Below are 98060 nucleotides of genomic sequence, written 5' to 3' on the forward strand. Positions count from 1 at the left end.
GAGAGGCGACTCGACGAAACGCACCATGCGCATTGCTCTCGCATCGCCTCGCATCGCCTCAAGCCTTGAAGACGGACTGGACAGGATCAAGCGGCTCCAGTCAGACGCAGCTGCCCAGGGCGCGGAGATCGTGTGCTTCCCCGAAGCCTACCTGCCTGGGTTGCGAGGTCAGGATTTTGACCCATTCCCTTATGATCACGTGCAGCAGGAGCGGGCACTGCACGCTGTGGCCCAGGCGGCGCGAGAGCTTGCGATCGCCACCATCCTCGGCATGGAAAGGCTCTCGAACGAGGGACGCCAAATCGTCGCTTACGTCATCAACGCCGACGGCGGCATTCAGGGATATCAGACCAAGAACCAGCTGGATCCGACTGAAGACCAGTTCTATGTGCCCGGGAATACGCGACGACTGTTCGCGATCAATGGAACCAAGTTTGGAATCGCCATTTGTCATGAGGGATGGCGGTACCCCGAAACGGTACGATGGGCGGCGATGCGCGGCGCAAAGATTGTCTTCCATCCTCAGCTCACGGGGACTGAGCGGGAAGGTGTTCGCCTAACGGAGTGGGGCGCAGCTGACGGGCCGTACTACGAAAAAGCGATGATGATGCGCAGCAGAGAGAACACGATCTACTTTGCCAGCGTCAATTATGCTTTGCGCTTCCAGGAATCGGCGACGAGCCTGATCGCCCCCTCGGGCGAGTGCCAGGCGTATTTGCCATATGGGCGGGAAGGCGTGCTGGTGCAGTCTATCGACGTCGGCGAAGCAACCGGGCTTCTGGCCACGCGGTACGCACCCGATCGCTACCGGTAATTGACGGACCAGGTGCCACCTCAGTTCGGAGTGTGAACATGTTCCGCGCCGCAGCTCTCCTGCTCTTCCCCGCTGTGCTGGCTACCGCGCAGACGCCGCGCGCCCGGGAGCTGGGAATCGCCGCAAGCATTGGAGGTACGCCGGGCGCTCTCGATGCGATCACCGACGTGGCCGGAGTCGAAGTCGGGCACACGACGCTCGTGTCCGGCAAGGGCAAGCTCGTTGTGGGGCGCGGCCCGGTACGCACCGGCGTTACCGTCATCCATCCTCGCGGTAAGAACAGCGCGGATCCGGTCTTCGGCGCGTGGGCCACGCTGAATGGCAATGGAGAAATGACCGGAACCACGTGGCTCCAGGAGTCCGGGATTCTCGAGGGCCCGGTGGCGATTACGAATACGCACAGCGTTGGTCTCGTGCGGGACGGAATTCTTCAGTGGCAGGTGTCCCGTCCTGGTCTGCAGCCGTGGGGGTTGCCAGTTGTAGCCGAGACGTACGACGGAGGCCTCAGCGATATCAACGGCTTTCATGTAAAGACCGAGCACGTCATCAGCGCTCTCAACTCTGCGACCCCCGGCGCGGTGCGCGAGGGCTCCGTTGGTGGCGGTACGGGAATGGTCTGCCATCAGTTCAAGGGAGGAATCGGTACGTCATCACGCCGTTTGGAATCTCGCGACGGCGGTTATACGGTCGGCGTTCTAGTCCAGTGCAATTACGGTCTGAGACAACATTTGCGCATTGCGGGAGCTCCCGTAGGTCAGGAGATAACGGATCTCATGCCGTGCGTTGCGAACGCGGACACGACACTCCGGCCGCAGGCAAGGCGATGCGACGGCATCTCGAAGACATCGAGCTCGGTACCGATAACTGCCGAGCAAGGGTCCATCATCGTCGTGGTGGCGACTGACGCTCCGCTGCTCCCTCATCAATTGAAGCGACTCGTAAACCGGGTCGCGCTGGGTATTGCGAGAACGGGCGGCTTCGGTGGGAACAGCTCCGGCGACATTTTTCTCGCCTTCTCGACAGCTAACCCGCGCACCGGCAACGATGGAAACGTGGTAAAGGTCGACATGCTTCCCAATCCGCGAATGAATGCGCTGTTTTACGCGACTGTCCAGGCTACAGAGGAAGCGATCGTGAACGCACTTCTCGCAGCCGAGACAATGACGGGAGCAGACGATTTTCGAGTTTATGCGATGCCCCGCGACCGATTGATGGCCGCACTGAAAAAGTTCGTGCGATGACTTTGTCTCGGACGATGACCTTGACCATCTTTCTCGTCAAATGACCGAACGACGTTTCAACGACGAGGAAGTCGCGGCGATCTTCGAGCGCGCAGCGGAGGCGCAGCACACGAGCCCGCACCATCTCCCCTCGGGTGAAGGGATGACGCTGACCCAGCTTCAGGAGATCGGCCGCGAAGTCGGGATCTCACGCGAGCAGCTTGCTGAGGCCGCGAAGGCCATAGAGCTGGCCGGGCGCCCGACGTCGCGCCAGTTCCTCGGCCTCCCCATCGGCGTTGGACTGACAGTCGATCTCGGTCGAAAGCTTTCAGACGACGAGTGGGAGCGAGTCGTCGTGGATCTGCGCGAGACCTTCGATGCACGCGGGACACAGAGATCAGAAGGCTCATTTCGCCAGTGGGCGAACGGCAACCTGCAGGCTCTCCTCGAGCCTACCCCGACCGGGCATCGGATTCGCCTCAAAACAATCAAGGGCGACGCGCGCGGCATGATTATCGGCGGGCTCGCAATGGTTGGCTTTGCAACTTTTACCCTGATTTCCGCCAGCCTGCGTGGAGCCTTGGGGGATGTCGGTTTCCTGTCGTCACAGGCCCTCCTGGGAAGTGCCGGCGCCGTCATGTTCGGGCTCGGCGCGTTTCGACTCCCGAGCTGGGCAAGGCTTCGCCGGCGGCAGATGCAGGAGGTCGCCGCACGGGCCGCGGTGGTCGCAAGCTCGCCCAACCCGCCACACGCGGAGTGACCGGATGTCTACACATATTCGCGCAGGTTTCATCACGCTGTTCGTCCTGGTCACGGCTTGCTCCGAGGGGGCTCGCGAGTCGCCCGGCGGCACCGACACTCGCGTTGACAGCGACGCCAACGCCGCAGCCGGCGCCGGCATCGATTCGCTGAACACCCGCCTGGTGGACGCATATCGTCGTCGAGACCCGACAGCGTACGGGGCGCTCTACACGGACAGTGCGGTTTTCGAATGGCCGGCGTTCAATACGGTCCGGGGTCCCGCGGGAATGGAAGCAATGGTGCGTACCAATTGGATCGCACTCAAAGACATGGACCTGCAGCTGAATGTCTCGTCGCGAAGGATCGCGGCGAATCACGCGACGGAGTTCGGCGCGTTCCAGCAATCCTGGAGCGACTCCAGTGGTGCACGCGTGACCGAATTTGGTCGATACGTGACCATTCTGGCCCGTGGAGCCGATGGCGGCTGGAAGATCGACCGCTTCCTCGGTTTCGCGGACTCCACCCGGTCCGTCGCTCAGGCGCGGCCGTGAGTGCTGATTCATCATGAGCATTTCTCATCGCATGTTGTTTGCGGCGGCCATGGCATTCGTGCTGGCATGCCGTGTCTCCCCCGCGCCGCCCGCGCCTCCTGCACCGCCCGCCCGGCCTGCCCCACCTGCGCCGCCTGCACCGCCCGCCCCTCCGGCGCTGCTCGCGCAGACTACCGTGCAACCGCTTGTCGCTGCAACGCAGCTCGTGGTAGTGACGACAGCAGGCTGGGACTCGACCTCGGGTGAGCTCCGCCTTTTTGTTCGCGGAAACAGGGATTCATCATGGCGCCGCAACGGAGCGGTAGTGCCGATCGTCGTTGGCCGGACTGGTCTCGCGTGGGGAGTAGGTTTCGACGAGCTCGCCGTCGCCGGCAAGCCGACTGCCGGACCACGAAAGTTCGAGGGCGACGGCCGCTCGCCGGCCGGGGTGTTCCCGCTCGACACGGCATTCGGATTTTCGCCCCGCGACTCGATGCGGTCGGTGCGCCTTCCCTACGTTCAGCTCACGCCAAGAAGTGAGTGCGTCGACGACACCGCCTCTGTGCACTACAACACCGTCGTCAATCGCAACGCCGTGCCGCGCATCGATTGGAAGAGCGCCGAGCACATGCGCCGGATCGCGCAATATCGACTGGGCGTGATTGTCGGCTACAATGCATCGCCGCCGATGAAGGCGCGCGGCTCGTGCATCTTTTTCCACATCTGGTCCGGCCCGCGCTCGACGACGGTCGGGTGCACGGCGCTCGATGCGAGGGAGCTCGAGCGGCTCATGGCGTGGCTCGATCCGCGATCACGACCCGTCGTGGTGCAGGTTCCGGCGGCTGTGTATCCGGTGGTGCGAGCCGAGTGGGGCCTGCCCGCACTCGACGGCTGAAGAATGCGAATCGCGACCCACTAAGCTTTCTCGCCCGGCGGCCGATACGTGATCGACGACGCCTTCTCCAAAGCTGCGAGGGTATCCTCGACAGTGAGGAGAACAATCGTCTGCAAAGAGCTGAGCGCTCCGCCGGCGCTGATCGCCAGCGCGGTGGCTGCCATCGAGACGTTGTCCGGAGCCTCCCACAGGGTGTACGCGTCGTGCTCGCCGAAGGCATACCAGAAGCCGTGCAGCTTTCCCCCGACCGCTTCGATGTACTGCTTCGCCGCGCCACGACGGTCTTCCGGGTTCTTGATGAGCCTCGCCCATGTCGCCGGCGTGTAGCTGAAACGGGTCAGGTAGAACGGCATCGGTCTTCCTCCTTGCTCGAGTGTCTGAATCGGCCTTCGCTCCCCTGCGACTGACTCTCGTCAGCCACCATCGTTCGGACGAGTTGCCTGAAAGTTGTCCGTCATCAACCCGAGCAGCTCGTGGCCCGCCTTCCTGATTTTCTCGAGATAAGGGATGTACTCCTCGCGCCCCGCGTCCTTCATCTGTTCTATCAGCAGCTCCGAGTAGCCAAGGATGTGACCAAGTGGCGTGCGGAGATCGTGGAGCAGATTCGGCGGCAGCATGTGCTGAACCGCCTTCTCTATCTCCGGGGGTAGCTGAACCGCCTGCTCTATCTCCGGGGGCAGATCGCTCATGAGCTCTTTCCTCCGCCCGCGGCTCTCCCCGCGTCAGAGCCGAGGAGCACCTCCATTTTTCCAAGCAGTCGCGACAGCTCGATCGGCTTCGTGTCGTAGTCGTCGCAGCCGGCTTCCAACGCCCTGTCGCGGTCCGTGGACATCGCATGGGCGGTAAGCGCGATCACAGGAATGTGCTTCGTTTCCGCCGCGCCTTTGAGAGTACGGGTTGCTTCCCAGCCGTCGATCAGGGGAAGGCTCATGTCCATCAGAATAAGGTCGGGTGATTCCGATTGGGCCATCGCAACTCCCTGCTGACCGTCCACGGCAATCATGACCTCATATCCCCTTCGCTGTAAGCGGCGCGACAGCATGTCGCGATTCATCTCGTTGTCCTCGACCAACAGGATTCTGGGCATATTCCGTCAGGCAGCGAATATGCGCGGTACGGCATTGTTGTCCAATGCCTCACGCACCTGCTGTAGCAGCTCCTCCTTCGAGTTCCCCTCTTTGTGAAGAATGGTTTCGACATACCCGTTGAGCCGGCGTCGCTCCTTTCCTGTAAGCTCCGCCGCAGTCACTACTACTATAGGAATGGTGCGCCACTCGGGATGATCGCGCACCTTCTCGACGAACTCGAAGCCATCCATTACCGGCATCAGCAGATCCAGAAAGATCAAACTGGGACGGTCGCGCTCCATCGATGCGAGGCCGACCTCACCGTTCTCGGCTTCTGTCACTCGGCAGCCTTCTTTCTGCAGCATCTTCCGCATCGAGGCGCGAGTCATGGAATCGTCCTCGACGACGAGAATCGGGCACTCTGGTGTTGAACAGGAATATCGCTTGAGAATCTTCGACAGCCGGCGCCGATTCACGGGCTTCGTGACGTAGTCCGAGGCCCCGAGTGTGTGGCCTCGCTCCGGGTCGTCCACCATCGTCAGCATGATCACCGGTACCTCGCGCAAACCCGGACTGGCTTTGATCGCCTTCAGGACAGCCCACCCATCCATGTCGGGCATCATCACGTCCAGCGTGATCGCGATGGGAAGCAGCTCGAGTGCGAGACGCAATCCTTCCTCGCCAGTGCTGGCGCAACGTACGCAATAACCCTCCTTGCTCAGAAAGCGCCGCATGAGATCGCGCTGCAACAGGTCGTCGTCGATTACGAGCACGCACGTCGATGGCTCCGGGATTGGATCCGTGCTGCGATCGATCCCGGCTACCACCCGGTCAGGATCTGGAACTTCATCGCCGAGCAGCTCGGGCCTCGCTTCGTGGACGATTGCCGGCAGCTTGATTGTAAAGATGCTGCCCTGGCCAGGAACGCTGCTCACCGTCACGTCGCCGCCCATCATCTGGCAGAATCGCCGCGTGAGCGCGAGTCCCAGTCCCGTGCCTCCGAACTTGCGGGTGGTCGACGCGTCAGCCTGCGTGAAGTCCTGGAACAGCCTGACGATCTTGTCGGGACTGAGGCCGATGCCCGTGTCGGCGACGCGAAACGAGATCCAGTCCGCGTCATCCATCGCTTCCCTCGATGCGTTGAGCGTGATGGACCCGTCGTGGGTGAACTTGGCGGCATTCGACAGAAGGTTGAAGAGCGCCTGCCGCACCTTGACCTGGTCCGCGCGCATTCCGCCGAGATTGTCGGCGCGCTCGATGTTCAGCTTGTTGGAGTTGTTCTCCACCATCGGCTTGATCGTAGCGGCGACATCGTCGATCAATGCCTTCAGATCGAAGTTTTCGAGATACAGCTCCATCTTGCCGGCTTCGATCTTGGACAGGTCCAGGATGTCATTGATGAGCGCGAGCAGATGCTTGCCTGACACGGTGATCTTCTCGAGGTCCGCGCAGAAAGAATCGAGCTCCCGATCGCTTGCCTCTTCCTGCAGCATCTCGGAGTAGCCGACGATCGCGTTGAGCGGTGTCCGGAGCTCGTGGCTCATGTTCGCGAGAAACAGGCTCTTGGTCCGGTTCGCAATCTCCGAGGCCTCTTTCGCCTTGGCTACTTCTTCTTCCGCACGCCGGCGCTCGGTGACGTCTTCCATTGCGAGGACGAGCAGCTCCCCGTGGTGCCCCGCCTGAAGCTTTCGGGCGTTAAGGAGCATCACCCTCCGACCGAGTGCCGGAAAGTCGTGCTCGAGCTCGAAGTCGTTGAACACTGAGCTCTTCGGCACGATGTCCTCGAGGAGTGTTCTGAGCGCCGGGATATCCCATTGGCCGTTGCCCAACTCGTAGATCAGGCGATTTTCCGTTTCGTCCGGTGAAACCTTGAACGTCTGGTAGAACGCCCGGTTTCCGGATTGCACGCGCAGCGTCGTGTCGAGGATGAGCAGCGGCTCCCGCACCGTGTCTACGATGTCCTGAGCGTATGTCTCGATCGCTCTCAGGTCGGCCTCTGAGCGCCGCCTTTCCGTGACGTCTTCCATCGCGAGGACGATGATTGCGGAGTGGCTTCCGGCGCGCAGCTTTCGGCCGTTCAGCAGCATCACACGACGCCCGATTATCGGGAAGGTATGCTCCAGCTCGAAGTCGTTGAACACAGAGCTCGTCGGGATGACGTCCTCGAGCAGTGTTCGCAGGTCGGGGATGTCCCACTGACCGTTGCCAAGCTGGTAGATGAGCTGGTTTTCGGTTTCTGCGGCGGAGACATGGAACGTCTCGTAGAACGCGCGATTTGCGCTCTGCACGCGGAGATTCGTGTCGAGCATCAGAAGCGGCTCGCGGACGGTGTCTACAATGTCCTGCGCGTACGTTTCGATGTCTTCGACGAACGGCACTTGAGTCATGACTACCTCTAGGTCATTTGAATCTAGCCTAATCCAAGGACGAACTGTCCTTTTCCGTACGTTTGCGCCGCCGCGGGGGCGGGAGAACGGCTTGACAAAACGGCGGGAAGATCCCTGTCCTCCCCGCCGTTTAGCTATTTCAGCTGGTGCCCGTGCTCTCCGAGGGCAACAGTGTACGTCGCACCGGGAGCGCACTTAACCGACGCGTTGGTCGATGTGAAGATTCCGCGTGGATTGCCTTTCCACAGCCACACGTGCAAGTCGTAGTGGCGAAGGCTTGCTGGCATGATCGGCTCGTGCCCATCCATTGGACCGTAAAGCGTCTGCCCGAAAATCGTCGGCGCCTTGCCACCGGCAGCTTCTACCGGCATGAACCACTCTGCCGCGGTGAGCACGAGCTTGTCGCCAACCTGCTCGTAGATGAGCACCTGCGGCTTGGCGGGATCGAGCACCGGGCCGATGTTGGCCGGGTTCAGGAAATGAACACCCATCGCGCCGGGTGGATACTCGATTGGTCCGTCCTTCGCACCTTTGGGGAAATCAATGCACGCGACGGTCGAGAAGTATCCGTCCCTCACCGCGACGAGAGGGTCGCTGTATTTCGCGAGCGCGGCTTTGGCTGCCTGAAGGTCGGGCGACAGAGCTGACACCGCGGTTGCCTGGGCATGCGTCGTCGATGGCGACACGACGACGAAAGCTGCCGAAGCGAGTAGGAGTGCGGCTGAGTACCACCTGTTGGTCGAGCTGAAATGCATAATGTCTCCGATGAATTGCGGGTTCACTTGAATGACTTGCTAGCCCTAGAATGGAGAAGTGTTCAAAGGGCGTCAACTAGGGCAGCCCGGCCTGCTCCAGGGAAGGAGCTGTCCTGAGGCTTGATCATGAAACTCAGCCCTCTTCTTCTGGCTTCTCCTGCCTGCGTAGTTCTAGGTTTGTAGCTCTCGGCATTTCCCCAAGGAGGGCGATCTGAACTTGAACTTGTCATTGGGGGCGCACAGCGGAACGCACGTCGACGCGCCGTTGCATTTCATTCGCGACGGCGCTTCCATAGAAAGGCTCGCACTCGAGGCGTTCATCGGGCCTGCTCGCGTGTTCGATATACCGGAAAGCGTGCAGTCCATCGACGCCGCGGAGCTCAACCGGCACACGTGGCGCAATGCCGAGCGAGTGATCTTCCGGACGAGGAGCTCGGTGCGAGGGTGGATGAAGGAATCGACGTTTCATCGCGACTTCGCCTTCATCACGCCCGATGCCGCTCAGGTGCTCGCCGACGCCGGTGTAAAGCTGGTTGGCATCGACTACATCTCGGCGGAGAAGTTCGGCGCGCCGGCGCCTGTCACGCATCGGATCCTGCTCGGCAAAGGCATTCCGATCGTCGAGGGACTGGCACTCGAGACGATGCAGGCCGGTGACTACGATCTGATCGTGTTACCGATGAAGCTGGCGGGAAACGAAGGCGCACCTGCCCGTGCGGTCATGCGGAAAGTCGCGCGTTAGACGGGTCGTCTCCAGGCAGGCTAAGCAGGAGAGTTGCTGCTTCGGCGTGACTTGAGGATCGCTGCCGCGGTAGTCGCGGCAACCACTGCGAGCAGAAAGACTGCGAGCAGAAAGACTCCGAGTCGAACAGCGTCAACCTCGAAGTGCGCGGTGACGATCTTCCGTGTGAAGGCAACGGTGGGAGCCGAGCCGGTGGTATCCCGAATCCACTCGGACCTTAGCTGCTCGGGCACGCTGTATCGCCGTTCAATGTCCTCGATTCTCTCCTGCCACTCCCGGGCTGTAGACGTATCACCCTTTGACACTCGTGCCTGGAAGGCAGTCTGCTGTCGAGCAGGTATGGCGAGTGAAGGACGGGCGTAAATGGCTGCGGAGGGTATGCCCCAGCTGACCGTATCCAGGACTGTGGCCGGCGGTGCACCCGGGACATCGAAGGTCATGCGCATGACAATCGCTCGAGCGGTCCACGGAGGATGAAGCGCAATCAGGGCGGCAATCGCGGCACCACTCGCGAGGATCATCCGGCGTGACATCGAGGAACGGATCATGAACTAGTCCGTGAAACATAGCGCCCGCACCGTATTGACTCGGGTGGTGCCGGGATTGGTATCACTCCAGGCTGCCGGGTGGTGCAGATCCCGAATCTGTCGTCCGCGAGGTCCACCCTTACCAGTTACCGCGCTGGGAGTCCGTTGCATCTCAGTAGCGCCGCAGCGTCACCTCGTGGCCAGCTGCTCCGCGACTTCACGATGGAAATTCACAATCACCTCCAGCCGCGTGTTTGCCGGCTTCAGCAGCACCGGAAGCTGGCCGGAGAATCCAAGCGCGGATCTCGAATGACCCCTTATAGTTGTTTGCTCGCTCGCGGTGCCATAGCCCGACTACATCGGCGCCCGCTCCGCAGCGAGTGACGCACCTGGCCTGGTCGTAAGAATTGTCTGCAAATCCTGCCCTGCCTCACCGAGGTAACTATGTCGCTGCTACAACGCTCTGGTCTACTCCTTCTCGCAACGGGCTTGCTCATCCCAGCGATTATCAGAGGACAGGAGCCGTGGACCGTGAAAGTCTACTCCACGATGAATCCGCTTCCGATCGGCACGTGCGCTGCGGTGCGCCTGGAGATCAGAGATCCCAAAACACGCGACATTCCCAGGAATCCTTCCGGCAAGTATGTCACGATCACCGATTTCGACATGTCGGTGACGGCGGACGGCGGAGCGGTTGCGGCGCAATGGCAGGATCCTTACCACCTGCTGGCGTGCGGCTGCCAGCGCGGAACGGCTGGGAGTAGCGCGGTGGTCACGGCGAAGTATCCTGCGCGTGCTCTGGCGCAAGCATCGCGTGTACCGGGCGTCTCCGTGGAAGCTGCGGGGAATTTTTCACTTGCGAGAGCGCTCAGCGCGTCCGATCCGCCAAGCTGCGCTGTGCAGAGCGCCGCCGCCGCTATCCCCGGGACAGGTGCAACGCCGATAACCGGAGTTACGCGTCCTCAGGCCGGTACGATCGCGCGGTCACCAACACCAGCACCAGCGCCCGCGTCCCCCGCGTCGGCGCCAACCGCGGTGACGGCGTCCTCGCCAGCGAGCGGCACGCCGCTCGCCCCTGTCGCCAAGCAGCCAGTCGGGGGGAAAACGCCGGTATCCACTGAAGTTGTCAGCGGCCCACTGCCCGTAGCGCCGACCGGTGGCAAGGTCCGAATGCCACCACCGGCCGCACCGCGTCCGGTGGTCCCGATCAACCCTTCGGGTTTCACCGCCCAGGAGACGAGTCAGGGCGTGGTGCGGCTTTCGTGGCAGCCCGTGAGCGGCGCGTCCTACTATGTGCTGCTGGGACCCGGGTTGCCCCTGGGCGGCGTCAAAGTCGGCCTCGGCAAATCGGGCGTCCCGCAAATAGTGCACACTGCGACTGGCGTTCGACACGGCAATCAGGAATGGGCAGTGGCCAGCTACTATGACCCCGGCCCGGTCTCTACGCCCGCAGCGGCGTTTCCAAGGGTTACGCTGAACGTTAGCCCCCCGGTGCCGGTCAATCCCTCAGGGCTCGCGGCCGTGCAGACGGCCACGGGTCAGGTCCGGCTGTCATGGCAGCCGGTCGACGATGTGTCTTACTACATGGTGACGGGACCCGGCTCGACCGACGGTGGCGTTAGAGTTGACGCCGCCACGTCTGGCTTTGGCGCCAGCGACGGGAAGACGGTGATTCAGTCTGACGTGGTACTTGCCGTGACGCAGGTTCCAGGCGGAAACCACGAGTGGTCCGTGGGGAGCTACTATGATCCCGGGCCAATATCGTCGGCGGAAACATCATTCCCGAGAGTTTCACTTAACGTCACACCGCCCATCAATCCGTCCGGGTTTGCCGCGGTGCAGGTTGCTCCGGGTCAGGTCCGGCTCTCATGGAAGCCTGTCAGTGGCGTGTCCTACTACATCGTGACGGGGAGTGGCTTGGGCCTGGATGGAACGCGCGTCAGCCCCCCCGCTTTTGGCGCCAGCGGCGCCGGTGGGACGGTGGCTGAACCCGACCTGGAATTCATCGTGAACGCGGTGGGCCTCTCAACGTGGCAGGTGGGCAGCTATTTCGATCCTGGTCCGCTCTCGACTCCCTTCAACGACTTTCCAAGAATCACGTTCTTTGTGACGGGCCCAGCGAAATGATGTTGGCGTGAGCGATCACGTAAGCACGCCTGTCGCGATCATCATTTCGGTGCTCGTGATCCGCGGTTTCCTCCTGCTCTCCATAGGGCGGTTGCGGAGAATGCACGTGGCGTAGGCACCGTCAACGCGCTGGAGCCCGATCGCATCGTCGGGCCCATTTTGAAAACGCTGGCTCGGCCTGACCACGCATTGTAGGTTAGCAGCCGCCCATGCAAACCCGCCTCGGTACCGCGCTTGAAGGCCGCTACACAATCGACCGCGAGATTGGCGTGGGCGGGATGGCTACGGTCTACCTCGCGCGCGACGTCAGGCACAACCGCAGGGTCGCGCTCAAGGTTCTGAACCCCGAGCTCGGTGCCGTGCTCGGCGCATCGAGGTTCCTCGCCGAAATCGAGGTGACGGCGAATCTGCAGCACCCGAACCTCCTGCCGCTATTCGATTCCGGCGAGGTCGACGGGCTGCTGTTCTACGTGATGCCTTACGTGGAGGGCGAGAGTCTCCGTGTGCGCCTCGACCGCGAGAAGCAGCTTCCGGTGGACGAGACCGTCAGCATTGCATCCGCAATCGCAAGCGCATTGGGCTACGCGCACCGGCACAACGTGATTCATCGCGATCTCAAGCCCGAGAACATCCTGATGCAGGAAGGGCAACCGCTTATCGCCGACTTCGGGATCGCGCTGGCGGTGAGCAATGCAGGCGGTGCGCGCATCACGCAGACGGGGCTGAGTCTGGGCACGCCGCAGTACATGAGTCCCGAGCAGGCGACGGGTGACCGGGTAGTCGACGGTCGCACGGACATCTACTCGCTCGGCGCAATTACATATGAGATGCTCGTGGGTGATCCGCCGCACGTGGCGAGCACTTCTCAGGCGATCATCGCGAAGTTGCTGACGGAGAAACCCGCGAGCGTGCGCGCGAGCCGTCCGAATGTGCCACCGCATGTGGATGCAGCCATCGGATGCGCACTGGAGAAGCTCGCAGCCGACCGGTTCACGACGGCTAAGGAGTTTGCCGACGCGCTCGAAGGCAAAGGCGCGATCGCTACATTGGCCTCGTATCAACCGTCGCCAGTCAAAGCTGCAGTTAGCCGAAACTCGCGCATTCGGGAAATCGCTGCGTGGTCGCTCGTGGGCGCACTGGCCGCCTGGCTCGGCTGGCACTACTTGAGACCGCAGGAGCGCCTCGATGCCCCGGTCATTCGCGCCAACTTCGACCTGCCGGCCGGGGCCCGCATCAACGATGCGATGACCGGCACGACGATCGCCGTGTCACCTAAGGGAGATATGATCGCTTTCACCTCGGTAACCGGGGTGAGCCGCCGGATGTACGTGCGGCGCATCAACGAGATCGCAGCGCGGCAGGTTTCGGAAGCGGCAGGACGCAACCTCACTTTCTCGCCCGACGGCCGCTGGGTTGCCTTCACCGAAGGCAACGTGCTCAGGAAGGTCTCGGTGGACGGTGGGCAGATCAGCACTGTCGGGACGACTGGCAGCGCCGTGCCCTACGGTCTGAGCTGGAGCAAGTCCGGCATGATCTACGTCGGGTCGTTCAGCGGAATGTGGGCCTTGCCGGAGACTGGCGGGGAAGCGCGGCGCGTGAACACCGATTCCAGCGCCCTGCGGAGTGGAAAACGTTGGCCGCTCGTCCTGCCCGGTGGAAAAGCAATCGCATACGTCGCTGCAAGCAGTCCCTCCCAACCACAGCGGCTCGCTGTGATGACGCTCGAGGGCGGGAAGATCGAGGAGTTCGACCTGAGTGTCGCAATGCCGCTGGGAATGCTTGGCGACCAGCTCGCTTATGTCTCACCGTCGGGCGGCCTGATGGCGGTTCGCTTTGACAATTCCGCGCGTCGGCCGATAGGTGATCCTATTCAGCTGGACGAGGGAGTGCTCCTCGATGCGACGGCCGGAGCAAAGGCATCGCTCTCTTCCTCCGGGACCCTGGCATATCTCAGCGGGCGCGCACAGTTCCAGCCGGTACTCGCCGCCTCGGGCGGTCCGGCGCCCACCGCACTGATTCGCGAGCCCGGCAACTATGGCACTCCGCGTTTTTCGCCTGATGGCGGGCGCGTCGCGATCTCGGTCGTCGGCAATAACACGACCGATATCTGGATCTACAACGTTGCCCGAAACACGTTCACACGCCTCACGAACGAGGGTGCCAACATTCGACCTGAGTGGACCCCGGATGGACGCCACGTGATCTTCATTTCGGCGCGCACGAACAAGACCGGGATCTGGCGCCAGCCGGCTGATGGAAGCGGGCCGGCAGAGCTCCTTTACCAGCCCGAGGTCGAGCCGTTCGAAGCGGTCATGTCGCCGGACATGAAATGGCTCCTCGTTCGCACGTCTCCCGGCGCGAAGTACCCGCGCGACATCCTCGCCGTGCCGCTCACTGGCGAGCGAACTGTCGTTCCGCTGGTGACCGGACCTGAGACGGAGAGCATGCCCCGTTTGTCGCCGGATGGGAAGTGGCTTGCCTACCACTCGAATGAGAGCGGTCGCTTCGAGATCTATGTGCGGCCGTTCCCGGGAAGTGGCGCGCGAATACAGGTGAGCGACGCTGGCGGCTCGGAGCCACTGTGGGGCCGCTCGGGCCGGTCACTGTACTATCGCACCCAGCTCGGTGAGGTGGTCGAGGTCGATGTGACGACGGGCGCCGAATTTTCGATCGGCGCTCGAAAGGTCGTTCTTACCGGCGACTATCTCACCGACTCTTCACACCCCAATTACGACATCGCGCCCGACGGACGCTTCCTGATGCTCAAGCGCGCAGGCGCCGAGTCGCAAACCATCGTCGTGCACAACTGGGGCGCGGAGCTGCGGGAGAAAACGGCCGCCAGGAAGTAGCGCCGCCTCCGCTCACCAGGGAATCTGAGGCGACCGATAGTAATTGACGCCGAGAAAATTCCATCTCGGCGCGTGCGTCGCGATTCGCGTTCTGAAACTCTCCCAGTTTCGCGCGCTCTGCGGCGTCCACGCGACCTCCGCGAGCGCTGGCAAACGCGGCATGGCCAGATACTGCACCGCCGTCAGGTTACGCACCGTTTCCGACCAGATCGGCGCCTCGACGCCGGCGATGTTCGCTTCCGTCACGCCCTTCATATATGTCGCGGGATCCCAGTCGTACGCATCGCGCACTTCGATGAGGGCCGCCCACGTGAGCCCGAGCTGCGTTGTGCTGTCGTACTTCATATCGAGATAAGTCCGCTTGGCAGGTGACATGAGGACTTTGGCGCCGTACTGCACCGCGGCGGCGGCAACCGTATCCGTCGCCCACGCCTGCGAAATTGTCGTCGGGTGCAGGCGCGCGTGCGAGATCTCTTCCCATCCCACCATGTGCTTGCCGTATCGCTCGACGATGTCCTGCGTCCGCTCGACAAATTTCGAGTACTCCTCCTTGGTCAGAATCGGATTCTCGTCGCCTCCCATGTGGAAATAGCGGCCGGGGGTCAGTGCGGCGATCTCACGCACCACGTCGTCCACGAACGCATACGTCTCTTCCTTGTTCGCGCAAAGCGTGCTCCAACCGACTTCCGTTCCGGTGTACACGAAGGGGCCGCGCTTGCTGCAGCTCAGCTCGGGATATCCGATGAGCGCCGCGTTGATGTGCCCCGGCAGGTCGATCTCGGGGACTACCGTGATGTACCGCTCCTGCGCGTACCGCACGATGTCCGTGTACTCCGCCTGCGTGAGATATCCGCCAGGACCTCCACCAACCTGGGTCGCGCTGCCCATGCCAACGAGCTTCGGGCGCGACTTGATCTCGATGCGCCACCCCTGGTCGTCGGCGAGGTGGAGATGGAGCACGTTCAGCTTGTACAACGCGAGCAGATCGACGTACTGCTTGATCTCGTCGACGGTGAAGAAATGGCGGGCAATGTCGAGCATCGCTCCGCGCCAGGAATAACGCGGTCGATCGGTGATCGAGACCGCGGGAACCGTCCATGCGACTTTCGAAAGCGACATGTCGGATTCGATCTGGGGCGGCAGCAGCTGTCGCAGCGTCTGCACGCCGTGAAACAATCCGGCTGCCGCGCTGGCAGTGATGCGCACTGAATCGCGCGACACCGTGAGCTGATATCCTTCGGGGCCGAGCGCGGCGTCGCTTGCCAGGCGGAGCGCGATCGCACCTGGAGCGGGCGCGCCACTGCTCGATATTGGAACCGCGAACGCTGTCGCGGGCCGTAACAGCGAAGCCAGCTGACTCGCGACGCGCAACACTTCTGCGTTACCGGCGTCGACGACAATACTCGTTGAGCTCGCGAGCGTGAACGCGTCGCCGCCGGCGAGCGTCATGGATACCGGTTGCGGTACGACGCGCGGAGCCACGGGAGCACGCACCTGCGCCGGCGCGGGCGGCGGTGCCGCGCCTTGCCTCGCAGGAGCACACGCGACAAAGGGTCCGGTGGAAAGAACGAGAATGGCAAATCGAACCGTCAATGCTCGCATGTCAGTCATCGTGTGGGTGTTGAGGGAATCGGCGCCCTAACGTAGGGTTCCTCCTGGCATGCGGTCCAGTATCCACCAGCTGCCGCCGCAGGAGAACCGCGGCTTGCGTCGGTGTCGATCGAACTGAGCAAAAGACTGAGCTTGACTCCTAATTAGTACAGGTGTAGTATTACACCTGTACGAGACACCTTGGAGCGGTATGAAGGAACTCCGGCTCACTGAGCTTCAGCTCGAGATCATGGCCGTGCTCTGGACGAAAGGCTCGGCAACCGTGGCAGACGTCCATGCAGCCGTGGGGGTCAAACGAGGCCTGGCAGCAGCCACCGTCGCGACTCTGCTCCGCCGCCTGGAGAAAAAAGGCGCCGTTGCGCACGAGACTGAGGGTCGGCAATTCGTTTACGAGGCGTTGATAACCTCTGCCGCCGCGCGTCGGTCGATGCTCAGCGAAGTCGCGGAGAGGCTGCTGCCCGCCGACGTACCCGCCCTGATCAACCAGCTACTGGCGTCGCACAAAATCGGGGCTGAAGAGCTCGCGCAGGTGAAGAAGCTGATCGAGGAGAAAGAGCGGCAGGAGCGCAAAGCACACAAAACGCTCGGCGAATGATGTCCCTCGAGTCGCTGTCGTTCTTCGTTATTTACGCATGCGCATCGGTGGCCGCCTGGCTCGCTACCTATATGACGCACAGCACGCTGATCATCGGCGGCTTGTGGCTGATTGATCGGCTGCGCACACCAGGACGCGATGTTCAGGAAGTTACGTGGAAGCTCGCGCTGATCAGCGGCGTGGTCACGGCCACGATAGCTGTAGCGACCGGTCTTCAGCCGTTGAGCGGCAAGTACGAGACTGCGTCCGTCGTCGAAGCGAGCTGGCGCGCTGCCCCGAACACTTCTCCGCTGCTGCGCCTGCTGCCGACAATCATCGTCGCGGCCTGGATTCTCTACGCGTCGTTCGTGCTGCTGAAGGTTGCGTACGTCACGACGCATGCGCGACGCTCCCTCGGCCCTCGCTCGGACGCGGACAACGCAACACGTGAGCTGGTAGCACGCGTTGCGCAGAAGATGCGCATCACCGACACCGTTCGCGTCACCGTTTCCGAGGAGCTCGCCAGTCCCGTAATTCTCGGCACGTCGGAAATCACGTTGCCCCGCAGAGTTCTCGAGGAGTTCACGCCCGAGGAGCAGCGCAGCGTGATCGGGCACGAGCTCGCGCATCTCGCGCGACGCGATCCGTGGTGGCTGATGCTGGCCGCGACCATCGAATCGCTTTTTTTCTTTCAGGTCTTGAACAGGATGGCCCGAATGAAGTGGCAGGAGCAATCTGAGTATCTGTGTGACGAGCTTGCGGTGCGCGCGGAAGGTTCGCCTCTGCCACTCGCTCGTTCACTTGCGCGAGTCGCCGAGTGGTCGCGCGGGGATATACCTCAACTTCTGGCCCCCGCGCTGGCGGAGCAGCCCTCGACGCTCCTCGGTCGCGTTCAACAGCTGATCGAAAGGGACAAAGGCGTTCGCATGACGTCGCGCACCACGTTCATCTCCCTTGCCGCCGCCCTGTTGCTCGCAGTATTAGGTGGATCGCCTGCGTTTGCGCCCGGCTCCGTGCGAGGATGGGGGAAGCCCGTGTTTCACTGGTCCGGCGTTTTGTCCGCTGGTCAGTCGATCGAGGTACAGGGCGTGATGGGAAGCATCCACGCGGTCTCGACCGAAAGCGACAGCGTCACCGTGCGAGCTACACGGCACGGTCGGTCGACTAACCCCGATATTCGCTTCGAGGTGGTCCGCACGAAAAAGGGCGCGACAGTTTGCGTTCTGTACCCGACGCCTGCTGCTCATCCCGCGAACAAATGCCAGCCTGGGGCGCGCGGTCAGTTCAACACGCGGGCGAACGACGTCGAAGTGGAATTTGCGGTCTCGGTGCCCAGGGGAGTCGGCCTCTTCGCGTCGTCAGCGACAGGCGACATCACGACAAACCTGCTGAGCGGACCGGTGTCAGCTTACTCGAGCAGTGGCAGCATCAGCGTGGCAATGGCTGCCACCGATTGGGTGGGCGTGCGTGAGCTCGAGTCGAAGAGCGGCAACGTGAAGGTCTCGCTTCCGCGGAGCGCCGATCTAAACGTTGCGGCGGAAACGCGCACGGGTACGATCAAGTCGGACTTCGCAATCGGGCAGCGTCGGGAATCTTTCCTCTCCCGGCTGAGGCTGCGCGGAAGTCTGGGCACAAGTGCACGCGGTGTGATCGGCCGCGGCGGTCGTGAGCTCGTTCTCTCGACCATCGCCGGCAACATCGCAATTACAGCCAACTAACAATCTTCAAGACGGTGTGAAATGCGCACACTCCAGCGCGAGCTGTATCTAACAACGACGTTTTTCACTCTGATTGCGGCCCCTGCCTTCGCTCAGGTGCCGTCACCCGACGCGGATTCGTTCCGGATCACGGTCCGCGAAAACCGGATGAAGAAGAACAGCCGGCCGCTTTCTCTTGCAGCTCTTCGGTTCGCGGGGACGGGTGCAGAGAAAGGCATACCTCTCATCTATGTATCGGGCGGAAGCGGCGCGGGGACATCCGCCGTTCGCGGAGCACGCCGGCCATTCTTCGAAGCTCTCCGCGAGCTCGGCGACGTTGTGGCTTTCGACATTCGCGGAACGGGACGCAGCACACCGCGGCTGTCCTGCAACGTGCAGCTCGGACTGGACATGACGGTTCCGCTCACACGTGCCGCGCTGATCACTGCGACGCGCGGCACAAACAAGCGATGCGCGGATTCGCTGCAAGCGAAGGGGTTTGACCTTTCTGGATACAATGCGCGTGAAGTCGTCGCAGATATCGACGAGCTTCGCAGGCACCTCGGCGCCGAGCGCATCCGGTTGTTCGGGACGAGCACGGGGACTCACATCGTGCTCGAGTACGTGCGCGAGCATCCGGAGCGAGTCGCGTCCGTTTTCCTCGCCGGCACCGAAGGTCCCGGGCAAACTGCTCATCTACCCGGCGGCATGGACACGGCGGTCATGACACTTGCTGCGGGCAAGCCTCAGATCGTCGAGCTGATGCGATCGGTATTCACCACGCTCGATGGCAGCCCCGTCACAGTCGACGTGAAAGGCGCGAAGGTCGGCATCGGCGGCTACGACGTTCGCGTGTTCGTTGCCTCGACGCTTGGCGATCGCAAGCAGATGGCGATGCTCGAGCCGCTGTTTGGTGCGATGAAGTCGGGAAATTACGGGAACGTGGCCGGTCTCAAGCTGCAGGCGTTGAATCAGCCCTTCCAGTCCCCGTGGGAATCACTTCACGATTGCCAGGCCGGGACGTCACGCGCGCGCCACAGCCAGGTGGAAGCCGAGGCTAAGACCGCGCTGCTCGGCTACGCGACGCTCGATTTCGAGGAAGCATGTGACGGATGGGGAGCTCGTTCGCTGCCCGAGACATATCGAAGGCCAGTCAGATCAGCCGTGCCCGCTCTGTTTATAAGCGGGACGCTGGACGGGAGGACGCCCGTTGCGAACGCCGACGAGGTGCGAAAGGGCTTTCGGAATTCGGCCCACCTGATTGTCGATGGGGCGTCTCACGGCGACGACCTGTTCATTTCAACTCCGGCTATCCTGGAGGCCGTGCTGGCCTTCGCCCGGAGGCCATACGCCTCGGTTAGGCGGGCGAGAGCGCGGTAGTCCCTTGTAGGCAGGAAACTGAAGCAAAATCAAGTCTTTACATGCGGACCGGAACAGCTCTGAAGCGGGCTTAACTCGCGGCGCCGTAAGTATTTACAACGGGGCCGGAAAGCGTTAAACTTATGGATTGGAAAACAGAACGGTCGCTTTTCAACGGAGAGCTTTTACTAGTCATCTCCGTTGAAAAACTGCGTCCGTTGACCCAACTCCCCGTCGAACGGGGTAAGGAGAGGAATGATCCAGCGAAAATACCTTCAGAACGCATTCATCGGTGGAGTTGCTGTCGCGTTTGGGAGCACCCAGGTAATTCCGGCCGCCCGCGAGCGCGGCCCGGTTGCAACCTCGGCAATCTCGATCGTGAGCGGCGGTCTTTTCGCTTCGGACACATTGAAGCCGATCGTTCCGTTCGCCCCGACGGTCAGCGTTTCGCCAGTTACGATTGCTCTCGGCGCGTTCCAGAGCGTCGTCCGTCCGTTGAGTCATTCGCGCGCGCTAGCCGATGCGTTCAAGAGCTATTTCGCTTACAAGTCCGCGCATCCTGATCAGGTCAGGAAGCCGTTCCTCTACTTCGTCGATTACGGTCTGCCGAGCACCACGCCGCGCGGCTATGTGTTCGACATGGAATCGCTCAAGATCGTAGATGGGCCGTTCATGGTCGCGCACGGTCGCGGCTCCGCTCCGAACCGCAGTGGAATTCCTACCCGCTTCTCGAACGCCTACGGGAGCTATGCGACATCGCTCGGCTTGTACTTGGCTCAGGAGACCTACGCGTTCCACGGCAAGTCCGGTGGGAGAGCGTATGGCTCGATCGGCCTCAAGCTTCAGGGAGTCTCCGAGGGTTTCAACGACAACGCGCGGGTCCGGAAAGTCGTCGCGCACGGCGCGCCGTATGTGACGCCAACGAAGGCCGGCCGGAGCGAAGGCTGCCCGGCAATGGAGCCGGCCCGTGCCCAGAGGCTTCTCCCCAAGCTCGCGAACGGAGCAATGGTTTTCCTTTTTGCGCCGAACGAACAGTGGATGGAGAGCGATCCCTGGGTGACTGCCAGCGCGGAGTAACAATAGCTCAACCCCGGAACTACACAGATCCGAGTGTAGTTCCTGGCGGTTTTTGTTTCTGCTGCGCTGCACTGGCGTTGCCCCCACGACACTGAAGCGGTAGAGTTTGGAAGTCGCCGGTTTGGCGTGGACACTACCTCGCGGAGGACGTCGTTATGCAACGGTTCCCCTCGTTTCAAATCACCGGTTTTGCCCTGTCGGCCCTCGTGCTTGCCGCATGCGCTGACAAGCAGGAGGCTGCCGACACCGACACCGCCGCTGTCGCGGCAGCGGAGACTACCGCAGTCGCCGCACGGTCGCTCTACGATCGCCTCGGTGGGAAAGAGGCAATCACCATAGTGATCGACGACTTCGTTGCCAATGTTGCGGCCGACAAGCGCATCAACGCGCGCTTCGCGAAGACTGACATTCCACATCTCAAGCAGATGCTGGTCGATCAGGTGTGTCAGGCAACCGGTGGTCCATGCACGTACACCGGAAAGAGCATGCGGGATTTACACGCCGGCATGAAGATCACCGAGGCCGAATTCAATGCGCTCGTCGAAGATCTGACGCAGAGTCTCGACAAACACAATGTGGGTCAGCAGGAGAAGACGGAGCTGCTCACGGCGCTCGGCGGGATGAAGGGAGACATCGTCGGCGTATAGCCGACGGTGTCGCCTCGCGACACGGTTGTGATGGCCATCGAGACCGCCCGTCTGCAGATGATTCCGTACACGCCGGAGCAGCTGCTCGCGTTGATCGACGACGTTCCGGAATTCGAGAGGAAGATGGGACTCACGGCCGCAAACGGGCTTCGCGATTTCATCATCTCTGATGAAGTGTCGCCTGCGTGGATCGAGAGCCTTCGCGCGTCCTCGGACCCAGACCCCTGGACGTACGGCTTCGCTGTCGTCGATCGGGAAAGTCGTTCGGTCGTCGGCAGCGCCGGATTCAAGGGTCCGCCCAACGAGGACGGCATGGTCGAGATCGCGTACGGCATCGTGCCGGATTGCGAGGGACGCGGTTACGCCACAGAGGCTGCGGCCGCACTGGTGGACTTCGCGAGCGAGGATAGTCGAGTGCGTCTGATCCGGGCACACACGCTGCCCACGGCCAACGCCTCGACGCGCGTTCTCACGAAATGCGGCTTCGAGCACACCGGCGAAGTCGTCGATCCCGACGATGGACTCGTTTGGCGGTGGGAGCGAGGGAAGGAAGGAACCTGACAGCGCCTACAGTCGAGGCCATCCGCGCAAACCGCGCCCGGCTCGGTGATTTCATAGTCACCACACCTGTCCGGCATCTGGTCGACGACGCCGTCGCGGCTGCTGTGGGCGCATCGACGCAGCTCTGGCTCAAGGAAGAGCTCTTTCAGCGCACGGGGAGCTTCAAGCCGCGCGGTGCTCTCTCGGTGATGCTCGACCTCGACGAAGCAGCGCTCGCGCGTGGAGTTACCGGCGTATCGGCCGGAAATCACGCCATTTCACTCGGCTACTGCACACGCATTCTTGGAAGCACTGCAAAAGTCGTGATGCCAAAAAGCGCCAACGTCTTTCGAGTTCAGTTGTGCAGGGAGCTCGGAGTCGAATTGGAGCTCGTGGACGATGTCACCCAGGCATACGCGCGCGTGAAAGAGATCGAGTCCGCTGAAGGGCGCACGTTCGTGCATCCATACGAGGGGCCGAAGACCGCCCTTGGCACTGCGTCAGTAGGAATGGAGTTCATCGATCAGGTGCGCGCCGCGGGAGCATCTCTCGACGCCGTGATCGTCGCGGCGGGAGGAGGAGGACTCACCGGCGGCGTCGCATGCGCCGTGAAGCAGATGAGTCCTGCTACGGCGGTCTATGTGGTCGAGCCGGAAGGTGCCGACACGATGTACCGCAGCTTCAAGGCAGGCTCGCCTCAGTCGATCGACGCGGTGCGTACGATCGCTGACTCACTCGGCGCACCCCGGTGCGAACCTTATTCCTTCGAACTCAACCGTCAGTTCGTCGACGAGGTGGTGCTGGTGAGCGACGATCAGATCCGGGACGCGATGCGACTGCTCTTTCGATCGGCGAAGCTTGCGGTCGAGCCGGCGGGAGCCGCAGCTCTTGCAGCTCTGATGTATCCGCTCCGCTCACGTCTGGAAGGCAGGAATGTCGGCATCGTGGTGTGCGGCGCGAACATCGACGCCGAATCCTTTGCGAAACATCTCCTCGCGAACTAGCTGACGATGGTGAATGTATTTCAGCGTGTGGTCGGGGCGTCAGCACGTCGAAGCCAGCTTCTCAGAATCGCCAGCAGGATGGCGTGTATGACGAGGGCAGCGGGAACGATCACGAACGATCCTCGCATTCCGTACTTCCCTCCAAGAACTCCCGCGAGATACGGTAGAAGCATTCCGCCAAGGAGTGCCATCGCAATCACCAGGCTGAAAGCCGTTCCCGACAGGTCGGCATACCGATCCCCGATGAAGCCAAGAAGAGTCGGAAACATCGCGGCAAAACCGACACCCAGCAGGAAGACCCCGACAGTGGCCATCTCAACCGAGCGCGTAGTCAACAGGAGCGCGGAACCCGCGAACGCGATCGCCAGACACACGTAGAGCACGGTGAAGGGCGACGCTCGCCGAAGAATCGATCCCAGCGCAAGACGCGCGAGCATCATTCCAAGCCAGTACAGCGAAAGAATGACGAGCGCCGGTCCTGCTGCGACCGCCAGCTCTTCGCGTACGAACGTAGACGTCCAGCCGCCAACGGTGATCTCGAGTCCGCTCTCGAGAAAAAGCATCAATCCCATCAGCAGGATCAGGCGATCCCTGAGAAGTCCGCCGGCGGCGGCGATCGGAAATCCCTGCGCCTGCTTCGGCGCAGGAAAGCCGGTTACCGCAATGACCGCCAGCGGAACGACGGCAAGCGCGCCAACGGAGGCGATCAGCGCCGATTGTGTAAATCGCCCGGTGAGTGTCGCGAGAAGGAACGGAACACCCACTGCCCCGACACCGAAGAAAACGCCCAGCAGATTGAGGCTGGCGCCGCGCTCGCCGCTGCTGATGTCGGCGACCAGCGCGTTCGTGCCGCCGTTGACGATGCCCCCCGCGAATCCGATGATCACGATGGCCAACCGGAGCAGCGCGAGCGACGGCGCGAACGCGATCCCCTCGAGACCGACGAAAGTCAACCCGATCGCCGCGAGAAGAATTCCCTTGTATCCGTAACGATCCACCAGCGGGCCGAATACGAGCGAGCCGGCAAGAATTCCCAGTGTCATGAGAACGAAAAGCCCGCCGGCCTGAGCCTTGTCGATTCCGAACCGCTCGATGATCGACGGAAGCACTGATCCCAGCGTGGTGAACACGATGCCGAACGTCAGCAAGCCGAGGCACGCGCATGCGAACAGTGCGCGGCGTGAGCTCACGCTCGAGTTGGGCAGACGACTGCTACGACTTCACGCTCACGGTCTCTGTTGTCGAGGTTCAGCACAACAATCTGCTGCCAGGTTCCGAGCGCAAGCTCTCCGTCCACGACAGGAAGACTGATGCTCGTCCTGAGCAGCGCGGAGCGAACGTGGGAGAATCCGTTTCCATCACCCCAGCGAGCGTTGTGATCGTAGTGCGCCCCGGTCGGTGCGATTCGGTCGAGCGCGTCGCGCAGATCCTTCAGCGCTCCCGGTTCAAACTCGATCGTCGTGATTGCACCTGTCGATCCGGTGATGGAGACGACGACAATCCCGTTTGCGACGCCGGACTCACCGACGAGCTCTGTGACCTCGCCGGTGACGTCGCGAACTCCGAACTCGGCCTTCAGTCGATAGCGCCATCGTGCCGTTCGCTTCAAGTTCATCCGCGGTGCACCTCCAAAAGGAGACAACATGCCTTTCGCCCGCCTCGCCCTGCTGTCGGTCGCTTTGCTAGTCCTCGGCTGTTCGCCATCGCCCTCATCTTCAGTTGATTCGTCAAAGGGTGCGACGCAAGCACCGGATCCGAGCGCCCTGGTCGGTGCGTGGCAGGGGAATGTCCAGTTCACCAGCGGCCCCTTCGCGCCAATCAAGGATCTGCGATTCCTCTACGTGTTCAATCTCGGCGGGACGATGACCGAATCATCCAACTACGACGGCGCCCCGCCCGTGCCGCCGGCGTACGGCGTCTGGAGGCAGGTAGGCCCCAACAGGTTCGAGGCGAAGTACATCTTCTATCCGACAAAGGCTCCCGCGGCGTTTCAGGACATCGCCAGCGGCGGCGGATGGATGCCGACCGGTCACGGCGTCCTCAGCGAGATCATAACGCTCGCGGCCGACGGCAACTCCTACGACTCGACGATCAAGTGGGAGAACTTCGACATGGCGGGCAAACCTGCGACAGGAGGAGGAGACGCGACGGCTCACGCGACGCGCATCACTTTCTAACTGGACGCGCTCAAGCGCTTCGTCATCAACACCATGTGCGCGTCGCGGCGCAGTTTCGCCTTGTCGGGAAACGGCGCCGTGTCGGCAGGAAGGTATCCCATCGCGTTATAGAAGGCCGGAAGCTCTTCTCTCAGATTGACCACCTCGATTTCGACTGTGTCGCATCCCTCCGCCCAGCAGTGGTCCTCGACTGCATTCATGAGAACCCGGGCGAGCCCGCGTCCCTGAAGCGGAGGATCGACTGAAAGCATGGCGAAGTGTCCTCGATCGTCGTGTACGTCCACGACGACGGCCGCCGCGAGCACGCCGGGCTCGTCCGCGCCGACGACGAGGAATCGAACACGCGGATCAGCCATCCGCGCGCCGATGTCCGCCGCGTTCGTGCGGTCACCGTCGATAAAAAAATCCTCGACCCGGAATGCGGCGTTGATGATTCGCACGATCTCCGGAATGTCTGCCTCGATCGCGTAGCGGGTCGCGCGGCCTTTACTCATGGTCATGGAATTAACTTTCATCACCATGCCGGTGTTGACCGACCGCGAGCCTCAGCCGCCGACTGCAGCCGCTCCGAACAAATCGATCTGAGGCGGACGCATCGGAAGATCGAGCGCGTGCATCACCGTCGGGATCCAACCGTCGCGATCAGCGGGATCGAGCGGCAGAGCGTCAACAGCGAACGCCGCCAGCAGCTCATCGATGATCCCGTCGATCTCCATCTGAAAACTCCGGCTCACGGCGCGCGTGCCATCGAACGACGGCGCCTCGAGCACCGGGACCTTGAATAGCGCACTGTAGGTACGGATCCAGCTGCCCACCAGCGGGTCGAGCTCGGGTCGCCGCCCAACCCGTGCTACGAGGTATGCATAGTTGTCGAGAACCGACCGGTCGCACACGACCACCTCATAAATAGTCGCAGCCGCCAGCTCCTCGGCTATCTGTGTATGAAGAATCCACGCCTGCGCATCGGGCGTCGTCTCCTCGTTGATGGGGAGCGGGCACCGCCGGGCCACCTCTTTCACGAGGTCGACTCCGAGGTCGAGCCGCTTGAGTTGCGACGCCAGGTCGAAGCACAGAGTTGTCTTTCCCACGCCGTGCGATCCGACGAACGCGACCTTCAGGCGGCGGCGAGTGGGCACATCTCTCGGGAACAGCTCGCGAACGTTCGTCGTCATTGCTCAGACGTTACGCGCTGAGAGCCGCGCGGTCAAACTAGAAAACCGGCGGCAGGTAGTTCCAGCGAAGCAGGAAGACGATTGTCAGCACCGCGCACACCGTCGTGAGCGCGTACAGCGTCCGCCGCGTCGCGTCCCACCAGCGAGCCGGCCACGCGGCGATTGCGCTCACGACCATCAAAAAAGCAAGCACGGCGAGTACCCAGGGCATGAACGCGAGCGTCCGGAACTCCTCCGGGACTCCGTACACGATCCCGTTTGCATTCTCGATCATTCTCGTGGAAGCGGCGATGAAATCGAACCCGAAGAACGCCCAGAAGATCAGGAAGAGAATCGCGACAGCGAGCGCCGCCTGCGCCCGCAGGCGCCGCTTGTGCGGCGCATCGGGCTCCGTCCGCAGCCGGCGCCGCCGGGCGAGAAGCGTCGCGATCGGCCACGCGACGAAAATCAGAATCAGCGGCACGAGCAGCAGCCATGAGACGTATTCGTTCATGAAGTGCGCTCTTTCATGCCACGCCCGGCGCTCCAGCGTTCCGGTCAGCTCGGAGCCGAACACTGGAATTGGCGCAATCAGATGCGTCACGGCGCCGCTGGAATTACGCCGGAACGCGATGAGCCGCTCCCCGCCCACTTCACGAAAATGAAGCGAATCGATCGGAGCGAACGCGAGCCGCGTATCGCCCATCGGAAGCATCAACCGGCCCTCGTCCAGCTCGAGCTCCACCGACGTCGAGAACAAGAGAGGAAATCGCTCGATTGTGCGGTGTGCATAGCGCGTGACCTGATACGGTCCGGCAAGCGTCCGAAGGTATTCGTCGCTCAACGCAGGCGTCGTCGCGGGCGCAACAGGTGCGGCCGACGTGTCTGCAGCCGTGGGGATCAGCATCGCCAGGAGTGTGTCCCGCAGCGCGGCTCCGAACGTCGAGCGCCCGCCGTTGGCGACGAAATACACGCCGAGCCTCTGGTCCGGTACGAGGAACAGGAGATTGCTCGTGCCCGGCACGGTGCCGGCGTGCGACAGCACACGGTGCCCGCGGTGCCGCTGGTTGATGAAACCGTAAGACATTCCGGGCAAGAGCGAGTCCGCGGTGAAATGCTGCTCCTGCATCAGCGTCACCGCCCCGGAATCGAGCGCCCGGCCGCTCCCGGACGCGCCTCTGTTGAGCTGCGCGACGAGGAATTGCGCCATGTCCGCCGCGGTGGAGTAGACTAGTCCAACGGCATAGGGCCGCGAGTAGACTTCCGCCACAGCGTTGCACGACGCGCCGTCGCACTCATGGCCGTCGGCGAGATTGCCGGCGAACGGGTTGGGCACCCGCACGTAGAAAGTGCGCTTCATCCCGAGCGGCACGAAAATGCGCTCCCGCGCGTAGCGGTCGAACGGCAACCCGCTCATCCGCTCCACGACATGGGCCGCCAGTGCGAATCCGTAATTCGAATAGCCGATGACTTCGCCGGGCCGCCAGCCGCGATTCGGAACGTGTGCCCGCAAATACGGGCCGAGCGCTCCTACCGAGTCCCGCGAAGGAGCGGCATAGCCGATTATCCGCTCGTCGAATCCGGCAGAGTGTGTGAGCAACCGTTCGAGGGTGACCGGCTCGGGCCACGTTTTAGGAATCCGGAACTCGAGAAAGCTGTTGACGTCTTCGTCGAGCTCGGCGTAAAAGGGAAAGAGCTGCTGCATCACCGCTGTCGCGATGAACAGCTTCCCGAGTGAGCCCAGTCGAAACAGAGTGCGCGCCGAATCGACGGCCGCTCCGTCGCTGGCGCGGGCGATCCCGAACCCTTTGAGCGCTACGACCTTGTTGCCTCTCACAATCGCGAGAGCCGCACCCGGTACGTCGTACCGCTTCATCAGCGACGGGACGATCGTGTCGAGTGATGCGGGCGCCTGCGCCTGGAGAGGCTGTGCCGAAAGAAGCACGGCGCTGAAAAAAGCCGCAGAGCGGCGAAGGAGTGAAGGCGTCAACGAGGCTCCAATTTACATGCTCGCGACCTTATGGATGGTGATAAGCCTCGGGCTTCGAGTGATCGCGAAATGCGGTTCCTCTCTGACGCACGTGGGCCAATCCATCACGGAAACGTGATTCTAATTTTCGCCGGAAACCTCTGCAACATCCATGCGTCCCTCTTGAATTCGATTAGGATGCGTCTATGTTGTCCGCGCGTTCAACCGGTTCAGCCATCGTGTCGCGCCGCAAGGCGGAGGGGTCGATGTACAGGTTTTCTGCTTGGGCCTTTCTGCTGTCTGCGGTCATCACGTGGCGTGCGCAAGCGCAGGTCGAGACCAGTCTCAGTACGCCGCAGGTCGTCATCAGCTCCCAGTTCCTGGAGCTCACGGCCGAATTCCGGAAATTTCCGAGGTGGGAAGATGTTTCCGGCGACGACCCCGCGGTTGTCGAGCACGAGGCGAAGTCGATCTCGTACGGCGGGGGATTCACGGTCGGACAACAGATCGGTGATCGCCCAATCTGGGCCACCATTGGCGGCTTTTACGGTACCGGCCTGGAGACGAACACGACGCTCGCCAGCGGAGACGAGGTCCACGGTGAGGTGGACAACGTCGGGCTTGGCGTGGGCGTGCGCATTGTCCCTTATCAGGGCTTCCACTCCGCGCTCTTCATGTGGGGGGCGGCATACCACGAATGGAACAACGGCGACTTCAACGTTATCGACGGGACAACGCTGACCGAGAGGCGCATTCACAAGACATGGACCGGCGACTACGGTGTCGGCGCAGTCTATCTCCTGGGCGAGGTAGTCGGCCTCGACTTCGGAATCGGATACAACGGACAGTTCGACAAGAAGAACGCCGCCGAAGCTTTCCGGGTCTTTCTCGGAGTCCATCTCAACGTGTCTGAACTCTTTTGACCAGAGTCAGAGTGCTTCGAGCCCGGCTGCGGCGTGCGCGCCCGCTCGTGCTCCTGACAGCCGCGCTGAGCTGTGACCCCAAGGAGACCGACTACTTCCTCACTGCCCAGAACACCCGGCCGATCGGGAATCTCACCGGCCTCCTTTCGGTCGGCGCTGCACCGATCACCGGCGCGACGATCGCCCTCACGGGCCCCGAGAATCGCTCGACCACCACGGCCAGCACGGGTGTCTACACCTTCGAGGATCTTACGCTCGGGGACTACACCGTCACACCGACGGCCATGGGGTTCAACTGCCCTGCGGCCAACGCGACGATCCTGGCGTTTCAGACGACGACGCTGAACATCGTGTGCACGCCTCAGGTCGGGAGTGTCAACGGAACGATACGCCTCGACCTTGCGCCGGTTGCAGGAGCCGCAGTCACGGCGAGGCAGGGCACGACCACGGTTGGAAGTGCGACGACAGGAAGCAACGGGACGTACACGATCCCTAATCTTTTGCCCGGCGCGTACACAATCGGCATGACGCCTCCGCCAAACGCCATCTGCCCGACGACCCAGCGCGACGTCACCGTTCAGTCCAATCTCACAACGACAGCGGACTTCGACTGCACGAGTGCACCGGGGAGCGTCACGGGAGCGGTGCGCCTCAACAATGTTGGACAGTCGGGAGTGACGGTCACGCTCACGCAGGGAGCGACCACAATTGGCACAGCGGCGACCGCCGCCGGCGGGACTTACACGATCTCGAACGTGCAGCCAGGGACCTACACAGCGACGATCACCCCGCCAGCCGGAGCGTTCTGCAGCACGAACCCGCAAACAGTGACGGTCCAGTCAAACCAGGCGGCGACGGCGAACTTCGATTGCATCAACTTCACGGTCAATCTGAGCAATCCGGCGCCGAGCTACCGGCACATCGTGCCGAATGTGTCGTCGGAAACCTGCACCGGAATAACAACAACTCCGGCGCAGCCAGGCGCGTCGTGGACCACCATGTGGACCGGCACCGGTACCGTCGGTGCAACGCAGCGAAGCGGTACCCTCAACGCGAGCGGCATGGCAGTCGATCGTCAGCCCATCAGTCAGATCGGCACATACAACGTCAACGCAACGGTGAACTCGGGCGCTGGTGCCAGATCAGGAACGGGCAGCGTAACCGTTCAGGCTGGCGCAGGAACATGTCCTGCTCCTCCTCCGTAACAGCGACCTTCGCAAACGCGGGACTGTGGGCGCTACCTGCCGATCCACCAGGTTCCCTTCACCACGAATACGTTCTGGGGCTGAACGTTCCACAGCTCGTCCAAGTCGTGCGAAAAATCGAACTCGTCCGAGGGAATGGAGCCGAACCGGCTCTGCTGCCACACGAAAAACAGCGCCGACCCCGGGCGATACTCCCAGCGCACTACCGCATTGCCGCGCAGCGAACGCCGGTTGAAATCGCGCTCGCCGAAGCTGAACAGCGGCGCCGGCCCCGCCGCATCCGGGTCGACTGAGTAGACTCCCGACTCGCTGCGGGAGATAGTGCCGACATCGCTTCCGTAAATATTGAACTCGAATTGACGCGGGCGCGCGAATTCCTTGTAGTCCCGGAAATCAGCGGCCGCGAGCAGCGGCTGCATGAAGAGCTGAAGCGACAGGGCGGGTGTGAACGTCCAGTCGACACGTGTCACCAGCGCGAGCTGCTTCTGGTTGAGCGTCGCGAATACATACCGAGCGCCGTACGTGTCGGTTGCCAGGGGATCGGCGACGCGCGTGACGAATTGAGCCATCGCGTGCGTGCGGGTGAAGTTGGGAGAGAACGACACACGCAGAGCAGTCATCGGACGCAGTGTCGTGTATGGGCTGATGGTCACTCCCCTTCCACCAGCCTTGTTCCACGAATAATTCGAATAGACGCCGTAGGTGTAGCGCTTTCGCCTGTCCGAGTTGATCTCCGTCTGCACCCCGCCGCCGGACACGACGCGTGCCACCGGCCCCCCACGCGTCAGCCCCGGGTTGAACACCGGAGGACGCCAGTCCAGCCGGAAGAAAATATTCCAGAAGTTGGGCAGCTCGGCGACGCTGATCGACCCGACGCCGTTGTATGTCATGTCGCCGTCGAAGTTCCACGTCGGATTCCAGAACAGGTACTGTGCCCAGTTACGCGCGAACTTGCCTGGCTTGCTCTCCTCGTACCCGATGAGAGGGGCGATGCCCCGCATGTCTGTCTCGCCAAGAAACCCCGACTCGTTGATCTCGAATCCCGGGTTGTATTCCTGATACGTGAGCGTTCCCTTCCAGTGCAGCCCTGCCAGCTTCGCCAGCGTCATCTCGGCGACATATCCGGTGAGCGACGTTTTTGTGGGATCGCGCCGGTAGTTCTCCTTGTCCGGACGCTGGAAGTAGCGCGCGGGCGAGAGCTGAAGCGCGTCTATCGCTTCCGCGCTTCCGACGTTGTGGCTGGCGACAAACGCCCCGTCGAATGCCCACCGGCGATTGGACCAGGCGTGGTTCCAGTCGACTCCGCCTACGTACGCCGCCTTGCGGAAGAGGGGCTCGAGCGCCGGTTCGTCGAGATTGCGGTTCACTGCCGTTGCAGCTGCTCCGATCGTCGTGTTGCCGCCTCGGAGGTCACGCTTGAGGCGCGCCATGAAATAATTCGCGAGAGGCTCGACGGTCGCGGTTTGATCGACACCCGCGGTGTTCCGGAACCGCGCCTCCTCCCGCAGCGTGACCGCGTCGAGAAGCCCGATCGACCATCCCCCCTTGGTGCGGCCGGTGAGCTTTGCGGCTCCCGCAATCGTCGTCTCGAGCGGTGCGTCGACGAACGTCACGTCGGACCCGCCGATGACTCGCTGCGGCTGGCGGCCTATGCGGCGTGAGTGCAGGAAAGTGTAGCCGCCGGATGCATTCTGCGTTCGCATGTCGCCGAAGCGGAAGATGCTCGAGCCCTCGACGAAGAACGGCCTGCGCTCGGGGAAAAATGTCTCGAACGCGGAGAGGTTCACCACCGCCGGGTCCACCTCCACCTGGCCGAAATCGGGATTGAACGTCGCGTCGAGCGTGAAGTTGCTGGTGATTCCGAGCTTCACGTCCAGCCCGGCGCCCGGTGCGATGTTGTTCTTCTCGCGGAACGGATCGTCGGGTGACACCGACGGATTCTCGTTTTTTGCGAGGACGTAGGGCACGAGCTCGATGCGCCTCGTCGAAGGAAGGTCGCCGAGGCCGGTAAGGTGTCCATACCGGTGAATTCCACCCTGCTCGGTCTTGGGAGTATACGAGAAAAAATCCAGCTCACCTTTGCGCGCGATCTTGCGCGCGAGCTGAAGGCCCCACGTCCGGGTAGCCTGATTGCGATCGTACCGCAGCTGCGACAGTGGAATCCGAAACTCGGCGGTCCAGCCGAGTGAATCGATCGTCGCGCTACCCTCCCACACAGGATCCCACGACGCGTCCTGGTTGCCCGATGGGCTGATGGTAGCGTCGCGACGCGCACCGTCCGGAGAGAGCCGGAAGATCACACCGCTCAGGTGGTCATGATAACTGTCGAGCATCAGCTCAACCAGGTCTCCCTCGATGGACTCGTCGCGGCGCACAAGCTGCGACTGAATCTTCTGCGGCTCTTTGTCGAAGAGTCGCATGCCGACGTAAAGCGCATCCCCGTCGATCAGGATGCGCGCCTCGGTTCGCTCCGATGCCGGCTGACCCTCGTTGGGGTCGCGCTGAGTGAACTCAGTGACGGGTGTCGCCGCCTGCCATGCTGCCTCGTCCAGCCGTCCGTCGATGTTCACCGTCCCGGAGCGCGTCGCAGCCGTTGCAGTGGGCGCCTGGGCGTGGGGAATCAAAACTGGTCGCCCGCCTGTTGGGGCTGCCGGTGCCGGCTGTTGCGCCCCGACGACCAGACCAAAGAAGGGCGAAAGGATCAGTACTTGAACAAGACGTCGGCGCATGTTTCCCAGAGTGAGGAGAGACAGAAGTAAGACGGACTGGCGAGCATCGGGGTTTGACAACCCATGAATTGAAAGCGTTTGTTTCACCGCATTCTTTGAATACCGACCCCTCTATTCGATACTGGAGTTCACGGCGGCCGGTTTCAGTGAGATGGACAGCTGGCGCGGTGGCCCGTCCTCCCGCTCCCTGCCGCCGCCGGCGCGGTTGCGGCGACTCTCAGGGCTCCATCGCGACGACGCGGAGCTCCCGGAACATCGTCGCCAGAACGGGGAGCTGATGGTTCGCGTTGAGCCCGCTCGGGTTAGGCAGGACCCAGAGGCCGGCAGGACCAATCCGCTCCGGCTGCTGGCCGACGATCGCACGCGGTCGACCGAACGCCGTGCGGTAGGCGCCGAGCCCGAGCACGGCAACCCATCGCGGCTTGTAGTGTCGCACTTTTCGCTCGAGCGCTCGACGTCCCGCGACGAATTCTTCATCGCTCAGCTCGGCAGCAGTGGCGGTTGCCCGTCGAACGAGTGCCGTTACGCCGTATCCTGATTCGAGCAACACGTGCTCTTCCCAGGGAGCCAGAACGCGCTCTGTGAACCCTCCGGCATGAAGCGCCGGCCAAAAGCGATTTCCGGGACGCGCGAAATGCAACCCCGTCGCACCGGAGTACAGGCCGGGGTTGATCCCGCAGAAAAGTATCGAGAGGCCTGGCGCGATAAGATCGCGGACAGTCAGCCCGGCCGCCCCGCGGACCTCTTCTGCTGTCGGCCGCCATGGCGCTGAGTCTTTGGGAGTAGTCATCGAAGATTGTTGTAGGCCTGCGCTTGTGCACAAAGGTCGTTGCAGGCAACGGCCCGCGAGCTTATTCTCTTTTCTGATATCGGCTCAGGATCCACCATCCATGACGTTTTTGCACACGGCGGAACACACTCCGCCGCACGCGATGACCCGCATGCACAGGCTGCTGGCGGTTCTCGCATCGACGCTCCCTCTAACCGGCATAGGAGCACAGGCTCACGACAACCGGCTCGTGGTAGCCGGTGTCGCCCCGTCGGCTGCCCTCTCTGCTCCTCCGGTTCTCGAGAACATTTCCTCGGTGCCGCACACCGTGGAGGTGACGATAACCGCCGCGCCGGCGCGGCTCTCGCTTGTACCCGGCAAACAGAGTGACGCGTTTGCCTACAACGGCCAGGTACCGGGCCCAACACTCGAGATACATGAGGGCGACAAGGTCATCATCCATTTCCGGAACAACCTGCCCGTTCCGACAACGATCCACTGGCACGGCCTCCATATCCCGGTTACTGCCGACGGCAGTCCCTTCTATCCTGTCGCGCCGGGTGGGACGTACGACTACGTATTTACCATTCAGCGAGGCTCCGCCGGCACCTACTGGTATCACCCCCATCCCCACCATGATACCGGCTACCAGGTCGGCAAAGGTCTCTACGGGGCGATCATCGTCCGCGCCGCCGATGATCCGTTGCCAGCTTCTCTGACGGAAAAGCTGCTGATTCTCTCAGACAACCGCTTCCTCGCGGACGGATCGATAGACTTCCCGCAGCCGCAATCGGCGCAGGGTGCCGTCGATCGCGAAAACGGGCGGGAGGGCAACGTCCTTTTCATCAACGGTCAGGTGAATCCGACTATCAGCATCCGCAGCGGGGAGGTGCAGCGATGGAGAGTGATCAACGCCTCGGCCTCCCGAGTCTACAGACTGGCGCTCCCGGGTCACACGTTCCTGCACGTCGGGAGCGACGGCGGCCTGTTCGAGCGGCCGATTGAAGTGAAGGAGATTCTCATCGTCAACAGCGAGCGGGCAGAGCTACTCGTGCGCGGCACAGGTTCCCCGGGCAGCGTGAGCTTCCTCCAGACACTGCCGTACGACCGCTACATACCGCAGACCCGGCCCCCCGACTGGAACGAACCGCTGAACCTGCTGGCCGTGCGTTACACGAAGAAATCGCCGGTGACCGCGGTCAGGATACCCAAGAGACTGCGCCCGATCCCGCCTCTCGATCCCGCCAAAGCGACTGCCACGCGCGTGATGGTGCTGACCCAGCATCTCATCAATGGCAAGTCGATGGACATGAATCGCGTTGACGTCAGTGCGCGGCTCGGGGCGACGGAAATCTGGGAGATCGAAAACCTGGTGGGGATGGACCATCCATTCCACCTGCACGGTTTTCAGTTCCAGGTGCTGGACCGCAACGGCGTGCCGGAGAAATACCGGAGCTGGAAGGACGTGGTCAATGTGCCGAAGCACGAGACGGCGCGGTTCATCGTGCGCCTTGACGGCTATCCAGGAAAGTGGATGTTTCACTGCCACATCCTGGACCATGAGGACCACGGTATGATGGGTGTGCTCGAAGTCAAATGACAACCACTGGGAGGCGAGCATGATGCGGTCGCTGGGGCGTTTCTGCGGATCGTCTATTGCCGCACTGTCACTCGCGGCATGCACAGGCCAGAGTACCGCGACGCCGGGAACGACGCCGGGCACGACGATGTCATCCGGTATGGCGCAGCGGGATCAGATCCTTCGAGGCAGGGCAGTCATTACCGCCAGCGCCTGCGGAGACTGTCACGGCGGCGGCAACAATCCCGCAGCCACCGGCTGGCTCGCCGGAATGATGACCCCGGAGCAGGAATTCCCGGTGGGACCATTCAAGACCCGTCCGCGCAATCTCACGCCCGACAGCGCGACTGGAATTGGCCGGTACAGCGAGCGGCAGATCTTCAACGCGCTTCGCTACGGTCTCCGACCGGGTGAGACTCCGGACGTGTCGATCACGTCGACGACGCCGGGTCAGGGCAATCACCCCGCCAATCCAAAGTATCTTCCTCCGTCCATGCCGTGGATAGCATGGCGACATATGCCCGATCAGGACCTCTGGGCGATAGCCGCATACCTGAAGAACGGTTTGAAGCCGGTCACCAACAAGGTGGCGGACAGCGAAGCCCCGCCAGATTTCTGGGCGAGCGAATCCACGCCCGAGAAGATCGGCGTCTATCCTGCGGCTCCGCATCCGACGGCGAGCGAGACACCCGGCCAGGAGGGCAATCAGAACGTCCTTCGCGGGCGGGTCCTCGTCATAAGAAAGGACTGCGGAGGCTGTCACGGAGGAGGCCCCAATCCGGCGGCAAAGGGATACCTTGCCGGCATGACGAAACCGGAAGACGAATTCGTGATCGGGCCGTTCAAGACCCGTCCGCGGAACATCACGCCGGACAACACCACCGGTATCGGCCGGTTCAGCGAGCGCCAGATCTTCAACTCGCTGAGATTCGGACTGCGCCCGGGCGAGACGCCCGATGTGGAGATCACGTCTGCCACCCCCGGGCAGGGCAATCACCCGGCGAATCCGAAGTATCTCGCTCCTCCCATGCCGTGGCCTTCCTGGCGCCACATGTCCGACGAGGAGCTGTGGGCAATCGCCGCCTACCTGAAGCGGGGCGTGAAGCCGGTGAGCAACAAGGTGGCGGACAGCGAAGGACCACCCGACTTCTGGGCCAGCGCGTATACGGTGCAGGCGATTGGCCCATACCCCGGGCCAGCATACCCCACGGCTAACGAGCGGTGAAAATGGATTCTTGCAGATTGGGACGGATCAGGAGCGAGACTTCACAACGCTTGTCGATTCCTTTTTTTTGCATCAATCCGTTCAGTCCGTTTCACCAAGTTTGAATCTCTCGATTGCCTGATACTGCGCGGGTCCCTTGCCGAGCTCGCTGCGCACAAGCGCTAGCTCGGTAACGGGCATCTTCACTTCCAGCGGAGCGTGCGCGTCCAGCACATCGGCTACCGACCGCGTGGGCTCGATTCGGCTCAACGTCAGATGCGGCTTGAACGGCCTCTCTTCCGCTGGGAAGCCCGCGCGGCGCACGACCCGTTCGACTGATTCAGCAACCGAGATCAGCCGCTGCGCTCCTTCATCGACACCGAGCCAGACGATGCGCGCTCGCTTTGCTCGCGGGAACGCGCCAAGGCCGCCGAAGCAAATCGAGAACGCCGACCCCAGGCGCGCCTTGCCAAGCTCGGCGACGAGCACATCCCGCATCCGCGGATCCGTGTCACCCAGGAAGCGCAGGGTGAAATGCCAGTTCTGCGGCGGCACGAGGCGGCCCGGCAGGACGGGCAGGCTGGCAATTATCTCCTGTCGTGCCTGTTCCGTAAGGGGTACGGCGACGAACAATCTTTCGGCAGCTACGGGGGCTCCACTCATGCCGGTCCTCCTTGCTCAACCGGCTATCTATCAGTACGTAGCCCACGTCCCCCGCGTTGCGAGCTCCGCTGAGTGGCCGTCAGGGTCCCGAAAATAGGGACTGACACCGCCGCCGTCCCACTCGACCCTGCTTTCGATGACGATGCCTGCGCGGGCAGCACGGCACTCACGCCGATCGCACGCATCTCGTCACGAATATCCGGTCCACCGGCCGGCTGCCGTGTCGCCTAACGACCTCCTCGAGCGTCCACGGACGCCCGGTCGGCCAGCGCGACTGAACGGAGAATCTGAAGCTCAAGCCACAATGTGTTGGAGGCAGCAGGTACAGGCCGTCTTCTCCCTCCGCGAGCTTTACCCCCTTCAAGGCTGCCACTCTGGAGAGCGGAGTTCCAATCCGCAATCCATCTCGCGTTGCGATGCGGGGCGTCCTGACCGTAACGCGCCACACGAGACCGTCCTTCACCGACGCGCGGTAAATGTCTCCACCGATTACGAGGGTCAGGACATTATCCAGCGTCCCCTCGCTGGTCAGCTCTATGACGTCCCGAATTATCCGGCAGCTGCCTTTGACCGTGTCAACGGAGCGACCGATGGCGAGGTTCCCGACTCCCGTCGTTGTCAGAACGGGATTGCCCTTGATACCGCAGCGAGTGTCCGCGGGCCCGCGGGCCTTGGTTTTCGCAGAGCCGGCGGAGTCCTGCGATGCCGAGGCGGATCGTCCGGACAGCGCAGTTTTTGTCGAGGCATCGCGAGCCTGTACGCCATTCGTGTCCTTCTTCGCCGAGGCCAGGGCAGAACCAGTCAACGCGGAATCAGCGGCGACTGGCGAATCGCTCTTTGGTGCACCCGTTTGCTCGCTCGGTTGGGCGCACGAGCAGAGCAGAAGCGCGACTGGCAAAACAACCGTGGGACGCATGTATTCCTGTGTCTGAAGTACGACAGAAGATGCGCTCAAGTGAGCGTTCACGCAAAAAAAAACGCGCATCCGGATCGTCAGGATGCGCGATTGAGGTCACAGCATGAAGGCTTGTATGGGCCGCCGTTTGTTTCGGCCGCTCAGGTAAGCTGAACCACGAGCGGCTGCGTCAATCTCAGAGTGATGCGCCCGCCACTCGGCACACATCCTTCGACCTTCGAGTTGGCCGCCCCGACTGCCGCTCCTACGGCCGCGCCACCGGCGGCACCAATCACCGTGGATTTCGTGCGACGTCCGATAATCTGGCCGAGCACGGCGCCGATCGCTGCACCCTTGATGGCATCGCTCCCCACTTTGGATTCACCACGTACCCGCTCCACCTGCGCGTAGCTCACTTCCGAGGTTACCGGGTACGTCTTTCCATTGAACGTGATCGACTCTACTCGCAGGCCGATCTCGATGTTGTCGTTGGAGCGCTCGCTCCGCTTGAGTGTCGTGATCTCAACGACCGCGCTGGAGCCTGCCGGAATCACTACTCCGTTCGACCCCATGACGGGGTCGGCAATCTGCGCGGTAAAGCGGTCGCCAACCGAGTTGGTGTTCGTGCAAACCCTCTGGCCGGAGTAAAGCGACATTTCCGAGCCTGCCGACACAGTTCCAAGCGCGCGTTCGGATCCACGTGGCTCCGTCGTAACCGTGTTGCCGCTTGACGTAACGGCAGTTTCTCCGACTTCGGGTTCTGCAGGCGCGGCCCTGGGTGCGGATGAAGGTCGCACGACGGTTCTACGCGCAGGCGGAGGAGGGGCCGGGCGAGTACGGACTCTTGGAGCGGGCTCGACCTCCGCGACTGCGGGCACCGGCTCCGCTTCGACCGGAACGTCCTGCAGCTGCGGCTGAGATGCGGTATCGCGGTTGGCCAGCGCGAGATCCCGCGTCAGCGTCGTGTCCTGAGCGAGAGCGTCTTCCTTGGTGGCGTTGTCGGAACATGCCGTCAGTGCGACAACACCTGCGAACACCAGAGAGATGCGGAAAGCGGTGTAGTTGATTCTCATTGGTTGGTTATTGGAATGCGAAAGCGCCGCGCAGAGATGGAGTCTCTGCGCGGCGCCTCGGGTTTCTCTAGAAGCGGACCCGTCCCGATCCGGGGAACGTTCCGCGAATCACTGGAATGCGGGAGTTGATCGCGATGGCGGTGCCGATGCGGCCGCGCCGACCGTCCGTGCGCGGATCGCATTCGTCACCATCGACTGCTCCTCCACGAAGGACGACGGAGATGATTCCGCCAAGCACGGCACCGGTGTTGGATCCACCGCCCTGCCCGACCTGGACCCCGGAACCCGAAGGCATCTCAATCGGATGCGGCCGCGGCGCTGCCGCCGGCGCGGACTCCGTCGGAGCCGGGGTCTCGATCACGGGCTGGGGCTCGACCTCTTCGGTGACTTCGGCCACCTGGGTCTCAACCGGAGCGGGCGGAGTTCGTGGAGCCGGCCTATGCTTCACGACCCGCTGCGACTGCGCAACGCGCCGGGGTGCCGGCGGAGTTGTCCGCTCGATCGCCGACACCACCTGGCTTGCCTTCGCCGCGTTTGTGGCGAGTGTCAGTCCGTCCGAGGTCGAGGCGAGATCGAGATCTTTCCTGAGATCGTCGCTCATCGTCTTGCTGCCGCCACTGCACGCCGTGACGATCAGTCCGGCTGCGCCTATCAATACGAGTCTTGTTTTCATATACCCAGGTCCTCTGCCACCTCGGCCGGAATGCGAGGCCGCACAGACGTGCGAGCCGGCCGGCCAAAATTGAGCGCTAGCGGTGCAACGGCCGCGCCATGTCGTTTTCCCTCTCTATTACACATCAACACGAGTTTTGTCCCCGCCGAGTGACAAGGCAGTCCAGCGAAATGGACAGCAGGTAGTGCACTGGAGACTGCGGTACTACACTATCGCGTATCGGAAATCGCAAACTGGTGTACTCGACTTCATGAACAGATCATTGAGCCGTACCGTGCTGCTTTTCGCTTCGCTTCTTTCGGCGGGCTGCAGCGATTCAGCAGGGGGTACACTGAGCACGCCTGAACGTGCCGCGATTGCCGACTCGCTGAAGCAGCTCGTCACTGCCACCTATGATCTTTCAAAGCCGAACGCAGTCGCGCGGCTGATGAGCCTCTACCCGACCGAAGGGCCCGTGATCTCGGCAAACAGCGGTCGTGCGACTACCACGCGTGCCGCACTGCAAAGTCAGGTGGAGACATTCTGGCAGTATGTCGGAAGCAACATGCGCAATCCACGGTGGGAATGGACATCGATGCACATCGACGTTCTCTCACCGAACGCCGCAGTGATGACAGCCACCTACCGGGTGCCGCACCTCAATCCGAACAACACGCCGCACGTCATCGGAGGCGCGTGGACCGCGGTTTTCGCCAACCGCGGGGGACGCTGGGTGATCGTTCAGGAGCATCTCTCCGACGTGCCGGCGGAGGTGAGCGCGCCCGCGCAGCCCGACACGGCCGCGCACCAGCACTAGGCGAGCGTTACTCGCCCGGCTCGCTCGCTGCGACGGACGCGTTGAGATCCTGGCGAAGGGACGCATCACCGCTGGCGATCGCCTGCCACGTGATCTCGTTTCCCTTTCGAAAACCCTTCTTGGTGACCTTGACGCCCTCCGGAGAGATCGTCGCGATGTGCGGCTCACCGTTGATCACGATCTCTCGCTTAAGCGTCTTCTCGAGCTTTGTAGGCACAGTCCAACCTCCGCTGAGGGTTCACTTCCTGCAACAAGATGCCATATCTTCCAGCCAAAGCCACCCCGAAACCCACGAAAGACTAGAATCCATGGAACCAAATGCAACGGATCGGGACAGGGAATCGGCCTATCTGGTCTATGAGTTCGAGCGCCGGGCGTACCCCCTTTCCGATGCGGGTTTCACGATCGGGCGCGATGCCGCGGCCAATATCGTAGTACGCGAGCCATCTGTCTCGAGGTCACACGCCGAAGTGCGGGCAGAAGGCGGTGAGTACGTTCTTCACACCTCAGGGGCGACGGGTACCCGGTTGAATGGACATACGATAAACACTCCGCATCAGCTCAGGGACGGCGACCGCATCGAAATCGGAACCGCCGAACTTACCTTCCGCAGATCGAAGCTTCCACTCGGCGTCTCAGTTGTCGACCGCGCCGAGCCCCGCCAGGACGATGTGCTCAGCAGGCGGACGACGATCACCAATCCGATTCTGGGCGTAGGGCACGATGTTGACGATCGACGCAAGCGGTGGCCGGTGGTGCTGATACTGGCAGTTCTGGCCGTGATTGCGGCGTGGCTCTACCTCACGCAGGTGCGGTAAATCGTCTGAGGACGCGCGCTTCGAGCGCTTCCTTCAGAGGTGCGAGCTCCAGCCGCTCCAGCACATCAGCGGCGAATGCGTAAGTGAGCAGCTGCCGCGCCATAGCCATTCCAATTCCCCGGCTCCGCAGATAGAACAGCGCGGTCTCGTCGAGGCGCCCAACCGTTGCACCATGGGTGCACTTTACGTCATCAGCGAATATCTCGAGCTGCGGCTTCGTGTCGACTCGCGCGTGGCTCGATAGGAGAAGGTTGTTGTTACTCTGCTTGCCGTCGGTCTTCTGCGCCTCGGGGTGCACGTACACTTTGCCGTTGAACACTCCGTGCGAACGCCCGTCGAGTATCCCCTTGTAGAGCTCGTGGCTCGGACAGTTCGGCGCGACGTGCTCGACGTAAGTCTGATGGTCCATGTGCTGCGTGCCGTCGGCCAGGTAGAGTCCGTTGAGCACGCACTCCGCGGCATCTCCATCGAGCACGGTGTACACGTTCGTGCGTGAGAGGTCGGCTCCGGTCGCGAAGGAAAACGACTCGTACCAGCTGTTGCGCGACTGGTGCGCCTGAATCGTCCCGACGTGGAATGCACGGGGACTCTCGCTCTGCAGCTTGTAGTGGCTCAGCCGGGCGCCTTCACCTAGTGTGACTTCACTGACCGCATTCGTGAACGATTCCGCGTCGCCGAGCGTGACATAGCTCTCGACGATTGTCGCCCGCGAATGATCACCCGCGATTATCAGGTTTCGCGGATGTGATACGGAGCCGTCACCACCAGCGGCGATGAACACGAGGTGAATCGGCGCGTCCGGGACGGCATTCGCCGCGATCCGCAGCAGAGCTCCGTCGCGGAAGAATGCAGAATTCAGCGCGGTGAAGGCGGAGCTTCCCGGAACAGCGATGCTCCCTAGCAGCCGGCGTAGAGATCCTTCCGAGTCCCGCGCGATCGCGTACGAGAGGCTCTCGAACGAGATGCCGGATTTGTCGCCGGCAATTTCGGTCGAGAGCTCGGCAGAATACTGACCATTGACGAAGGTGATGGTCGGTCCGCCGAGCTCGGGAAGGAGAAAATTTTCCCGATCCTGAATCGAGAGCGCCTTTGGCTCAGCCGGATGGAAGACACGGTCAGCGATCGGCGCGACGCTCGTGAAGTGCCAGTCTTCATTCTTCATCGTCGGGAAGCCGAGCGACTCGAAGCTGGCGAAGGACTCACGCCTTAGTCGCCCCAGCCACTCGGGCTCGGACTGAAGGGCGCCTGAGGCGAGACGCTCGAAATCCGACTGGTAAGCTCTTCGCGAGAGTGAATGGGGCGCCGCCTTCAGGTCGTTGGGTGGATTCTTCGTCGTCGGCTGCGCCTGCGTCACGCGGTGGCTCCCGCAGCCGCGCCGGCGCCTTCGGAAACCCAGTCGTAACCCTTCTCCTCGAGCGCGAGCGCCAGCTCTTTGCCTCCGGACTTCGCTATGCGGCCGCTTACGAGCACATGCACGTAATCGGGGATGATGTAATTGAGCAGCCGCTGATAGTGCGTGACCACGATAGTCGCATTGTCGGGCTGCCTGAGCTTGTTGACACCCGCAGCCACGATCCGCAGAGCATCGATGTCGAGACCGGAATCCGTCTCGTCGAGAATCGCGAGGCGCGGCGAGAGCACGGCCATCTGCAGGATTTCGTTGCGCTTCTTCTCTCCGCCGGAGAAGCCGGTGTTCACGGACCGATTGAGCATCGACAGGTCCACGTCGACGAGCTTCATTTTCTCTTCCATGAGATCGAGAAACTCGAGTGGGTCGAGCTCTTCGAGTCCCTTTGCCTTTCTGATCTCGTTGTAGGCTGACCGCAGGAAGTACGCGTTGGTGACGCCGGGAATTTCAACGGGATACTGGAAGGCGAGGAATATTCCCTGCTGCGCGCGGACTTCCGGGTCAATCGCGAGCAGATCCTGCCCGTCGTAGGTGACGCTGCCTTCGGTCACTTCGTATCCGGGGTGTCCCGCCAACACCTGCGCAAGTGTGCTCTTCCCCGATCCGTTGGGGCCCATCACCGCGTGCACCTCCCCCTCGTTGACGGTGAGGTCCACTCCGCGGAGTATTTCCTTTCCTGCTATCGACGCATGGAGATTCTTGATTTCTAGCACTGTTGTCCTTTTCGATTTGTAAGCCTCACCTTCCGACTTCTTGCCCTCGCCGCTGCTCACTATCTGCGAGCTGGCCACAGAATCACAGAATCAGAGAACTCTTAGGGGGAACAGCTCGTGCGGCTCGGAACTCTCGCGCCAAGGTGAGTTCCCAAATTACTCTTCTGTGATTCTGTGATTCTGTGGCCAGCGCATAGATCCTGAGCGGCAACGAGACTTTCACGCGGCGCGCGATACCTATCCGACCGATCCCTCGAGCGTGATTCCCAGCAGCTGCTGAGCTTCGACAGCGAATTCCATCGGCAGGTTCTGGAACACTTCCCGACAAAACCCGCTCACGATCATCGACACCGCGTGCTCGGCACTCAGCCCGCGCGTCTTGCAGTAGAAGATCTGATCCTCACCGATCTTCGACGTCGACGCCTCGTGCTCCAGCGTCGCCGTGTTGTTCTGCACCTCGATGTACGGGAACGTGTGCGCGCCGCACTGGTTTCCGATCAGCATCGAGTCGCACTGCGTGTAATTCCTCGCGCCCGCGGCTTTCGGCAGAACCTTCACCTGCCCGCGATAGCTGTTATTGCCGTGCCCCGCTGAAATTCCCTTGGAGACGATCGTCGACTTCGTGTTCTTCCCGATGTGAATCATCTTGGTTCCGGTGTCCGCCTGCTGATGGTTGTTCACCACCGCCACCGAATAGAACTCGCCCGTCGAGTTGTCGCCCTGAAGAATCACACTCGGATATTTCCACGTAATCGCCGAGCCCGTCTCTACCTGCGTCCAGGAGATCTTGGAATTCACGCCGACGCACTTCCCTCGCTTCGTCACGAAGTTGAAGATGCCGCCCTTGCCCTCGGCATCACCGGCATACCAGTTCTGCACGGTCGAGTACTTCACTGACGCGTTGTCCAGAGCGATGAGCTCGACTACTGCCGCGTGCAGCTGATTGGTGTCGCGTTTCGGCGCTGTGCAGCCCTCGAGATAGCTCACCGAGGCGCCTTCGTCGGCGATGATCAGCGTCCGCTCGAACTGGCCCGTGTTAGCGCTGTTGATGCGGAAATAAGTAGACAGCTCCATCGGGCATTTCACACCCTTCGGCACGTAGCAGAACGACCCGTCGCTGAAAACGGCGGCGTTCAGGGCAGCAAAGAAATTGTCGCTGTGCGGAACAACGGTGCCGAGGTACTTCTCGACGAGCTCGGGATGTGTCTGCACCGCCTCGCCGAAGGAGCAGAAAACGATTCCGTACTTGCCCAGCTCCTCCTTCATTGACGTGCCGACGGAAACGCTGTCGAAAATCGCGTCCACCGCAACGCCGGCAAGCGTCTTCTGCTCGTTGAGGGAGATTCCGAGCTTCTTGTAGGCGCTTAGCAGCTCGGGGTCGACGTCATCGAGACTCTGCAGCGGCTTGACGCTCTTCGGCGCCGAGTAGTAGCTGATATCCTGGTAGTCGATGGGCTCGTAGTGGATGTTCGCCCAGTGCGGCTCCTTCATCGTGAGCCACCGGCGGTATGCCTTCAGGCGCCACGCGAGCATGAACTCGGGCTCGTTCTTTTTCTGCGAGATCACCCGGATTACGTCCTCGTTGAGGCCGCGTCCAATCGTGTCCGTCTCGACGTCGGTAACGAAGCCGTACGGATACTCTCGATTGACCAGTGTCTCGATTGCCGATCCCATCCTAACTCCTTGGCGTTACAGCACTTCCTTGCATAGATTGAATCCTAAGTAACTTTGTCGGGATAAGCAACCTACCACTGCTGGCTGCGGGCTGCGACCTGCGGACAACGATGCTTCCAGACTGCGGAGCGGATACTTGGAAGATTCTGGGTTCGAAGCTGTTGCAAAGGTCGACGAAGTTCCCGATGAGGGGACATTCGGCGTCGTCAAGTCGACCGGTGAGCCGGTATGTCTCATCCGGCACGGGGGGCGCATCACTGCTGTATCCGACACATGCGCTCATCAGGAGTTCGCCATGTCCCTCGGCGACGTGCTTCCCGACGGCACAATCCAGTGCGCATGGCATGGCGCGAGGTTCGACACCGCAACCGGCGCCGTACGCCAGGGGCCGGCGACTGATCCGCTTCCCATATTCACAGTGAAGATCGAGGATGGAATGGTTCTCGTCGGCCCCGCCTGTCCGCGGGCGGGCGCCGGTCACCGGATGTCCGAGGCGTGGATCCCCGCTGGGGAGGTGGAGCAATGAATCGCCGCGCCGATTTCCCCCTTCTCGCCGCGAATCCCGACATCCACTACCTCGACTCGGCCGCAACCTCGCAGAAGCCGCGCGTTGTGCTCGACGCGATGCGCGAGTTCTACGAGACGAGCTACGCCAATCCGCACCGCGGTGCTTATGCGCTTTCGGTTGCGGCCACTGAATGCTACAGCGGCGCGAGAGAGACGATCGCGAAATTCCTGGGCGTCGCGGATTCGGAATGTCTCATCTTCACCCGGGGGACCACCGAATCGATCAACCTCGTCGCTTCGGCATGGGGGCGTGAAAACGTCGGGCGCGGCGACGACATAGTGGTCACCGCGCTCGAGCATCACGCGAACTTCGTCCCGTGGCAGCAGCTGGCGATCGAGAGGGGCGCGGGTTTCCGCATCTGCGAGCTGACGAGTGACGGGAGAATCGATCTCGATCGATTGCGATCGCTCTTGACCCATCGCACGCGTGTCGTCGCGTTCAGCCATGTGTCGAACGCGTTGGGCACGGTCAATCCGGTGCGTGAGATCGTTGAAATGGTGCGGCGGCAGACCGATGCGCTCATCGTCATTGACGGTGCCCAAGGCGCTCCGCACCTGAGCGTTCGATTCGACGACCTCGGCGTCGACTTCTACGCATTCAGCGGACACAAGATGTGTGGTCCAATGGGGATTGGCGGGCTCATTGGAAAGCGCGAGATCCTGGAGAGCATGCCTCCTTACCAGACGGGGGGAGACATGATCGAGTTCGTCTACGACGAGACGACCACCTGGAATGCGCTGCCCCACAAGCTGGAGGCCGGGACGCCGAATGCAGCAGACGCAGTGGGACTCGCCGCGGCGGCGGAGTATCTCGATGCGATCGGAATGGACGAAGTGCTGCGTCACGAGCGCGCGCTGCTAGCCAAGGCACAGAATCGTCTCTCGGAGATCGAAGGCATCCGCATCTATGGTCCGCCGGCGGCCGAGCGGAGCGGAGTGCTGAGCTTTACGCTCGGCGATGTGCACCCTCACGACCTCGCCACGATCCTCGACGGCGACGGAGTTTGCATCCGCGCGGGACATCACTGCGCACAGCCGCTGATGCGGCGGCTCGACCTGGCGGCGACGGCTCGCGCATCGTTTTACGTCTACAACGACGAGTCGGATATCGACGCGTTGGTGGACGGCGTTCTCAAGGCAAAAGGAGTGTTCGGCCACGCAGCCGTCTGACAGCCGCTCGATCGGGTTGCTCATCGTTTCGAGCGGTGTCTCCTACCTGATCCGGCACTTCTTCTTCCTAGGCCATTGGCGCCACTGTCCTATCAGAAGCGCCTCACTATTGTATCACTGCCCTCCGCCCCTGAACTTCTGTAAAGTATCCTTGACATTGCGACAAGGATGCTTTACACTGCCTCTCAACTTAACGGGGGTAGAAAAATGGTGGACACGACGGCAAATCGATCCAGTCGTGGGACGGAAGCGCTGGTCTGGGGAATCGTGTGGGTGATCTCGTATTTCGGTGCTCGAATGGCGCTCGAGCAGATGGGTGAGCCGCAGCCCGATCTCGGCCGCATCGTCGTCGCGCTCGTCCCTTTGCTGCCCTTCATGGCGTTCCTTTGGAAGTTCATCGCTTTCATGCGCGAAGCGGACGAGCTCGAGCGCCGCATCCAACTCGAGGCACTGGCCATCGCTTTTCCATTGGCGATGGTGCTCCTCATGGTGCTCGCGCTGGTTCAGCTCGCAACGCCGCTCAACCCGAACGATTGGAGCTACCGCCACGTGTGGTATTTCCTCCCGATCTTCTGGTTCGGGGGTCTCTCCATTGCGAAGCGCCGCTACCAATGAAAAACCAGCTTCGGATTCTTCGCGCCGAGCGGGAGTGGAGCCAGGCTGAGCTCTCGGAGCGCCTGGGCGTCTCGCGACAGACGGTGAACGCGATAGAAACCGGACGTTACGACCCCAGCCTGCCGCTGGCATTTCAAGTAGCCCGGCTCTTCGAGAAGAAGATCGAAGAAATCTTTGAACCCGACGGATCGGGTAACGGGTAACCGGCCAAGCGCACCCGCGGTTATCTTGACGATAATGACAGTTGCCGACCGTTCAGCGGAGATTGCGGCCCTCTACCAGGAGCTGATCCTCGACCATTACAGACGGCCGAGGAACAAGGGCGAGCTGGAAGGCGCGACGCGCTCGGCCATAATGAAGAACCCGCTCTGTGGAGACGAGGTCGCGCTCCACGTGAAGGTCGAAGGCGACAAGTTGAGCGACGTTCGCTTTTCCGGACGCGGCTGCTCGATTTCCCAGGCCTCGGCGTCAATGATGACGCAGCTTGTGAAGGGAAAGAGCGCATCGGAGATCGCCGAGCTCGGCGAAACGTTCCGTGATCTCGTAATGGGCGCGGCGCCGGCCGGGGATAGTGCCGCGATGGGGAAGCTCGGATCGCTCCGCGCCCTGGGTGGGGTGTCTCGCTTTCCCGCGCGGGTGAAGTGCGCACTTCTTGCCTGGAATGCGCTCGAGACTGCAATGTCAAAACCGAATGGCTGAGCGGCCGAGTCGGCCGGTGAATTCGCGCCTGTAGCGCCGGGAGCTTTCTGAGCCAGTGATCGCTTCGAAACGAAAGATCGCCATCGCAATTCTCGCCTCAGGTCTGGCGAGCCCAGCAGCAGTCGCTCAGACGCCGCTGAGTGCAACGCTCATCTCCCAGACCTCGAGCCGCGACTCTATTGACGCGAGGAAGCGCGCCCTTCGCGCTCAAAACAAGTTCGAGATGGTCCGCCGATTCAACCTTCCGGTGCAGTACACGAGCTTACGCCAGAGCTGCGACGCGCACATCGGGCGTTTCTGCCAGTGGAACGAGGGCGATCAAGAGCCGCCCAGGGAGCCGATTCCGATTCGCGATGCGCGGGAAGAGCTCATCAGGACACTGGAGGCCGAGGCCGCACGATCGCCCGGCGATGACTGGATTACCGGCCAGCTGGTCCGTTACCTCCTCGAGGCCGGACGCGATTCGGCTGCGGTGAGAGCGGCCGTTGCATGCAGCGGGACCCGTTGGTGGTGCGACGCACTCCGCGGTCTAGCCCTGCATGAGGCCCGAGCCGGCGCGGCAGCTGACAGCGCATTCAAGAGGGCCCTCGCTGCGATGCCGGAGCGTGAGCGCTGCCGATGGACCGACATGACGGTTCTACTCGATCCCGCTCAGCGAAAGCGATACGGAAAGGTCGGTTGCGGTCGCCGCGAGGAGCTGGCTGCCCGCCTCTGGTGGCTCGCAGACCCGTTTCTCGCACTTCCGGGTAACGACAGGCAGGTGGAGCATTACTCCCGGCATGTGATGAGCCGCATTCTCGACGGTACCCGCGCCGGGTACGACGTGCGATGGGGCGACGACCTGCGCGAGCTCGTCGTGCGCTACGGCTGGTCGCGGTACTGGACCGTCTCCCCTCCCTCGTCGAGTCTCGACACGCGCCAAGGCACCATATCCGGGCACGAAGCGTCGCCCAACTATCACTTCTTCCCGACGTCGCTCGTGATCGACTCCGCGACGAGCATCGGCGATTCGACATGGAGCCTCAGGCATCGATTCTCGCCCGAGCGATATTCGCCGCGGGTTGCGCCCCTGGTGGACGAGCTCGTACCGCAGATCGCTCTTTTCCGCCGCGGTGATTCGGTGCAGGTCGTCGCGGCATACGACGTCTCGCGCGATACCGCTTACGTCGGCGGGACTGTCCGGTCTGCGCTCGTGCTTGCCCGAGACGAGCGCGACCAGCCTGTCGTCTCCGAGCTGACACTTCCGCGAGGGTGGCATTCGGTCACCGTCGACGAAACGCCACGCGTGCTGAGCATCGAAACGTGGAACCCGCAGAAAAAACGCGGCGCGCGGCTTCGTCAGGGCCTCTGGCTTCCGCGCCGAGCCGCCAACTCCATCGCAGTCTCTGACATCCTGCTGTTCGATGCTTCGCCCGACGTCAGCGACCTCGCATCGATTCTCCCGCACAGTATTGGGAGCCTCACCGTCGCGCGTGACAGGAAGCTCGGTGTTTACTGGGAAGCGTACGGACTAGCTCGGCCCGACAGCGCGCTTCCCGTTTCGCTGACGCTGACCCGAATGGAGGGCGGGCTGAGAAGGCTCGCGCAGGCGATCGGGCTCGGGAAGCGGAGCTCACCGTTGAGCATCGCGTGGCGCGAGACGCCATCCATGGGTGGAATAGCAAGCCGGTCGGTTGTGCTCGACCTGTCGCTCATTCCGCGCGGTCGCTACAAGCTGAAGCTGGAGCTGAAGCCAAGCAGCTCCCCTCCCGTGACAGCCGGGCGAATAATCGAGATCAGGTAGTGGCGCGTCAGCGCTGCTCCAGTAATCCCTGCCGGCGAAAGAAGTAGTACAACGCCGTCCCCACCACGAGAGCGATCGCATAACCGTAGGGAAGCCCGACAGCGATTACGCCGACGGTGAGAACTACGAAGAATTCCCAGCGTCCCGCTGCTTCGCCGCGCACCAGCGACATCAGTACAAGTCCCTCGAACAACAGCAGCACTCCGAGCATCGGCAGAGGAAATACCTGCACCGTCTGCTGAAAGACCCCGGCGAAGAAGAGGCCGATCGCAAGATAGATCGACCCGTAGATGACGAGCGAGCCGCCGGTACGCGCGCCGAAAGTGTAGTGTCCCGCCAGTCCACCCGACCCATGACACGTAGGAACGCCGCCGAGCCATGGATTCACGAGATTCATTGCAGCGTATGTGACACCGAGCTTCCTCACCGTGATTCGCCGCTCGGGAAAGAGATCTTCAGCGATCTGTCTCGTCGCGAGCACTGAGTTGCCAAGCGACAGTGGTATCTGCGGAATGGCGAGCAGAACGAATCCCGTGACAATGTCGCTGAGCGTTATTCGCTGAACTGTCGGAAGAGAAAAGCCGGCGCCGGCCGCGATCGGTCCCGGGTCGAGATTGAACACGATCGCGTAGAGTATTCCCAGGCCGATCACGAACAGCGCCGGCGGGAACCGGCGATTCCCGAGGAGTGCAATGACGATTGCGAACGCTGCCGCCGCGAGCACATAACCCCGCGGGCCGTCGCGCTGCACGTAGTCGCGCAGTGCGAGCAGGGCGAGCTGGAGGCCGAGTCCCAGCTGAAGACCGCGCACGACCGCGCGAGGCACGACGCGCGCGAGCCAGTCGATTCCGCCGGAAACAGTGAGAAGCAGCATCGCGACTCCGATTGCGAGCCCTCCTCCATACAGAATCTCCGGCGCCACCCGCTGAGTGATGACGATGACTGCCACGGCTTTGAGCGGCTGCACCGCCATCGGAATGCCGTAAGTGGCAGCGGTGAAAACCTGCATCAGGCCGAACATGATCAGCACGCTGGCGCTGTCGAGGCCTGCGGCCAGGATCATTCCGATTATGAGCGGCAGGTCGGTGCCGATGTCTCCGAACGCACCCGCCAGCTCGTTCCTGTCGAACCGCATCCGCGGCCGGCCTTTCACCGTAGTCGGTGTGTCTGAGTGTTCGGACTTCAAGTACTGGTACGGGTTGAGTTGAGACCAGGGATTTTTTTGGGAACTCCAATGCCAAAACTGGCAATGAGATCCCAAAAAACTCCCTGGTCTCAACTCAACGCGAATCACTGCCCCCGGACTCCGCGATCATCGGCGCGAATGATGCTTCACATTTATATTGTAAGGCCCCCCCCGTGTTGACACTATATGACTGACCATACGGTCGAGATCGAGAACGTCTCGAAGCGCTACGCTACGCACGTAGCCGTCCGCGATCTCACTTTGCGCGTGCCGAAGGGATCGGTCTACGGCTTGCTCGGGCCGAACGGGGCGGGCAAGACGACCACGATCCGCATGATCCTCAACATCATCGCACCCGACGAGGGTACGATCCGGATTCTCGGCGTCCCATCCAACGACCCGAAGATCACCGACCGGGTGGGGTACCTGCCGGAAGAGCGCGGACTGTATCGCAAGATGCAGGTGAGGCGAATCCTGCGATTTCTCGCCGAGCTCAAGGGGGTGCCGCGCGCGGTTGCGGACAGCCGAATCTCGGAGTGGCTGGAGCGGCTCGACCTCAAGACCGACGAGAAGGATTGGGGCTTGTCGAAGATCGACGAGCTCTCACGCGGAATGCAGCAGAAGGTCCAGTTCATCGGCGCGCTGCTGCACGATCCCGACCTCGTCATTCTGGACGAGCCATTCAGCGGCCTCGACCCGATCAACGCCCAGGCGCTGAAGGACACCATTCTGGATCTCCGCCGCCGCGGGAAAACGGTGATCTTCAGCACACACATCATGGACAACGCGGAGCGAATCTGCGACTCGGTGTGCATTCTCGCGCGCGGTGAGAAGGTGCTGGATGGCTCCATCACGTCGATCAAGAGCTCCCACGGGACGCGTAACATCGCGCTCTCTCTCGAGGGCGGCTCCTCGAATGGTGTCGGACAGATTCTCGCCGACCGACGGCTCGTGTCGCGAGTGGACGACTCCAACCTCTATTTTGAGGTAGAGCTTGCGGAGAACGCGAACCCCCAGGAGCTTCTGCGCCGCATCGTAGACTCAGGTGCGAGCGTGCAGCGCTTCGAGCTCGTCCAGCCGTCGCTCCACCAGATATTCCTGGAGAAGGTAGGAGCTCGTCCCAGGCTGCCGGGAGAAGCGCCGTTTGCCGAAGGCGTAGAGGCAGGGATCACCGGCCATGGCTAAGCTCTGGGCAATCATCAAGCGGGAGTATCTCGAGCGCGTCAGGACAAAATGGTTCGTCATTGCCACCCTGTTCGGGCCGTTGTTCTTCGGCTCGCTGATCATCATTCCGGCTTACATGACGAAGAAGGCAAGGGCATCGAACGAGTTCACGAACACGATCATTCTCGATGCGACCAGCATCGGCATGGGCGCGAAAGTGGCCACCGCGATGAGTGTCGGGCAACCGCCGGGATCCGCTGCTCCGCTCGTAAGACAGGTCTCACCTCCTGATCTCTCGCGCGCGGAAAGCACGGCAACGCAGCAGGTGATGAGCTCCCAGGCGATCGGATACCTGGTCCTGGATGAGCAGACGCTGCGGGGGGAGGTAGTGCGCTATGCGGGCAGGAACGCGACTTCGATCGGGGACATGGAGCGCATTCGGTCAAAGGTCAGGGAGATACTTCTCACCGAGCGCCTCGAGGGGGCGGGAGTCAAGCCCGAGACGATAAAGGAGCTCTCGTTCATGCCGATCAGGCTGCGCGCCGAGCGGATCACCGACGAGGGAAGAGGCGGATCGGGCACGGCGAGCATCGTCTTCGCCGGAGTCATCGCTTTCCTGCTCTACATGTCGATCGTTCTCTATGGGCAGAACGTCCTGCGCGGTGTGCTCGAGGAAAAAACGACGCGCGTCGCGGAGGTGATTGTCTCCAGCGTTCCGTCGGAGACGCTGCTCGCGGGCAAGGTTCTCGGCGTGGGAGCGGTGGGCCTGACGCAACAGGCGATCTGGCTCGCCGCGTCGGTGTTCATGTACGAGGTGCGCACGCCGTTACTGGCTCAGTTCGGTATCAGCAGCACACCTTTCCAGATGCCGTCGATCACCGTCGGATACGGAATTCTCCTTCTCGTTTTCTTCATCCTCGGATTCACCTTCTATGCGTCTCTCTACGCGGCAGTTGGCGCATCGGTGAACACGGAGCAGGAGGCGCAGCAGGCGGTTCAGCCGCTGCTCATCATGCTCGTGGCGACAGCGATTTTCATCAATCCGATACTGCTCAACCCCACAGGAAGGCTTGCGTTCGTGATGTCGATCCTGCCGTTCTCGGCGCCGATCATCATGCCGCTCAGGCTGGCGCTGGTGAGTGTGCCCTGGTACGAGATCGCGGCTTCGATGCTCGCTCTGGCAGCCTCATGTGTGGCGGCAGTGTGGGTCGCGGCACGAATCTACCGCGTGGGGCTCCTGATGTACGGCAAGCGCCCCACTCTGAAAGAGTTGAGGCGCTGGGTCGTCTATTCGCATTAACTGCGGACCGCCGTACTACACTACGATCCGTAGTCCGCAGTGAAGTAAGGCGGTTAGGTCATCGCCTGGGCCGTAGCGGTCGTCTGACAGTATTTATCGAACGCCGCAGTCAGGTCATCGGCAATTTCGTTTGCTGTTCGCCCCTCGATATTGTGGCGCTCGAGCATGAATACAACGCGGCCGTCCTTGAGCAGCGCAATCTGCGGTGAAGACGGCGGGTAACCGGGGAAGTAGGTTCGGGCGCGCTGTACTGCCGCCGCGTCCTGCCCGGCGAAAACCGTGGTCAGCGCGGCGGGCTTCACCGGATGCCGAAGGGCTCTGGCTACCGCCGGACGCGCGTTCCGCGCGGCGCACCCGCAAACAGAATTGACGACCACGAGGGTAGACCCTTTCGCATCCTTGAGCTTTGCGTCGACCTCTTCGGCGGTTCTCATCTCTTCGATGCCGAGTTGCGTGAGCTCCTGGCGCATCGGTGTGACTATTCGTTCATCGTACATCGATTTCTTTCTCCATGTGAATTCACAGTCGTATCGAATAATAAACCCGGAAGCGGCGCCGCCGCATTGTCGGGGCCGCCTTCCTCAGGACTGGCGCCGGCGCTCTTTGGGCGGAGTGACGTATTTGTCCTGGGCCCCGGAATTTCGTCGCCGGTCGAGTATCGCTTCTCCGGGAAGGCCGGCGCGAACAGTGCCTGCGCTCCACGCAGCGTGCTCGCGCTTGAGCAGCTGATAACGGACGAGCTTGACCATGAGAGCGAGCAGCAGCGCGAATGCCGAGATGACGACCACGTGGCGCATGAAAATGGTTGCCGCGATTCCCGGCCAGTCGCCCAGTGTCGCGGCGCTGGTGCCCAGCGGCTCACGGTTCGCAACGATGAGACCCAGGCTGGCAATACTCTCGAACGCCGACTCGAGCGCGCCGAATGCGGGAGCTCGCCACGTCCACTGACGAAGCGGAAAACGGCTCAGGTGTGCCGTTGCCATGAGCAGCACGAACGCGGATCCAAGCAGAAACATCGTGCCGATGTACAATCCGTTGCCCGCATGCGTCAGGACGAGCGCGCGATAGAGCCGAACGACCACGCCGGTTACGAGAGCCATCTCGACGACGGATCTGGCGAGCTTGCTGAAAGCTGGCGGCTCACGGACCATGAGTCCGGCCGAGACGCGCTGCCTCAGTCGCTCGCTGTTCTGGCGCGCGATGAAATCTGACATTCGGGGCTCAATGTAATGCCGTAACTCCGGGCGAAGCGACGAATAGTTACGTCGCCCGGTTCAGAGCGTCGTTCCAAAGCCATGCGACAAGTGACGCGCCTAGCGCTCATACTATCGACGGCACCCGTTCTCGCTCTGGGAGTCGTTACGCCTACTTCGCCACCGAAAGCGGGGTGTATCCGCGGAGCGTATGGCAGCCGCTACAACCAGCGGCTTTTCCGCTCCGTGATGCGCCGCAGTGACAAGGTTGCGGGCAAGGTTCTCAAGGCGTACAACGTCCCGCGCGTGAAGCCGTCCGAGGTGAGGCCGGTGAATGATCCCGTAATCTGCCGACGCGCCGCTGTTGCGTACGGGAAAGTGCTGAGTGCCGAAGACCACGACCGGAAAGTCCACATCCTGCGGGTCGGCAACCGCTACATAGTAATGGATCCCGACTTTGTAGTGGACAACCAGCACCGCGCGGTGACCTTCGACTCGACTCTGACGAACGCGGTAGCACTCGTAGCACAGTAGTGCCGGGTCAATGGATCCAGTGCCCGATCCGCCCCCACCGAATATCAGTGATGAACGGCAGCGGACGGTCGCTGTCGTCGGCGTTATACGAGTAGTAAACGAACATGGGCTTGCCGCGAATGTTCTCCCGCGGAACGAAGCTCCAGTACCGGCTGTCCTTCGAGTTGTATCGACTGTCGCCCATCATGAAATACTTGTTCGGAGGGACGACGACGGGCCCCCAGTTGTCATGAGTGGGCTGCGCCGGCGCCGAGCCGAATCGTGACGACCTGAGTCCCACCGGCTTCTGCCAGTCGAACAGTGGATCGATCGAATCCATGGCTCCGTCCGGATTCGCCTGCGCGTATCCCGGCCGCTGTGCGATGCCGTTCACATAGAGGACGCCCTTTCTCATGTACAGCGTGTCTCCGGGAACGCCGATGAGTCGCTTGACGAGAGTCGGATTCGGGTCGTCGGGTTGATCGATCTGCGTCGGCGACTTGAACACCACTACGTCGTTGCGCCCGGGATCAGCCAGACCCGGAACGTTGATGCTCGTGAACGGGACATGGGGTCCGTAGACGAGCTTGTTCACGAACAGCCAGTCACCCACGAGCAGCGACGGGATCATGCTCCCCGAGGGAATCCTGTATGCCTCGAGAAAGAAAATGCGGAGAACGATGAAGAATGCGAGTGCGGTTGCGAGCGCCTTGAAGTTCTCCCAGAAGCGGCTCAAGGCGCTGCGCTGCGAAAAAGGGCGCGCCTTTTGAGCGCGCCCCCCGCCTCCTGCTTTCGTTGAGGCGACTGCCAATGCTCTACTTCAAGTGCTTGTTGACGAGTCGTGTCATCTCGAACATTGAGACCTGCCTGCTTCCGCCGAACACGGGACGGAGATTGTCATCGGCGTTGATCATGCGACGGTTCTTGGAATCCTGCAGTCCTTTACGTCGGATGTAGGCCCACAGTTTCTTCGTCACCTCTGTGCGAGGAAGTGGAGAGCTTCCCACCACCGGAGCCAGCTGCGCGCTCGGCGTCATCGGCTTCATGAACGCTGCGCTGGGTACTCGCTTGGTTCCGGATTTCTTTCTGGCGGCTTTTCTCGAAGACTTTCTGGCGGTCTTCTTCCTGGCCGCTGGCCGTTTCTTCGCCGAGCTCTTCTTCTTCGCTTTTGCCATCGCTTCTCCTGGTTGTTGATCGGGCGCAAACCGGGCGACGCCTATGCGCGTCGCGAGCAAGATAGAGCGGCAAATTGCGTGCGCAAGAGGGAAAACCGCGCTCTTTACGAGAGAAGAAGCCGCATCATCTTCACATCGTACTCGTCGGGAGAGTCGTCGCCGTCGGCAATTTCGTAGTTCTTCTGAGGAGTCTCCAGCACGAGCGGAACACCGTTTGTCCGCCTGTCGCTCATCAGCCAGTGAAACGGCTCTGCTCCGATGTATCCGTCACCGATGAGCACATGCCTGTCCCTGTTGGATCCCAGCGGCGTCGCACTGTCGTTGAGATGGAAGAACGACGGAGGCTCTCCCGTTTTCTTCTCGAACTCGTCGAGGATCGCGGACAGATCCTTCTTCGATTTCGTTATGTCGTAGCCCGAGCAGAATAGGTGACACGTGTCGAGTCCGTACCCTGTGCGCGGGCGAAGCGACTTCGGGACCTCGGAGAGCATCCACCCGATCTCCTCGGCGGTGCGGCCCATTGTGCGTCCCGCGCCGGCCGTGTTCTCGATGAGAAGCCGCGTTGGCGAATCGATTGTCTCGAGTGCCACGATGATCGCGCGGGCGATTCGTTTTGCCGATGCAGAGGGCTCGCTCGGTCCTGCTGATCCCGGGTGAAAGCACACCTGCCCGACGCCGAGCGCACTCGAGCGCTCGAGCTCTTTCGTCAGACCTCCGCTCGCCCGCGCCCATTTATCGTCGTCCGGCGTCGCGACGCTCAGGACGTACGCAGCGTGCACGATGACCGCCTGAGGCTTGATCTGCGACTCTGCCAGCGCCGCTTTGAACCGCGCAACGCGCTCCGGCTTGATGTTCGACTTGTCCCCGTAGAATTTCGGGATCGCCGTAAAGAGCTGCATCGCCGTCATGCCGGCGTTCGCCGCCCGCCTGACGGCCATGTGGATGCCGCCGTTTTCTATCGTGTGGGCCCCGAGGAGCTTTGACATACTGCGTGGCCGGAGCAGGAAGTGTGCTTGCTAAAATGCAAACGGGGACCGGCTCACCCCGAGCCGGCCCCCGCTTTTATCGGTGCGGAAGTCCTATCTGAACAGCAATCCGACCGAGATTGGAATGAACATCGTGTTCGAGTCGTCCGCGATGGTGTCGTCACTGTCGAAGATCATGTGCCACCTAGCTTCTATTATCGACGTGAAGCCGCTCAGCGGAACCTGGACCCCGGCGCCGATGTTGATACCGCCTTTGTTCTCTGACTCAAAACCGCCGCAATCGCTGCAGCCCACCCGATACAACCCGCCCCCGCCGATGATGTACGGCCGCACGGTTGCCGGCTCGGTCATCGGGAACCTGAAAACCCCGTTAACCGTTGCGGTGAGAATATTGAAATCCACATCCTCGCCGACATCCTGCTCGCTGCCGAAACTGTGGTAGACTACCTCGCCCCGAATCCCGAGAGGAAAATAGGGTCCGTTCCACTCGACCAGACCTCCCGCATGCCACCCCATTTTGACAGCGTCGCCGAAGTCTCCCAGCGGAACTGACGCACCGGCGACAACTCCGAATGCGATGGGATTCCCCTGTGCCTGCAACGGACTCAGGGCAAGCGTCGACGCGAGCGCCGCCGCCCCAACAAATGACCAACCCCTCCACTTGCTTGTACGTGTCATCTTCTGCCTCTCGTTCTTGAGGTTGCGCCACCGTGCGCGAACGCGCACGGACTTGCATCTGTCACTCTCAGGCCACCGCGGTGCGAAACTAGAACCTTCGACCCAAAGCGCAACGGTTATCTCAGGTGCAAACACAAGACGCATACCAGAGCAAGCAAATTGTGGAAAGCGAAATAAGTGATGTTGATATTTATCGCCACACGCCGTCCCGGTATGCAGGCCGTGTGGCGCTCACCCGAGGGTCAGCCGAGTGATCGCTCCACCACACCCGCACTGAATCACCCGCCACCTCGACGGTCGGCTGACGCGCTCGCTCGTTGGCACTCGACACAACCTCGCCAGCTTTGAAGATGTGTCCCATCGAACGTGACACGGCAACACCAACACTCGGTGTGAGGCTGTTTGGATCTTCATAAGCGACAGCCACCCGGTCGCCCGCACCCGAGACGCTCACCCACGCAGGATTGTCGCCGAATACTATCGGCACCGGCGCATGGAATGTCCGCCCGCTGTCCATCGAGTGCGCGAAGAACACGCCACGACCCGCCGCCGGCTCGGCGAAGTACGCGAGGTACACATAGCCGGTTGACGAGTCGGCGGCGATTGACGGAGGCGGTCGCCCGCAACCGCGGATGCTCCTGTCGGTCGAGTCGGCAACAACCGGCGCCGTCCAGCTCTTTCCGCCGTCGGGCGACTGGGACACGAGAAGCACGCCACTGCTGTCCCTTTGCGCCGACCACCAGGCAGCGAGCAATCGCGACCCTTTGCGTGTTGCACGCACCGATGCCGGACATCCGGCAGCCTGCGGCCACACGCTTTCAAATGCCACCGTTGCCGGGAGTCGCGGCCCATCGAGCCTGATCTCGTTCCAGACAATGTCGCCTTCGCTGCACGCGACGACGGACAGTCCGAGCGCCCCCAGCATCACCAGTGTCCACCGGCGCGCGTCCGTCATCGCTCTCCAATCCGTCGGAGGGTATCTTTCGAGGTCCAGACCAGAATCATCTCCAGGAATAATCGCATGGGCGCATCCACCATTCGACCTGCACCCGCCGGCACTTCCGCACCGGCTCCAGCTTCTACCCAGAAACCTTCGCCGGCTTCCACCGGCAGCCAGGCCGCCGCCGACGCTTCGGAATCCGCGGCGTTCGCGCCCGCCGGCGGCGCGCAGTCTTCTCCGGTCTCCGGGTTCAATGGCAACCGCCGCGTTCCCGCGCCCGTCAATGAGCCGGTGAAAAGCTACGCTCCGGGAAGCGCCGAGCGTGCCGCGCTCAAGCAGAGACTGAGGGAGATGGCCGGCGAGCGCGTCGACATCCCGCTGATAATCGGAGGAAAGGAAGTCCGTACGGGCGATCTCGCACAGTCGGTGATGCCGCACAACCACCAGCACGTCCTCGCCGATTACCACCTTGCAAAAGCGTCGAACATCGACGACGCCGTCGAGGCGGCGCGGGCTGCGTCGCGCGAATGGGCTAACTGGGCCTGGGAGGATCGGGCCGCTGTATTTCTGAAAGCAGCGGAGCTTCTCACGACCAGCTGGCGCGCGACGCTGAACGCCGCAACGATGCTGGGCCAGTCGAAAACCGCATTCCAGGCAGAGATCGACGCGGCGTGCGAGCTAATCGATTTCTGGCGATTCAATCCGCACTACGCTCAACAGCTGTACGACCAGCAGCCGCTGAGCGATCACTCGATGTGGAACCAGCTGGACTATCGTCCGCTGGAGGGATTCGTCTACGCCGTCACGCCGTTCAATTTCACGTCGATAGCCGGAAATCTTCCCACCGCGCCAGCGCTGATGGGAAATACCGTTATCTGGAAGCCCGCGTCGAGCGCGATGCTGAGTGGCTACTACATCATGCGTCTGCTCGAGGAGGCGGGACTTCCGCCGGGAGTGATCAACTTCGTTCCCGGCGACGCGGCAACCATCTCGGACAGGCTGCTCGGTCACCACGATCTCGCCGGCGTGCACTTCACCGGCAGCACCGGTGTCTTCAACAGCATGTGGCGGACAGTCGGCGCCAGCATGTCGAAGTACCGCTCGTATCCCCGCATCGTCGGCGAGACAGGCGGCAAGGATTTCATCGTCGCGCACGCGTCAGCCGACCCTGCGGCGCTTTCCGTCGCGATCGCGCGTGGGGGATTCGAATATCAGGGACAGAAATGCTCGGCGGCGAGTCGCATCTACGTTCCTGAATCAATCTGGCCCGAAGTGCGCGACCGTACCGTTGCAATCATGAAGGAGCTGAAGATGGGCGACCCTGCGGACTTCAGGAACTTCATGGGCGCTGTCATCGACAAGCGCGCGTTCGACAAGATCGGCGAGTATGTGGCGCACGGCCGAGACAACGCGCAGATCATCGCCGGTGGTGGAGTGCACGGGGACGAGGGATACTTCGTGGAGCCTACTCTCGTCGAGACGCACGATCCGTCGTACAAGCTTTTGTGCGAGGAGATATTCGGACCGGTCGTGACGGCTCACGTCTACGCCGACGCGAAGTGGGAGGAGACACTCGCGACAGTCGACCAGACTTCGCCCTATGCTCTCACCGGGGCGATCTTCGCGCGCGACCGCGCCGCAGTGCGGACAGCATCTGTCGCGCTGAGGAATGCGGCCGGAAACTTCTACATCAACGACAAGCCTACGGGTGCGGTGGTTGGGCAGCAGCCCTTCGGCGGTGCGCGCGGCTCGGGTACGAACGACAAGGCCGGCTCCATCCTCAACCTCGTTCGCTGGGTGAGTGCCCGAACCATCAAGGAGACATTCTCGCCGCCGCTCGACTACAGGTATCCGTTCATGGCGGAGGAATAGCCTCCGCGTGACGACGACCGCGGCCGCACGCACGCCGATCGGATCGCCCACCCGTTTCGATCCGGAAGAGCTGCGCGTCACGCGGATTCGCGCCCTTCGTGGTCCAAACTACTGGCGCCTCGCACCTGTCATCGCCGGCGATGTCGAGCAGGGTGCACTCGAGAAGGTCACGTCTGCCGACGTCCCGGGTTTTACCGAGCGACTGACGGGCGCAATCCCGTCGCTCGAATCGCACAAGTGTACCCGCGGGCATCATGGCGGATTCATCGAGCGCCTCGTCGAAGGAACGCACTTCCCGCACATCCTGGAGCACGTCGCGCTCGAGCTGCAGACGCTCATCGGGAACGATGTCTCATTCGGTCGAGTGGTTCCCTCAGGCGACGAGGGGGTGTGGTGGCTGATCGTCGCCTACGAGGAGGAACAGGTCGGGCTGCAGGCGATGCGCGACGCGGTCAAGATCGTTCGCGCGTGCATCAGCGGTGAGAAGCTCGACGTCGGGTCGATCGTCGACGATCTCGTTTCGCTTTACGAATCTTCCCGGCTCGGCCCCTCCACCGGGGCGATCGTCGAGGAGGCGCGGCGTCGCGGCATTCCCGTCCGCCGTCTCAACAATTACTCGCTGGTGCAGCTCGGGCTCGGCAGCAATCTCCACCGCATTCAGGCGACGCTCACCGATTCGACGAGCGCGATCGGCGTGGAGATCGCGCAGGACAAGGACGACACCAAGCGCGTGCTGGAGAACATCGGACTGCCGGTCCCCAAGGGTGACGTCGCACGCACGGTCGAGGCCGCGCTCGACCTTGCAGAAGAGATCGGCTACCCGGTGATACTCAAGCCGCTCGCTGCCAATCACGGTCGCGGAATCTCCGGGCGTTGCGCCGACGCAGATGCACTTCGCGCGGCGTGGGAACGCTCGTCCGCTTACGGCTCGCGCATCGTTGTGGAGCAGTTCGCCGAAGGTCGCGACCATCGTGTTCTCGTAGTCAACGGGAAAGTCGTTGCTGCCGCCGAGCGTGTTCCAGCTCATGTCGTGGGCGATGGAAGGCACACGCTGGCCGAGCTGATCGCCAAAGCGAACGAGGATCCGCGCAGGGGTGTGGGACACACGAAAATGCTGACGCGGATTCCCACCGATTCGCGGGCGCTGGAGTATCTCGCCAGAGTCGGACGTACCATGCAGACCGTGCCTGCCGCTGGAGAGATGGTGGCGCTGGCCGCGACTGCGAATCTCTCGACTGGTGGGACGTCGATCGACCGCACCGATGAGATGCATCCGGACAACGTCACCGCCTGCGAGATGGCCGCAGGCGTGATCGGACTCGACATTGCGGGCATCGACGTCCTAACGCCGGACATCTCCATTCCGTTTCGCGAGAACAAGAGCGTCATCATCGAGGTAAACGCGGGTCCGGGAATCAGAATGCACACTCATCCCGCGGAAGGACGAGCGAGGAACGTGGCGGCGCCGATCGTGGATATGCTGTATCCGCCGGGTGTCGAAGCGACGATTCCCGTTATTGCAGTCACCGGCACGAACGGGAAGACGACCGTCACCCGTCTCATTGCCCATCTTTTCCGCGTGACCGAGAACACCGTCGGATTCACTACAACCGACGGTACGTATCTGGGCAACCGCCTGGTGATCGAGGGCGACATGACCGGCCCGTTCTCGGCGAACATCATCCTGTCGAATCCGACTGTCGACATCGCCGTTCTCGAGACAGCGCGCGGTGGAATTCTCCGCGCCGGGCTTGGCTTCGACGAATGCGACGTCGGTGTCGTGCTCAACGTCTCCGCGGATCACCTCGGGCTCCGCGGCATCAACACAGTCGAGCAGCTCGCGGATGTGAAAGGTGTCGTCGCCGCCGTCGTCAAGCGCGAGGGCCACGCGGTGTTGAACGCGGACGATCCGCTGGTTTACGCCATGCGGGATCGAACTCCGGGAGATATCGTGCTCTTCTCCACGAAACCCGAGGGGGAAAGCGCCGAGTTCGAGCAGCATCTGCTGCGCAATGGCATTGGTGCGCGAATAGAGAAGGACACGTTCGTCATCAGGCGCGGGCGCCTCCGCATTCCAATCGCCTCGGTGCGAGAGGTTCCGCTCATGCTGGGAGGAGCGGCGCGCTTTCAGCGCGAGAACGTGCTGGCGGCAATCGCCACCGCTTACGTGCAGGGAATGCGGTACGACGACATCCGCGCCGGGCTTCTCTCTTTCTTCCCTTCTCCGTCGCTCACGCCAGGCCGCCTGAATCTCATGCGCGTCGGCAAGGGTCGCGTGCTCGTGGACTACGCGCACAATCCCGCGGCGATTGCCGGCCTGATGGAATTCGTCTACAACCTCGACGCAGCCCGGCGAATTGGAATAATCACCGCGCCGGGCGACCGGCGCGACGAGGATCTGCGAACCGTCGGCAGACTTTCAGCGAAGCTCGACCGCGTGATCGTCCGCGAAGACAAGTACCGCCGCGGACGTGAGCCGGGCGAGGTGTCTCGCCTCATCATCGAGGGGCTGCACGAGGCCGGAATGACCGACAGTCAGATCGAGATCATCTACAACGAGACTGAAGGTCTCGCGCACGCCGTGAGCCAGATGGAGGACAACGACCTCGTGTTCGTCCTGGCCGACGAGGTTCCTGCAGTGCTCGCGCAGCTGGATCTTCTTTCCGGCGACCGTCACACCTGACTGAATGACTCTGCCCGACGCGTCGGCCGAGCTGCGGATGACTTCGCTCCACGCAACGCGAGGAGCGAACTTCTGGTCGCGGCGCCCGGTCACGCGGCTCGACATTCTGGTCGGTGCGTATGAGGGCATTTCCTCCGCTGAAGTACCCGGGTTTACCGAGACGCTCGTTTCCGCGATGCCCGGACTCGAGGAGCACCGCTGCAGCATCGGGGAGCGGGGCGGGTTCATCACGCGGCTCCAGCGCGGCACATATGCGGCACATATCATCGAGCATGTCGCGCTCGAGCTGCAGAATACAATTGGCCACGAGGCCGGCTTCGGGCGCACCCGCGGCGGCGATGTGGATGGTGAGTACACAATCGTGGTCGAGCATCTTCACGAGGCGGTGGGCCTTCGAGCCGCGGGCCTCGCGCTCGAGATAGTTCAGCAGGCTTTCTCCGGAACGCTTGGCTCCGTCGATTACGCGACGGCAGAGCTCGCCGCGATTGCGCAGACGCCGGACGTCCCTCGTCTGACTCAGCGCGTCGCGTGCGGAATTACCGGAGGGTCCAACCGGGCTGAAGCGCGCGCCGAGCTCGTGCGGCGCGGATTCGGGAACGGAGAGCTGATTGTCGACGTGGCTCCCGCTTATCTTCTGCAGGCAGGACTTCCCTACTCACGGTCCGACATCGCAATCGTGCTCGACACGATGCTGACCGATGTGCCCGAGCGATACCGTGAGGAGGAGCGTGCACAGCGACTCGTGGCGACGGTGGCTGACGCAGTCGAGCGCGGCGGAATAGTCGTTGTGCCGGCGAAGGAATGGGAGGTTCAGGATCTCGTGCGCGACGCCGGCTGTCGCGTGGCGATCTTTGCGCCCGACGCGGACATCACGCGGCGTGACAAGAAGGTGGCGCGCGCCGCGGCATATTGTGACGGAGGGAGAATCATCATCGAGACGCGCAGTGGAGTTGCCGATGGCGGAGCACTTCATGATCATGCGCCGGCAGGCGCGCAGGCCGCGGCGGCCCTCGCGGCATTCACGCTTCACGAGTTGCATCCGCACCGCGCGGCCGCAGCCTCCGCGACGGGTTAGAGCTTGGCAGTAAGTCAGGGACAACTCAATCCCGAGCGGCCGCATGTGGATGTCGACGAACCCACGCCCGGCGCCGGACCGGATTGGCATTCCCGCGCGCACACAGGAACGCTCGTACTGATGGGCGGAGCGACAGACGCGCGGGGTGATGCGCTCGCGGCGTTCGCCGGTCTCGTGCGGGGTACGAAGGGAGGTCCGGTCGTAGGGTTTACGACTGCGTCAGCCAACGTGAGAGCGAGCGCGCGCAGGTGGCGGCGCGCACTTCATACGGCGGGCCTCGAGAGCGTCACGATCCCGGTGGTCGAGAGTCGCGAGCAGGCAAGCGACCCGAGGATCGTAAAGCTGATCGAGGAGTCGAGCGGAATTTTTCTCGGCGGCGGGAATCAGATCAAGCTGATAAGCATCCTGAGTGGCACGCCGGTCGCCGAAGCGATCTGGGCGCATTTCGCGCGCGGCGGGATAGTTGGTGGAACGAGCGCCGGCGCGGCCGCACTTACTGAGCTCACGCTAGCGGGCAACGAGGTGGACGAGGAAGGAAAGCTCGTCGAGCAGTACATCGGTCCCGGCCTCGGGCTTCTCGGATTCAAGAGTCTGATCGATACGCATTTCACGCAGCGCCGCCGGCTTTATCGACTGTTCGTCGCAATAGCAGACAATCCGGAGATCATGGGTCTGGGAATCGACGAGGACACGGCGATGATCGTGAAGGGTGAGATCGCGACCGTCGTCGGCAGGGGCGGGGTGACTTTCGTGGACGGTCGGAGTGTGCGATTCGACAACGCTGACGAAGTGACGAAGGGCCGTCAGCTTACGCTGAGCTCACTGCGCGTTGGAATAGTGGGAACCGGCTACACGTTCAACCTCAGGCACAGGGAACTCGAGGCGCTGCTGGATTAAGCCCCATTGAATGTCTTAATGAGGATAATTAGCATTACTTAATGAACAAGCGCAATCCTCTTCGGCTTAGCGAGCCGCTCCAGATCTACATCACCGCCGACGAGCGGCGAATGCTGGATAACCTCTCTGCGGAGACCGGCCTTTCGAGGGCTGAGATTTTACGGCGTGGTCTACGGACGTTTGCCACCCAGCAAGCGGGGGACAGCGGGCCGATGCATGAGCTGATTTTGTCGCTTCGAGATGCGAAGTGGCCCGTCGACATCGCGACTGACCACGACCGGCATCTGACCGACGCCTACACAGACCGGCACACGCGATGAGCCGGGCCGTGTTCGTGGATACGTCAGGCTGGCTGGCGGCCGCGAGTACCCGCGTGAATCGACACCACGAGGTCGCGCCAGCATACGACGAACTTGTTGCACGGCGCACGCGTTTCCTCACCACGAATCTCGTGGTTGCGGAAATGCACATTTTGATCGTCCGCGAGCAGGGTGCCGACGCCGGGGGCCGGCTCCTCGATGCAATCCATGCAGATCCGATGTACACCGTCATCGCCTCGACCCGTGACCTCGAATCCGCTGCGACGGATCGCTGGCTGCGTCCTTACCGCGATCATCGGTTCAGTCTCACGGATGCCGTGAGCTTCGAGGTAATGCGGACCGAGCGGATCGAAGAAGCATTGGCGCTGGATCATCACTTTGAGATTGCCGGATACCGACTGCTTCCCGCTCCCGCGGCCCGCCTGCCCCGAAAGCGGCCGCGGCCGCGGAAATAATCGGAAGTTGATACCAGATACTCATCGCGACCATGCCGATTGAAATCCGGGTGCTGGGCGCCGGTGATGCGGAGATTCTCGCTCATGTCGCGTCGGACGTCTTCGATGGTCCGGTCGAGACGCGATGGTGCACAGAGTTCCTCGCTGACGAAAGACATCATCTTGTCGTCGCGCTCGACGGCGGGTGCGTGGTCGGCATGGCGTCCGCCGTCCACTACGTGCACCCTGACAAGTCGCCCGAGCTGTGGGTGAACGAAGTGGGAGTCGCCGGGTCGTACCAGGGTCAGGGAATCGGCCAGAAGCTGCTCGCGGCCCTTTTTGCGCACGGGCGGAAGCTCGGCTGCAGCGAGGCCTGGGTTTTGACGGAAGAAACGAACACGGCAGCTCGACGTTTGTACGCTCGCGCGGGGGGCGTCGAGTCACCTACTCTCATGTATTCATTTCCGCTCGACACACAGCGATGATATCGCGTCAAAGGGCCGCGCTTCGACGCCGAAAGCGCTAAATTCCATACAGATGAAAGACCCCATAAACCCGGTTGCATCAGCTTGGAACACTTCGCCGACCGCGAAGGCAAAGAATGCCGTCGAGCGTTCCGTCACTGCGTTGCTCGACGAGCTCGCACCGGAACGCGTGCTCAAACGAGACAGGCAGCTCGCAGGCCCGGTTGAGCAGCACCGAACGCCGACCGGATGTGTCCTCCAGGCAGCCGACGCCGCAGTCAGCGTTTCATGGTTCGCAGGCGCCGGGAATGCACTCGGTGAGCTGCGTATTGTCGTGTGGCACGGGACCGTTCAGCGCCGCGGTGCTCCGCGAAGCCAGAAAGCGGCAAAGATCATCGAGGAGCTCGTGCTGCAGCCGATCGAGCCTCCTGTCGACGACCGTCTGTGGGAAGATGCTGATGGCCGTAAATACAACACCGCTTCCCTTGCGGCGAAATCACTGGCTCTCTTGAAAGAGCAAGTCGGAGCGCACACCTAGCCTTCCGGCGGTCCATTTTCGGACCGCAGTCCACGCTCTTCGGACAGGGTGGCCGCATGGTCACCGATCACGTCGGCATCCTGAAGCGGCAGCCCGACGGGAGTTTGAAGTTCTACATCGACATCTTTGCTGCCAGCCCATCGGCGGCGCCCCGGCGATGAGCCTCAACATGTTCTGACGGTCGCAGCAACTGGCGTTTTGCGGGGGCGTTCCGCATCGTAGGCGCATGTCGCGGACGCCCGAGCAGCACCTCACCATGCTTCGCAATCGCTGCTTCTTGTTCCTGCCGCTCGTCGCGATTCTTCACGCATGTGCGACCGTTCCCTCTACGGGCGCGAATGAAAGCGTTGCAATCGTCGGTGTCACTGTCGTCGATCCATCATCCACACAATCGCCAGCCACCGACCAGACCATCCTCATAGCGGATGGGCTGATCCGCGTGGTGGGCCCTTCATCGACAATCGCAGTTCCCGCCAACGCACGACGAATAGATGCGCGGGGAAAGTTTGCGATCCCGGGACTCTGGGATTCGCACGTTCACTTCATGAACACTGGAGTCACCGCGCTTCCGTTGCTCGTCGCGCACGGGGTCACGAGTGTCCGCGAGATGGGTGGATTCATCGACAGCACGCGAGCGTGGCAGGCGCGCATGAAAGCCGGATCACTCGTCGGCCCGCGCATAATCACACCCGGACCTATTCTAGAAAGCCCCCGTTATCTGGAGGGAGTTGTCCAGCGCAGCACCGGCAGCAATTCGCAGCTGGCCCTTCGGGTGCTGCCTTACCGCCTTCGCGTCGGCGACTCTGTCGAGGCAAGAAAGGCGATCGATTCACTGGTCAAGCTTCGAGTGGACTTCGTGAAGATCAGAACGTCCGCAACTCCCGCGGCGTTCTACGCCACACTTCGGGAAGCTGGGCGAGCGGGACTACGCGTTGCCGCGCATCAGCCGAACGCCGTGACTCTGCGCAGCGCAATCGATTCCGGGCAGACGGATCTCGAGCACGCAATACTCCCTCCCCTGAGCCAGCTGTCCGAAGCGTCGCGCGATTCCATCTACTGGACATTTGTCAAAAACAATGCGTGGTACACGCCGACGCTCACCGTCTCGAGAGCGGTAATGCTCTCCGGCGACTCCGCAGCGCGGGCGATTTTCAGCGATGAGGCCATCCGCCTCGACGAGCGCAGAGCATACGCATCGCGCTGGCTCCTCGGCTGGTGGCGAATGCAGGTGGATGAGCGCGCAGGCGATACGTCATCGGCGCGCGCAGCTCAGGGCGAGGAGGCATATCGAAGCAGCACGAACGACGTTCATCAAATGTACAAGCTCGGCGTCAACATTCTCGCCGGAACCGATGCAGGCTCGGTACTGGTCTATCCCGGCTTTGGTCTGCACGAGGAGCTTCAGCGTCTGGTTGAAGACGCCAGGCTCTCACCACGCAGTGCACTCTGGAGCGCGACCATCGGTCCCGCGCGGTTCGCACACCTCGAGAACCGACTGGGCACAATCTCCGCGGGGAAGATTGCGGACATAGTTCTGCTCGACGCTGATCCGCTCACCAACATCCGCAACACACGCCGGATTTTCGCGGTGGTTCAGGCCGGCCGGGTATTTTCGCGTGCCGCGCTGGACGCCCTTCTCAGCGAAGTGCGATCAGCCGTGGCGCATTGAGAATCTGGGCGCGGCTGCCCGTCATCGTCCGAGCCCTCATCAGCGGCGGTCTGATGGCCACCGCTGGAACTGTCCCGTGGGGACTGATTGCGGGAATGAATCTGAAGCACATGCCGAGTGTGCCCTGGGCAGTGCCCCCTGCGGCGTTGTATCTATGGCTGTTCTGGCGATACGCCCGTGGCGACGGGTGGCCGCGATCAACCGCGGAGGCGCGCCGCAAGAGTCTCAGGGCCAATTCTCTGCCTGGCGAAGTATGGGGCGCAGCCATGTTTGCCGGCGTCCTGGGCCTCATCACCGTCGTTCTGCTTCTGCGTGTGATGAACCGCCTGGTCGTGCTGCCACAGCAGCAGGACGACATCTCGAAGTATCCCCTGATGACAGTGGTCTTGCTTGTGGCTATGGGCTCAGTCGTCGCGGGCGTCGTCGAGGAAGGATCGTTTCGCGGCTACATGCAGGGTCCGATCGAGCGCCGTCACGGGCCGGTGATCGCAATTCTAGTGACGGGGCTCCTCTTTGGATTCGTTCATTTCACACATCCCGAGGTGACGGTGCTCCTGATGCCGTACTACCTGGCTGTCGCCGCCGTTTACGGTCTGCTTGCTTACTTCACGAACTCCATCCTGCCGAGCATGGTGCTGCATGCCGGCGGGAATGCCTTGGCTGCCATCGATCTCTTCGCACGCGGTCGCTCGGAGTGGCAGGCATCGGCGAACCCGGATCCGTTGATCTGGGAAGCAGGCACGGATGCCTCATTCTGGATTTCCGTGGTTGCTTTTCTTTTCGTTGGCTCAGCGGCGGGTTGGGCATACGCCGGGCTTGCGGCCGTCGCGAAGAGCGGCAGGCGTGGTACATCAGACAGAGAGAGGCAGATATTTGAGCGAGAGGTCTGAAGTTTTCGAGACATGGTAGTAGCGCTCGCCGTCGCTGTAGCCTGCGTACTTACGCTCGCGACGATGGGACGTGCGACGATTTTTCTCGTCGTTGCGATGTTGTTGTGCTACGCACTATGGGTGCGTCGCACGGAATGGCCGCCGGGTGAAACTGTTCTCGGAGTGTACGCCCTCGCAGTACTCGTTCAGTGCGCCCATTCTGTGGAGGAATACCTGGCCGGCTTCTACCGTGTATTTCCGCCCGTGTTCGGCGCCAGTCCGTGGTCTGGGCGACGGTTTCTGATCTTCAACCTTGTGTGGCTGACGATTTTTGTATTTGCCGGCGTCGGACTCTCGCGCGGAAGACGCGCTGCCCACTTAGTTGCACTGTTTCTCGCGATCGGCGGCGGCATCGGCAACGGCCTCGGCCATCTTGCACTCTCGGCTCGTGGGGGTGGTTATTTCCCCGGAGCCTATACCGGAGTGCTCGCTCTCCTCGTGGGGTCGCTTCTCGCGTATCGTCTGATCCGAAAACCAGCTCACATCGTGTCAGCCGCGCACAACGCGGAGTCGCAAAGCTGAGTTTCAGCTAATCGCGACCGGGTTCATCATCGCCTCCGCTACATTCCTTCAACAATCAGCCGAAACCGTGGCATCTCGCGGAGGGAATCGAGATCCGCGTCATGCGCAACCCAGTCCTTTTGACCATATCCCTTGTCGACTGCCTTCTCGAGGCAGTCCAAAGCCTCATTGGAATTGCCGAGCAGTGCATACATGCAGGATATGTTGTACAAAAGAAGTGGGTCGTCGGGATTGATCGTCAGGGCCCGGCGCGCGTAATCCCTCGCCGCGTCATTCAGGCCCAGGCTCGCGGCAACCGTCGCGCCAAGCTGACAGGCACGTGCGTCGTCTGGGTTGAGATTCAGTCGCTCGTCTATCAGGCGGAGTGCCTTTCTGTTCATTGCTTCGCTTTCTTCTTTCATTCCCATGACACCGTAGCAACGCCCAAGAAACGTCGGCGCCTGAAAATCCTCTGGTCGCAACACGCACGCTCTTTCGAACAGCTTTGCGGCCTCCGCAAACTCCCCCTGTGCGATTCTCGCCCGCCCGTAGTGATACAGCGCTTCGAAAAGCTTTGGATCGAGCTTTATCGCAAACTCGAACTCACGCTCGGCTTCAGTAAAGCGCATGCTCAATGAATGCGTTAATCCGGATGCGAGATGCGCCTCGGCCAGATCGGGACCTAGCTCGAGGGCCCTGCGGCTCGCTGCGTTTCCCTGAGTCAGATTCTGCTCGCGGGCGTCGCAGTTCATGAAGAGAAGCGAGCAGCTGTCAGCCAACCCTGCATACGCGAGCGCGTAGTCGGGATCGAGCTCGATCGCGCGCCTGAACATCTGCCGGGCGTATTCGAGCCCGCTCCGGCTCCACTGATGGATGAACTGTCGTCCGCGCAGGTAGTACTCGTATGCCTGGACGTTCACCGAGCGGTCGCGCTCGATGGCTTTTTTCTCGCCCTCGCTGAGTATCACGCGAAGCGCGTCGAAGATCGCCTGCGAGATCTCGTCCTGAATGGTAAACACATCTTCCATGTCGCGATCGAATTTTCCAGACCAGAGCTGATATCCATCTGCAACATTGATCAGCTGTGCACCGATGCGAAGCCTGTTCCCGATCTTTCGCACGCTGCCTTCGAGAACCGTCGAGACTTTGAGCTTCCGTCCGATCTCGCCGATGTCCTCGCTTTTTCCCTTGAAGACAAAAGACGACGTGCGTGAGGCAACGCGAAGGGACTGAATCTTCGAAAGCGCGTTGATCAGCTCCTCTGCCATGCCCTCAGTGAAATACTCGTTCTCGGGGTCGGCGCTCATGTTCGCGAAAGGCAGTACCGCCACCGATTTCGCCGCCGAGACTACCGGCTGTGGCAGTGTGGCCGTGTCACTCGGGGTAACGAGTGTCTCGCTACCGAGCGCCTGAGCGAATACGGCCGTCGACGCGAATCGGTCTGACGGAACAGCGGCCATCGCTTTTGTCACTGCCCTTTCCACGTGCTCCGGAACGCTTCCGCGCACTTCGCGGAGTGGCCTCGGCGCCTCCGTGAATCTCTTCGTGAGAACAGCCTGGGCCGTAGCACCAGTAAAGGGTCGTTCACCAGCGAGCATCTCGTAGAGAACACAGGCGAGACTGTATTGGTCGCTCTGTCCGTCGAGGTTGAGTTCCCCTGAAGCCTGTTCCGGACTCACGTAGGCGGGTGTCCCGACCATCATTCCGGTCTGAGTCAGTGTTTCCGAGGCGGCGGAGCTCACGGCCTTCGCGATTCCGAAGTCCATGACCATCGCCTCACCCTCGTAGAGCATGACGTTTTCCGGCTTGATGTCGCGATGAACGATCTTCTGCCGGTGTGCGTAATCGAGGGCGGACGCGATTCCCTTTGCGTGGCGCACGGCCTCGTCGACGGGAAGCTGCTTCTCGCGCTCGAGACGCTCCCTCAGCGACTCTCCCTCTACGTATGGCATCACGTAGTAGAGAAACGACTCTGATTCGCCGCTGTCGAAGAGCGGCAGGATGTGCGGGTGGTTCAGCCGGGCGGCGAGCTTGATCTCGCGAAGAAACCGCTCCGGCCCCAGCGACGCGGCGAGGTCCGGGTGAAGCACCTTGAGCGCGACGACGCGGTCGTGCTTGCAGTCCTGGGCGAGATACACGGTCGCCATCCCGCCGCGGCCGAGCTCACGGTCGATGACGTATGAGTCCGTGAGTGCCGTGCGTAACCGCTCGATTGGAAGGGCCAAGTGCGTCGCTCGAAGTTTTGTCGGGGAATCTGTTTAGCGCCGCCGAAAGCCGCCAAGGCGCATCGCCCGTAGCTTTGTAGGTGCGGGCACTCATTATGGAAGGCGAATGACTGACACGCAACATCTGGATCGCTCACGGGTTCTCGGCACAGCGCAGATCCGGTCACATTTCCCTTCGCTCGATCGCCTGCACAACGGTCAACCTGTCGCTTATTTCGATGGACCCGGCGGAACACAGGTGCCGAGGCGCGTCGCGGACGCGGTAGTCGAGTACCTGTATCACCACAACGCGAACACCGAATGGGCGTACCCAACCAGCATCGAGACTGATGCTGCGCTCCTGTTCGCGCGCCAGGCGCTCGCTGATTTCCTGAATGCATCACCGGCCGAGATCGTCTTCGGCGCGAACATGACGACGCTCACGTTTCACCTCTCGAGAGCACTTGGTCGCCGGCTCTCGGCCGGCGACGAGATCATAGTCACCGAGCTCGACCATCATGCGAACATCGATCCGTGGGTGGAGCTGGCGAAGGAGCGGGGTCTTTGTATTCGCATGGTGAGGATGATTCCGGAAACCGGCCAGCTCGACTGGGATGATTTCAGCCGGCAGCTCAACGCGAGGACGAGGATCGTCGCGATGGGCGCTGCTTCGAATGCGCTCGGCACGATCAACGACGTGCGCGCCGCCACCGAAATGGCTCATGAAACGGGTGCGATGATGTTCGTCGATGCCGTTCATTACGCACCGCATTGCCTGCCCGACGTCCGCGCGATTGGCTGCGACTTCCTTGCCTGCTCGGCATACAAATTCAACGGTCCGCACATCGGCATTCTCTACGGTCGGAATGACTTGCTCGAGGCGACCGACTTTCCGAGGCTTCGTCCGGCTCACCAAACGGGACCGGAGAAAGCAGAAACCGGCACGCTCAATCATGAGGGAATCATAGGCGCCGCGGCCGCGGTGGACTTCTTTTCATCGCTGACGAGCGCCGGGGAGACAAGACGCGAGCATCTGCAGCTGGTGTTCGATGAGCTCCACCAGCGAAGCTCGAGACTGGTGCGCGGGCTCTGGGACGGGCTTTCGTCGATAGGCGGAGTCCGTGTGTACGGTCCGCCGCCCGGAGTGGAGCGAACACCGACCGTAGCTTTCACGGTGGACGGTATTAATTCGAGAGAAGTCGCGCGCGGTCTTGCAGAGCGCGGAGTGTTCTGCTCGCACGGTGACTTCTACGCGATGACGGTTGTCGATCGACTCGGCCTTGCAGGAGAAGGTCTCGTGCGCGCCGGCTGCGCGATGTACACCACGAGAGAAGAGGTGGGCCGCCTGCTCGAGGCGGTGAGATCAATCTGCCGCAGTAGAGCGATGTAAGCTCCGCAGTCCGCAGTTACTCCGCAGTCCGCAATTCGTACATGTCTCCGAGATCAGCTGCGGCGAGCTCGACGAGAAATCCGGCGATCTTTTCAGTAACGGCATCGAGAAACCTGACTCCCTTTTCCGCTGATGCCGCAGCCGGATTCCCAACGCCGGTATCCTCCGTCACCCGTGTCCACTCGCGCGGAGCCCAGGCCCATCCCTCCCGAAATGCTTTTACTTTGAACGTGCGCGCCTTCCCTTCGCCCGCTTCTGATAACGGAAGCACCAGATCGGGGCGGATGTGCAGCATCGCGCTCGTCTCCAGCTCACCGCCGTGATCACCGGGTTCGTCGAAGTACGGCTTCGGATCGACGCAGCTCCACCAGTTGATGGTCGACATGAAAACGCCACTCGCCAGTTGCAACTCGCGGATCATCTGCCTGAAATCATTCCCACCATGGCCATTCAGAACTACGAGCTTCCTGATTCCCTGTGCTTCCAGTGAATGGGCGACGTCCGACAGAACCGCTGCCTGAGTACTTGGGTTCATGTTGATGCACAGCCGGATGTTGAGCTGACCGGTGTTCACGCCGAAAGGAATCTCGGGCAGAACTATGACGCGGGTCCCCGCTTCCCATGCGCGTCGCCCGGCTTCGCGAGCTACGTAAGCGCTTTCGTGGTTGTCGGTGCCGTAGGGCAGGTGGAAGTTGTGGGCTTCCGTTGCACCCCATGGGAGCACGGCGACTTCGTAGTCCGTCGCGCGCGCCGTCTTCCACGTCACCTCACTCAACAGCCAGGGCTCACCAGGCACGGCAGATCCGGTAGGGGGAAATACGCCATCTGTCTCGCGAAACGATCAAAAAACTGATCCGTAGGGATTCAAAGTGGCACTGCGCGATGTAAGATATGGGTGCGTCTGATCGGGGGCGATCAACTGAGCCCGATTGGACACCGACCACCTCTCTTCCTCCCGGATGGACAACATGGATTTCCTCACCTGGATAATCGTCGGACTAGTGGCGGGTCTCCTTGCATCACTCGTGATGGGCGGTACAGGGCTCGGAATTATCGGTGACATCATAATCGGGATCTGCGGAGCTTTCGTCGGCGGTTGGGTGTTTGGGATGCTGAGCATCACGAACCCGCTGAGCGGGCTTCCGGGGACCATCCTCGTCGCGTTTGTCGGGGCGCTGCTCCTTCTGGGCATTATCCGTCTGCTGCGGAGGCCAGGGCAAAACCTGTGACGAACGGATTGACCGGATTGGAACTGATCAGCAACAACCACGTGAGATCGGATTCATTTCTCCTTTGATTGTCTGATCCGTTCCAGCCCGCTGTTTGGCCTAGAACCTCGCTTCTACGTAGAGATTCGTTCTGATCTTCTTTTCGGGATATATGCCGCGCGCCACATCGAAGCGGACGAGTCCATCCATGAATGAGACACCAGCGCCAACGCCGCTCAGCGGCCGACCGGGGCTCTTCCAGTCATCCCGGCTCCCTGCCCATCCGAGATCTCCGAAGATCACAGGGCGGGCGCCCACGAAGCTCGACCCCAGCTCGGCACGAGTCAGCCAGTACGCATCTCCGATGGCCGCACCCGCGCGCTGGCCGCGAACCGTCTGAGTCCCGCCGAGATACCAGAGCCGCTGCACGGGCATCGTTCCGCCCGAGGTGCCGGCGCCGACGGTGAGCGCGCCGTCGAGCCGCGGTCCCAGTCCATGAGTCACCGTTGCGTCGAACATTCCGCGGGCGTAGTCGAAATCACCGGCCGCGCCTTCGACCTTCACGCTTCCAAAAGTCCTGAGACCGTGTGGGTCCAGTCCACGTGATCCATGTCTCTCGAGCGCGAGGCCCACGACGTTCCCGCGAGTCGCGCGGATGTTGTCCGTGAATCCTTTTGAGCCGAAGGTCTTGGCGAGCGAGAAGTCCGTTTGCTTGCTCACATCACCATGATGCTCGGCGAACAGCCGCCATGTTCCGGACGTGGAATCGTTTCGCGCTCCGGTCAGCTCGATGCCGGTCGTACGATAGTAGAAGCCTTCGTCGCGACCGAAAAGAAGCGCCGAGAGTGAGCTGCCAAACGAGAACGGGTCCGCAAAATCGTTGGCCGACGCAAGACGGCGGTATGCGCCGACGCCGATCGTATTTCGTCCGTCACTCCGCGAGAGACCGAGCTCTCCAGTGGGAGTAACATCTGACGTCCCGATGCGCGCTAACGCTCTCGCCGTGTACCCCGCGCCTAGACTCTGACGAACCGCAAGTCCTGTGGAAAGTCCTTCGATTCGATTGTACCTCGTGAGTCCGAGCCCATAAGTGAACACCGGCTTTTGCGGTATGAACCCCGGTTGTGCTCCCAGCGTCAGCGCTTCGGCGATGAGCGCATCGCGTTCCGATACGCCGAACACTTCTTCTCCTTCGTCATAGATCGACTTCGGCAGTTCAGGAGAGACCGCCAGCTTCGTCGTGTCGCAGGGTACTTGAGTAACAATCGAAAGCGTTCCTTCGAACCTTGTGGAAGTTCGCGACCGGCTGTTCGACAAGTCCTTGCACGCCTCGCGTCTCCTCTGTCGGCGGAAAGCGCGCGACGTGGAATCCTGCGCCGTATCGATCGCTGCGATCTGCGGCAGAGGCGGCAGGCTGCCGTTGACGCTCGCGTACTTGAAGCTCTGCTCGAGCTTGAAGGGGACGTGCATGAATCCGGCTTGCGCTTCGCCTTCGAGGCCCTGCAGCCGCGGCATCCAGAACCGCCCTTCATGAAGGCCGTATTCGATCGTGATTGCGTTCACCTTTGCGGTCATCGGTGTCATCAATGCCTTCACCCATTTCGGCGGCTTGTCATCGTCGTCATCTGCCTCTTCGTCGGCCTTCGCCCAGATGTCGAGAGGCTCTGCAAGCCGGAAAACCGCGCGCACGAGACGCGACGAGCCCATATCGAACCACAGTGAGCCAAGTGCGACGTTCCATTTCGGCTCGCGTGGACGCACAATGAGCTCGCGAAGCTGGATTCTAGTCCCGCTCGAGAGCTGGAAGCTCACTGAGTCCCCGGTCGCGTAGGTGTAGTAGGCTTCTGCCCCGTTTGCGAGCGGATGGATGATCTCGCTCTCGCTGACATCTGCCTTTGCGAGACCCGATCCGACCCAGAGAGATTCACGTCCTGGGAAATACGGGATTGCGACTCCTTCGTCGCCGATTTCCGAATCACCGGCGCCTTCGAGCATCGGCATCACAGTCCGCCTGCCGAGTACCTGGACCAGGACCGGTGACCCGCGGCTCCAGACGACTCGCGCGGCGCGCTCGTGTCGCATCAATAACCGGTCGCGCCCGATTCGCTTGAACCCCATCCCTACTGACATGCGCTCGTATGCGGTCGCGTCGTATCCGCGGAGCGCCGTGTCCTGCTCGAGCCGCGCGACACGAGCGGCAGCAAGGAGAGTCCGCGCACCAGCGTCGCGGAACGCGGTCGCCAGCCGTGCCGGCGTCAAAGGAATTCGTTTGGCGACCCGGCGCGCATGCTCGATGGAATCGCTCCTGACACGCCGAGCGCGGAGTGAATCCCTCCGCGCCTCTCTTGCCAGCTGCACTGAATCTGCGCGAGCGCTGTCCGTCTTCGCTTTTCCGCCAACGTTGATTGTGACGCTCGACTGAGCGAAAAGCACCGCGACTAGTAGCGCGACCATGGAATTGCCCGGAGTTGTGTGCGAACGGTTTTAAGGGATGCGCGCTATCTGTCGATGCTGTTGGGAATCGTGTACGACACTCCGACGTGCCACGTCACCTGATCCGTCTTGCTGTGCGACGGAAAAATCGTGATCGACCCATCGGGATTGTCTTGAATTGCGCCTTCGCGCAGATAAGTCGCTTCACCGCCGGTGAAATACCGGCCGCCGACATCCAGCGACATCATCGAGAACTTGCCGGTGAACGGGATGTACAAACCGCCGCCGAAGATCCAGGTCTGCGTGTTGTCGCTCTGGTTCTCAGAGCTGGCGAAAGTCTCGCCCTGGTACTGGCCGGTGCCCCGCACTGCCGAGCTCGTTGTGAAACCCATCACACCAATGGCCACGTTGCCGTACGGGCGGATGCGGCCGGCAGGAACCATCAGCTGCGGGCCAAACGCTGCCCAGAAAATCGAATTTGTGGTCTCGACCTCGAAACCCGCTCGACCACCAAACACTGAGCCACTCGGGATTGTCTCGCTGCCGTACTGGATACCACCCACATCGGCACGAAGACTGAGCGCACCCGCCCGATCGACCCTGAAGAGTCCGTAAAAGTCGCCGCCAAAACCGGTGTCGATGTTGTTCGCGAGCTCACCGCGCGGTGACGACATCAGAAGTCCGACACCGATGGTGAAACGTGAAGGCTTTTCAAGGCGAACGGCCGGACGCGCCGTGATCTGCGCTTCGAGAGGAGAGAGAAGAAAGGGCGCCGCGGCGGCGCCGGACAATGCGGCAATGCCGCCGAGTATCGTCTGACGAATAATAAGCATAAGTTCTCCGGGCTATGTTACTCGCGAGCCAAGGCATTGCTGATGCCGCAGGCTCGCGATTCCTATATGATGATACGACAACGCCTTAGTATTGTTTCACCCGTTCCGCGCGACCGTCCTGACCGAATAGCATGACACTCCTTGTCCCTGAACGATGACAGCGGCTGCCGCTGCGAATACTCATCCCCTTGTCGTACGCGGCCTTAGAAAGACGTACGGTGACGTCGTCGCCGTCGACGGCCTGGACCTGGAGGTCCGAAACGGCGAATGCTTCGGCCTGCTAGGCCCAAATGGAGCCGGTAAGACTACGACCATAGAAATCTGCGAAGGGTTGCTCGCCAGCGACTCGGGCGACGTCCGGGTGCTCGGCCGCACGTGGGAGCAGGACGGTGATCACCTGCGGGAGCGCCTCGGCATACAGCTTCAGGACACACAGCTGGCCGAGAAGCTCACGGTCCGCGAGACGATCGATCTTTTCCGCAGCTTCTATCGCCGTTCCCGGGACGCAAAAGCGGTAATCGAGATGGTGCAGCTTGGTGAAAAGCAGAATGCGCGAGTCGGCACACTGTCAGGCGGGCAGAAGCAGCGCCTCGCAGTCGCCTGTGCGCTGGTGGGCGACCCGGAGCTCCTTTTTCTCGACGAGCCCACCACCGGTCTCGATCCTCAGTCGCGGCGGCAGCTCTGGGGATTGATCGAGGAGTTCCGTGGAACAGGTCGCACTATTGTGTTGACGACTCATTACATGGACGAGGCCGAGCGCCTCTGCGACAGAGTCGCAATTGTCGACCACGGCCACGTCATTGCGCTCGGCTCGCCGGCCGAGCTCATAGATACGATCGGCTCGCAGCATCATCCACCGCCCGTCCAGCGGACCACATCAGCAACGCTCGAGGACGTTTTCGTGGTGCTCACGGGCAGGACCCTTCGCGATGAGTGATGCTGTAGTGGTTGCAGCTGCCCCCCGGCGATCATTCGCCGAGCGGTCGATCGTTCAGCTTACGCTCGCCCGATTTCGCGGGTTCATCCGCGAGCCCGAAGCGGTTTTCTGGACGTTCGTATTTCCGATTCTGCTCGCGGTAGGACTCGGGGTCGCGTTCCGAAGCCGTGCTCCGGATCAACCGCATGTCGGCGTGCTCGCCGCCGGCGCCTCAGGCTCACTGGTGGACGCGCTGAAGCGCGACTCGTCCCTCAAGGCCGAAGTGATGGACGACAGCACTGCGGCGCGTGCGCTGAGAACGGGAAAAATCGCAATTCTCGCGAGGATTACGGGGCCGACGAGTGTGGAATACACCTTTGATCCCGTTCGTGGTGACGCTGCAACCGCAAAGCTGCTGGTCGACCGTGCGATTCAGAGAGCAGCGGGCCGAAGCGACCCGGTCACTGTCGTCGAGCGAAAGGTCACCGATCGAGGATCTCGCTACATCGACTTTGTTCTGCCTGGGCTGCTCGGAATGAATCTCATGGGCAGCGGCATCTGGGGAATCGGCTTCGCCATCGTCGATCAGAGGGGAAAGAAGCTCCTCAAGAGATTCATGGCAACGCCGATGTCGAGGGCCGAGTATCTGGCGTCGTTCATGTTCTCGCGCCTGTTCTGGCTCGTGCTCGAGGTGGTCACGCTGCTTGGGTTCGGTGCGCTGGCGTTCGGTGTGCCTCTTCGCGGCTCGCTCACTGCTCTTTCGCTGATCTGCCTGCTCTCGGCGCTCGCATTCGCGGGGATGGGGCTGCTCGTCGCGTCACGCGCTCGTACAACGGAAGGGGTCTCGGGGCTCATGAACCTGGTGATGCTTCCGATGTGGATTTTTTCGGGGGTGTTTTTCTCCTCGAGCAACTTTCCACAGGCAGTTCAGCCGGTGATCCAACTTCTTCCGCTAACCGCGGTCAACGACGCGCTGCGCGCGAATATGCTCGAGGGCGCATCCCTTGCCTCATTGAGCGGTGAGATTCTCGTGATCGCTGGCTGGCTCGTGGTGAGCTTCATTCTCGCGCTCAGGTTGTTCCGGTGGCGTTGATGTAACTCAACAGAACGAGTATCTCGCGGCGCGCGGCGCGCCGACCACCTGGCGCGACCTCATTCGGGCGCCTCTGATAGCCCTTTGGAATCCGACGCATGAACATCAGCGTAGATCGCTTCGATGCGTTCAGCTTCCTCGTCCGTCAGGGCGGCAAACTCGCGCTCGCGAGCACGGATGGAGAGGCGACCGTTGTTTTGAGCAAGAAAACGGTACAATAAATCCAGCGTTCCTCCAGGCATGTCGATCAGGAGCTTTACCCTTTTCACGAACTTGTCATACGCCTCGAGAAATGCGACCTCGCTGGGAAGATCCTGCTCAATTGTTGCCTTCACACAGTGGTAGACGAACTCGGCGTGCACGGTCGCATCGAAAAAACGGTACCAGGCTGCGGTATCGTTGAGCACTTCAACGTTGCCTTTGTCTGTGGCTCGCCATTCAACCTGATCCAGCAGCGGACGGGAGTATGATTCGAGGACTCTCCGGTACGCAGGGAGCTCTCGCAGCATTACCGCGCTGACAGGAAATGCGAGTCCGTGCGGGGCGAACCCGCTCGCAGCGAGGATATGATGTATCAGCCAGCGATGAATGCGGCCGTTGCCGTCCTCGAAAGGGTGGATGTATACAAAGCCAAAGGCCTCGACGGCTGCGGCCACGACAGGCTCCATCTCGCCACGTCCCGCGCGTTCGTCGTAATCCACCAGCCCGTTCAATAGAGAGACAAGATCGTCGGGCCGGGCGCTGATATGATCGGGGAGAGGTGCTCCCGTTAGTCTGTCGTGCTCGCCAACAAATCCGCCTTCATTCCGGAGCCCTAGCTTCACAAAGCGCGCATCACCGATGACGATGCGCTGAAGCGCTTTGAACTCCTCGATTGAAAGCCGAGTCGTGCCTGCTCGCGCGATCGCCTGGCCCCATCGCCTGGCACGATCGGGCGAAGGCTCCTCACCTTCAATGCGGAAAGATGCGCGACTGTCGCTTAGCAGGAGGAAGGCTGCCGCGCGCGACATGATATCAGGATGTATACGCTTGAGCACAGCATCTGCACGCTCGGCGAGCTGTTCGTTCTCGAAATTCTTTATTCTCGTCGTTCGACGTACCATGGGACAAAACTCGCGAGTCCCTGGAAGATTATTTCGGACCTTGTGGCGCGCCGAAATGGGGCCCGTTTTCAGCGCGATCTGTTGCTTGGCATCGACGGCGTCGACCGCTTTTACCTTGCCGAGATCCGGGAGATCGAGGCGCTCATCTCGAAGCCATTCATACACAAACCACAGGCGGCGCATGTATGTGCCGGTCGGTACGGTTCGCACAGCGTCGGCGACTGCCTCAACCCGGACTCTTCGGAATAGTGCGTCGAGTACGCCGAGATCCAAGCCTTCCCATTTGAGGGCAAAGGCTATTTGTGCGGCAAAGTCATCGGTGGGTGTGTACCGTTTCGGCAATATTAGCCAGCCAGCCTCTTTGCGAGGCCGGTGGTGCCCGGCGATTGCCCCCAATCTGTTAGGCAGCGGGACTTTCAGGTCAAATTGATCAATGAGGCGCGAGTAACCAGCCAGTTGCGCCTTCACTGGCAGAGCTCGTCCGCGAAAAGAGTTCACTAGTCGCGATTTACTTTCACCCATTGGCATGTTCCGCGATTTTTGGTCACTAAGACCACCATGCTCGAAAAAACGATCACTAGCCGCGAAATATACTCACTTTTCATGCAAAATCGCGAAATACTTTCACTAAGCGTGAAGGTTTTTGTCATGTTGTCCCTTTCAGAGTGAAGGGTCTCGTTACGGTCGCGTTTTTCAAGGTATTGGCTAGAATCCAGCTAGGGGACCCGAACAGATGGTTCAACCTGGCAAAAGCTCCTGGCAACCGTGCGAAACTCGCTGTACGGGCAAATCAAACGAACTTGAATACTCCGCCGAACCCCGTTTGAAACTCACGTCATAGATGCTCGAGTCGCCTGGAATAGAGATTAACGGCTCGCTTGTGATCCCGTACTCGGAGCTCGCGGTCCGCGCCTCGCGTTCGTCCGGCGCCGGCGGTCAGCATGTCAACAAGACGGCGTCCCGCATCGAGATCAGCTGGAACATTCGCGACTCGAAGGCTCTGTCGGACGAGCAGCGCGAGATTCTGAATCACCGACTCGCATCGCGAATATCGACCGATGGCGCGATCCGCGTCGTCGCGAGCGAGACGCGGAGTCAGCACCGGAACCGCGAGCGCGCCGAAGCTCGTCTCGCCGATCTGATCAGGACGGCCCTGACACCGCGAAAAAAGCGAAAGCCGACCCGCCGCCCGCGCAGCGCGGACGAGGCTCGGCTCGCCTCAAAAAAGCTTCACTCGAAAAAGAAGCTCGAGCGAAAACGCGACCTGACGGACTAGCGCCGGCTAGCTCCGCACCGAGCTGAGTGCTCCCTCCGGAACGGGATTCACTCCGCCGGTGACCGTGTGCCCTGCCCGATGCTTGCCCAGCCCGACCTTGTCCATGACCTTCTCGCGCCACTCGTCCATGATCTCGTAAAAAGTCGGGATCACGACCAGAGTCAGCAGCGTGGAAGTTATGACACCGCCGATGACGGCTCGTCCGAGCGGTGCGCGGAACTCTGCTCCTTCGCCCCAGCCGAGTGCAACCGGGATCATTCCCGCAATCAACGCCAGCGTCGTCATCATGATCGGACGCAGACGAATCGCGCCCGCCTGGATTATCGCCTCACGTCGCGGCAGACCATCGTTGATTCTTGCCCATTTCGCGAAATCGATGAGCAGAATCGCGTTCTTCGCCACGATTCCCATCAGCAGTATCACCCCGATCAGACTCATGATGTTGATCGTCGAGCCGGTGATCATGAGAGCGAGCATCACGCCGACGAGCGACAGCGGCAGCGAGACCAGAATCGCCAGCGGCTCGATGAATGATCCGAACTGGAGAACCAGAATCAGATACATCAGCATCACCGCGATGCCGAGGGCGGTGAAGATCCGCCCGAAGACTTCGTTCTGACTGTCGACTTCACCGCCCTGGGTTATGCGAACGCCGGGTGGGAGTGTCACCCTTTCAATGCGGGCGTTGATGTCCTTCATCACCTCTCCAAGCGACCTGCCGGCAGTGTTCGCCTCGACGTTCACCACGAGATCGCCATCGAGGTGCGTGATCTGTGCGGGTCCGAGGCCCTGCCTGATGTCGGCTATCTGACCGAGCGGAAGTGTCGTCGGACCGGTCGGGCCCTGCATCACGAGCGGCAGCTGCGCCAGATCCGAAGCGCGCTCGCGCGCGCCCGGTGCCAGTCTGACATTCACCTCACGAGTCTCACCCGTGGGATCCACCCAGTCTCCCGCCTTGATCCCGGCAAACGCAGGCCGCAGCGATTGCGCCACCTGTGCGACGGTAATCCCGAGCGTGCCGGCGAGTCCGCGATTGAGCGTGACCTCGAGCTCGGGCTTCTGGCCCTTGGTCGAGAGCCCCACGTCCACGGCGCCCGGTACCTGCCTTACCTCGTTCGCGATCGACCCGGCAGCGGCATTGAGCGACGCCAGAGTGCCGCCCCTCAGCTGAATCTGGATTTGCTTCTGCGATCCCGAGAAATCATTCGTGAAGACTGTCATCGTAGCGCCGGCGATTCGGCCGACCTCGACGCGCAGCTGCTCACCCAGATCGGTGGCGCTGATGTCACGCTTGTTCTTGGGAACCAGCCGGACGTAGATGTTTCCGTTGTCAACGGCGCCGTTGCTGCCGCCGATGGTCGTGTACGTATAGGAAACCTCGGGGCGGGCCCGCGCCAACCGTCCTGCTTCCTCGGCCTTGATGCGTGTGTAGTCGAGGTTCGAGCCGGGCGGCGTCTCGATGCCGATGTTCAGCTCGGAGCGGTCGACGTCGCCGAAGAAGCTGCTGCCGACAAGACCGACAGCGGGAAGCGCGAGCGCGATGACGAACGAAGCGACGGCGAGTGCGACCATCGCCAACCGGTGGTCAAGCGCCCACCCGATCAACAGCTTGTACCGCTCCGCCTGACGGTTGAACCACAGGTTGAAGCGGTCCAGCATTCGCGCAATCGGGTTGCGGCGCTCGTGCGCCTCTACCTGAGGATCGGCCCAGTACGCGGAAAGCATCGGGTCGAGCGAGAAGGAAACGAGAAGCGAAACAAGAACCGCGCATGCAATGGTGAGAGCAAAAGGCTTGAACCACTGGCCCGCGACCCCATACATGAACGCCACCGGAACGAACACCGCGATGATCGAGAACGTCGTCGCCGCCACGGCGAGGCCGATCTCGTCGGTGCCTTCGCGGGACGCAGTCATGTGATCCTTACCCATCTCGATGTGCCGCACGATGTTCTCTCGAACAACGATCGCGTCGTCGATCAGAATGCCGATCGCCAGAGAAAGCCCGAGCAGCGACATCGTGTTGAGCGTGAAGCCGAACGCCCACACCGCAATGAACGACGCCAGCACGGAGACCGGCAGCGCAAGTCCGGTGATGACGGTGGATCGCCATGAATTCAGGAAGACGAAGACCACCAGTACCGTCAACAATGCTCCGATGAGCAGTGCCTCCTCCACGCTGCGCACCGAGTCGGCCACACGGACACCCGAATCGCGTACCACTTCCATCCTGACCCCGGGTGGCAGCGTCTTCTGCATCTCGGCGACTGTCGCCTGGATTTTCTTGCTGACCGCGGTCGTGCTGTATCCCTTGGATTTCGTGATGTCGATTCCAATGGCTTCTTTGCCATTGTAGAGAGCAAGCGTGCGCTGCTCCTGCGTGCCATCGAGAGCGTCGGCAACCTGCCCGAGCCGCACGAGCTGGCCGCCGCGCTCGGAAACAACAAGCTGCATGAAATCGGCGGGGCCTTCGAGCCTGCCCTGCAGACGGATTGCCCGCTCGTCCAGCGCTCCGCTGACATTGCCAACCGGCGTAGCCATGTTCTGCGCCTGCAGCGCCAGAACCACGTCCGCCACGCTCAAGCCGGCCGCCTGCAGCGCCTGGGGCCGCAGCCGGACGGTCATCTCGCGCTTCACTTCGCCCACGATGTTCACCTGGGCGACGCCGGAAATTCCCTTCAGCGCACTGGTGATCGTCGGATCGGCCATTCGCGTGAGCTGCGCCGGCGTGTAGGCGTCGGATGCCAGCGTCAGCGACACGATCGGACGGTCTGCCGGATCGAACCGTTTGAGAATCGGTTCCTTCATTTCCACCGGCAGATCCGCCCGGATGGACGAGATTGCGTCGCGAATGTCCTGCGTTGCCTGCGAGATGTCCTTCTCGAAAACGAACACGATGACTATCTGCGCGTAGCTGTCGGTCGCCGTGCCGAACATCTGGTCCACACCGGAGATGCCCTTGATTGCGTCCTCGACAGGCTTCAGGACCTCGCGCTCCACTCCTGCCGGAGACGCACCGGGATAGGGAATGCCAACCAGAACGACCGGCTCAGCTACGTCGGGAAACTCGTCGGTCTGGAGCAGAAACAGCGAGAACAAGCCGAACACCACCAGCGCCACCATCACGACGATGGTGATCATCGGGCGCTTGATCGCAAAATCCGAAATTACCATTGCTAGCTCCTCGACTCCGGCGCTTTGTCCGTCGGCGCCGATACCTTGATCACGGTTCCGCTGCTGATGCCCTGCGCCGCGCCGAGCAGCAATGTGTCGCCCGCCTGCACACCCGCTGTGATCTGAATTCGCTCGGCCCCTTCATCTCGCAGGCCGAGCTGAACCGGCACACGCTCGACCTTTCCCTGCTTGATGCGCATCACCGACGGGACACTGCTGCGCTGGTCGATCGCCGCAACGGGCGCGATCAATCCGCTCTTGGATTCGCTTGCGAGTCTTCCGGTCGCGAAGAGACCGCCGACGAGCGTCCCGCTCGTATTTGGAATCGACGCGATGATGCGGACCTGGCGCGTGGCCGGGTCTGCCGTTGGATTGATGCGCGTGACACGACCGATGAGAGTGCGGCCGGGGTATCCATTGACTGTGAAGCTCACCGGCACACCGATGCGAACCTGGTCCAGCTGCTCGGCCGGAATCGAAGCCTCGAGCCGCATGCTCGAAGGATCCACCACCGTGAACATAGCCCCGCCCGGCTGCACGACATCCCCCGCCGAAACCTGACGATCGCTCACGACTCCGGAGATGGGCGCGGTGATTCTCGTGTTGCTGAGCTGTTTCTGCGCATTGGCCAGCCGCGCCCGCGCGTCCGCCAATCCCGCATTGGCCGCAATTGATGCTCGGCGAGACTGTTCGATGTCGCGCTCGGCGATAGCACCCGCTGCGAGGAGCTTCTCGCCTCGGGCGAGCTCGCGAGCGGCAATATCGGCGCTGCTTTTCGCCGATGTGACGGCCGCGCGCGCGGAAAGAAAAGCATCCTGTAGTCCGGACGCATCAACCTGTGCGAGCAGCTGTCCGGCACGTACGCGCTGTCCCTGCTCGGCGTAGGTCTGAAGCACGCTGCCACCTACCTGAGCGCGCACGGACGCTTCGCGCTCCGGCATCAGAGAACCAGAAAGCGTCGGCCCGCTCATCACTTCGCCGAGGGTGACGATGGCGATGTTTTCCGTGCCAATCGTCATCGCTGCGTTCTTCGCGTCGGCGGCGTCTGCTTCCGACGTTTTCTTGCAGGCGCCGAGACTGAGCAGTGCTATCACCGGAAGCACGGCGAGGAGCCTGGGGACGACGCCCGTCCCGGTGCGTCTACGACTTTCTATCGAGTTCATGGATTAGAGTCCAGGTGGTATCTGCTGGTTGGCGAGCGTTCCGGTCTGCGGCTGTCCCTGCTGTTGCGGCTGAGTCTGCTGCGGCTGCGAGTACTCCTGAGTCTGCTGCTGCGCTTGCGCCTGCTGCTGCGCCGAAAGCGCAGATGGTCCGGTCTGCAGCGGGAGATTCGGCAGCAGCGCGAGCTTCACACGTGCGACCTGAAGATTCCTTGCTGCGAGGGCGCTGTTGACCGTCGCCTGCTCCATCAGGATTCTCGAGTCGTTGAGCTCGAGCTGCGTCGAGATTCCTTCGCGGTACCTCACTTCTGCGATGGAGTAGGCACGAGCAGCCTGCTGCGCGGTACCGCGGCTTGCCTGCCACGAGGCAGCGGCCTGATTCAGCGCATTGATCGCGACCTGCGCATCGAGCGCGGCGAATTCCCTCACCTGCTGCAGGCGCGCGCGCGACTCCGCGAGGTTTGCCTGCGCTACCTTTTCGTCGCCGCGAATTCGTCCGCCTGTGAAGATCGGAAACTGCGTTGCGACCGCTATCGTCCAGTTCGTGCGGAACTGATCGGAAGACGGGAGACCGCTCGCGGGATACGCGACTGCGCCGTACTGAGAGCTGAGGCTGAGCGACGGAATGCGCTGCGACCGCGCGATACGGACCTGACTTTCCTGCACGCGCACGGCTTCAGCCGCCTGGCGAACCGTCGCTCGGCGCGAGCTGGCCGTGTCGGGCGCAGAGTAGTCGGATACCGTGAGACCGGCGAGACGAATCCCCGCGGGGAGTGTGGCCGGGTCGTCAATCGCAGTCGTCAGTGTCAGTGGCTGGTCGTGCGGGATGTTCAGCAGCTGCTTGAGGCGGAGATACGCAACCGCACGGTCGCTCTGCCGCTGGATGACCACCGGACGCTGATTGTCCCGCGTCACCTGTGCCCTCAGCAGCTCGAACTCGGAGATGTTGCCGACGTTCTTTGCCAGCTGCGTATGCTGGAAGACACGTTCCGTCTGGTTGTAGGACGCTTCGGTGATCGCGACGAGCCGGTCCGCGAGTGCTGCATCGTAGTAGGCCTCTGTGACGTCGAGAATGATTTGCGCGCGCTGCGCGGTGAGCTCGATGTCGGCTAACCTGCGCCCGGCGTTTGCGGCCGCTGTCTGTGCTGCCATTCTCCCGCCGCTGAAGAGATTCTGCGAGAGAGACAGCCCGAAGTTGTACTGGTTCGCCTGTCCGAACGGCAGACTGCTGAACGACGCGAAAGGATTTAGTCCCGACGCGCAGCGGGCTGAGAGCTCGAGGCCGGCCAGCCGATCGGCGATTGGCGCGGTTTCATCCCTGAGGTAGTCGTCGCATGGAGGCTCCGGCGCGGTTGACGTTGCCGTGTCGGCCGGCGCTCCCCCGAATCCCTCGTATTGGGATTTGAGCGTGCGCGTGTAGCTGCCCGATCCGTAGATCTGCGGGAGGTACTGGCTCCTCGCCTGCAGCTGTTGTCCCTCGCTTCGGCCGACTCCCGCACGCGCGACGTGAACCGCTTCGCTCTGGGATTCGCCCCTGCGCACTGCCTCCTCGAGTGACAGCGACGTCGCTGCCTGCCTCGGCGCTGTCGCGGCGGCTGGCGTTGTGCCCTGCGCCGAGAGTTGCGCCGCAGTGAAGAGCGCCAGGCCTGAAATCCTTGCAAGAAAATTCACCGAGTGCCTCCGTTGCCTGTCTTGAAACCGATTGCGTTGAGAAGAAGTCGCGAGTAAAGGCGAGCCGCTTTCGACTGCGCGGGATATATCTGCGGCATCATCTCGCGACCCATCGCATCGTGAAAAACCGCACCGAGCAGCATCGACCCAGCGGCGGCGACGTCGAAATCCGGGTGAGTCAGTCCCATTGATTTCAGCTTCCGCAGATAGGCGGACAGATCATTGGCGGCTCGAACGGGGGTGCTCACCGCCGTCGTGATCATTTCGGGTCGCTCTTCGATCTCGCTCATGCACTTGCGGATGATCGAGCGTTTCGCGTAAAGCCGCTCGATCATCAGCCCACACCACTCGGACAGCTCCCGGTCGGGATCAACCGGGATTGCGGGAAGCGTCGTGGCAGTCGGTGCGTCGGAGGTGTTGGCGATCGCTTCCTGGAGGAGCGCTTCCTTCGATCCGAAATAGCGGAAGAGCGTGACTTCATTCACGCCTGCCGTTTCCGCTATGCGGCGAGTCGTCGATCCGCGGAAGCCATGCTGCGAGAAAACCTGCGCAGCGGCCTTCAGTAGCTCGGTTCTGGTGTCCATGGGTCGGGAACCTAAAAGGTCGCCCGCCCTGAATGCAAGTATCTACTTGCTTACATCAGATGTTTGTGGGGGGTCCCCGGCTTTGCGCCAGACCATCGGCGCCGTGGTGCCGGGAGGTCCGTTGTACAGGAAGCGATAGCTCAGCAGCCGCTGCTTCTGCCGGAACTCGGTCTGATGCGAACCCGGCGACTCGAGCGGGAGTGGCTGAACCGATACTATCTCGTCGAACAGCGCGACGTTCGGGAGGATCTCGCGGTAGGTCGTCGTCACCTTCATTCCGAGAACCGCCGGCTTGATGCTTCCACCGCGCGTGAGTCGAAACTCCGCCCGTCGGATGAGATAGGTCGCGCTGTCGATGAAGATCGACCCCTCGACATCGGGTGCCTTGATGTCCGGCGTCGGCTCGAAGTCGATGCGATGCGTCGGAATGCTGTCCATGTCCGAGATTCCCACATACTTGAAGCAGTGCGCCGTGAGGAATCTCACGTCCGCGAGATCGGTGAGCGTTGGCAGCCGCATCACGCGCACAGCCCCGAAAAGCTTGTTATGGTCTTCGGAGACCACTCTGCCTTTTCGGTAGCGCCAGTCGTCGTCGCTTCTGAACGTCAGCGTGTCGTATACGATCCGATGCCTTCCGTCCTGGAGGTCGTAGGTATCGTGCGCCTGCGCCAGCTTGTACTCGAACGGGTATGTCCGCCGGAGCAGACGCTCGCGCTCGGCATTCTTCCGAGCCTCTCCCAGCACTGTTGTGAGGTCCTCGTCACCAACGAATCCATTCTCCTCGGGAACGATGCACCGCCGCGGCGGCGCAGTCACATGCACATCGGCGAGCGTCGATGGGACCTTCACGAGCCAGAACACAAAGTCGTAGTTCGAAGAAAACGTGATCGTCGTATCGATCGGTACATAGCCCAGCTGCTTCAGCCGAACTCTGTACTTGCCGGCGGGCACTGCGAAATAACGGAACCATCCGCTCTGGTCGGTAAATCGTTCCCGCCCCAGCGGCTCTACGGTGACCGTCGTGAACGGGAGCGGAGCGCCGGTAGCTTGTGCGCGTGCGAGCCCCGAAAGCGTAAAAGTCGGAGTAGTGCCGGGCGGGAACGCCGGTGATTGTGCCGGTACCTGTGCCGGTGTCTGTGCCGGTGTCTGTGCCGGTGTCTGTGCTGGTGGCTCGGCCGGTGTCTGTGCCGGCGTAGGTGTCTTTGCTGGGGTTTTTGCCTTTGTCTTTGCCTTTTTCTTTGCCGGCGTCTGTGCCTTTGTCTTTGCCGGGGTCTTTGCCGGTGGCGGTGCCGGTGGCGGTGCGGGTGCCTGAGGCCGCGGCTGCGCGACCTGGGCTTCCAGATCCCCCACCCCGAGTATGAGCGGAAGGCAAAGCACGAGCGCGAGCTTTTTCAGGGAGAGTGGCAAGGAACGCGGGATCTGTGTCAGAAGCTGCCTGCCGTAAATCGAAGACGATCTGCCTGGGGGGTTTGTAATGCGGCTGCACCTAGTATTGGCCGGAAGCACCAAACGCGCCAGCAAGCTGTGCGGCAACATGCTGTAATCGCGGTTGCAGCGTGATACGCCGCCGGAATGGTCCGGTTCCGTACGCCTGATAGCAGATCTCGAACAACTGTCAGATTGTCGTAAAACCGCGTGAGTATCGATAACTAATCGATCGCCGCTGACGTACGGTGGAATTACCAAATCCGGACATTTGCGGCCAAACCAATCAGGGCATTGGGCTGTCTCACCCGATTGTCAACGCTTGTCAGCTCCGTCATACACCGCTCCACCCGTCGCGGGCCCTTATGAAAAACTCAATCGTCACACCCCTGTCGCTGTGCTCCATCTCCGTCCTGATTCTTGCCGGCCAGCTCGCCGCGCAGGATCCAACGAAGATCGTCAGCAATCCGCCCTCCCCGTCGGCAGTGAGCTCGATGCCGGTCCTGAACGCAGCCAGCGCCACGGTAGCTGCTTCGACGCGTGCTGCGTCGGCACCGGTACTCGACGGCAAGACCGACGATCCCGCGTGGCAGAACGCGCAGGTGATCGACAAGTTCCTCGAGTACGAGCCCAAGCCCGGCGCCGAGACGCGCTTCAAGACCGAAGTGCGCGTCGTGCACGACGAGAAGAATCTCTACGTGCTCGCCCGGATGTTCGACCCGGCGCCCGATAGTATCATTTCGCTACTAAGTCGCCGTGATGTTCGTACCCAGTCGGAGCAGCTGAAGCTCATGATCGACTCGTATTACGACCGGCGCACGGGGTACGAGTTCGTCGTCAATCCCGCGGGCGTGAAGCGGGACTTCTACGTCTATAACGACAACAATGAGGACGGCAGCTGGGACGCCGTCTGGGACGTCGCGACCCGCATCGATTCAGTCGGCTGGGTTGCGGAGTTCCGGATTCCATTCAGTCAGCTGCGCTTCGCGAACAAGCCGACTCACACATTTGGCTTCATGGTCGTGCGGGACGTGGCGCGCACCGCGCAGCGCATCAGCTGGCCGCTGTACCGGCGCGACCAGCAGGGATACATCTCGCAGACCGGCCAGCTCACGGGAATCAGCGGCATTGGACGGCCGAGCAGGCTCGAGCTCACGCCTTACGTCGTGACGAAGAACGAGACGCGGCCTTCAGGCAGCTCCTACAAGCATCCGCAGTCATTTGCTGCAGGCGCGGACCTCAAGTTCGGTCTTTCATCCAATCTCACGGTCAACGCAACAATTAACCCCGATTTCGGTCAGGTGGAGGCCGATCCGTCCGTGCTGAACTTGTCAGCATTCGAGCAATTCTTCGAAGAGCGGCGGCCCTTTTTTCTCGAGGGATCGGGGATCTTCTCATTCAAGACCAACTGCGGCGACATCGACTCGGGCTGCACGGGTCCGTTCTACTCGCGCCGCGTCGGCAGGTCGCCGCAGCTGAGCGGCGTCTATGGCGACCAGTCGAGCGCAACCAACACTACCATCCTCGGCGCCGCTAAGGTCACCGGCCGTCTCGGCAAGGGAATGTCGATTGGTATTCTCGACGCCGTCACTCAGCGCGAAGTCGGTGCGCTCGATCAGACCATCGAGCCGGCGGCCAACTACTCGGTCGTCCGAGTGCAGCAGGCGCTGAACGACGGGCAGACGGACATCGGCGCAATGATCACCGGCGTCAACCGCAGCCTGGATTCGAACACGGATCCGTTCCTGCGGCGCGGTGCCTACACCGGCGGTCTCGATCTGCGCCACCGCTTTCTCGACAAGCGGTACGAGCTGGCGGTGAATCTCGCGGCAAGCAGGATCAACGGCACAGCCGAAGCGATTGCCCGTACGCAGATGGATGGCGTTCACAGGTATCAGCGTCCCGATGACGATCTCGAGCTCGATCCGACGCGGACTTCGCTCTCCGGCAACTCCCAGCGTGTGACGCTGAGCAAGTTCGGCGGCGGATTCACGCGGTTCCAGAGTGTTTACCAGCGCTTCTCGCCAGGCTTCGAGATCAACGACCTCGGTTTCCAATCACGCGCAGACGAGCAGATGTTCAGAAACTGGTTCGCACTTCAGTTCAACAAGCCGACAAAGGCGTTCACGCGAGCGTTCTTCAACTTCAACATGATGCAGCGGTGGACGACCGAAGGTCTGCCGACGACAATTGGACTGAACACGAACTGGCACGTTCAGTTCCCGAACTGGATGTGGGGTCACATCGGCGGAAATGTCGGTGAGTTCACGAAGACTTTTGCGGACCGTGATGCTCGCGGTGGTCCGGCAATACGGCGTTCACCGAATTTCGATACGTGGGCCGGAATCGAGACGGACAGCAGAAAGGCGTGGACGGCTAACATGTTCGCCGGCGTCTGGCGGGGTGACGAGGGAAACTCGAGGAGCTGGTGGATCGGGCCGGGCGGACAGTTCCGCGTCTCGAGCCAGTTCAGCGCCTCGTTCGGCCTGAACTACAGCAAGGACATCAACGACAGACAGTGGAGAGCGAATTTCGGTGCAGCCGGTCACGACACGACGCACTACACCTTCGCCCGGCTCGATCAGACCACTGTGAGTCTCACGACGCGGCTGAACTACACGATGACGCCGAACCTGTCGCTCCAGTTCTACGGGCAGCCGTTCACGTCGAGTGGTGATTACTCCAACTGGCGTGAGCTCAACAATCCGCGGGCGGAGAACTACGAGGATCGTTTGAAGCCCTACGCGGGTGGCGATCCGGGTGGATTCAGCTTCAAGGAGTTCCGCTCGAATACGGTTCTGCGCTGGGAGTACAAGCCGGGCTCGACTTTGTTCCTGGTGTGGTCGCAGGGCCGCGAGGATTCGGGAGATCAGGTGAACGACTTCAGCTTCCGCCGTGATTTCCAGGACATTTTCAGGGCGCACCCGAACAACACGCTACTGCTCAAGGTTTCGTACTGGATCAACCCGTAACTCAGAACCACAGCAGCAGAGGACGACACGCTGCCCGCTAATCGCTAGCCGCTATTCGCTGCGCGCTCAAACAACGACAAACGTCGTGGTTACATAAACCAAACGTTCGACCGTAGTAAGCGCGCAGCGGATAGCGGCAAGCGATTAGCAGGTCGCGTGTGGTCTTCAGTTGCTCTTGTAGTTATCGGTCGATGGACTCCCCATGCCGCGCCCCAGCTCCGACCACAGCGCCGATTCCGATCAACACGATGCTGGCGAGTGGCACGACGGGACTCGACATGTTGTTTGTCGCGATGATCGCAGCGAGTAACAAGCCGAATACTCCGCCGACAGTAGCTGGCCAGTAGCGCTTCGGCCCGAGGATCTGCCGCCTCACCGCAAGCTTTGTCGCGACCGCCACGCCGAGCACTCCGCCGATTATCGCGCCAGTGTAGAGACCTGTCTTCCCGAATGCGTTCCCGAGAATCGAGCCGAGGAACGTTCCAATGCCACCGAGGAAGCAGACGAAGAGAAAGAGGAGAAGGCTTTTGCGACTCATCGCACCTCCGTGAGGTCAGGGCCGCTTCAATTTACGGACCCTGACCGTCGGAAGTACGTCCGACTAGCGCGTGCTGATCGTGCGGCTGGGCTAAGCCCAACGGTCGCGCTTATTGCCGGCGCGCGACTGTTGTTGCCGCTGCGTTCTTCAGCATCGCGTCGATCTCCGCCGACGCCACGCGGCGCGGCACACGCCACCTTCCGTTCTCGATCGTGCCGGATGGCACGCTGACCGAGGCGACACCGCCGCCTGAATCGATGGTCACCAGCGCCGACGCTGCGAACGCGCCGTTCTGCTGACTGCTGGTTATTACGAGCATCCAGTTTCCCTGCGCGGGCTTCTGAAAGCGAACGGCGTACATCCCGGCCTGCGGCAGCCGGCGAATGTCGAGCGGTATTGACTGACGACGGCCGTTGACGATTCCTTCGGCCGTGCCTGCGAGCTGGTAGGAGATGAGCTCGCCGTGATGATAGGTGCGCACGGTGAGCAGTGCACCGCGGGTTCCGGGGTCGTGCGGATTTGCGGGGTACTCAATTGCGATCCAGGGGGGTCCGGCAATCGCGACTGTCGATACGACTGCGGTGAGGACGGCGAGGAGAGCGAGCTTTCGAATTGGTGAGCGGAACATTTGGGACTCCTGTCAGAGAAGTTGTTTCCTGCTCTGATACGATGCCGCTCGACGTTCGTCGGTTTAATCGGAAGGGAATGTGAAGAGAAGTCATTACGAAAATGCCAGAACGAACAGCGAGGTAGTCGCTCCGCTTACTTTGCGACCCGTAGTGTGACAGGTCCTTTGAATGATCGAACAGTGACGCGCGCGCCGCCATTGCCATTCATCATCACCAGCTCCGACCCCCGGCCGTATCGCCCCTTCACCGGCCGCGCGAAGTTGAGCTCGTTAGAGATCGTCCCCGCAATGGACGCAACCTCGAAATCGGCACCCGAGCGTCTCGGGATGGCGATGTCGAGCGCCCCGCTGTGAGTGTTGAAGTCGATCGCCGCCGCCCGCTGAATGTCACCGTTGAAGCGAATGGATCCGGTAACGGTCTCGACCTTCGCACGCTCGAACTTCGCGTTCCCCTCAGCCGGCACTGAATTGACGATGATTCCGCCGCTCACTGTGGAGATTGACACGTCGGCGCTCGAGCCGTTGAACGTCACAGTGCCGCTCGCGCTTTTCGCGCGCAGCCAGCCCGGCTTCCCGTTCACCTCGATGTCGCCGTCTATTGCCTCGGCATTCAACTCGGCCGGATTGCCCGATACACGGATCTTCCCTCCAACGACGTACAAGTCGAGCTCTCCGGTCACCCCGGAGACATCGATCTCCGCGGTTGCCGTCTTCACCCACACCTTGGCGCGCGCCGGAACCATCACCTCGAGCCGACTCGGCTGCGGATTACGATCGTTTGGCGTCTCAACCATCATCTTCATTCCGCGCGGACCGCCGCCCATGAAAACCTTGTCGCCCTTGGGAAGCGCCGCGCGAAGCGACACGGAGTCGCGGTTCCATCCGGTGACACGGACGCTGCCGACGAGGTTGGTGATCCGGACCGCTCCGTCGGCATCGAGCCGCAGTCCGCGCTCGACTTTCCCCTGCGATTGCGCGCCGGAGGCAAACCCTGAAGCGAGAGCCAGGCCGAAGAGAGCCCTGCGAATCATCGTCAGCCTCGCGCCATCTCGGTCGTGCGCTTCAGAAGATCCACCTTCTGCTCGTACGAATTGGCGAGCATCTGAATGAGAGTGCGATTGGCCGGATCGGCTGCAAGAGCGTTGCGGGCTTCGAGTATCGCCGCATCGATCACCTTGATGCTCTCGCGCAGCTTTGCAATCGTCTCGGGTGAGAGGGACCCCTCGCTTGACTCCAGTGTGGCCGTGAGATCGTTCACCGCTCGCAGATAGTCACTCTCGACGAGAGTGAATTGCGCCAGCGACGCGGGACCGTTGCTGTCAGCCGTAACCGCAGCAATACGCGGCTGTGCTGACACTGTAACTGCTGATTCTCCGCGACGGTTGAGAGCGACTGCTGTAATCGCGGACGAACCAGCGACAAGCAGCAAAGCCGCGGCCGCCAGGAACATCGGCCGCTGCCAGAATGCGATGCGAGCGGGCCGTTTTGCCTCCAGCTCACTCACTTCCTCGCCCCGGCCAGGGCCACCACTCGCGTCGATCTCCGCGCGGATCTTTGCCCACGCATCCGCCGGCGGCTCGATGTTCCGTGGCAGAGCCGCAACATCCTTCATCAGGTCGCGAAGCTTCGCTTCGTCTATCGTATCGTCTGTCATTTGTTCAATGCCTGTATGAGAAGCTTGTGCGCGCGATGGACCTGCGCTTTTACCGTTCCGACTGCGACGCCGAGCTGAGCCGCGATCTCCTTGTGCTGATACCCCTCGATGTCGTGCAGGACGAACGCCGTCCGCGCGCCGGCGGGGAGTCGCGCAATTGCCCGCTCCAGATCGATCCTCAAATCCGGCGAATCACCTGGAGAGAACGCCCCTATCTGACTCGTGTCCTCCATGGGAAGTACCCGCGCGATGCGACGCTTGTCGCTCCGCGCGTTCTCCAGCATTGCGTTCACGGCGAGTCGGTGCAGCCACGACGAGAATGCTGATTCGCCCCGGAACTTTCCGAGATTCTTCCACGCGCGGACGAATACGTCCTGCATCAGCTCGGTTGCCGCCGTCTGCTCACCACCCATGAGCCGGAGGCAGAGAGCGTAGACTCTGCCCGAGTGCTCGTTGTAGATGAGCTCGAAGGCATCGACGTCGCCATTCTGCGCGCGTCCGACGAGAGCCGCGCTGGACTCGCTACCCTTTGATTCGTTACCGCTCCATTCGGACTGCAACGAAATCGTCGATTTCCTCACCGCAGAGTGTCGGGTCATTCGCTTTCAAGCTATGATGCCGGTCGAAAGCCCGGGGTTTAAATTAGCCCGGCTAACCCGACGGAGCCGCAGCCTGAAAGATTTGCGCGAACAGCTCCAGCAGACGCTTGGCGGTGCCTACACCCTCGAGCGCGAGCTCGGAGGCGGGGCGATGTCACGGGTGTTTGTTGCCGAGGAAACGACACTCGAGCGGAAGGTCGTCATCAAAGTGCTGCCGCCCGAGCTTGCCGCCGCCGTCAACCTCGAACGGTTCAAGCGCGAGATCCAGC

The 98060-nt window shown here is 61.8% G+C and carries 95 protein-coding genes; 50 read left to right on the plus strand and 45 right to left on the minus strand.

The window, feature by feature from the left end:
* The first annotated feature begins 25 nt into the window (after nt 1-25).
* The 5 genes from VES88_10470 to VES88_10490 are packed head-to-tail and all read left to right on the plus strand — an operon-like array spanning nt 26 to nt 4200.
* Nucleotides 26-814, plus strand: a complete 789-nt coding sequence (locus tag VES88_10470; protein ID HYN81915.1) for a carbon-nitrogen hydrolase family protein — start codon at nt 26-28, stop codon at nt 812-814.
* Nucleotides 815-852: 38 nt separating this feature from the next.
* Nucleotides 853-2055: a P1 family peptidase gene (locus VES88_10475; GenBank protein ID HYN81916.1), complete on the plus strand. Its 1203-nt coding sequence runs from the start codon at nt 853-855 to the stop codon at nt 2053-2055.
* Nucleotides 2056-2095: 40 nt separating this feature from the next.
* Entirely contained in the window at nt 2096-2794 is a 699-nt protein-coding gene (locus tag VES88_10480) for a hypothetical protein (protein HYN81917.1), read from the plus strand.
* 4 nt (nt 2795-2798) lie between these two features.
* On the plus strand, nt 2799-3326 hold the full coding sequence (locus tag VES88_10485) for a DUF4440 domain-containing protein (GenBank protein ID HYN81918.1): 528 nt from the start codon (nt 2799-2801) through the stop codon (nt 3324-3326).
* Nucleotides 3327-3339: 13 nt separating this feature from the next.
* The gene (locus VES88_10490) at nt 3340-4200 is read left to right on the plus strand and encodes a L,D-transpeptidase family protein (protein HYN81919.1); all 861 of its coding nucleotides are present in this window, start codon (nt 3340-3342) and stop codon (nt 4198-4200) included.
* Nucleotides 4201-4220: 20 nt separating this feature from the next.
* Here the strand turns inward: VES88_10490 and VES88_10495 are convergent, their stop codons facing one another.
* The 5 genes from VES88_10495 to VES88_10515 all read right to left on the minus strand — a co-directional run bounded on the left by VES88_10495 (nt 4221) and on the right by VES88_10515 (nt 8409).
* Nucleotides 4221-4553 (minus strand): GYD domain-containing protein, encoded by a 333-nt coding sequence (locus tag VES88_10495; GenBank protein ID HYN81920.1) that lies wholly within the window; start codon nt 4551-4553, stop codon nt 4221-4223.
* Nucleotides 4554-4613: 60 nt separating this feature from the next.
* Entirely contained in the window at nt 4614-4889 is a 276-nt protein-coding gene (locus VES88_10500) for a histidine kinase dimerization/phospho-acceptor domain-containing protein (GenBank protein HYN81921.1), read from the minus strand.
* Nucleotides 4886-5287 carry a response regulator gene (locus VES88_10505; GenBank protein HYN81922.1) on the minus strand — a complete coding sequence of 134 codons (402 nt, stop codon included), beginning with the start codon at nt 5285-5287 and terminating at the stop codon, nt 4886-4888. The genes VES88_10500 and VES88_10505 overlap by 4 nt, the downstream gene beginning before the upstream one ends.
* A gap of 6 nt (nt 5288-5293) precedes the next feature.
* Nucleotides 5294-7654, minus strand: a complete 2361-nt coding sequence (locus VES88_10510) for a response regulator (protein ID HYN81923.1) — start codon at nt 7652-7654, stop codon at nt 5294-5296.
* 134 nt (nt 7655-7788) lie between these two features.
* Entirely contained in the window at nt 7789-8409 is a 621-nt protein-coding gene (locus VES88_10515; protein HYN81924.1) for a hypothetical protein, read from the minus strand.
* A 217-nt stretch (nt 8410-8626) separates the two neighbouring features.
* Between VES88_10515 and VES88_10520 the strand changes: the two genes are divergently transcribed.
* On the plus strand, nt 8627-9151 hold the full coding sequence (locus VES88_10520) for a cyclase family protein (protein ID HYN81925.1): 525 nt from the start codon (nt 8627-8629) through the stop codon (nt 9149-9151).
* Nucleotides 9152-9171: 20 nt separating this feature from the next.
* Here VES88_10520 and VES88_10525 read toward each other — a convergent pair whose 3' ends face one another.
* Nucleotides 9172-9699, minus strand: coding sequence for a hypothetical protein (locus VES88_10525; protein ID HYN81926.1), 528 nt, complete (start codon nt 9697-9699; stop codon nt 9172-9174).
* A gap of 510 nt (nt 9700-10209) precedes the next feature.
* Between VES88_10525 and VES88_10530 the strand changes: the two genes are divergently transcribed.
* Both VES88_10530 and VES88_10535 read left to right on the plus strand, forming a co-directional pair.
* Nucleotides 10210-11805 (plus strand): hypothetical protein, encoded by a 1596-nt coding sequence (locus VES88_10530; protein HYN81927.1) that lies wholly within the window; start codon nt 10210-10212, stop codon nt 11803-11805.
* 209 nt (nt 11806-12014) lie between these two features.
* A complete protein-coding gene (locus VES88_10535; GenBank protein ID HYN81928.1) occupies nt 12015-14654 on the plus strand; it encodes a protein kinase in 2640 nt (879 codons plus the stop codon).
* 12 nt (nt 14655-14666) lie between these two features.
* On the opposite strand, the gene VES88_10540 is transcribed toward VES88_10535, so the two are convergent.
* Nucleotides 14667-16265, minus strand: a complete 1599-nt coding sequence (locus VES88_10540; protein ID HYN81929.1) for a beta-N-acetylhexosaminidase — start codon at nt 16263-16265, stop codon at nt 14667-14669.
* Nucleotides 16266-16455: 190 nt separating this feature from the next.
* Between VES88_10540 and VES88_10545 the strand changes: the two genes are divergently transcribed.
* The 7 genes from VES88_10545 to VES88_10575 all read left to right on the plus strand — a co-directional run bounded on the left by VES88_10545 (nt 16456) and on the right by VES88_10575 (nt 23163).
* Nucleotides 16456-16860, plus strand: coding sequence for a BlaI/MecI/CopY family transcriptional regulator (locus VES88_10545; GenBank protein HYN81930.1), 405 nt, complete (start codon nt 16456-16458; stop codon nt 16858-16860).
* Nucleotides 16857-18557, plus strand: a complete 1701-nt coding sequence (locus VES88_10550) for a M56 family metallopeptidase (protein HYN81931.1) — start codon at nt 16857-16859, stop codon at nt 18555-18557. Before VES88_10545 ends, VES88_10550 begins: the two co-directional genes overlap by 4 nt.
* A gap of 21 nt (nt 18558-18578) precedes the next feature.
* On the plus strand, nt 18579-19916 hold the full coding sequence (locus VES88_10555; protein HYN81932.1) for an alpha/beta fold hydrolase: 1338 nt from the start codon (nt 18579-18581) through the stop codon (nt 19914-19916).
* A gap of 234 nt (nt 19917-20150) precedes the next feature.
* The gene (locus VES88_10560; protein HYN81933.1) at nt 20151-20972 is read left to right on the plus strand and encodes a murein L,D-transpeptidase catalytic domain family protein; all 822 of its coding nucleotides are present in this window, start codon (nt 20151-20153) and stop codon (nt 20970-20972) included.
* A gap of 155 nt (nt 20973-21127) precedes the next feature.
* Nucleotides 21128-21619, plus strand: coding sequence for a group 1 truncated hemoglobin (locus VES88_10565; protein HYN81934.1), 492 nt, complete (start codon nt 21128-21130; stop codon nt 21617-21619).
* 6 nt (nt 21620-21625) lie between these two features.
* On the plus strand, nt 21626-22180 hold the full coding sequence (locus VES88_10570; GenBank protein HYN81935.1) for a GNAT family N-acetyltransferase: 555 nt from the start codon (nt 21626-21628) through the stop codon (nt 22178-22180).
* Entirely contained in the window at nt 22153-23163 is a 1011-nt protein-coding gene (locus VES88_10575; protein HYN81936.1) for a pyridoxal-phosphate dependent enzyme, read from the plus strand. The genes VES88_10570 and VES88_10575 overlap by 28 nt, the downstream gene beginning before the upstream one ends.
* A gap of 20 nt (nt 23164-23183) precedes the next feature.
* Here the strand turns inward: VES88_10575 and VES88_10580 are convergent, their stop codons facing one another.
* Together VES88_10580 and VES88_10585 are read right to left on the minus strand one after the other, a co-directional pair.
* Nucleotides 23184-24353, minus strand: a complete 1170-nt coding sequence (locus tag VES88_10580) for an MFS transporter (protein HYN81937.1) — start codon at nt 24351-24353, stop codon at nt 23184-23186.
* A complete protein-coding gene (locus VES88_10585) occupies nt 24350-24778 on the minus strand; it encodes a secondary thiamine-phosphate synthase enzyme YjbQ (GenBank protein ID HYN81938.1) in 429 nt (142 codons plus the stop codon). The genes VES88_10580 and VES88_10585 overlap by 4 nt, the downstream gene beginning before the upstream one ends.
* Before the next feature lie 28 nt (nt 24779-24806).
* Between VES88_10585 and VES88_10590 the strand changes: the two genes are divergently transcribed.
* Nucleotides 24807-25340 carry a hypothetical protein gene (locus VES88_10590; protein ID HYN81939.1) on the plus strand — a complete coding sequence of 178 codons (534 nt, stop codon included), beginning with the start codon at nt 24807-24809 and terminating at the stop codon, nt 25338-25340.
* On the opposite strand, the gene VES88_10595 is transcribed toward VES88_10590, so the two are convergent.
* From VES88_10595 to VES88_10605, 3 genes are read right to left on the minus strand one after another with little or no spacing between them, the layout of a single operon-like run.
* Nucleotides 25337-25834, minus strand: a complete 498-nt coding sequence (locus VES88_10595) for a GNAT family N-acetyltransferase (GenBank protein HYN81940.1) — start codon at nt 25832-25834, stop codon at nt 25337-25339. The genes VES88_10590 and VES88_10595 overlap by 4 nt on opposite strands.
* 51 nt (nt 25835-25885) lie before the next feature.
* Nucleotides 25886-26512, minus strand: coding sequence for an AAA family ATPase (locus VES88_10600; protein ID HYN81941.1), 627 nt, complete (start codon nt 26510-26512; stop codon nt 25886-25888).
* A gap of 37 nt (nt 26513-26549) precedes the next feature.
* Entirely contained in the window at nt 26550-28481 is a 1932-nt protein-coding gene (locus VES88_10605) for a serine hydrolase domain-containing protein (protein HYN81942.1), read from the minus strand.
* A 245-nt stretch (nt 28482-28726) separates the two neighbouring features.
* Between VES88_10605 and VES88_10610 the strand changes: the two genes are divergently transcribed.
* On the plus strand, nt 28727-29383 hold the full coding sequence (locus VES88_10610; protein HYN81943.1) for a hypothetical protein: 657 nt from the start codon (nt 28727-28729) through the stop codon (nt 29381-29383).
* A gap of 11 nt (nt 29384-29394) precedes the next feature.
* Complete coding sequence (locus VES88_10615; protein HYN81944.1) at nt 29395-30588, plus strand: carboxypeptidase-like regulatory domain-containing protein; 1194 nt, start codon at nt 29395-29397, stop codon at nt 30586-30588.
* Nucleotides 30589-30620: 32 nt separating this feature from the next.
* Here the strand turns inward: VES88_10615 and VES88_10620 are convergent, their stop codons facing one another.
* Nucleotides 30621-33317: a DUF5916 domain-containing protein gene (locus VES88_10620; protein ID HYN81945.1), complete on the minus strand. Its 2697-nt coding sequence runs from the start codon at nt 33315-33317 to the stop codon at nt 30621-30623.
* A 217-nt stretch (nt 33318-33534) separates the two neighbouring features.
* Nucleotides 33535-34107: a G/U mismatch-specific DNA glycosylase gene (gene mug, locus VES88_10625; GenBank protein HYN81946.1), complete on the minus strand. Its 573-nt coding sequence runs from the start codon at nt 34105-34107 to the stop codon at nt 33535-33537.
* 142 nt (nt 34108-34249) lie between these two features.
* Between mug and VES88_10630 the strand changes: the two genes are divergently transcribed.
* A complete protein-coding gene (locus VES88_10630) occupies nt 34250-35686 on the plus strand; it encodes a multicopper oxidase family protein (protein HYN81947.1) in 1437 nt (478 codons plus the stop codon).
* Nucleotides 35687-35705: 19 nt separating this feature from the next.
* Complete coding sequence (locus tag VES88_10635; protein HYN81948.1) at nt 35706-36890, plus strand: c-type cytochrome; 1185 nt, start codon at nt 35706-35708, stop codon at nt 36888-36890.
* Nucleotides 36891-36971: 81 nt separating this feature from the next.
* On the opposite strand, the gene thpR is transcribed toward VES88_10635, so the two are convergent.
* The 4 genes from thpR to VES88_10655 all read right to left on the minus strand — a co-directional run bounded on the left by thpR (nt 36972) and on the right by VES88_10655 (nt 40173).
* Nucleotides 36972-37532 (minus strand): RNA 2',3'-cyclic phosphodiesterase, encoded by a 561-nt coding sequence (gene thpR / locus VES88_10640; GenBank protein ID HYN81949.1) that lies wholly within the window; start codon nt 37530-37532, stop codon nt 36972-36974.
* 166 nt (nt 37533-37698) lie between these two features.
* Nucleotides 37699-38337 (minus strand): hypothetical protein, encoded by a 639-nt coding sequence (locus tag VES88_10645; GenBank protein ID HYN81950.1) that lies wholly within the window; start codon nt 38335-38337, stop codon nt 37699-37701.
* A 251-nt stretch (nt 38338-38588) separates the two neighbouring features.
* Nucleotides 38589-39500: a hypothetical protein gene (locus VES88_10650; protein ID HYN81951.1), complete on the minus strand. Its 912-nt coding sequence runs from the start codon at nt 39498-39500 to the stop codon at nt 38589-38591.
* A 67-nt stretch (nt 39501-39567) separates the two neighbouring features.
* Nucleotides 39568-40173, minus strand: a complete 606-nt coding sequence (locus VES88_10655; GenBank protein ID HYN81952.1) for a hypothetical protein — start codon at nt 40171-40173, stop codon at nt 39568-39570.
* A gap of 184 nt (nt 40174-40357) precedes the next feature.
* On the opposite strand from VES88_10655, the gene VES88_10660 reads away from it, so the two are divergent.
* The gene (locus VES88_10660) at nt 40358-40969 is read left to right on the plus strand and encodes a nuclear transport factor 2 family protein (GenBank protein ID HYN81953.1); all 612 of its coding nucleotides are present in this window, start codon (nt 40358-40360) and stop codon (nt 40967-40969) included.
* A gap of 7 nt (nt 40970-40976) precedes the next feature.
* Here the strand turns inward: VES88_10660 and VES88_10665 are convergent, their stop codons facing one another.
* Nucleotides 40977-41186: a hypothetical protein gene (locus VES88_10665; protein HYN81954.1), complete on the minus strand. Its 210-nt coding sequence runs from the start codon at nt 41184-41186 to the stop codon at nt 40977-40979.
* Between the two features lie 91 nt (nt 41187-41277).
* Between VES88_10665 and VES88_10670 the strand changes: the two genes are divergently transcribed.
* Nucleotides 41278-41787 carry an FHA domain-containing protein gene (locus VES88_10670; GenBank protein ID HYN81955.1) on the plus strand — a complete coding sequence of 170 codons (510 nt, stop codon included), beginning with the start codon at nt 41278-41280 and terminating at the stop codon, nt 41785-41787.
* Here the strand turns inward: VES88_10670 and sufD are convergent.
* The 3 genes from sufD to sufB all read right to left on the minus strand — a co-directional run bounded on the left by sufD (nt 41771) and on the right by sufB (nt 45582).
* Nucleotides 41771-43141 (minus strand): Fe-S cluster assembly protein SufD, encoded by a 1371-nt coding sequence (gene sufD, locus VES88_10675; protein HYN81956.1) that lies wholly within the window; start codon nt 43139-43141, stop codon nt 41771-41773. The two genes, VES88_10670 and sufD, sit on opposite strands and share 17 nt — an antisense overlap.
* On the minus strand, nt 43138-43986 hold the full coding sequence (gene sufC, locus VES88_10680) for a Fe-S cluster assembly ATPase SufC (protein HYN81957.1): 849 nt from the start codon (nt 43984-43986) through the stop codon (nt 43138-43140). The genes sufD and sufC overlap by 4 nt, the downstream gene beginning before the upstream one ends.
* Before the next feature lie 159 nt (nt 43987-44145).
* On the minus strand, nt 44146-45582 hold the full coding sequence (gene sufB, locus VES88_10685; GenBank protein ID HYN81958.1) for a Fe-S cluster assembly protein SufB: 1437 nt from the start codon (nt 45580-45582) through the stop codon (nt 44146-44148).
* A gap of 136 nt (nt 45583-45718) precedes the next feature.
* On the opposite strand from sufB, the gene VES88_10690 reads away from it, so the two are divergent.
* The 6 genes from VES88_10690 (at nt 45719) to VES88_10715 (ending at nt 50416) form a co-directional block, all read left to right on the plus strand.
* Nucleotides 45719-46108: a Rieske 2Fe-2S domain-containing protein gene (locus tag VES88_10690; GenBank protein HYN81959.1), complete on the plus strand. Its 390-nt coding sequence runs from the start codon at nt 45719-45721 to the stop codon at nt 46106-46108.
* Complete coding sequence (locus VES88_10695) at nt 46105-47319, plus strand: SufS family cysteine desulfurase (GenBank protein HYN81960.1); 1215 nt, start codon at nt 46105-46107, stop codon at nt 47317-47319. The genes VES88_10690 and VES88_10695 overlap by 4 nt, the downstream gene beginning before the upstream one ends.
* A gap of 207 nt (nt 47320-47526) precedes the next feature.
* Nucleotides 47527-47934: a hypothetical protein gene (locus VES88_10700; protein ID HYN81961.1), complete on the plus strand. Its 408-nt coding sequence runs from the start codon at nt 47527-47529 to the stop codon at nt 47932-47934.
* Nucleotides 47931-48137: a helix-turn-helix transcriptional regulator gene (locus tag VES88_10705; GenBank protein HYN81962.1), complete on the plus strand. Its 207-nt coding sequence runs from the start codon at nt 47931-47933 to the stop codon at nt 48135-48137. Before VES88_10700 ends, VES88_10705 begins: the two co-directional genes overlap by 4 nt.
* A gap of 34 nt (nt 48138-48171) precedes the next feature.
* Complete coding sequence (locus tag VES88_10710; GenBank protein HYN81963.1) at nt 48172-48633, plus strand: SUF system NifU family Fe-S cluster assembly protein; 462 nt, start codon at nt 48172-48174, stop codon at nt 48631-48633.
* Between the two features lie 55 nt (nt 48634-48688).
* Complete coding sequence (locus VES88_10715; GenBank protein ID HYN81964.1) at nt 48689-50416, plus strand: hypothetical protein; 1728 nt, start codon at nt 48689-48691, stop codon at nt 50414-50416.
* A 7-nt stretch (nt 50417-50423) separates the two neighbouring features.
* On the opposite strand, the gene VES88_10720 is transcribed toward VES88_10715, so the two are convergent.
* The gene (locus VES88_10720) at nt 50424-51602 is read right to left on the minus strand and encodes a putative sulfate/molybdate transporter (protein ID HYN81965.1); all 1179 of its coding nucleotides are present in this window, start codon (nt 51600-51602) and stop codon (nt 50424-50426) included.
* Between the two features lie 186 nt (nt 51603-51788).
* On the opposite strand from VES88_10720, the gene VES88_10725 reads away from it, so the two are divergent.
* Together VES88_10725 and VES88_10730 are read left to right on the plus strand one after the other, a co-directional pair.
* Nucleotides 51789-52787 (plus strand): ATP-binding cassette domain-containing protein, encoded by a 999-nt coding sequence (locus VES88_10725; GenBank protein ID HYN81966.1) that lies wholly within the window; start codon nt 51789-51791, stop codon nt 52785-52787.
* Nucleotides 52780-54066: an ABC transporter permease gene (locus VES88_10730; protein HYN81967.1), complete on the plus strand. Its 1287-nt coding sequence runs from the start codon at nt 52780-52782 to the stop codon at nt 54064-54066. The genes VES88_10725 and VES88_10730 overlap by 8 nt, the downstream gene beginning before the upstream one ends.
* Nucleotides 54067-54119: 53 nt before the next feature.
* Here the strand turns inward: VES88_10730 and VES88_10735 are convergent, their stop codons facing one another.
* Nucleotides 54120-54563 (minus strand): BrxA/BrxB family bacilliredoxin, encoded by a 444-nt coding sequence (locus VES88_10735; protein HYN81968.1) that lies wholly within the window; start codon nt 54561-54563, stop codon nt 54120-54122.
* A gap of 84 nt (nt 54564-54647) precedes the next feature.
* Nucleotides 54648-55280, minus strand: a complete 633-nt coding sequence (locus VES88_10740) for a hypothetical protein (protein HYN81969.1) — start codon at nt 55278-55280, stop codon at nt 54648-54650.
* A gap of 90 nt (nt 55281-55370) precedes the next feature.
* Here VES88_10740 and VES88_10745 point away from each other — a divergent pair, with 90 nt between their 5' ends.
* On the plus strand, nt 55371-55793 hold the full coding sequence (locus VES88_10745) for a hypothetical protein (protein HYN81970.1): 423 nt from the start codon (nt 55371-55373) through the stop codon (nt 55791-55793).
* A gap of 7 nt (nt 55794-55800) precedes the next feature.
* On the opposite strand, the gene lepB is transcribed toward VES88_10745, so the two are convergent.
* The gene (gene lepB / locus VES88_10750; protein ID HYN81971.1) at nt 55801-56508 is read right to left on the minus strand and encodes a signal peptidase I; all 708 of its coding nucleotides are present in this window, start codon (nt 56506-56508) and stop codon (nt 55801-55803) included.
* Nucleotides 56509-56587: 79 nt separating this feature from the next.
* Entirely contained in the window at nt 56588-56818 is a 231-nt protein-coding gene (locus VES88_10755) for an SWIB/MDM2 domain-containing protein (GenBank protein HYN81972.1), read from the minus strand.
* Here VES88_10755 and VES88_10760 point away from each other — a divergent pair.
* Nucleotides 56817-56966 (plus strand): hypothetical protein, encoded by a 150-nt coding sequence (locus tag VES88_10760; GenBank protein ID HYN81973.1) that lies wholly within the window; start codon nt 56817-56819, stop codon nt 56964-56966. The genes VES88_10755 and VES88_10760 overlap by 2 nt on opposite strands.
* Nucleotides 56967-57051: 85 nt before the next feature.
* On the opposite strand, the gene VES88_10765 is transcribed toward VES88_10760, so the two are convergent.
* From VES88_10765 to VES88_10775, 3 genes are all read right to left on the minus strand, one after another.
* Complete coding sequence (locus VES88_10765) at nt 57052-57933, minus strand: deoxyribonuclease IV (GenBank protein ID HYN81974.1); 882 nt, start codon at nt 57931-57933, stop codon at nt 57052-57054.
* A gap of 93 nt (nt 57934-58026) precedes the next feature.
* Nucleotides 58027-58611: an outer membrane beta-barrel protein gene (locus VES88_10770; GenBank protein ID HYN81975.1), complete on the minus strand. Its 585-nt coding sequence runs from the start codon at nt 58609-58611 to the stop codon at nt 58027-58029.
* Nucleotides 58612-58801: 190 nt separating this feature from the next.
* Nucleotides 58802-59566, minus strand: a complete 765-nt coding sequence (locus VES88_10775) for a sialidase family protein (GenBank protein HYN81976.1) — start codon at nt 59564-59566, stop codon at nt 58802-58804.
* A gap of 66 nt (nt 59567-59632) precedes the next feature.
* On the opposite strand from VES88_10775, the gene pruA reads away from it, so the two are divergent.
* The 11 genes from pruA to VES88_10830 all read left to right on the plus strand — a co-directional run bounded on the left by pruA (nt 59633) and on the right by VES88_10830 (nt 70954).
* Nucleotides 59633-61423, plus strand: a complete 1791-nt coding sequence (pruA, locus tag VES88_10780) for an L-glutamate gamma-semialdehyde dehydrogenase (protein ID HYN81977.1) — start codon at nt 59633-59635, stop codon at nt 61421-61423.
* A 7-nt stretch (nt 61424-61430) separates the two neighbouring features.
* Nucleotides 61431-64106, plus strand: coding sequence for a cyanophycin synthetase (gene cphA / locus VES88_10785; GenBank protein HYN81978.1), 2676 nt, complete (start codon nt 61431-61433; stop codon nt 64104-64106).
* Between the two features lie 4 nt (nt 64107-64110).
* Nucleotides 64111-65181: a hypothetical protein gene (locus VES88_10790; GenBank protein ID HYN81979.1), complete on the plus strand. Its 1071-nt coding sequence runs from the start codon at nt 64111-64113 to the stop codon at nt 65179-65181.
* 3 nt (nt 65182-65184) lie between these two features.
* On the plus strand, nt 65185-66078 hold the full coding sequence (locus tag VES88_10795) for a cyanophycinase (GenBank protein HYN81980.1): 894 nt from the start codon (nt 65185-65187) through the stop codon (nt 66076-66078).
* A 41-nt stretch (nt 66079-66119) separates the two neighbouring features.
* Nucleotides 66120-66398: a CopG family transcriptional regulator gene (locus VES88_10800; GenBank protein ID HYN81981.1), complete on the plus strand. Its 279-nt coding sequence runs from the start codon at nt 66120-66122 to the stop codon at nt 66396-66398.
* On the plus strand, nt 66395-66853 hold the full coding sequence (locus VES88_10805; protein HYN81982.1) for a hypothetical protein: 459 nt from the start codon (nt 66395-66397) through the stop codon (nt 66851-66853). The genes VES88_10800 and VES88_10805 overlap by 4 nt, the downstream gene beginning before the upstream one ends.
* Before the next feature lie 32 nt (nt 66854-66885).
* Complete coding sequence (locus VES88_10810) at nt 66886-67317, plus strand: GNAT family N-acetyltransferase (GenBank protein ID HYN81983.1); 432 nt, start codon at nt 66886-66888, stop codon at nt 67315-67317.
* Nucleotides 67318-67369: 52 nt separating this feature from the next.
* On the plus strand, nt 67370-67834 hold the full coding sequence (locus VES88_10815) for a hypothetical protein (GenBank protein ID HYN81984.1): 465 nt from the start codon (nt 67370-67372) through the stop codon (nt 67832-67834).
* Nucleotides 67835-68060: 226 nt separating this feature from the next.
* A complete protein-coding gene (locus VES88_10820) occupies nt 68061-69503 on the plus strand; it encodes an amidohydrolase family protein (protein ID HYN81985.1) in 1443 nt (480 codons plus the stop codon).
* A gap of 53 nt (nt 69504-69556) precedes the next feature.
* Nucleotides 69557-70393, plus strand: coding sequence for a CPBP family intramembrane glutamic endopeptidase (locus VES88_10825; GenBank protein HYN81986.1), 837 nt, complete (start codon nt 69557-69559; stop codon nt 70391-70393).
* Between the two features lie 12 nt (nt 70394-70405).
* Nucleotides 70406-70954 (plus strand): HXXEE domain-containing protein, encoded by a 549-nt coding sequence (locus tag VES88_10830; protein ID HYN81987.1) that lies wholly within the window; start codon nt 70406-70408, stop codon nt 70952-70954.
* Between the two features lie 38 nt (nt 70955-70992).
* On the opposite strand, the gene VES88_10835 is transcribed toward VES88_10830, so the two are convergent.
* A complete protein-coding gene (locus tag VES88_10835) occupies nt 70993-73158 on the minus strand; it encodes a protein kinase (protein HYN81988.1) in 2166 nt (721 codons plus the stop codon).
* 106 nt (nt 73159-73264) lie between these two features.
* Between VES88_10835 and VES88_10840 the strand changes: the two genes are divergently transcribed.
* On the plus strand, nt 73265-74527 hold the full coding sequence (locus VES88_10840; protein ID HYN81989.1) for a cysteine desulfurase-like protein: 1263 nt from the start codon (nt 73265-73267) through the stop codon (nt 74525-74527).
* A 16-nt stretch (nt 74528-74543) separates the two neighbouring features.
* Here the strand turns inward: VES88_10840 and VES88_10845 are convergent, their stop codons facing one another.
* On the minus strand, nt 74544-75323 hold the full coding sequence (locus VES88_10845; protein HYN81990.1) for a creatininase family protein: 780 nt from the start codon (nt 75321-75323) through the stop codon (nt 74544-74546).
* A gap of 172 nt (nt 75324-75495) precedes the next feature.
* Between VES88_10845 and VES88_10850 the strand changes: the two genes are divergently transcribed.
* Nucleotides 75496-75756 (plus strand): GlsB/YeaQ/YmgE family stress response membrane protein, encoded by a 261-nt coding sequence (locus VES88_10850; GenBank protein HYN81991.1) that lies wholly within the window; start codon nt 75496-75498, stop codon nt 75754-75756.
* A gap of 99 nt (nt 75757-75855) precedes the next feature.
* Here VES88_10850 and VES88_10855 read toward each other — a convergent pair whose 3' ends face one another.
* Complete coding sequence (locus VES88_10855) at nt 75856-78189, minus strand: hypothetical protein (GenBank protein HYN81992.1); 2334 nt, start codon at nt 78187-78189, stop codon at nt 75856-75858.
* 44 nt (nt 78190-78233) lie between these two features.
* Nucleotides 78234-79001, minus strand: a complete 768-nt coding sequence (locus VES88_10860) for a hypothetical protein (protein HYN81993.1) — start codon at nt 78999-79001, stop codon at nt 78234-78236.
* 154 nt (nt 79002-79155) lie between these two features.
* Between VES88_10860 and VES88_10865 the strand changes: the two genes are divergently transcribed.
* A complete protein-coding gene (locus VES88_10865) occupies nt 79156-79938 on the plus strand; it encodes an ABC transporter ATP-binding protein (protein ID HYN81994.1) in 783 nt (260 codons plus the stop codon).
* A complete protein-coding gene (locus tag VES88_10870) occupies nt 79931-81010 on the plus strand; it encodes an ABC transporter permease (GenBank protein ID HYN81995.1) in 1080 nt (359 codons plus the stop codon). Before VES88_10865 ends, VES88_10870 begins: the two co-directional genes overlap by 8 nt.
* 59 nt (nt 81011-81069) lie before the next feature.
* Here VES88_10870 and VES88_10875 read toward each other — a convergent pair whose 3' ends face one another.
* Nucleotides 81070-82455, minus strand: a complete 1386-nt coding sequence (locus VES88_10875; protein HYN81996.1) for a Fic family protein — start codon at nt 82453-82455, stop codon at nt 81070-81072.
* 499 nt (nt 82456-82954) lie between these two features.
* Here VES88_10875 and arfB point away from each other — a divergent pair, with 499 nt between their 5' ends.
* The gene (arfB, locus tag VES88_10880; GenBank protein ID HYN81997.1) at nt 82955-83389 is read left to right on the plus strand and encodes an alternative ribosome rescue aminoacyl-tRNA hydrolase ArfB; all 435 of its coding nucleotides are present in this window, start codon (nt 82955-82957) and stop codon (nt 83387-83389) included.
* Between the two features lie 6 nt (nt 83390-83395).
* Here the strand turns inward: arfB and VES88_10885 are convergent, their stop codons facing one another.
* The 5 genes from VES88_10885 to VES88_10905 are packed head-to-tail and all read right to left on the minus strand — an operon-like array spanning nt 83396 to nt 91382.
* Nucleotides 83396-86560 carry an efflux RND transporter permease subunit gene (locus tag VES88_10885; GenBank protein HYN81998.1) on the minus strand — a complete coding sequence of 1055 codons (3165 nt, stop codon included), beginning with the start codon at nt 86558-86560 and terminating at the stop codon, nt 83396-83398.
* A gap of 2 nt (nt 86561-86562) precedes the next feature.
* Complete coding sequence (locus VES88_10890) at nt 86563-87723, minus strand: efflux RND transporter periplasmic adaptor subunit (GenBank protein HYN81999.1); 1161 nt, start codon at nt 87721-87723, stop codon at nt 86563-86565.
* A 3-nt stretch (nt 87724-87726) separates the two neighbouring features.
* The gene (locus VES88_10895; GenBank protein ID HYN82000.1) at nt 87727-89391 is read right to left on the minus strand and encodes a TolC family protein; all 1665 of its coding nucleotides are present in this window, start codon (nt 89389-89391) and stop codon (nt 87727-87729) included.
* Complete coding sequence (locus tag VES88_10900) at nt 89388-89975, minus strand: helix-turn-helix domain-containing protein (GenBank protein ID HYN82001.1); 588 nt, start codon at nt 89973-89975, stop codon at nt 89388-89390. The genes VES88_10895 and VES88_10900 overlap by 4 nt, the downstream gene beginning before the upstream one ends.
* Before the next feature lie 42 nt (nt 89976-90017).
* Nucleotides 90018-91382, minus strand: a complete 1365-nt coding sequence (locus VES88_10905; protein ID HYN82002.1) for a carboxypeptidase regulatory-like domain-containing protein — start codon at nt 91380-91382, stop codon at nt 90018-90020.
* A 383-nt stretch (nt 91383-91765) separates the two neighbouring features.
* On the opposite strand from VES88_10905, the gene VES88_10910 reads away from it, so the two are divergent.
* The gene (locus VES88_10910) at nt 91766-94372 is read left to right on the plus strand and encodes a DUF5916 domain-containing protein (protein ID HYN82003.1); all 2607 of its coding nucleotides are present in this window, start codon (nt 91766-91768) and stop codon (nt 94370-94372) included.
* Between the two features lie 181 nt (nt 94373-94553).
* On the opposite strand, the gene VES88_10915 is transcribed toward VES88_10910, so the two are convergent.
* The 5 genes from VES88_10915 to VES88_10935 form a co-directional block, all read right to left on the minus strand.
* The gene (locus VES88_10915) at nt 94554-94910 is read right to left on the minus strand and encodes a hypothetical protein (GenBank protein HYN82004.1); all 357 of its coding nucleotides are present in this window, start codon (nt 94908-94910) and stop codon (nt 94554-94556) included.
* Nucleotides 94911-95019: 109 nt separating this feature from the next.
* On the minus strand, nt 95020-95538 hold the full coding sequence (locus VES88_10920) for a hypothetical protein (protein HYN82005.1): 519 nt from the start codon (nt 95536-95538) through the stop codon (nt 95020-95022).
* 134 nt (nt 95539-95672) lie between these two features.
* Nucleotides 95673-96569, minus strand: a complete 897-nt coding sequence (locus VES88_10925; GenBank protein ID HYN82006.1) for a DUF4097 family beta strand repeat-containing protein — start codon at nt 96567-96569, stop codon at nt 95673-95675.
* 2 nt (nt 96570-96571) lie between these two features.
* Nucleotides 96572-97192 (minus strand): hypothetical protein, encoded by a 621-nt coding sequence (locus VES88_10930; GenBank protein ID HYN82007.1) that lies wholly within the window; start codon nt 97190-97192, stop codon nt 96572-96574.
* Nucleotides 97189-97791, minus strand: coding sequence for an RNA polymerase sigma factor (locus VES88_10935; GenBank protein ID HYN82008.1), 603 nt, complete (start codon nt 97789-97791; stop codon nt 97189-97191). Before VES88_10935 ends, VES88_10930 begins: the two co-directional genes overlap by 4 nt.
* Nucleotides 97792-97873: 82 nt before the next feature.
* Between VES88_10935 and VES88_10940 the strand changes: the two genes are divergently transcribed.
* Nucleotides 97874-98060: hypothetical protein (locus VES88_10940; protein HYN82009.1), on the plus strand; the 187-nt coding region annotated here is incomplete at its 3' end.

This window comes from Gemmatimonadaceae bacterium (assembly GCA_035633115.1).
GTDB lineage: Bacteria > Gemmatimonadota > Gemmatimonadetes > Gemmatimonadales > Gemmatimonadaceae > UBA4720.

Coding starts and splice junctions, on each gene's coding strand:
- VES88_10515 (HYN81924.1), bottom strand. CDS start 8,409: ATGCATTTCAGCTCGACCAACAGGTGGTACTCAGCCGCACTCCTACTC.
- VES88_10935 (HYN82008.1), bottom strand. CDS start 97,791: ATGACCCGACACTCTGCGGTGAGGAAATCGACGATTTCGTTGCAGTCC.
- VES88_10890 (HYN81999.1), bottom strand. CDS start 87,723: ATGAACTCGATAGAAAGTCGTAGACGCACCGGGACGGGCGTCGTCCCC.
- VES88_10545 (HYN81930.1), top strand. CDS start 16,456: ATGAAGGAACTCCGGCTCACTGAGCTTCAGCTCGAGATCATGGCCGTG.
- VES88_10695 (HYN81960.1), top strand. CDS start 46,105: ATGAATCGCCGCGCCGATTTCCCCCTTCTCGCCGCGAATCCCGACATC.
- VES88_10860 (HYN81993.1), bottom strand. CDS start 79,001: ATGCTTATTATTCGTCAGACGATACTCGGCGGCATTGCCGCATTGTCC.
- VES88_10740 (HYN81969.1), bottom strand. CDS start 55,280: ATGTCAGATTTCATCGCGCGCCAGAACAGCGAGCGACTGAGGCAGCGC.
- mug (HYN81946.1), bottom strand. CDS start 34,107: ATGACTACTCCCAAAGACTCAGCGCCATGGCGGCCGACAGCAGAAGAG.
- VES88_10590 (HYN81939.1), top strand. CDS start 24,807: ATGCCTTTCGCCCGCCTCGCCCTGCTGTCGGTCGCTTTGCTAGTCCTC.
- VES88_10885 (HYN81998.1), bottom strand. CDS start 86,560: ATGGTAATTTCGGATTTTGCGATCAAGCGCCCGATGATCACCATCGTC.
- VES88_10505 (HYN81922.1), bottom strand. CDS start 5,287: ATGCCCAGAATCCTGTTGGTCGAGGACAACGAGATGAATCGCGACATG.
- VES88_10635 (HYN81948.1), top strand. CDS start 35,706: ATGATGCGGTCGCTGGGGCGTTTCTGCGGATCGTCTATTGCCGCACTG.
- VES88_10600 (HYN81941.1), bottom strand. CDS start 26,512: ATGACGACGAACGTTCGCGAGCTGTTCCCGAGAGATGTGCCCACTCGC.
- VES88_10535 (HYN81928.1), top strand. CDS start 12,015: ATGCAAACCCGCCTCGGTACCGCGCTTGAAGGCCGCTACACAATCGAC.
- VES88_10495 (HYN81920.1), bottom strand. CDS start 4,553: ATGCCGTTCTACCTGACCCGTTTCAGCTACACGCCGGCGACATGGGCG.
- VES88_10555 (HYN81932.1), top strand. CDS start 18,579: ATGCGCACACTCCAGCGCGAGCTGTATCTAACAACGACGTTTTTCACT.
- VES88_10565 (HYN81934.1), top strand. CDS start 21,128: ATGCAACGGTTCCCCTCGTTTCAAATCACCGGTTTTGCCCTGTCGGCC.
- VES88_10540 (HYN81929.1), bottom strand. CDS start 16,265: ATGACTGACATGCGAGCATTGACGGTTCGATTTGCCATTCTCGTTCTT.
- VES88_10815 (HYN81984.1), top strand. CDS start 67,370: ATGAAAGACCCCATAAACCCGGTTGCATCAGCTTGGAACACTTCGCCG.
- VES88_10525 (HYN81926.1), bottom strand. CDS start 9,699: ATGATCCGTTCCTCGATGTCACGCCGGATGATCCTCGCGAGTGGTGCC.
- VES88_10650 (HYN81951.1), bottom strand. CDS start 39,500: ATGAGAATCAACTACACCGCTTTCCGCATCTCTCTGGTGTTCGCAGGT.
- pruA (HYN81977.1), top strand. CDS start 59,633: ATGGGCGCATCCACCATTCGACCTGCACCCGCCGGCACTTCCGCACCG.
- VES88_10725 (HYN81966.1), top strand. CDS start 51,789: ATGACTGACCATACGGTCGAGATCGAGAACGTCTCGAAGCGCTACGCT.
- VES88_10915 (HYN82004.1), bottom strand. CDS start 94,910: ATGAGTCGCAAAAGCCTTCTCCTCTTTCTCTTCGTCTGCTTCCTCGGT.
- VES88_10770 (HYN81975.1), bottom strand. CDS start 58,611: ATGACACGTACAAGCAAGTGGAGGGGTTGGTCATTTGTTGGGGCGGCG.
- VES88_10485 (HYN81918.1), top strand. CDS start 2,799: ATGTCTACACATATTCGCGCAGGTTTCATCACGCTGTTCGTCCTGGTC.
- VES88_10865 (HYN81994.1), top strand. CDS start 79,156: ATGACAGCGGCTGCCGCTGCGAATACTCATCCCCTTGTCGTACGCGGC.
- VES88_10910 (HYN82003.1), top strand. CDS start 91,766: ATGAAAAACTCAATCGTCACACCCCTGTCGCTGTGCTCCATCTCCGTC.
- VES88_10470 (HYN81915.1), top strand. CDS start 26: ATGCGCATTGCTCTCGCATCGCCTCGCATCGCCTCAAGCCTTGAAGAC.
- VES88_10735 (HYN81968.1), bottom strand. CDS start 54,563: ATGTACGATGAACGAATAGTCACACCGATGCGCCAGGAGCTCACGCAA.
- VES88_10870 (HYN81995.1), top strand. CDS start 79,931: ATGAGTGATGCTGTAGTGGTTGCAGCTGCCCCCCGGCGATCATTCGCC.
- VES88_10850 (HYN81991.1), top strand. CDS start 75,496: ATGGATTTCCTCACCTGGATAATCGTCGGACTAGTGGCGGGTCTCCTT.
- VES88_10805 (HYN81982.1), top strand. CDS start 66,395: ATGAGCCGGGCCGTGTTCGTGGATACGTCAGGCTGGCTGGCGGCCGCG.
- VES88_10755 (HYN81972.1), bottom strand. CDS start 56,818: ATGAAGCCGATGACGCCGAGCGCGCAGCTGGCTCCGGTGGTGGGAAGC.
- arfB (HYN81997.1), top strand. CDS start 82,955: ATGCTCGAGTCGCCTGGAATAGAGATTAACGGCTCGCTTGTGATCCCG.
- VES88_10800 (HYN81981.1), top strand. CDS start 66,120: ATGAACAAGCGCAATCCTCTTCGGCTTAGCGAGCCGCTCCAGATCTAC.
- VES88_10775 (HYN81976.1), bottom strand. CDS start 59,566: ATGACGGACGCGCGCCGGTGGACACTGGTGATGCTGGGGGCGCTCGGA.
- VES88_10700 (HYN81961.1), top strand. CDS start 47,527: ATGGTGGACACGACGGCAAATCGATCCAGTCGTGGGACGGAAGCGCTG.
- sufB (HYN81958.1), bottom strand. CDS start 45,582: ATGGGATCGGCAATCGAGACACTGGTCAATCGAGAGTATCCGTACGGC.
- VES88_10670 (HYN81955.1), top strand. CDS start 41,278: ATGGAACCAAATGCAACGGATCGGGACAGGGAATCGGCCTATCTGGTC.
- VES88_10900 (HYN82001.1), bottom strand. CDS start 89,975: ATGGACACCAGAACCGAGCTACTGAAGGCCGCTGCGCAGGTTTTCTCG.
- VES88_10710 (HYN81963.1), top strand. CDS start 48,172: ATGACAGTTGCCGACCGTTCAGCGGAGATTGCGGCCCTCTACCAGGAG.
- VES88_10790 (HYN81979.1), top strand. CDS start 64,111: ATGACTCTGCCCGACGCGTCGGCCGAGCTGCGGATGACTTCGCTCCAC.
- VES88_10560 (HYN81933.1), top strand. CDS start 20,151: ATGATCCAGCGAAAATACCTTCAGAACGCATTCATCGGTGGAGTTGCT.
- VES88_10480 (HYN81917.1), top strand. CDS start 2,096: ATGACCGAACGACGTTTCAACGACGAGGAAGTCGCGGCGATCTTCGAG.
- VES88_10765 (HYN81974.1), bottom strand. CDS start 57,933: ATGTCAAAGCTCCTCGGGGCCCACACGATAGAAAACGGCGGCATCCAC.
- VES88_10655 (HYN81952.1), bottom strand. CDS start 40,173: ATGAAAACAAGACTCGTATTGATAGGCGCAGCCGGACTGATCGTCACG.
- VES88_10855 (HYN81992.1), bottom strand. CDS start 78,189: ATGGTCGCGCTACTAGTCGCGGTGCTTTTCGCTCAGTCGAGCGTCACA.
- VES88_10490 (HYN81919.1), top strand. CDS start 3,340: ATGAGCATTTCTCATCGCATGTTGTTTGCGGCGGCCATGGCATTCGTG.
- VES88_10830 (HYN81987.1), top strand. CDS start 70,406: ATGGTAGTAGCGCTCGCCGTCGCTGTAGCCTGCGTACTTACGCTCGCG.
- VES88_10500 (HYN81921.1), bottom strand. CDS start 4,889: ATGAGCGATCTGCCCCCGGAGATAGAGCAGGCGGTTCAGCTACCCCCG.
- VES88_10920 (HYN82005.1), bottom strand. CDS start 95,538: ATGTTCCGCTCACCAATTCGAAAGCTCGCTCTCCTCGCCGTCCTCACC.
- VES88_10730 (HYN81967.1), top strand. CDS start 52,780: ATGGCTAAGCTCTGGGCAATCATCAAGCGGGAGTATCTCGAGCGCGTC.
- VES88_10810 (HYN81983.1), top strand. CDS start 66,886: ATGCCGATTGAAATCCGGGTGCTGGGCGCCGGTGATGCGGAGATTCTC.
- VES88_10820 (HYN81985.1), top strand. CDS start 68,061: ATGTCGCGGACGCCCGAGCAGCACCTCACCATGCTTCGCAATCGCTGC.
- thpR (HYN81949.1), bottom strand. CDS start 37,532: ATGAGTGGAGCCCCCGTAGCTGCCGAAAGATTGTTCGTCGCCGTACCC.
- VES88_10620 (HYN81945.1), bottom strand. CDS start 33,317: ATGCGCCGACGTCTTGTTCAAGTACTGATCCTTTCGCCCTTCTTTGGT.
- VES88_10760 (HYN81973.1), top strand. CDS start 56,817: ATGAACGCTGCGCTGGGTACTCGCTTGGTTCCGGATTTCTTTCTGGCG.
- VES88_10825 (HYN81986.1), top strand. CDS start 69,557: ATGGCCACCGCTGGAACTGTCCCGTGGGGACTGATTGCGGGAATGAAT.
- VES88_10610 (HYN81943.1), top strand. CDS start 28,727: ATGTACAGGTTTTCTGCTTGGGCCTTTCTGCTGTCTGCGGTCATCACG.
- VES88_10925 (HYN82006.1), bottom strand. CDS start 96,569: ATGATTCGCAGGGCTCTCTTCGGCCTGGCTCTCGCTTCAGGGTTTGCC.
- VES88_10595 (HYN81940.1), bottom strand. CDS start 25,834: ATGAGTAAAGGCCGCGCGACCCGCTACGCGATCGAGGCAGACATTCCG.
- VES88_10585 (HYN81938.1), bottom strand. CDS start 24,778: ATGAACTTGAAGCGAACGGCACGATGGCGCTATCGACTGAAGGCCGAG.
- VES88_10510 (HYN81923.1), bottom strand. CDS start 7,654: ATGACTCAAGTGCCGTTCGTCGAAGACATCGAAACGTACGCGCAGGAC.
- VES88_10630 (HYN81947.1), top strand. CDS start 34,250: ATGACCCGCATGCACAGGCTGCTGGCGGTTCTCGCATCGACGCTCCCT.
- VES88_10550 (HYN81931.1), top strand. CDS start 16,857: ATGATGTCCCTCGAGTCGCTGTCGTTCTTCGTTATTTACGCATGCGCA.
- VES88_10475 (HYN81916.1), top strand. CDS start 853: ATGTTCCGCGCCGCAGCTCTCCTGCTCTTCCCCGCTGTGCTGGCTACC.
- VES88_10840 (HYN81989.1), top strand. CDS start 73,265: ATGACTGACACGCAACATCTGGATCGCTCACGGGTTCTCGGCACAGCG.
- VES88_10705 (HYN81962.1), top strand. CDS start 47,931: ATGAAAAACCAGCTTCGGATTCTTCGCGCCGAGCGGGAGTGGAGCCAG.
- VES88_10930 (HYN82007.1), bottom strand. CDS start 97,192: ATGACAGACGATACGATAGACGAAGCGAAGCTTCGCGACCTGATGAAG.